The organism is Acinetobacter sp. (assembly GCF_039596015.1).
Classification (GTDB): Bacteria; Pseudomonadota; Gammaproteobacteria; order Pseudomonadales; family Moraxellaceae; genus Acinetobacter.
Genome location: NZ_JBCNKN010000002.1, coordinates 57672 through 173014 on the forward strand (window position 1 = coordinate 57672; position 115343 = coordinate 173014).

At 39.0% G+C, this 115343-nt stretch carries 101 protein-coding genes, 3 tRNA genes and 3 pseudogenes (1 of these 107 only partly in view); 47 read left to right on the forward strand and 60 right to left on the reverse strand.

Features of this window, described 5'->3' with window-relative positions; all coding sequences use genetic code 11:
• From ABDV70_RS02010 to ABDV70_RS02025, 4 genes are all read left to right on the forward strand, one after another.
• A protein-coding gene (locus ABDV70_RS02010) for a hypothetical protein (RefSeq protein ID WP_343595008.1) crosses the window boundary here: on the forward strand, positions 1–79 show its final stretch. It extends 572 nt beyond the left edge of the window; only the last 79 of its 651 coding nucleotides appear in the window; its start codon lies off the left edge, out of view; its stop codon occupies positions 77–79.
• Positions 80–382: 303 nt separating this feature from the next.
• The gene (gene rodA / locus ABDV70_RS02015; RefSeq protein WP_343595009.1) at positions 383–1525 is read left to right on the forward strand and encodes a rod shape-determining protein RodA; all 1143 of its coding nucleotides are present in this window, start codon (positions 383–385) and stop codon (positions 1523–1525) included.
• Between the two features lie 13 nt (positions 1526–1538).
• Positions 1539–2540 (forward strand): lytic murein transglycosylase B, encoded by a 1002-nt coding sequence (gene mltB / locus ABDV70_RS02020; protein WP_343595010.1) that lies wholly within the window; start codon positions 1539–1541, stop codon positions 2538–2540.
• Positions 2541–2824: 284 nt separating this feature from the next.
• Positions 2825–3433: a septal ring lytic transglycosylase RlpA family protein gene (locus tag ABDV70_RS02025; RefSeq protein ID WP_343595011.1), complete on the forward strand. Its 609-nt coding sequence runs from the start codon at positions 2825–2827 to the stop codon at positions 3431–3433.
• Between the two features lie 726 nt (positions 3434–4159).
• Here the strand turns inward: ABDV70_RS02025 and ABDV70_RS02030 are convergent.
• From ABDV70_RS02030 to rpsB, 3 genes are all read right to left on the reverse strand, one after another.
• Complete coding sequence (locus tag ABDV70_RS02030; protein WP_343595012.1) at positions 4160–4654, reverse strand: DUF3465 domain-containing protein; 495 nt, start codon at positions 4652–4654, stop codon at positions 4160–4162.
• Positions 4655–4721: 67 nt separating this feature from the next.
• Positions 4722–5597, reverse strand: a complete 876-nt coding sequence (gene tsf, locus ABDV70_RS02035; protein ID WP_343595013.1) for a translation elongation factor Ts — start codon at positions 5595–5597, stop codon at positions 4722–4724.
• A gap of 135 nt (positions 5598–5732) precedes the next feature.
• Positions 5733–6479 (reverse strand): 30S ribosomal protein S2, encoded by a 747-nt coding sequence (gene rpsB / locus ABDV70_RS02040; protein WP_343595014.1) that lies wholly within the window; start codon positions 6477–6479, stop codon positions 5733–5735.
• A gap of 215 nt (positions 6480–6694) precedes the next feature.
• On the opposite strand from rpsB, the gene map reads away from it, so the two are divergent.
• The gene (map, locus tag ABDV70_RS02045; protein WP_343595016.1) at positions 6695–7519 is read left to right on the forward strand and encodes a type I methionyl aminopeptidase; all 825 of its coding nucleotides are present in this window, start codon (positions 6695–6697) and stop codon (positions 7517–7519) included.
• 421 nt (positions 7520–7940) lie between these two features.
• On the forward strand, positions 7941–8252 hold the full coding sequence (locus tag ABDV70_RS02050; protein WP_343595018.1) for a hypothetical protein: 312 nt from the start codon (positions 7941–7943) through the stop codon (positions 8250–8252).
• A 318-nt stretch (positions 8253–8570) separates the two neighbouring features.
• On the opposite strand, the gene ABDV70_RS02055 is transcribed toward ABDV70_RS02050, so the two are convergent.
• Entirely contained in the window at positions 8571–10175 is a 1605-nt protein-coding gene (locus tag ABDV70_RS02055; protein ID WP_343595020.1) for an isocitrate lyase, read from the reverse strand.
• A 464-nt stretch (positions 10176–10639) separates the two neighbouring features.
• On the opposite strand from ABDV70_RS02055, the gene ABDV70_RS02060 reads away from it, so the two are divergent.
• The 3 genes from ABDV70_RS02060 (at position 10640) to ABDV70_RS02070 (ending at position 14757) form a co-directional block, all read left to right on the forward strand.
• On the forward strand, positions 10640–11629 hold the full coding sequence (locus tag ABDV70_RS02060) for a LysR family transcriptional regulator (protein WP_343595022.1): 990 nt from the start codon (positions 10640–10642) through the stop codon (positions 11627–11629).
• Between the two features lie 123 nt (positions 11630–11752).
• Positions 11753–13075, forward strand: a complete 1323-nt coding sequence (locus ABDV70_RS02065; protein WP_343595024.1) for a hemolysin family protein — start codon at positions 11753–11755, stop codon at positions 13073–13075.
• Between the two features lie 350 nt (positions 13076–13425).
• Complete coding sequence (locus ABDV70_RS02070) at positions 13426–14757, forward strand: CitMHS family transporter (RefSeq protein WP_343595026.1); 1332 nt, start codon at positions 13426–13428, stop codon at positions 14755–14757.
• Between the two features lie 353 nt (positions 14758–15110).
• Here the strand turns inward: ABDV70_RS02070 and ABDV70_RS02075 are convergent, their stop codons facing one another.
• Together ABDV70_RS02075 and lysS are read right to left on the reverse strand one after the other, a co-directional pair.
• Complete coding sequence (locus ABDV70_RS02075) at positions 15111–15260, reverse strand: hypothetical protein (RefSeq protein WP_343595027.1); 150 nt, start codon at positions 15258–15260, stop codon at positions 15111–15113.
• Between the two features lie 152 nt (positions 15261–15412).
• A complete protein-coding gene (lysS, locus tag ABDV70_RS02080) occupies positions 15413–16942 on the reverse strand; it encodes a lysine--tRNA ligase (protein WP_343595028.1) in 1530 nt (509 codons plus the stop codon).
• Between the two features lie 257 nt (positions 16943–17199).
• Between lysS and ABDV70_RS02085 the strand changes: the two genes are divergently transcribed.
• Positions 17200–17715, forward strand: coding sequence for a YqiA/YcfP family alpha/beta fold hydrolase (locus ABDV70_RS02085; protein ID WP_343595030.1), 516 nt, complete (start codon positions 17200–17202; stop codon positions 17713–17715).
• A 64-nt stretch (positions 17716–17779) separates the two neighbouring features.
• Positions 17780–18223, forward strand: a complete 444-nt coding sequence (locus ABDV70_RS02090) for a GNAT family N-acetyltransferase (protein WP_343595032.1) — start codon at positions 17780–17782, stop codon at positions 18221–18223.
• Between the two features lie 85 nt (positions 18224–18308).
• On the opposite strand, the gene ABDV70_RS02095 is transcribed toward ABDV70_RS02090, so the two are convergent.
• Complete coding sequence (locus ABDV70_RS02095) at positions 18309–18851, reverse strand: adenine phosphoribosyltransferase (protein WP_343595034.1); 543 nt, start codon at positions 18849–18851, stop codon at positions 18309–18311.
• 414 nt (positions 18852–19265) lie between these two features.
• Between ABDV70_RS02095 and rubA the strand changes: the two genes are divergently transcribed.
• From rubA to ABDV70_RS02135, 8 genes are all read left to right on the forward strand, one after another.
• Positions 19266–19430 (forward strand): rubredoxin RubA, encoded by a 165-nt coding sequence (gene rubA / locus ABDV70_RS02100; RefSeq protein WP_343595036.1) that lies wholly within the window; start codon positions 19266–19268, stop codon positions 19428–19430.
• A gap of 67 nt (positions 19431–19497) precedes the next feature.
• Positions 19498–20673 carry an FAD-dependent oxidoreductase gene (locus ABDV70_RS02105; RefSeq protein WP_343595038.1) on the forward strand — a complete coding sequence of 392 codons (1176 nt, stop codon included), beginning with the start codon at positions 19498–19500 and terminating at the stop codon, positions 20671–20673.
• A 29-nt stretch (positions 20674–20702) separates the two neighbouring features.
• Positions 20703–21641, forward strand: coding sequence for an alpha/beta hydrolase (locus ABDV70_RS02110; protein ID WP_343595040.1), 939 nt, complete (start codon positions 20703–20705; stop codon positions 21639–21641).
• Positions 21642–21656: 15 nt separating this feature from the next.
• The gene (oxyR, locus tag ABDV70_RS02115; protein WP_343595042.1) at positions 21657–22559 is read left to right on the forward strand and encodes a LysR family transcriptional regulator OxyR; all 903 of its coding nucleotides are present in this window, start codon (positions 21657–21659) and stop codon (positions 22557–22559) included.
• Positions 22560–22763: 204 nt separating this feature from the next.
• A complete protein-coding gene (locus ABDV70_RS02120) occupies positions 22764–23558 on the forward strand; it encodes a ChbG/HpnK family deacetylase (RefSeq protein ID WP_343595043.1) in 795 nt (264 codons plus the stop codon).
• A complete protein-coding gene (locus tag ABDV70_RS02125) occupies positions 23555–24526 on the forward strand; it encodes a glycosyltransferase family 2 protein (RefSeq protein ID WP_343595045.1) in 972 nt (323 codons plus the stop codon). Before ABDV70_RS02120 ends, ABDV70_RS02125 begins: the two co-directional genes overlap by 4 nt.
• Entirely contained in the window at positions 24523–24906 is a 384-nt protein-coding gene (locus tag ABDV70_RS02130) for a GtrA family protein (protein ID WP_343595047.1), read from the forward strand. The genes ABDV70_RS02125 and ABDV70_RS02130 overlap by 4 nt, the downstream gene beginning before the upstream one ends.
• 9 nt (positions 24907–24915) lie before the next feature.
• The gene (locus ABDV70_RS02135) at positions 24916–26559 is read left to right on the forward strand and encodes a glycosyltransferase family 39 protein (protein WP_343595048.1); all 1644 of its coding nucleotides are present in this window, start codon (positions 24916–24918) and stop codon (positions 26557–26559) included.
• A 58-nt stretch (positions 26560–26617) separates the two neighbouring features.
• Here the strand turns inward: ABDV70_RS02135 and gyrA are convergent, their stop codons facing one another.
• From gyrA to ABDV70_RS02155, 4 genes are all read right to left on the reverse strand, one after another.
• A complete protein-coding gene (gene gyrA, locus ABDV70_RS02140; protein WP_343595050.1) occupies positions 26618–29314 on the reverse strand; it encodes a DNA gyrase subunit A in 2697 nt (898 codons plus the stop codon).
• A 288-nt stretch (positions 29315–29602) separates the two neighbouring features.
• The gene (locus tag ABDV70_RS02145) at positions 29603–30535 is read right to left on the reverse strand and encodes an FAD-binding protein (RefSeq protein ID WP_343595051.1); all 933 of its coding nucleotides are present in this window, start codon (positions 30533–30535) and stop codon (positions 29603–29605) included.
• Between the two features lie 15 nt (positions 30536–30550).
• Entirely contained in the window at positions 30551–31300 is a 750-nt protein-coding gene (locus ABDV70_RS02150; RefSeq protein WP_343595053.1) for an electron transfer flavoprotein subunit beta/FixA family protein, read from the reverse strand.
• 420 nt (positions 31301–31720) lie between these two features.
• Positions 31721–32326, reverse strand: a complete 606-nt coding sequence (locus ABDV70_RS02155) for a LysE family translocator (RefSeq protein WP_343595055.1) — start codon at positions 32324–32326, stop codon at positions 31721–31723.
• Between the two features lie 113 nt (positions 32327–32439).
• Between ABDV70_RS02155 and ABDV70_RS02160 the strand changes: the two genes are divergently transcribed.
• Genes ABDV70_RS02160 through ABDV70_RS02170 form a run of 3 tightly spaced genes read left to right on the forward strand, consistent with a single transcriptional unit; the run spans position 32440 to position 34199 of the window.
• Positions 32440–32925 (forward strand): Lrp/AsnC family transcriptional regulator, encoded by a 486-nt coding sequence (locus ABDV70_RS02160; protein ID WP_343595057.1) that lies wholly within the window; start codon positions 32440–32442, stop codon positions 32923–32925.
• A 38-nt stretch (positions 32926–32963) separates the two neighbouring features.
• Positions 32964–33551, forward strand: a complete 588-nt coding sequence (locus tag ABDV70_RS02165) for a GNAT family protein (protein ID WP_343595058.1) — start codon at positions 32964–32966, stop codon at positions 33549–33551.
• 21 nt (positions 33552–33572) lie between these two features.
• Entirely contained in the window at positions 33573–34199 is a 627-nt protein-coding gene (locus tag ABDV70_RS02170) for an FMN-binding negative transcriptional regulator (RefSeq protein WP_343595059.1), read from the forward strand.
• Here the strand turns inward: ABDV70_RS02170 and ABDV70_RS02175 are convergent.
• The 7 genes from ABDV70_RS02175 to ABDV70_RS02205 form a co-directional block, all read right to left on the reverse strand.
• Positions 34196–35143, reverse strand: coding sequence for a tyrosine recombinase XerC (locus ABDV70_RS02175; RefSeq protein WP_343595060.1), 948 nt, complete (start codon positions 35141–35143; stop codon positions 34196–34198). The two genes, ABDV70_RS02170 and ABDV70_RS02175, sit on opposite strands and share 4 nt — an antisense overlap.
• 20 nt (positions 35144–35163) lie before the next feature.
• Positions 35164–35778, reverse strand: coding sequence for an alpha/beta hydrolase (locus ABDV70_RS02180; protein ID WP_343595061.1), 615 nt, complete (start codon positions 35776–35778; stop codon positions 35164–35166).
• Between the two features lie 124 nt (positions 35779–35902).
• On the reverse strand, positions 35903–36748 hold the full coding sequence (dapF, locus tag ABDV70_RS02185) for a diaminopimelate epimerase (RefSeq protein ID WP_343595063.1): 846 nt from the start codon (positions 36746–36748) through the stop codon (positions 35903–35905).
• Between the two features lie 6 nt (positions 36749–36754).
• Positions 36755–38005, reverse strand: coding sequence for a diaminopimelate decarboxylase (lysA, locus tag ABDV70_RS02190; RefSeq protein ID WP_343595064.1), 1251 nt, complete (start codon positions 38003–38005; stop codon positions 36755–36757).
• A gap of 18 nt (positions 38006–38023) precedes the next feature.
• Positions 38024–38227 (reverse strand): hypothetical protein, encoded by a 204-nt coding sequence (locus ABDV70_RS02195; protein ID WP_343595066.1) that lies wholly within the window; start codon positions 38225–38227, stop codon positions 38024–38026.
• 135 nt (positions 38228–38362) lie between these two features.
• Positions 38363–39760 (reverse strand): amino acid permease, encoded by a 1398-nt coding sequence (locus tag ABDV70_RS02200; protein WP_343595067.1) that lies wholly within the window; start codon positions 39758–39760, stop codon positions 38363–38365.
• 449 nt (positions 39761–40209) lie between these two features.
• A complete protein-coding gene (locus tag ABDV70_RS02205; protein WP_343595069.1) occupies positions 40210–41628 on the reverse strand; it encodes an amino acid permease in 1419 nt (472 codons plus the stop codon).
• A 494-nt stretch (positions 41629–42122) separates the two neighbouring features.
• On the opposite strand from ABDV70_RS02205, the gene radA reads away from it, so the two are divergent.
• Both radA and ABDV70_RS02215 read left to right on the forward strand, forming a co-directional pair.
• A complete protein-coding gene (gene radA, locus ABDV70_RS02210) occupies positions 42123–43508 on the forward strand; it encodes a DNA repair protein RadA (RefSeq protein ID WP_343595070.1) in 1386 nt (461 codons plus the stop codon).
• A gap of 232 nt (positions 43509–43740) precedes the next feature.
• The gene (locus tag ABDV70_RS02215; RefSeq protein ID WP_343595071.1) at positions 43741–44754 is read left to right on the forward strand and encodes a TIM44-like domain-containing protein; all 1014 of its coding nucleotides are present in this window, start codon (positions 43741–43743) and stop codon (positions 44752–44754) included.
• Between the two features lie 67 nt (positions 44755–44821).
• Here ABDV70_RS02215 and ABDV70_RS02220 read toward each other — a convergent pair whose 3' ends face one another.
• Together ABDV70_RS02220 and ABDV70_RS02225 are read right to left on the reverse strand one after the other, a co-directional pair.
• The gene (locus ABDV70_RS02220; protein ID WP_343595073.1) at positions 44822–45244 is read right to left on the reverse strand and encodes a hypothetical protein; all 423 of its coding nucleotides are present in this window, start codon (positions 45242–45244) and stop codon (positions 44822–44824) included.
• A 373-nt stretch (positions 45245–45617) separates the two neighbouring features.
• Positions 45618–46790: a trypsin-like peptidase domain-containing protein gene (locus tag ABDV70_RS02225; protein ID WP_343595075.1), complete on the reverse strand. Its 1173-nt coding sequence runs from the start codon at positions 46788–46790 to the stop codon at positions 45618–45620.
• Positions 46791–46964: 174 nt separating this feature from the next.
• Between ABDV70_RS02225 and ABDV70_RS02230 the strand changes: the two genes are divergently transcribed.
• Both ABDV70_RS02230 and ABDV70_RS02235 read left to right on the forward strand, forming a co-directional pair.
• Positions 46965–47723 (forward strand): Nif3-like dinuclear metal center hexameric protein, encoded by a 759-nt coding sequence (locus tag ABDV70_RS02230; protein ID WP_343595077.1) that lies wholly within the window; start codon positions 46965–46967, stop codon positions 47721–47723.
• A 141-nt stretch (positions 47724–47864) separates the two neighbouring features.
• Positions 47865–48491, forward strand: coding sequence for a superoxide dismutase (locus tag ABDV70_RS02235; protein ID WP_343595079.1), 627 nt, complete (start codon positions 47865–47867; stop codon positions 48489–48491).
• 100 nt (positions 48492–48591) lie between these two features.
• Here ABDV70_RS02235 and ABDV70_RS02240 read toward each other — a convergent pair whose 3' ends face one another.
• The gene (locus ABDV70_RS02240) at positions 48592–49536 is read right to left on the reverse strand and encodes a LysR family transcriptional regulator (RefSeq protein ID WP_343595081.1); all 945 of its coding nucleotides are present in this window, start codon (positions 49534–49536) and stop codon (positions 48592–48594) included.
• Positions 49537–49635: 99 nt separating this feature from the next.
• Here ABDV70_RS02240 and ABDV70_RS02245 point away from each other — a divergent pair, with 99 nt between their 5' ends.
• From ABDV70_RS02245 to ABDV70_RS02255, 3 genes are all read left to right on the forward strand, one after another.
• Positions 49636–50277 carry a LysE family translocator gene (locus ABDV70_RS02245; RefSeq protein WP_343595083.1) on the forward strand — a complete coding sequence of 214 codons (642 nt, stop codon included), beginning with the start codon at positions 49636–49638 and terminating at the stop codon, positions 50275–50277.
• Between the two features lie 196 nt (positions 50278–50473).
• Positions 50474–50549: transfer RNA gene (locus ABDV70_RS02250), tRNA-Asn, on the forward strand.
• 6 nt (positions 50550–50555) lie between these two features.
• Positions 50556–50631 (forward strand) — tRNA-Asn (locus tag ABDV70_RS02255).
• Between the two features lie 120 nt (positions 50632–50751).
• Here the strand turns inward: ABDV70_RS02255 and ABDV70_RS02260 are convergent.
• Positions 50752–51363, reverse strand: coding sequence for a YitT family protein (locus ABDV70_RS02260; RefSeq protein WP_343595085.1), 612 nt, complete (start codon positions 51361–51363; stop codon positions 50752–50754).
• Between the two features lie 143 nt (positions 51364–51506).
• Complete coding sequence (gene phoA, locus ABDV70_RS02265; protein ID WP_343595463.1) at positions 51507–52892, reverse strand: alkaline phosphatase; 1386 nt, start codon at positions 52890–52892, stop codon at positions 51507–51509.
• Positions 52893–53138: 246 nt separating this feature from the next.
• Here phoA and ABDV70_RS02270 point away from each other — a divergent pair.
• Positions 53139–53214: transfer RNA gene (locus ABDV70_RS02270), tRNA-Asn, on the forward strand.
• Between the two features lie 151 nt (positions 53215–53365).
• A pseudogene (locus ABDV70_RS02275) lies at positions 53366–53716 on the forward strand (DUF2726 domain-containing protein); the annotation flags it as partial.
• 81 nt (positions 53717–53797) lie between these two features.
• On the opposite strand, the gene ABDV70_RS02280 reads toward ABDV70_RS02275, so the two are convergent.
• The 6 genes from ABDV70_RS02280 to glnA all read right to left on the reverse strand — a co-directional run bounded on the left by ABDV70_RS02280 (position 53798) and on the right by glnA (position 58298).
• Positions 53798–54061 (reverse strand): hypothetical protein, encoded by a 264-nt coding sequence (locus ABDV70_RS02280; RefSeq protein WP_343595087.1) that lies wholly within the window; start codon positions 54059–54061, stop codon positions 53798–53800.
• A 71-nt stretch (positions 54062–54132) separates the two neighbouring features.
• The gene (ubiA, locus tag ABDV70_RS02285; protein ID WP_343595089.1) at positions 54133–55011 is read right to left on the reverse strand and encodes a 4-hydroxybenzoate octaprenyltransferase; all 879 of its coding nucleotides are present in this window, start codon (positions 55009–55011) and stop codon (positions 54133–54135) included.
• 12 nt (positions 55012–55023) lie between these two features.
• Positions 55024–55515, reverse strand: a complete 492-nt coding sequence (locus ABDV70_RS02290; protein WP_343595464.1) for a chorismate lyase — start codon at positions 55513–55515, stop codon at positions 55024–55026.
• Positions 55516–55676: 161 nt separating this feature from the next.
• Complete coding sequence (locus tag ABDV70_RS02295) at positions 55677–56105, reverse strand: organic hydroperoxide resistance protein (RefSeq protein WP_343595090.1); 429 nt, start codon at positions 56103–56105, stop codon at positions 55677–55679.
• 154 nt (positions 56106–56259) lie between these two features.
• Complete coding sequence (locus ABDV70_RS02300; RefSeq protein WP_343595466.1) at positions 56260–56694, reverse strand: MarR family transcriptional regulator; 435 nt, start codon at positions 56692–56694, stop codon at positions 56260–56262.
• 194 nt (positions 56695–56888) lie between these two features.
• Complete coding sequence (glnA, locus tag ABDV70_RS02305) at positions 56889–58298, reverse strand: type I glutamate--ammonia ligase (protein ID WP_343595092.1); 1410 nt, start codon at positions 58296–58298, stop codon at positions 56889–56891.
• Positions 58299–59343: 1045 nt separating this feature from the next.
• On the opposite strand from glnA, the gene ABDV70_RS02310 reads away from it, so the two are divergent.
• From ABDV70_RS02310 to trpC, 5 genes are all read left to right on the forward strand, one after another.
• Complete coding sequence (locus ABDV70_RS02310) at positions 59344–59634, forward strand: hypothetical protein (protein WP_343595094.1); 291 nt, start codon at positions 59344–59346, stop codon at positions 59632–59634.
• 60 nt (positions 59635–59694) lie between these two features.
• On the forward strand, positions 59695–60165 hold the full coding sequence (locus ABDV70_RS02315; RefSeq protein WP_343595096.1) for a hypothetical protein: 471 nt from the start codon (positions 59695–59697) through the stop codon (positions 60163–60165).
• 620 nt (positions 60166–60785) lie between these two features.
• Positions 60786–61370 carry an aminodeoxychorismate/anthranilate synthase component II gene (locus tag ABDV70_RS02320; protein ID WP_343595098.1) on the forward strand — a complete coding sequence of 195 codons (585 nt, stop codon included), beginning with the start codon at positions 60786–60788 and terminating at the stop codon, positions 61368–61370.
• Positions 61371–61378: 8 nt separating this feature from the next.
• Positions 61379–62428 (forward strand): anthranilate phosphoribosyltransferase, encoded by a 1050-nt coding sequence (gene trpD / locus ABDV70_RS02325; RefSeq protein WP_343595100.1) that lies wholly within the window; start codon positions 61379–61381, stop codon positions 62426–62428.
• Positions 62429–62436: 8 nt separating this feature from the next.
• The gene (gene trpC / locus ABDV70_RS02330; protein WP_343595468.1) at positions 62437–63243 is read left to right on the forward strand and encodes an indole-3-glycerol phosphate synthase TrpC; all 807 of its coding nucleotides are present in this window, start codon (positions 62437–62439) and stop codon (positions 63241–63243) included.
• Positions 63244–63365: 122 nt separating this feature from the next.
• On the opposite strand, the gene ABDV70_RS02335 is transcribed toward trpC, so the two are convergent.
• Positions 63366–63803, reverse strand: coding sequence for an SRPBCC domain-containing protein (locus ABDV70_RS02335; RefSeq protein WP_343595102.1), 438 nt, complete (start codon positions 63801–63803; stop codon positions 63366–63368).
• A 333-nt stretch (positions 63804–64136) separates the two neighbouring features.
• Between ABDV70_RS02335 and ABDV70_RS02340 the strand changes: the two genes are divergently transcribed.
• Positions 64137–64832, forward strand: coding sequence for a Smr/MutS family protein (locus ABDV70_RS02340; protein ID WP_343595470.1), 696 nt, complete (start codon positions 64137–64139; stop codon positions 64830–64832).
• A gap of 10 nt (positions 64833–64842) precedes the next feature.
• Here ABDV70_RS02340 and xdhC read toward each other — a convergent pair whose 3' ends face one another.
• The 3 genes from xdhC to xdhA are packed head-to-tail and all read right to left on the reverse strand — an operon-like array spanning position 64843 to position 69717.
• Positions 64843–65832, reverse strand: coding sequence for a xanthine dehydrogenase accessory protein XdhC (gene xdhC, locus ABDV70_RS02345; RefSeq protein WP_343595471.1), 990 nt, complete (start codon positions 65830–65832; stop codon positions 64843–64845).
• A gap of 2 nt (positions 65833–65834) precedes the next feature.
• Positions 65835–68216 carry a xanthine dehydrogenase molybdopterin binding subunit gene (gene xdhB, locus ABDV70_RS02350; RefSeq protein WP_343595104.1) on the reverse strand — a complete coding sequence of 794 codons (2382 nt, stop codon included), beginning with the start codon at positions 68214–68216 and terminating at the stop codon, positions 65835–65837.
• 1 nt (position 68217) lies between these two features.
• Positions 68218–69717: a xanthine dehydrogenase small subunit gene (gene xdhA / locus ABDV70_RS02355; RefSeq protein ID WP_343595106.1), complete on the reverse strand. Its 1500-nt coding sequence runs from the start codon at positions 69715–69717 to the stop codon at positions 68218–68220.
• Positions 69718–70091: 374 nt separating this feature from the next.
• On the opposite strand from xdhA, the gene folE reads away from it, so the two are divergent.
• Positions 70092–70640, forward strand: a complete 549-nt coding sequence (gene folE / locus ABDV70_RS02360; RefSeq protein ID WP_343595107.1) for a GTP cyclohydrolase I FolE — start codon at positions 70092–70094, stop codon at positions 70638–70640.
• Positions 70641–70687: 47 nt separating this feature from the next.
• On the opposite strand, the gene ABDV70_RS02365 is transcribed toward folE, so the two are convergent.
• Together ABDV70_RS02365 and hemE are read right to left on the reverse strand one after the other, a co-directional pair.
• The gene (locus tag ABDV70_RS02365; protein WP_343595109.1) at positions 70688–71515 is read right to left on the reverse strand and encodes a DUF817 family protein; all 828 of its coding nucleotides are present in this window, start codon (positions 71513–71515) and stop codon (positions 70688–70690) included.
• Positions 71516–71522: 7 nt separating this feature from the next.
• On the reverse strand, positions 71523–72596 hold the full coding sequence (gene hemE / locus ABDV70_RS02370; RefSeq protein WP_343595111.1) for a uroporphyrinogen decarboxylase: 1074 nt from the start codon (positions 72594–72596) through the stop codon (positions 71523–71525).
• Positions 72597–73029: 433 nt separating this feature from the next.
• Here hemE and ABDV70_RS02375 point away from each other — a divergent pair, with 433 nt between their 5' ends.
• The gene (locus tag ABDV70_RS02375) at positions 73030–74262 is read left to right on the forward strand and encodes a L,D-transpeptidase (RefSeq protein ID WP_343595113.1); all 1233 of its coding nucleotides are present in this window, start codon (positions 73030–73032) and stop codon (positions 74260–74262) included.
• Between the two features lie 203 nt (positions 74263–74465).
• On the opposite strand, the gene sohB is transcribed toward ABDV70_RS02375, so the two are convergent.
• From sohB to ABDV70_RS02410, 7 genes are all read right to left on the reverse strand, one after another.
• Positions 74466–75428 carry a protease SohB gene (sohB, locus tag ABDV70_RS02380; RefSeq protein WP_343595115.1) on the reverse strand — a complete coding sequence of 321 codons (963 nt, stop codon included), beginning with the start codon at positions 75426–75428 and terminating at the stop codon, positions 74466–74468.
• Positions 75429–75744: 316 nt separating this feature from the next.
• On the reverse strand, positions 75745–76653 hold the full coding sequence (pstB, locus tag ABDV70_RS02385; protein ID WP_343595472.1) for a phosphate ABC transporter ATP-binding protein PstB: 909 nt from the start codon (positions 76651–76653) through the stop codon (positions 75745–75747).
• A 13-nt stretch (positions 76654–76666) separates the two neighbouring features.
• Complete coding sequence (gene pstA / locus ABDV70_RS02390) at positions 76667–78061, reverse strand: phosphate ABC transporter permease PstA (protein WP_343595117.1); 1395 nt, start codon at positions 78059–78061, stop codon at positions 76667–76669.
• On the reverse strand, positions 78058–79437 hold the full coding sequence (pstC, locus tag ABDV70_RS02395) for a phosphate ABC transporter permease subunit PstC (RefSeq protein ID WP_343595119.1): 1380 nt from the start codon (positions 79435–79437) through the stop codon (positions 78058–78060). Before pstC ends, pstA begins: the two co-directional genes overlap by 4 nt.
• Positions 79438–79509: 72 nt before the next feature.
• On the reverse strand, positions 79510–80538 hold the full coding sequence (locus tag ABDV70_RS02400) for a substrate-binding domain-containing protein (protein ID WP_343595121.1): 1029 nt from the start codon (positions 80536–80538) through the stop codon (positions 79510–79512).
• Between the two features lie 298 nt (positions 80539–80836).
• Positions 80837–82369 (reverse strand): aspartate aminotransferase family protein, encoded by a 1533-nt coding sequence (locus tag ABDV70_RS02405; protein ID WP_343595122.1) that lies wholly within the window; start codon positions 82367–82369, stop codon positions 80837–80839.
• Positions 82370–82372: 3 nt separating this feature from the next.
• Positions 82373–83743, reverse strand: a complete 1371-nt coding sequence (locus ABDV70_RS02410; protein WP_343595123.1) for a diaminobutyrate--2-oxoglutarate transaminase — start codon at positions 83741–83743, stop codon at positions 82373–82375.
• Between the two features lie 531 nt (positions 83744–84274).
• On the opposite strand from ABDV70_RS02410, the gene ABDV70_RS02415 reads away from it, so the two are divergent.
• Positions 84275–84982 carry an SIMPL domain-containing protein gene (locus ABDV70_RS02415; RefSeq protein ID WP_343595124.1) on the forward strand — a complete coding sequence of 236 codons (708 nt, stop codon included), beginning with the start codon at positions 84275–84277 and terminating at the stop codon, positions 84980–84982.
• A gap of 30 nt (positions 84983–85012) precedes the next feature.
• On the forward strand, positions 85013–85366 hold the full coding sequence (locus tag ABDV70_RS02420; protein ID WP_343595126.1) for a hypothetical protein: 354 nt from the start codon (positions 85013–85015) through the stop codon (positions 85364–85366).
• 108 nt (positions 85367–85474) lie between these two features.
• On the opposite strand, the gene ABDV70_RS02425 is transcribed toward ABDV70_RS02420, so the two are convergent.
• Positions 85475–86569 (reverse strand): acyl-CoA desaturase, encoded by a 1095-nt coding sequence (locus tag ABDV70_RS02425; RefSeq protein WP_343595127.1) that lies wholly within the window; start codon positions 86567–86569, stop codon positions 85475–85477.
• Between the two features lie 15 nt (positions 86570–86584).
• The gene (locus ABDV70_RS02430; protein ID WP_343595474.1) at positions 86585–87655 is read right to left on the reverse strand and encodes an iron-sulfur cluster-binding domain-containing protein; all 1071 of its coding nucleotides are present in this window, start codon (positions 87653–87655) and stop codon (positions 86585–86587) included.
• Positions 87656–87817: 162 nt separating this feature from the next.
• Between ABDV70_RS02430 and fabR the strand changes: the two genes are divergently transcribed.
• Together fabR and ABDV70_RS02440 are read left to right on the forward strand one after the other, a co-directional pair.
• On the forward strand, positions 87818–88501 hold the full coding sequence (gene fabR / locus ABDV70_RS02435) for an HTH-type transcriptional repressor FabR (protein WP_343595128.1): 684 nt from the start codon (positions 87818–87820) through the stop codon (positions 88499–88501).
• Positions 88502–88713: 212 nt separating this feature from the next.
• Positions 88714–89727 (forward strand): AI-2E family transporter, encoded by a 1014-nt coding sequence (locus tag ABDV70_RS02440; protein WP_343595129.1) that lies wholly within the window; start codon positions 88714–88716, stop codon positions 89725–89727.
• Between the two features lie 62 nt (positions 89728–89789).
• On the opposite strand, the gene rapA is transcribed toward ABDV70_RS02440, so the two are convergent.
• The 6 genes from rapA to ABDV70_RS02470 all read right to left on the reverse strand — a co-directional run bounded on the left by rapA (position 89790) and on the right by ABDV70_RS02470 (position 97428).
• Positions 89790–92627: an RNA polymerase-associated protein RapA gene (gene rapA / locus ABDV70_RS02445; RefSeq protein ID WP_343595131.1), complete on the reverse strand. Its 2838-nt coding sequence runs from the start codon at positions 92625–92627 to the stop codon at positions 89790–89792.
• 126 nt (positions 92628–92753) lie between these two features.
• Complete coding sequence (locus ABDV70_RS02450) at positions 92754–93398, reverse strand: RluA family pseudouridine synthase (protein WP_343595133.1); 645 nt, start codon at positions 93396–93398, stop codon at positions 92754–92756.
• A 231-nt stretch (positions 93399–93629) separates the two neighbouring features.
• A complete protein-coding gene (gene hemL / locus ABDV70_RS02455) occupies positions 93630–94928 on the reverse strand; it encodes a glutamate-1-semialdehyde 2,1-aminomutase (RefSeq protein WP_343595135.1) in 1299 nt (432 codons plus the stop codon).
• 30 nt (positions 94929–94958) lie between these two features.
• Entirely contained in the window at positions 94959–95588 is a 630-nt protein-coding gene (thiE, locus tag ABDV70_RS02460) for a thiamine phosphate synthase (RefSeq protein ID WP_343595137.1), read from the reverse strand.
• A gap of 114 nt (positions 95589–95702) precedes the next feature.
• Positions 95703–96467, reverse strand: coding sequence for an OmpW family outer membrane protein (locus tag ABDV70_RS02465; RefSeq protein WP_343595138.1), 765 nt, complete (start codon positions 96465–96467; stop codon positions 95703–95705).
• Positions 96468–96663: 196 nt separating this feature from the next.
• A complete protein-coding gene (locus ABDV70_RS02470) occupies positions 96664–97428 on the reverse strand; it encodes an OmpW family outer membrane protein (RefSeq protein WP_343595141.1) in 765 nt (254 codons plus the stop codon).
• A gap of 386 nt (positions 97429–97814) precedes the next feature.
• On the opposite strand from ABDV70_RS02470, the gene ABDV70_RS02475 reads away from it, so the two are divergent.
• Entirely contained in the window at positions 97815–99278 is a 1464-nt protein-coding gene (locus ABDV70_RS02475; RefSeq protein ID WP_343595142.1) for a CHAD domain-containing protein, read from the forward strand.
• A gap of 43 nt (positions 99279–99321) precedes the next feature.
• Here the strand turns inward: ABDV70_RS02475 and ABDV70_RS02480 are convergent, their stop codons facing one another.
• Complete coding sequence (locus ABDV70_RS02480; protein ID WP_343595476.1) at positions 99322–99954, reverse strand: hypothetical protein; 633 nt, start codon at positions 99952–99954, stop codon at positions 99322–99324.
• A 105-nt stretch (positions 99955–100059) separates the two neighbouring features.
• Between ABDV70_RS02480 and ABDV70_RS02485 the strand changes: the two genes are divergently transcribed.
• A complete protein-coding gene (locus ABDV70_RS02485; protein WP_343595143.1) occupies positions 100060–100461 on the forward strand; it encodes a DUF3144 domain-containing protein in 402 nt (133 codons plus the stop codon).
• Between the two features lie 82 nt (positions 100462–100543).
• Here ABDV70_RS02485 and ABDV70_RS02490 read toward each other — a convergent pair whose 3' ends face one another.
• The 6 genes and pseudogenes from ABDV70_RS02490 to ABDV70_RS02515 all read right to left on the reverse strand — a co-directional run bounded on the left by ABDV70_RS02490 (position 100544) and on the right by ABDV70_RS02515 (position 109877).
• The gene (locus tag ABDV70_RS02490) at positions 100544–103315 is read right to left on the reverse strand and encodes an insulinase family protein (protein ID WP_343595145.1); all 2772 of its coding nucleotides are present in this window, start codon (positions 103313–103315) and stop codon (positions 100544–100546) included.
• Positions 103316–103468: 153 nt separating this feature from the next.
• Positions 103469–104587 carry an acyltransferase gene (locus tag ABDV70_RS02495; RefSeq protein ID WP_343595147.1) on the reverse strand — a complete coding sequence of 373 codons (1119 nt, stop codon included), beginning with the start codon at positions 104585–104587 and terminating at the stop codon, positions 103469–103471.
• 150 nt (positions 104588–104737) lie between these two features.
• A complete protein-coding gene (gene pgaD / locus ABDV70_RS02500) occupies positions 104738–105151 on the reverse strand; it encodes a poly-beta-1,6-N-acetyl-D-glucosamine biosynthesis protein PgaD (RefSeq protein WP_343595149.1) in 414 nt (137 codons plus the stop codon).
• A 14-nt stretch (positions 105152–105165) separates the two neighbouring features.
• On the reverse strand, positions 105166–106431 hold the full coding sequence (gene pgaC, locus ABDV70_RS02505; RefSeq protein ID WP_343595151.1) for a poly-beta-1,6-N-acetyl-D-glucosamine synthase: 1266 nt from the start codon (positions 106429–106431) through the stop codon (positions 105166–105168).
• Positions 106432–106439: 8 nt separating this feature from the next.
• Positions 106440–108359, reverse strand: a pseudogene (gene pgaB / locus ABDV70_RS02510) (poly-beta-1,6-N-acetyl-D-glucosamine N-deacetylase PgaB); the annotation flags it as partial.
• A 1179-nt stretch (positions 108360–109538) separates the two neighbouring features.
• Positions 109539–109877, reverse strand: a complete 339-nt coding sequence (locus tag ABDV70_RS02515; RefSeq protein ID WP_343595152.1) for an FKBP-type peptidyl-prolyl cis-trans isomerase — start codon at positions 109875–109877, stop codon at positions 109539–109541.
• A 376-nt stretch (positions 109878–110253) separates the two neighbouring features.
• On the opposite strand from ABDV70_RS02515, the gene ABDV70_RS02520 reads away from it, so the two are divergent.
• Positions 110254–110502 carry a hypothetical protein gene (locus tag ABDV70_RS02520; protein WP_343595153.1) on the forward strand — a complete coding sequence of 83 codons (249 nt, stop codon included), beginning with the start codon at positions 110254–110256 and terminating at the stop codon, positions 110500–110502.
• Positions 110503–110650: 148 nt separating this feature from the next.
• Here the strand turns inward: ABDV70_RS02520 and ABDV70_RS02525 are convergent, their stop codons facing one another.
• Together ABDV70_RS02525 and ABDV70_RS02530 are read right to left on the reverse strand one after the other, a co-directional pair.
• Positions 110651–111181: an acyl-CoA thioesterase gene (locus tag ABDV70_RS02525; RefSeq protein ID WP_343595154.1), complete on the reverse strand. Its 531-nt coding sequence runs from the start codon at positions 111179–111181 to the stop codon at positions 110651–110653.
• A 646-nt stretch (positions 111182–111827) separates the two neighbouring features.
• A pseudogene (locus ABDV70_RS02530) lies at positions 111828–112703 on the reverse strand (patatin-like phospholipase family protein); the annotation flags it as partial.
• Between the two features lie 260 nt (positions 112704–112963).
• On the opposite strand from ABDV70_RS02530, the gene ABDV70_RS02535 reads away from it, so the two are divergent.
• Positions 112964–113755 carry a YdcF family protein gene (locus ABDV70_RS02535; protein WP_343595156.1) on the forward strand — a complete coding sequence of 264 codons (792 nt, stop codon included), beginning with the start codon at positions 112964–112966 and terminating at the stop codon, positions 113753–113755.
• Between the two features lie 117 nt (positions 113756–113872).
• Here ABDV70_RS02535 and eat read toward each other — a convergent pair whose 3' ends face one another.
• Complete coding sequence (gene eat, locus ABDV70_RS02540) at positions 113873–115246, reverse strand: ethanolamine permease (protein ID WP_343595157.1); 1374 nt, start codon at positions 115244–115246, stop codon at positions 113873–113875.
• Positions 115247–115343 lie beyond the last annotated feature (97 nt).

The following is a 115343-nucleotide window of genomic DNA, read 5'->3' on the forward strand; positions in this document are numbered from 1 at the left end:
TGATAAAATCTTTCCGCATCTAACCAAAGATGAGTTAAAAGTCTTGGCTTCACACCATGATCGTTTATTCTTTCAATAGCTTAGGTATTGTTCAGTTTTCATAGATCTATACTACATACGATGACGTGGTACAGGATTTTTGAGGTATTTTAAGGTAAGAACGATAAAATTTAGCATGTCTAAACGGAACGTTATTTACAAAGAAATATTTAAAAACAGCCTATTTCCAATGGCGTATGAATGAAATATCAACGGTCATAAAAGACACTATCGAAAACCTAGCTCAAAGCTAGGTTTTTTATTGTAAAACATAGATAATACATTACCTTGTAGTGACATTATGTTAGCATTGATATGCTGATAATCACTTGCTTTTCTTGTTATGTCACCAAGTCCCCAATATAAATTTTTACGCCAAGCTCCACGTGATGGACTAAGCACAGCCATGCAACCTTCAAAATGGCAGCGACTCCATGTCGATCCATGGCTTTGTTCATTTTTAATTTTAAATGCCATGCTCGGCTTGGTCGTACTATATAGTGCATCAGCACAAGACATGGGAATGGTCACAAAACAAGCCATCAGTTTTGGGATTGGCTTTACCGTCATGGTTGCAATTGCCCAAGTCCCACCCAAAGTGTTCCAGTCTTTCTCACCTTATTTTTATCTATTTGGCGTCGTCTGCTTGGTTGGGGTAAAGCTTTTCGGTGAAATCCGCATGGGCGCACAGCGCTGGTTAGATATCCCAGGTATCGGCAGCGTACAACCCAGCGAATTCATGAAACTCGGGATGCCCATGATGACTGCATGGTTCCTGACTCGCCAACCGCTTCCACCAAGTTTTAAAACTGTCATTATTACACTAGCACTAATTGTAGTCCCATTTATTTTAATTGCAGAACAACCAGACTTGGGAACATCCCTTTTAGTTCTTGGAAGTGGCATTTTCGTGCTGTTTTTAAGTGGGCTTTCCTGGAAACTTATTTTTGCCGCACTGGCGGGTGCAGGTGTCTTTATCCCAATCGCGTGGGAATTTTTGCTCCATGACTATCAACGCCAACGCGTATTAACGCTCATAAACCCAGAAGCTGATGCACTTGGAACAGGTTGGAATATTATCCAGTCAAAAACAGCCATTGGTTCAGGTGGTTTTTCAGGAAAAGGTTTTTTACAAGGAACCCAGTCACATCTACACTTTCTGCCCGAAGGCCACACAGACTTTATTATTGCCGCTTATTCTGAAGAATTTGGACTCATTGGCGTTATTATTTTAGTCGTCTTATATTTTGCAATTATCTGTAGAACCTTTCAAATCGGGATGCAATCCTTTCATAATTATGGGCGCTTGCTTGCAAGTGCTTATGGTTTGTCATTTTTTGTATATGTCTTTGTCAATGCTGGGATGGTCAGTGGTATTTTACCTGTTGTCGGCGTTCCACTACCCTTTATGAGTTATGGTGGCACAGCTATTATTACATTAATGACAGCCTTTGGCATTGTTATGTCGATTCATACCCATCGCTAATCGGATTTTAATTATGTGGCAAAAAAAATTAAATAAAATTTGCTCAATTTTGGCACTCAGCGCAAGTGCTTTACTTACTACTTCTTTTTGTCAGGCAAATGAATTTATCAATGCACCAAACTATGAAAATTTTAAGCTCAAGACCATGCAACGCTATGGCCTAACGGCTGAACAGATTGATCAAGCCATGCTTGGTGCACGCAATAGACCCAATATTTTACAAATTATGCAGCGTCCGGGTGAAAGTAAACCTTGGTATTCTTATCGTGAAATGTTCTTAACTGATGGAACCATCCAACGCGGTGTGAATTTCAGAAACCAATATGCCGATGCGCTCAATCGCGCTGAGCAGCAGTTTGGCGTACCTCAAGCCATTATTTTAGGCATTTTAGGTGTAGAAACAGGATTTGGTGGAAATCGTGGCAATATCATGACACGAGATGCCCTAGCAACCCTTGCATTTAACTATCCACGTCGTGCTGACTATTTTGCTGATGAACTCGGTGCACTCATTGCATGGACATATAAAGAAGGTTATCCGATTACGTCAATCGTGGGCTCTTATGCGGGTGCTGTTGGTTATCCTCAATTTATGCCAAGTAACATCACTAAATATGGCGTTGATTATGATAACAATGGTCATATTGACCTCAGAAACTCTCCTGTCGATGCAATCGGCTCAATTGCCAACTATCTTTCTCAGCAAGGTTGGCAACGCAATCGACCTGTTGGTTTCTTAGCAAGATATACAGGTGCGTCACCAGAAAGTGTTATTGCAAAAGATCTGACTCAACCAACACCTTATGCCGTACTCAAACAACAAGGTGTTTCACCACTAAATCCACTTGTACAAATAGATGAATTTGACCCTGTAAATGTCATTCAATTGCAAGATTATAATGGTCCAATTTACTATATTACCTATCCTAATTTTCAGGTCATTACCACCTACAATAAAAGCCGTATGTATGCGACAGCAGTGTGGTTACTTGGTACAGAAATCATGGAAAGATAAACAAATTTTAAACCCAATTTAAATAGTCAAGTTTTTTATGACCACTTTAGACCAAATAACAGGCAAAATTCATACATAGTTACAATTAAGTATATTTTTTAACCGATTTTATGTCTGTTTTTGACCTTTTTGTAACTATTTGCCAATAAAGACTAGACACCCTTGGGGTGACATGAATATTATCCTATCCGTCAAATGCAGTTGAACAAGTCAATTATTGGACAGCTTTACTTATTTTTCAGTAATTTATATTGAATAAAAGTAAATGTCTTAGGAGATTATTCATGCACTACCCCTTAAAAACACTGCTGGCAATTACACTTGGTTTGTCATTGTCGCAGGCGAAAGCAGATATGATGCCATCCTCATCATTTAATAATGATAGTGATAGTGCTAATCTTGCTGCTCGCGTTATTAATAAAGATGCTACTCAAAGTAACCGTCTTTCAACCTTAAATGGTCTTTCTATTACTGAGCGTTCGGGTGATAAAATTCGTCGCCAAACTTTGGCTGCTAAAGTTGCAGTTCCAGAAGATGAACCTTCCGTAATCGATAGATTAAACACCGTTGCTTCAAACACCGTGCGTCGTTTCAGCCAAACAGGCATTGCCTCTTGGTATGGTCGTCAATTTCATGGTCGTAAAACAGCAAGTGGTGACACTTATGACATGAATGCATTAACTGCAGCTCATCGTAGCTTACCGTTAAACTGCTATATTCGTGTAACCAACAAAGACAACGGGCGTAGCGTTGTTGTTAAAGTAAATGATCGTGGACCTTTCCACGGCAACCGTGTTCTTGATTTATCCTTCGCTGCTGCGAAACAAATTGGCCTCACCAATTCTGGTACAGCCAAAGTTAGCATTGAGCGTGTAGACGGACCTAATTCTTAATCAGAATACTCCTATGCTCCAACTGCATTTGATTCCTCCAAGCCACAGAAAGTGGCTTTAAATTTACCTAACTTTCATCTCACTTTTGACTTGTCTTCAAATAACCTGCTTTAAGCGTAAAATAACCTCCAAATTCAATGACCTTCTTTATTTTAAGCAAAAGCAATAATCCATGATTTAATATTTTGCCCAAACAAATCAAGCAATCACCCTACCCTATCAACCATTAGATTTAACCCTAGGACAAACTTCTTTTTAGCTTCAAAATACAATGAGAAATTATCTAAAAATAATCCTACTTTGGTTCTGTGCCGCGATATCGCTATCTTTTCATCAAAATGACAACGACATAACAGACATGCGGCTATTTTCATCGCATATTGCTTAATTTGCTGTTTCAATTTCATGAACACAATCTGAGTTTAAATGTCGCTTGTTCCTAAATAGTTATATTGAACGAGTCGATCTACAAAACAAGTTATTTTTCGTTTAGTTTAAATATTTCTATTATTCTTGTTCTAAATACATATTTGTGATTTTCTCATGCCATGTAATTAAAATGCCCTATCATCCAATAAAACACTCTCCAACAAACAACAGCAAACAACAGCAAACAACAGCAAACAACAGCAAACAACAGCAAACAAATGATCGTATAAACCAACACCTCAAATGATTGTTGGCTTATCTTAGGTAAAAATAACTGCTAAAGTTTAATTCATTATATTATTGATACATTTGCCCATTCCATTTCAACCAGCCACTTTCATGCTGATTACTCGGATCATGGTGTGTCCAATGCAATATTCCACCTTTCGGGTTATATTTATATTCACCATAAAACTCAACCGTATCGCCTTTTTGTAAACCATCCAAACGACGTGCCAAATCAATATTATGCGCAACCAACACGGTCAGGCCATTTCCAACATCTAAAATAAATTTCTGATGGCGTGTCCCTTCCCGATCATCCTTTAAAATTGCTTTAACCCTTCCTACACCCTGAACCTGAATTTTATTCTCATGATGCAAATATGCCGAATAAATTGCTGAGCTAGCATCCTGCTTATTTTGCAGTGTATTGGATGAACCAGAATCATTTTTTCGCAAATCAACTTGTGCTACAGTCTGATCGCTTGAAGCCTTATGGTTCTTTTCTACAAAATAGCCACCCATTGCCGCAATCAATGCAACAATAAAAACAAGAATACTCTTATTCATTTATATCAATTCCCTCTTCTTTTTGGCATAAAAAAAGCCCCATACGGGGCTTTTTTGCGATGCTAAATTACTTAGCAGCAGCTTGAGCAGCAGCAACTTCTTCAGCGAAGCTTAATTCTGCTTTTTTCTCAATACCTTCACCCACTTCAAAGCGAACGAATTGAACTACAGTTGTACCTGTTGCTTTTAATGCTTCAGCAACTTTTTTCTCGTTGTCGATAACGTACATTTGACGCTCAAGAACAACTTCGTTCAAGTATTTTTCAACTGAACCAGTTACCATTTTTTCAACGATGTTTGCTGGTTTGCCAGATTCAATTGCTTTTGCTTCAGCAATTTCTTTCTCTTTTGCAATTAAGTCAGCAGAAACTTGTTCAGCAGTTACAGCAACTGGATTGAACGCAGCAACGTGCATTGCAATACCTTTACCAGTTTCTGCATTACCAGTATAAGAAACAACAACACCGATTTTTAGACCGTGTTTGTAAACAGCTAAGTTTTCGCCTTCAACGATTGTTGCACGACGAACTTGGATGTTTTCACCGATTTTTTGAACAAGCGCAATACGCGCTTCTTCAACAGTTTGACCATCTTCTAATTTTAATTCAGCGATTTTAGCTGCATCTGTTTCACCAGAAGCTAAAACAACTTTTGCAACTGCATTAGAGAAGTTTGCAAAGTTTTCGTCTTTAGCAACGAAGTCAGTTTGACAGTTTACTTCTACCAATACTGCTTTATTACCTTCTTGAACAATTGTAATCGCACCATCAGCCGCAATGTTACCTGCTTTTTTAGCAGCTTTAGCTTGACCAGATTTACGAAGGTTATCAATCGCAAGTTCGATATCACCATCCGCTTCTGTCAAAGCTTTTTTACATTCCATCATTGCAAGACCAGTACGGTCACGTAATTCTTTTACCATGCTTGCAGTAATTGCAGTCATGTTATTCTCCAAAAAAAGGTAGAAAAATCTTTTAAGAAAAACGGCCCAAAGAAACTCTGAGCCGTCTGCTTTTTCTCGACGCTTAATTTGCCACTATTACATGTCGCAAAAATGACAAGCTTGCGTCAAAACGCATTAAGCCTCAGAAGCAGCAGCTTCTTCACTTTTAGCTTGTGCATTTGCTTGAGATTGAGCGTACTCTTTACCAGCAAGAATAGCATCAGCCATTGCAGAAGCGTAAAGTGTTACTGCACGGATCGCATCATCGTTACCAGGGATAACGTAGTCTACGTTGTCTGGGTTAGAGTTTGTATCAACGATACCGATTACAGGAATACCTAAGTTTTTAGCTTCTTTGATTGCAATCGCTTCGTGATCAACATCGATTACAAACAATGCGTCAGGTAAACCACCCATGTTTTTAACGCCGCCTAAAGCACGTTCAAGTTTATCCATCTCACGGCTACGCTCTAACGCTTCACGTTTAGTAAGTTTAGCGAAAGTACCGTCAGTAGATTGAGTTTGAAGGTCTTTTAAACGGTTGATAGATTGGCGAAGTGTTTTCCAGTTCGTCAACATACCACCTAACCAACGGTGATCTACATATGGTTGACCAGCGCGTTGAGCTTGTTCACGGATGATGTTAGAAGCAGCACGTTTTGTACCAACGAACAAAACTTTGTTCTTTTTGCTTGCTAATTGGTTAGCGAAGTTCAAAGCATCGTTTAACGCAGGAACAGTGAATTCAAGGTTAATGATGTGAATTTTGTTACGCGCGCCAAAGATGTATTGACGCATTTTTGGGTTCCAAAAACGAGTTTGGTGACCGAAGTGCGCGCCAGCTTGTAGAAGGTCGCGCATGCTTACGTTGTAATCTGCCATTTTCATTACCTTAATGTTTGGGTTAGGCCTCCATATATCCTCATCCTCCACCCTTTTTCGGGCACCCAGAGCAATGTGTCGATATATGTGCGGATTTTTAAATTCCCATTTTAAAAACTTAGCGTAAAAACAAATTATTCACGAAAAGCATTTGATAAAATGGGTGCATATTTATACCATAGTTACATACAAATTACCAAAAGTTTTTATGCCTTATGAATAGCACTTACGAAGCGCCTCGCCGATTAATCAAAACGCCAGATGAAATTGAGAAAATGCGTGTAGCGGGACGTTTGGCAGCTGAGATCCTTGATATGATCAAACCGCATATCAAGGCTGGAGTAAGCACTTTAGAATTAGATACGATTTGTCACGATTATATTGTGAATGTCCAAAATGCAATTCCTGCTTGCTTAGGTTATGGTGCCGCGCCTGGTCGCCCTGCTTTTCAACACACAATCTGTACTTCTGTGAACCACGTTGTATGTCATGGCATTCCTTCAGAAGCAAAAATTTTAAAAAATGGCGATATTCTGAATATTGACGTAACAGTGATTAAAGATGGTTATCATGGCGATACCAACATGATGTATATCGTGGGAGGAGAAACCTCTATTTTAGCCAACCGTCTTTGTAATGTCGCTCAAGAAGCGATGTATCGTGGGATTTCGGTTGTCAAACCGGGGGCTTATATCGGTGATGTCGGTGCAGCCATTCAAAAATATGTTGAATCTGAGCGTTTTAGCGTTGTTCGTGAATATTGTGGACACGGAATTGGTACAGTTTTCCATGACGAGCCTCAAGTACTTCATTATGGTACAGCCAATACAGGCATGCGCCTTGAAGCTGGAATGACATTTACTGTCGAACCAATGGTCAATGCAGGTGTATGGCAAACCAAAACTCTAGGCGATAAATGGACAGTTGTAACTAAAGACCATAAACTTTCAGCACAATATGAACACACGATTTTAGTGACTGAAACAGGCGTCGAAATTTTGACTGCACGTCCTGAAGAAGATTTATCTCGCTTTAAATAAATTAAGTCGCGATTTTTCAAACCGCATTTGATCATTCATTCAGGTAACAACAGCTATTTTTAGCTGACACATAGCATGAAAGATGGAATTAAACGATTTTAAATCAAAATTCCATCGACTCATGACAATAAAAATTTCATCTCCCCCAAATTACTTCACAAATAATTTCATCGGGATAAAATGTGACAAGCATCTAGTTATTTTTATATTGTATGCCTCATCTTTCATTTTAATCAACTGTGTCAGTTATTAATGAAATATCAATAGCTTCTAAAACATAAAGGACTTTTCAGTCCTTTATGTTTTTTATTGTAACCATACAGTCAAGCGATTAAAATAAATACAGCATATCTCTTATAAAATCCATACCATATGATAAAATTTAATGATCATTACATTTTTTCTATTTTGGCCATACCCCATGAAATATTTGGCTTTACTCAGTTGCAGCTTTTTTTTAACAGGTTGCTTACTTGGCGCATCAAATGAGGTAAGAAAATCTGAACAAATTTTCAAACAATTTCACTGCGATAACATCGAACAACAAGGCATAGATAGCCCAATTAATAATTATCACCAACAAACATTAAGCGTTACAAAACAAAAAGCTGAAAATTATATCCAACACTATAAAGATGGTGATCGACTCTTTAAAATTCCTTTAAATGAAGTCGTCGATCAACAATATCAACTCTATAAAAATGCCTGTCAATCGTTAGGTGGGATTCTCTAATTTTTAGAATTTATGAGTAGCATTTTACCAATGTCTGCAACAAATCATAGATGACACAAGATTATTCGACAATATAGAAGTCATCTCAGTCGTTTAATCATTTTTGAATGATCAAGATATAACACAATATAAAGTAGTAAATAAGAAAGACGCTTCTGCCCAATTTTCAGCATAGCTGCTCATCTGGTACTTAGATAAAAGCATTACTCTATTTTAAATTCGCTCTGAAAGGTCAATAAACCTAAGTCGAGTAAGTAATTTTTGATGATAAAAAACATCGCCTACATGTGTAGGCGATGCTTTTATTTCTGCCAGATCTTAGTGTGCAGCAAACTGATTCATTGTGTTTTTAGAATCGTCACCTGCTTTAAGTGCGTTGTCACCCGCAAAAATTTCTTTGTGATCATCACCAATGTCAGAACCTGCCATTGCCTGATGTTTCACACAAGCAATACCGCCACGGATTTCTTTACGTTGTACGCCTGCAACATAAGCCAACATACCTTCTTCACCAAAGTAACCTTTCGCCAACTCATGTGTTGACAATGCAGCAGTATGGTATGTCGGAAGTGTGATCAAGTGGTGGAACACACCTGCTTCACGCGCGGCATCAGCTTGGAAAGTACGGATTTTTTCATCAGCATCAGCAGCCAATTCAGTGTTGTCGTACTCAGCACTCATTAATTTAGCACGATCATAGCTCGATACATCTTTACCTTCTGCAACAAAACGGTCATACGACTGTTGACGGAAGTTTAACGTCCAGTTAAATGATGGGCTGTTGTTGTAAACAAGTTTTGCATTTGGCACAACTTCTTTTACTCGGTTAACCATATGCGCAATTTCTTTCACGTTTGGAGTTGGTGTTTCAATCCACAGTAAATCAGCACCATTTTGAAGACTTGTAATACAGTCCAATACCACACGATCAATCTGAGTGCCTTCGCGGAATTGGTATAGACCAGAAGCCAAGCGTGTTGGGCGGTGTAATTTACCATCACGTTTAATTAAAATTTCATCTTCTTGCGCTTCTGAAATATCAATTTCTTTCGTATCTAAGTAACCAATGTATTGAGAAGCGATATCACCCGGCTCTTTCACGACAGGAATTTTTTGAGTTAAATCTGCACCTTCAGAATCAGTACGCGCAACGATAACACCATCATCAACGCCCATTTCCAAGAATGCGTAACGCAATGCATGGATCTTCGCAATAAAGTCTTCATGTGGAACTGTTACTTTACCTGCTTGGTGACCACATTGTTTTGCATCAGATACTTGATTTTCAATTTGTAGCGCACAAGCACCTGCTTCGATCATTTTTTTAGCAAGTAAATACGTTGCTTCTTCGTTACCAAAACCAGCATCGATATCTGCAATAATTGGTACAATATGAGTTTCAAAATTATCAATTTGCGCTGTAATTTCAGCAACTTTTGCAGAGTCACCCGCTTCTTTTGCTTTATTTAAAGCACGGAATAAGTCGTTCAATTCTTTTGCGTCTGCTTGACGCAAGAAAGTGTAAATTTCTTCAATCAATGCTGGAACAGAAGTTTTTTCGTGCATTGATTGGTCAGGAAGTGGGCCAAATTCTGAACGAAGTGCTGCAACCATCCAACCAGAAAGATAGATATAACGCTTGCTTGTTGTACCGAAATATTTTTTGTTTGCGATCATTTTTTGTTGTGCAATAAAACCGTGCCAGCAACCTAATGATTGAGTATATTTGCTTGAATCTGCATCGTACTCAGCCATATCACGACGCATAATGGCAGCTGTATATTTTGCAATATCCAAACCTGTTTTAAAGCGATTTTGAAGTTGCATACGTGCTGCATCTTCTGGGCTAATATCTGCCCAAGTGTTGCCAAATTTTGCTTTTAATTCACGAATTGCATCAACTGCTGTTTGATATGTAGTCATTATCGCTTCCCTTTTAGCCCTTACAAGCCGATTTGTATTACGATCTGATCAAGTTTATTTTTTGACCATTTCATCTGATTGATTTCAGATTACCCCGAAAAAAAATTAAATCCAATATTCCCAACAAATCCCCACTATTTATTTAAAAAATATGTAGATTAAAGTCGTATTATAAGCATATAAACACATTATAATTATTTGAATTTAATAGATTTAATTAAAATTAAAATCTTTAAAATTTTACCCAATATCATTATTCGACTATAGTATAACCAATTACATTTTGGATTCACCACGACTTGATTTGGAATAAACACCTCAAGCTGACATCAGCATTGACGTATTAAAAAGGCTGTTTAATATTTGGGATAAACTTATCTTTTTTGTCCAATTTTCAACACAAATGCTTTTGCTTGTGGCATAATTTCAATTAATTTCTTGGTGTTATTTTCGGTATTTTTTTTATGAATCTGGAGCGGGTTGACCTAAATCTACTGATTTACCTTGATGTACTCTTAAGAGAAAAAAATGTCACTCGTGCTGCTGAACAGCTTGGTGTAACCCAGCCCGCAATGAGTAACATTCTTCGTCGATTAAGAACATTATTTAACGACCCTCTACTCATTCGTTCATCTGAGGGAATGACACCAACAGAACGAGCTTTAGAATTACAACCCCGTATTCGTGATGTTCTGTCCGATTTATCCATGATTTTGGAACCACGTACAGAATTCCGCCCTTATACAAGTAATCGTGTTTTCAGAATTATGACTTCTGATTATGCCGAAGCAACACTGGTTCCTCGCCTCGTCAAAGCGCTACGTTCTGAAGCACCGAATGTCGTACTCGACTTTTTAACACCAAGTGATGTGTCATATCGGGACATGGAACAAGGTAAAGTCGACCTTGCCATTAACCGCTTTAATGAAATTCCGCAAAGTTTTCATCAGGTTCTTGTTTGGCGTGACAGCTTTTCTTGTCTACTCAACCCTAAACACCCTAATGTAAATAATCTAAATTTAAAAAACTATTTAGAAGCACATCATATCTGGGTTTCAAAAACAGGGATGGGAATCGGTTTTGGTGTAAACCCAGATAAACAAGCTGGCCTAGGCTGGATTGATCAAGCATTGGAACGTATCGGTCAAAAACGGAAAATTTCTGTCTTTACCCGACATTATCAAATGCCTGCCTTACTCGCACGCAATGTTGACCTTATTGCAACATTACCAAGCCGTATTGCTCGATTACAAGCAAAGAACCAAGAATTAATTATCAAAGACCCTCCATTTTATATTCCAGAAATTGAATTAAAAATGGCTTGGTGTCCTCTTCTGCACCATCATCCAGCACATCGCTGGTTACGTCAGCTTATTTTATATGTTGCACGTCAGATGATTGAAGAAGAAAATCGTGAATTCTTAATAAATCATTCGCAACTTTCTCATTATTAAATCAATGTTTTTTAACATTCTTTAACGATTTGTAAGATTCAGGTGATATTTACTGTATCACCTGAATCGTTTTTATGTTAAAAAATATTGAATAATGAAGAATCAATAAATAACAGGTGCATTGTGAGTCTGTTCCAAAATATCCTTATTATCATCATTCTTATTATAGGAGCTGGTTTTTTAGCCTTAACAGAAATTGCACTTGCAGGTGCGCGTAAAGTCAAACTTAAAATTCTTGCCGAATCTGGCGAGGAACGCGCTCAACAGGTTCTAGACATACAAGAGAATTCTGCTGATTTTTTTGCAGCATCCCAAATCGGTCTCAATGCGGTTGCAATATTAGGCGGTATTATTGGTGAACCTGCCTTTCGCCCTTTCTTCGTTAACTTGTTAAATCATTTTTACCCAACGCCTTGGACTGAATCAATTGGTTTTGGATTATCTTTCACCTTAGTTACCTCTTTATTTATTCTTTTTGCCGACCTCATGCCAAAACGCTTGGCGATGATTGCACCTGAAAGAATTGCCGTTGCAGTCATTAAACCAATTCAGATTTATATCAAAATTTGTAAACCACTCGCGTGGGTAATTAATGCAATCGCCAACCTGCTGTTTCGTTTATTTAAAGTCAACACCACTCGGGATGACAACATTACTTTTGATGATATTTCAGCAGTTATGGATGCAGGTGCCCAAGCAGGTGTATTACAAAAACAAGAACATCATTTCATTGAAAATGTATTTGAACTCGAAGAGCGTAATGTCCCTTCAAGCATGACAACACGTGAAAATGTTGTTTTCTTTACAATGAATGAATCTGAATACAGCATTCGTCAAAAGTTAGCCGAATACCCTTTTTCCAAATTTTTAGTCTGTAACGAAACCATTGATCAGGTCATTGGTTATGTTGATGCCAAAGATATATTGGTTCGCATTCTCAACAACCAATCCATTAACCAGCTAAATGAATCAACCATCCGTAATGTACTCACAATTCCAGATACATTGACACTTTCTGAAGTACTTGACCGCTTCCGTGCAAGTAAAGAAAAATTTGCAGTGGTCATTAATGAATATGCGTTCGTCGTTGGTGTCATCACGCTCAGTGATATTATGATTACTGTGATGGGTGATTGGGTAACCCCTATTGATGAAGAACAGCAAATTATTAAACGTGATAACAATTCATGGTTAATTGATGGTAGCACCCCAATTGAAGATGTTAAACATGCATTAGAAATTGATCAGATTCCAGATGAAGAACACTATGAGACCTTGGCTGGTTTTATGATGTTCCGTTTAAGAAAGATTCCTCGCCCTGCTGATTTCGTAGAATTCGACAATTATAAATTTGAAGTGGTCGATGTTGATCATTATAAAATTGACCAACTGTTAGTGACTCGAATTTTAGAAACCACTGAACCTAAAGTTGAAGAAGAACATTAAAGATTAATTTATCTCTAGGGATAAAATAGTATTGTTTAAACTCCCCTCCAAATTAGATCATCTCTCTAATTTGGAGGTTTTTTTATCAAAAAATCGTCTCAAAGTCTTTTAATTTAAATACTGAAATAACCGATCAGGTCATAGTTTTTATATTTTAATAAAGCTAAACAAAAAATAAGCAAATCATTATTCTTTATCTAATGCTATCGCCTTAAAAAAATCGCAATATGATTGTAATCATGAATTAAATCAGATATTTTCTAAATTAGCCAATTTTACAGCACTGGCTTATAAAACCAGCAAAAACGAAAGATTTGTTTAGCTAGAACAAAAAACAAAGGATTGAAAGTATGCTTACGATTTTAGGTCTGAGCATGATTGGTTGCTTTATGTTTCTAATCATGACCAAACGCTTAAGTGCATTGATTGCTCTAATTATTATCCCAATTCTATTTGCAACACTTGCCGCTTGGCTGGGGCAGTATGTCGATAGTCTAAGTCATATTCATCTTTCTGGATTAGGTGACATGACGTTGGACGGGATTAAAAAACTTGCTCCCACAGGCGTCATGCTGTTATTCGCAATCATGTATTTCGCACTCATGATTGATACAGGTTTATTTGACCCTTCAGTAAAATGGATTTTACGCAAAGTAAAGGGTGATCCTTTAAAAATCACACTTGGTACAGTTTTTTTAACACTTACTGTTTCTTTAGACGGTGATGGCTCTACCACATATATGATTTGTGTAGCCGCAATGCTACCACTCTTCCAACGTCTGGGAATGAACCCGCTCATTATGACCAGCTTAATGCTATTAAGTAGCGGGGTCATGAACTTAACCCCGTGGGGTGGCCCCACTGCACGAGCAGCAAGTGCGCTACAAATCGACCCAAGTGATATTTTCGTGCCAATGATCCCATCTATGATTATTGCCATTGTTTGGCTATTTATCTTGGCATATCTATATGGTCGTTATGAACGCAAACGCTTAGGTGTAATCCAACTCAATACAGATCATGGCGATGCCATTTCCATTTCAAAAGATCCATCTGCACAACGTCCACATTTACGTTGGTTCAATGGCATTTTAACAGTGGTGTTAATGGCAGCATTGGTTAAAGGTATCTTACCTATGCCTGTTTTATTCATGATCGCATTTTGTATTGCCATGCTTGTCAATTACCCACAGCTTGACATGCAAAAGAAACGTATTGCCATGCATGCAGATAGCGTTTTGGCTGTCGTCGGCCTTATTTTTGCAGCGGGTATTTTTACAGGTATTCTTTCAGGCACAGGCATGGTCGATGCAATGTCTAAAGAATTTGTTGCGATTATCCCAAAAAGCCTTGGCCCTTACTCTGCACCAATTACCGCAATCATGAGTATGCCACTGACTTTCTTTATGTCGAATGATGCCTTTTACTACGGTATGTTACCAATTCTGTCAGAAGCAGCGGCACATTATGGTGTTTCACCTGTGGAAATGGCTAGAGCATCTATTGTTGGTCAACCAGTACATCTACTTTCACCACTTGTTCCATCGACTTATCTTTTATGTGGATTGGCAGGTGTCGAATTTGCAGACCACCAACGCTTTACCTTGAAATGGGCCATTATTACCAGTGGTGTACTCTTAATGAGTGCTTTAGTCTTGGGTGTTTTTCCATTGATTGCATAAATAGTAATGCAAAAGCATCTTCAACTTGGGGGTGCTTTTTACAACAAAAATTAGGAAGAAAGCGTATGAAGAAATTACATGTTGTGATGGAGATTATTATTTTTATATAGAGAATAAATTAGGAGCGTCCTTGCTTGTATCATCCCACTCCGAATGGAGTATTCAGTATTTAGAACGTATGCATCATCTTAATTTAATGATGTTTTTTCTAAAAGACCTTTCAATTTCCGAAGAATGAAGATCATTTTTTCTCACCTCTGTATTTGTGATTAACTAAATTTTGCATATTTTAGCGCGATTCAATTTGAATGTTGATAGTTTCACTTATGATTTTTTAGCATAGTATTATGCATTTAATGCCAATGTTCCTGTAACGCCTGCAAGGCTTCAACAAAATACGAAATTTCATCCATTTTTTGTACTTGATTTGCCTGCTCGTGAAGTTGTATTGGCAATTGCATCCGATCCAATGCATGATGTAATGCTTGTGCATAGGTAGACATATGTTTTTTCCAGTTTCATGTTTTATTGGAATTATTATATTTTGAACTTTTAAATCCGTAAAACAGATAGTTTTAATAAAAATGATAGAAAAATTAGATCAAAATAAGAATAAAAAAACCTCCATCTAAATTTAGACAGAGGTTTTTTGAAGTTAAGCTTCTTTACGGCGCATATGTGGGAATAACAACACATCACGGATACTAGATGCATTTGCAAATAACATCACTAGACGGTCGATACCAATCCCTTCACCAGCTGTTGGTGGCAAGCCATATTCAAGTGCTTCAATAAAGTCTGCATCATAATGCATTGCTTCATCATCACCAGCATCTTTTTCAGCGACCTGAGCTTGGAAACGCTCTGCCTGATCAATCGGGTCATTCAACTCGCTAAAACCATTTGCCAACTCACGACCACCAATAAAGAACTCAAAACGGTCTGTAATATGTGGATTATCGTCGTTACGACGGGCAAGTGGCGAAGTTTCAGCAGGATATTCAGTGATGAAGGTTGGTTGACGCAATTGAGTTTCAACAGTTTCTTCAAATACAATTGTTTGCAACTTACCTAAACCAAAGCCTGGTTTCACTTCTTCTTTTAATTCGGTGCGAATAAAGTTCGCCAAGAACTCACGATCACCTACATTTTCAGGTGTAAATTGTGGGTTATGTTCTAAAATCGCATTGAACATTGAAATCTTTTTGAATGGGCCTTTGAAGCTATACACTTCTTCGCCATAAGGAACATCTGTAGAACCCAAAATATCCAATGCCAATTTTTCAAGCATGTTTTCAGTCAATGCCATCAAATCTTTATAATCAGCATAGGCTTGGTAGAATTCAATCATGGTGAATTCTGGGTTATGGCGTGTAGAAACACCTTCGTTACGGAAGTTACGGTTAATTTCGAACACACGTTCAAAACCACCCACAACTAAACGCTTCAAGTAAAGTTCTGGCGCAATACGTAAGTACAGATCCATATCCAACGCATTATGATGTGTAACGAACGGACGTGCTGATGCACCACCAGGAATCACATGCATCATTGGTGTTTCAACTTCCATGAAACGTTGATCCGCTAAATATTGACGAATACCTGCCACAACTTTGGCACGAATCTCAAATGTCTTACGTGTTTCTTCGTTAACAATAAGATCTAGATAGCGTTTGCGATATTTTGCCTCGGTATCACTTAAACCATGAAACTTATCTGGTAATGGACGCAATGATTTTGTCAGTAATTCGAAATCTTCAAGGTGAACATACAAATCACCTTTGCCTGAACGACCAATATAACCTGCTGCTGCAACAATATCGCCCAAATCAAGTGATTTGATTGTGGTCAAGGTCTCTTCTGGCAAACCTTTACGGTCTACATAAAGCTGAATACGACCCGTCATGTCCTGTAAAACGATGAACGAACCACGGTTAAGCATGACACGGCCTGCAAGTTTTACATAAACTTTTTCGCCCGCTTCAATTTCTTGTTTTGAAAGCTGTTCAAATTGTGCCTGCAAGTCCGCAGCATAATGTTCACGTTTAAACGTATTTGGCCAAGGGCTTGTTCCTGTTTCCAGCGCCTTTTCTTGGATTTGCTTTAACTTGGCATGACGCTGTGCAATTAAATCGTTTTCGGAAATAGTGGGTTCAGAAGTCGATTGAGCGTTGTGTTGCGTCATCTCTGCCTCGAAAAGTAATAAAAAAAAGAAGTCACATAGCATAGCAGAATTCCACTGTTTTTCGAGTGGATTATTCAATTTTGCAAGTAAAATTTAAGCTTTTCTGTTTTTTCACTTTAACCAAAGTTGATCTTAGACCTTTCGCTAACTTTCAGTTATGCAAAACATCCGTAAAATAGAGAATCATTTAAATCCTTTTACAGACTAAGTGCATGTTTCTCCCTGATTTTTCAGTTATGCAATGTGAAATCACAACAATGAAGATGAATAATTCTAAAATTTTATTTTTTCATGGTTTAGATTCTTCAAAAGAATCGACAAAATTTGATGCGATTCAGTCACATCAAAAATACTGTATTGATGTCGATTATCGCAATTTAAACTATGACACGGTTTATGCTCTTTATCAAAATATGATTGACAAGATCAAACCAGACTTATTGGTTGGGCATGGTGTGGGAGGATATTGGGCATTAAAAATGTCTTTGCATTATCAGCTCCCCGCAATTGTTGCGAACCCAAGCTTATCGCCCAAGTTTCGTCATGACTACCCTGCAATTCAAGAGTCAGATCTAGAACATGATATTCCGCAATTTGCCTATTTAGAGTTGGCAGATGAAGCACTGGACATGCACCAAACCCAGTCATTCCTAGAACGATTCATGATTGTGCATACCTATGCGGGAGGCTATCATCGTCTGGAATATCCAGAACATTTGAACTTATTAATTCAACATTTTGAAAACACATTGTGTACTTTAAAAAATCATTAATTTTGAATAATATTTATACTAATTTTTAATTTAATTTTCCTTTTATGCTGAGAAGTGAATCCAAATGAAAATCCGTGAAATCCAGTCTTCAGATTACGCAGCATGGTTAATTCTTTGGCAGGGTTATCAGGATTTTTATCAAACCAGTTTAAATGACGACGTGACACAAACAACCTTTCAGCGCTTCTTAAACCCAGATGAGCCTGTCTTTTGCAAAGTTATGGAGCATGAAGAAAAATTAATCGGTTTTGTGCATTTTATTTTCCATCATAGTACGTGGTCAGTTGGAAATTATTGTTATTTACAAGATTTATTTGTGGATTCAACGTACCGTGGAAAACATATTGGGAAGCAACTCATCGAAGAAGTCTATCGGGTTGCCAATGAAGCTCAGTGTTCTCGTGTATACTGGCTAACACATGAAAGCAATGTTGGTGCGCGTCATTTATATGATCAGGTCGCCCAAAATGCTGGATTTATCCAATACAGAAAAAATTTAAATATGTAAGGTTAATTTTAACAATACCCATAAAAAAAGCTGACCTTATGATGTCAGCTTTTTTTTGAAACCTTAAAAACTCAAACCATTGCCTTTAAGCAACAGCATCATGTTCTGGCTTTTGGCTTTCTTTCACGACTGACCAGACATCTAGACCAATATCTTTATGTTCGCTGTCTAGGTCAAGCAAAATAGTTGCACCCAAAACATTCAAATGGCATTTTTTTGCAAGTATCTGAACCGCTTTTAAAGTACCACCTGTTGCCAAAACATCATCAACCAAAATCACATTTTGTGACTTTAGGTCGGCAGACATTTCAAGCTGATCTAGACCATATTCTAAGCTATAACCCACCCCAACTACTGGCGGTGGTAATTTTCCAGCTTTACGAACCAGAATCAGACCTTTGTTTAAGCGTTGTGCTAGGAAACTTGCCAATACAAAACCACGAGCTTCAACTGCAACAAAACTGTCAACTTCTTCAATTTTTTCTGCAGGAATACTTGCAACTAGAGCCTCAGAGAGTTCTTGAATGTGATTCACCAATAATGGTGTCAAATCGTAAAAACAGATACCTGCTTTCGGAAAGTTCGGAACAGTACGAATATGAGTCCAAAAGGTCTGAGCAAAATTCATAGTGAGGGCGCAATGTGATTTATTTGTTCTAATTTTAATCGATTTAAACCCACAAAACTAGACTTTTTTCCTATTCACTTCAGAACACATTCTTTAATAAATATCCACTACATTGTTTTTATTAAAGATAATTATTTTACATAAATTTTAAAGCATCAATATTTTACATATTTGTTTTATTTTCACACTAAAACTTTAGTCTAAGTTTTTATATTCATTAGTTTGGTTTAAAAATAAAGCGTAGACCGTATATTTATACTTTAAAATCTGATTCGATTCAGATCAATCATCACTTTATTTTAAGATTGAGTAAGGTAAACATTTCGATCTGTTGTAAAATATTGGTTAAAGTAGTTTCATCATTAGAAATCATTGCTGACAGGCGGACTCCCCATCAGCATTTTGGAGAAATACATGAAAAAATATCAATGCATCGTTTGTGGATGGATATACGACGAAGCAGCCGGTTGGCCTGATGATGGTATCGCACCAGGCACCAAGTGGGAAGATATTCCCGAAGATTGGACATGCCCTGACTGTGGCGTGTCTAAAGCTGATTTTGAAATGATCGAAGTCTAAAAATATATAAAGACCATGCCTCAAACATGGTCTTTTTCATTCTTACTGTTTATTTGCTGGAGTTATTATGCAGCCTATTATCATTATTGGTTCTGGTATGGCAGGCTATACCCTCGCTCGAGAATACCGAAAATTAAATAAAGAGCAGCCACTTATCATGATTTGTGCCGATGATGGGGTGAGTTATGCAAAACCGACCTTATCCAATGCGCTTGCTGGCAATAAACACCCTACCCAAATTCCATTAGCAGATGCAACCAAGATGGCTGAACAGCTCAATATGCAGATTCATACCCATGCTTGGGTCAATGCAATTGATGCTCATAACCAAAAACTTAGCTATGTAAAAGATCACCAGACATTTGATATTCACTATAGTAAGCTGATTCTTGCTGTCGGAGCCAATCCGATTCGTTTAGCAATTTCAGGAGATGGTAGCGATGATATTTACTTCATTAATTCATTGATTGATTATCGTGCCTTCCGTCAGTGCCTTGACCAGAAACAACAGCAACGAATCGTTATTTTAGGTGCGGGGTTAATTGGCTGCGAATTTGCAAACGATTTGCATCAGGCAGGACATACGGCATCTGTAATTGACTTGGCTCCACAGCCACTTGGACGCTTACTTCCAACCCACGTTGCCCAAGCTTTCCAACAAAAATTACAACAATCTGGTATCCGTTTTATTTTAGAAACGACTGTAGACCGAATTTCTAAAATCGATACTCACTATGCCATTACACTTGCAAATGGTCACACACTAGAAGCCGATGCTGTGATTTGCGCCATTGGTTTGCAACCCAATATCGACTTGGCAAAACATGCAGGTGTACACACCAGCCGTGGTATTTTGACCAATAGTCTAATGGAAACTAACCTACCTAATATTTATGCTGTTGGTGACTGTGCAGAAGTCAACGGTACATTATTGCCTTATGTTATGCCAATCATGCAACAAGCGCGTGCCTTAGCAAAAACGCTGGCAGGCGATCAAACCCATGTTCACTATCCAGCGATGCCTGTTGCAGTAAAAACACCCGCAGCACCATTAACGGTACTTCCACCTCCGCAAGAAGTTGAAGTCAACTGGGAAACTGAATACCTTGAAGATGGTTTGGTGTCTAAAGCAATTGACGAAGCAGGTACGTTACGTGGTTTTGTGCTATTGGGTGCAACCGCAGGTAAACAACGTCTAACTTTAACCAAATTGGTTCCCGACTTAATTCCACCCAAGGTTTAATTTGAATTAAATAATGACGAGATGTTCTGATGAACACACATTTACAGTTTCAGCCTTCTCCAGAATCGACTTTCATGCGTGAAGCCAAAGTCGATTTAAAAAATGGTCTTCAACTGCATGTTGAAATGGGTGGTAATCCTGAACATCCGTGCATTCTTCTTATTATGGGGCTTGGCGCACAAATGATTCTTTGGCCTGAGTCTTTTTGCCAGTCGCTCATCGAGCAAGGCTTTTGTGTTATTCGGTTTGATAATCGGGACATTGGGCTTTCATCCAAGATTCATACTTCGACAATTTCAGCAAAGCATTTATTATTACTCATGGCCCGATTTGCAGTTGGGCTAAAAAATCATGGTGCGCCCTATGAACTTGAAGATATGGCAGATGATGTTGCCTTATTAATTGATCGACTAGACATTCAGCCTTGTTATGTCATTGGCGCATCTATGGGTGGCATGATTGCCCAGATTTTGGCAGCAAAATACCCACAAAAAGTTAAAAAACTTGGTTTACTTTTTACCAGTAATAATCGACCCTTTTTACCTATGCCCGGTTTAAGACAATTAAAAATGATGCTAAGCAAGCGTCCAACACATGAAGATGCGATTATTCAACAATCTGTTCAGTTATATAAACTAATTGGTTCACCTAAATTTACACAATTAGAAGAAGTTCGGCAGCTTGCCAGACGAGCATATAAACGTAGCTATGCACCTATGGGTGTACTTCAACAGCTTTTAGCAATATTATGTAGCGGCTCACTCAGCCAGTGGGATAAACAAATCAAACAATCAACCTTAGTTGTTCATGGTAGTTGTGATCGTTTGCTTCCTCCCAAACATGGTCAAAGTGTCGCACGGGCAATTCAAGGTGCAAAATTTGAATTAATTGTAGGAATGGGGCATGATATTCCACCGTACTTTATTCCACAATTGAGTGGCTTATTTGCATATCACTTTAAATCTTAAAAGTATTAGGACATTATGGCTGCATTACCCTCTTTAAGACAGCTTTCTTATTTAGTTACCCTGTCTGAAACATTGCACTTTACCGAGGCAGCGCGCCGTTCTTTTGTAACTCAGTCCACTTTGTCTGGCGGAATTATGGAACTTGAGCGACTGCTCGGTGGCGTTTTGGTTGAACGAGACCGCCAAAATGTACGTTTAACCCCACTAGGCGAACAAGTTGTTGCCCGTGCACGTGTTCTGCTTGCTGACGCTCAGGATTTAATGCGTTTAAGCCGTGAGATGAGTGAACCTTTAACAGGTGATTTGCATCTTGGAATTATTCCAACAATTGCGCCGTTTATTCTGACGCAACTGTTAGATGAAGTACATCATCAGCTTCCTAAAATTCAATTGCATTTACACGAAGCACAAAGCGAAAAAATTGTTGAACGACTTGAGCACGGCAATTTGGACATGATTATTCTTGCCTTGCCGTTTGATACTCGTGGTCTAAAAGTTGCTGAAATTGCAAAAGAAAATCTCGTTTTAGTGCATAATAAATCTGATCAACAAAGTTTAAGAGCTACAGATCTAGACGATCTGGATCTTTCCCGACTTATGCTATTAGAAGAAGGCCATTGTTTACGTGATCATGTATTAAGTGCTTGTCCTGTTGGCGAACGCAAAAATGATCATCGTTTAAAAGCCAGCTCTCTGCCAACTTTGGTTGAAATGGTTTCTTCCAATTTAGGTTATACCTTATTGCCAGAGATTTCTTTACAACGTCAAATGTTACAATATCATAGTGACTTACAAGTAAAACATATTGAAAATGCGCCAAGTCGTACCATTGCGCTGGTTACACGTAAAAGTACGCCACTACATAGCGAATTTGATGTACTCGTCGAGATTTTAAAGAAAATTATTCACGTACATTAATCTTATATCTATAAAGCCAGACAAATACCTGAAGGTTGGTTTGGCTTTATATTTGTTTTATGATTCGTCTGGGCATTTTGTTATATCTTAACATTTGGCTACACATTTATTCCAATTAACTTAAGCAACTCTTAAGTGATAACCCGCATATTACGCCGCATCTTCCATATCTTTAAAAAGAAGATATCTAAGTGAGTTAAAAATATGGTTCGTGTTTGTTACTGTGCTGATGATTATGGGTTAAATCCTGCAATATCTTCAGGAATTATAGAACTCGTTGCACAACATCGTTTGCATGCAACTTCTTGTATGACGCAAGCACATGACTGGTTTCAAGCCGCGCACCATTTGAAACCTTTTCTTTCGACAATTGATATTGGTTTACATTTAAATTTTACCCATATATTTGACGAACATACCGTTGCATTTCCTCTCAATACACTCATGCAAAAGGCTTGGCTACATAGGCTTGATCGAACACAGTTACGTGAAAGTATCCGAGAACAATGGCAACGCTTCACCGATGCTTTAGGGAAAGCGCCAGATTTTATCGATGGACACCAGCATATTCATCAATTTCCCGTCATTCGTGAAGTTCTGATTGAATTTCTGATTGAACAAAATTTTAAAGGCTGGGTTCGTAATTTACAGCACAGTTTTAGTGCACCTCATCATCAATTTAAAACACAAATGTTAATGCTACTCGGTTCAAAAGCATTGCATCGTCTTTGTGTACAAGCCAATATCCGACAAAATACTTGTTTTGCTGGAATCTATGATTTTAAAGAAAAAGATTATGCGCAACTCAATCAGTCTTGGCTTGCTCAAGCTCAGGATGGTTTACTGATTATGTGTCATCCAGCTCAACAATCAATGCCCAATACAGATTCCATCCATCCTGCCAGAGAACGTGAATATCAATATCTAGCTTCTGAACAGTTTCTAGATGATTGCAACAAATATCACATCACTCTTGGCCCTATTGGAAAAGAACAATGAGAATAAACCCAGTTCTATCTTGCGTGGTTCCTGCTTTTAATGAAGCTGAAAACCTAGCTCTTTTTATTCCTGCATTGGCTGAAAAATTGCAACAACTGGATCTTGCAGCTTATGAAATTATTGTGATTGATGATGGCAGTAAAGATAATACTTTAGAAGTGCTCTATAGCTTAGTCGATCAATACCCTTTACGTGTACTTGAGCTTTCACGTAATTTTGGTAAAGAAGCTGCACTCAGTGCAGGCTTGGATCATGTCACAGGCGATATTGCTTTATTGATTGATGCAGATTTTCAGCATCCAATTGATGAAATTCCAACCATGCTCAATTTATGGCGCAATGGTTACGATATGATTTATGGTATTCGCAATCGCAATACGGAATCATGGTTAAAACGACTTTTTACCCATGCTTATTATCGTATCTTAAGCCTGAGTTCATCCGTGTCTATTCCAGAGGATGCTGGCGATTTTCGACTTATTGATGCAAAAGTCATTACAGCAATTCAAAACCTTCCTGAAAAAAACCGTTATATGAAAGGATTGTATGCTTGGGTCGGTTTTAAAACCATTGGGCTTCAATTTTCAGAGCAAGAACGGCAATATGGCAAATCAAGCTTTAACTTTAAGGCCTTATTTAACCTCGCATTATCAGGTTTAACGGGTTTTTCTGATTTACCTTTACGCGTTTGTATTTATCTTGGTGCACTACTCGCCTTTATTGCAATGGCTTATGGTTGCTGGATTATTGGAGAAACCCTTATTGAAGGAACGACTGTTCCTGGTTGGGCAACGCTTGCAGCTGGCATGACCTTATTAGGTGGAATCCAGTTACTCTTTACAGGCATCTTAGGTGAATATATTAGCCGTATTTATACCGAAGTTAAAAATCGACCTAAATACATTGTCGCCGCTGAATATTCCAAAGAAAAAAATACAACACCCATTGATACCAAGACACCGACATGATCACTCATTTTCTAATGCTGGCTCGCTTTGGCATTATTGGTGTCTTAGCCGCCTTAACCCATTACGCCATTGTCATTTTACTTTTTGAACATTGGCACTGGGGCTTGGCACTGGCAAATTTTGTGGCTTTTGCGATTGCCTTTTGGGTCAGTTTTTTTGGACATCATCATTTTACTTTTCACGTAAAAGATATGAGTTACCAAGCAACCTTACCCAAGTTTTTTCTCGTGGCTGTTTTTGGTTTTATTTTTAATGAAGCCTGCCTTCTTACCCTTCATTCTCTATTCCAAGTCTCCGTTTCTATTCTAGTGATCATTGCAATATTTTTAACTGCAATTTCCACCTTTTTATTGAATCGATTCTTTGCATTCCAGCATTGAGGATATGCTATGCAACCACTTACCCGCTCATCAAAATTATTACTGATTTTCCTGCCAATCTGGCTGTTTCTGAATTCACTTGTTCGCCCAATGTCAGTCCCCGATGAAGGCCGTTATGGCGATATTAGTCGGGCAATGTTCGAATCAGGTGATTGGATTACACCACGCCTAGATGGTTTCCCATTTATGCATAAACCGCCACTTCTACACTGGATCAGTTCTGGTTTAATGGAGGTTTTCGGCGTGCATTTATGGGTACTTCGTCTTGTGCCAACTTTGGCCGCAACCCTCATGCTCGTCAGTGTTTTTTTCTTTACACGAAAATACTTAACTGAACGTCTGGCACAACTCAGTGTTGTGATTTTAGCCACAAGTTTATTGTTTTTTGGAAGTAGCCAATATATCAACCACGATTTACTGGTTGCGACATGGATTACCCTAACTGTGTTTTGTTTTGCAGACTTCACACTGTCTGGCAAAAAATCAATTCTCTTTTTAGGCTATATCGCATGTGCGGGCGGGTTTCTCAGCAAAGGATTGATCGGTGTTTTGATTCCGGGAATGGTAATTTTACCGTGGGTGATTTACTGTAAAGAATGGAGAAAAATTCCTTCTCTACTGAATCCATTCGGTATCTTATTGTTTCTTTTGCTTATAGGTCCTTGGCTCTATTTAACAAATAATCAATATCCTAACTTCTTGCATTATTTCTTCATTGATCAACAGTTTAGTCGTTTTAGCTCATCTGGTTTCAATAACAAACAACCTTGGTATTTTTATTTACTGATTTTATTTGCAAGTTTCTTACCGTGGTTTCTTGCAAGTGGGTTTAAGTTTTCAGCTAAAACATTGCAACAGACGTTACCTCGTCCAATTTTAGCCTTAATGGTTTGGTGGTTTTTTTCTGTTACACTTTTCTTTTCTATCCCACCGTCTAAACTTGCGGGTTATATTCTGCCGTCCGTTGCACCGCTCACTATTTTTGTTGCAGTCTGGATCAATCGTGTTCTCGTTGAGCATAAAAATCTATTACAGCGCATCGGTGTTCCTCTCTTTATTTCGGTGTTCGGCCTAGGTATTTTAATTGCACCACATGTAATTAAAGGTAACCATGAATTTTATTTAGCACATCTGACTCGCATCAATATCGTTGGCATAATTCTTTGTATAAGCCCATGGCTAATTTTTGCAGCTTCTCAAGCTAAAAAAATCTCATTCTTACAATCTACTGCCCTAAGCTTAATGGTTCTATGTTCTGGTATTCCTTTTGCTGTTCAGGCATTCGATACCAAAACCAATTCAGATCAGCTCCAATTTCAGCAATACATAAAACCCAATACACAATTTGTTTTTTATCAATATTATTTTTACGATCTTCCATTTTTACTTAACTTGAAATCACCTGTTTATCTGGTCAACGACTGGGATCATGTAGATGGAGATAACTCGTCTGTCGAAATTAAAGATGGTTTGTTATTTGAGCCTCAACTCAAGCGGTATCTATGGAGTGAAGCAAATTTACAGCAGGCATTAAGCAATCCAAAACAACCGATCATGCTTTTTAGTCGGCCAAATACGTTCAAACCAACAAATAGCATGAAAATGAAAGTAATACATGCACGTAATTATGATGTCTTTATCTTCAATCCATAATCTCAAAATTCAGTCATAAAAAAAGGAAGCCAAGGCTTCCTTCTTTTATTTCAACAAATTACTCAGCATTGGTATCGGTTGTATCTGTAGATGTTTCTGATTCAACTTCTTCAGAAATTAAGTCTTCATCATCCTCTACAGCTTCAATTGAAACTACACCTACCAGTGTTTCATCTTCGCTTAAGCGAATGAGGCGCACACCTTGAGCATTACGACCTGTTGTTGCAACTTCTGCCGCACGTGTACGAACCAATGTACCGCCATCAGAAATCAGCATCAGCTCTTTCGTTTCATCAATTGAAACAGCCCCAACCAAATCACCATTACGTTCAGAGGTTTTAATGGCAATTACACCCTTACCACCACGTTTTTTCGTTGGGAAATCATCGACAGGTGTACGTTTACCATAACCATTCGCACTGGCACACAGTACTTCACCTGTTTCAGGGACAACCACCAAGGAAACAATACGACTCACAACATTTGAATCGTTGTTATCTTCTGAATCATCAGTGTCATCATTTTCTGTGTCGACATCATCTGCTTCTAATGCTGTTGCAGCAAGTGCAACACGCATACCACGAACACCTTTTGCAGTACGTCCCATAGCACGTACATCAGTTTCAGCAAAACGAATCGCCTTACCTTCGTTCGAGAACAACATAATTTGTTGTTGACCATCGGTAATCGCAACACCAATTAAGGTATCTTCTTCGTTAAGTTCAATCGCACGTAAACCATTGGCACGAATGTTGGCAAACTGTTCTAATTCAACACGTTTTACTGTACCCGATGCGGTAGCCATGAAGACATAATGATTTTCAGGGAATTCCGTCAACGGTAAAATTGCCGTAATAGTTTCATTGGTATCTAATGGTAACAAGTTCACCATCGGACGACCTTTTGCACCACGTGATGCTTGAGGTACTTCAAATACACGCAAACGATAAACTTTTCCGACATTGGTAAAGCAAAGTACCGTTGCATGGTTTGACGCCACAATCAGATGTTGAATAAAATCATCATCTTTCATGCTTGTCGCTGACTTACCACGTCCACCACGGCGCTGCGCCTGATAATCCGATAACGGTTGGATTTTTGCATAACCCGTTTGCGAAACGGTAAGCACCACTTGCTCTTCAGGAATCAAATCTTCACGGCAGAAATCAACACGTGATTCTACAATTTCAGTACGACGAGCATCGCCATATTGTTGCAAAATCAACGCTAATTCTTCACGAATCACATTCATCAACAAATTAAAGTCATTCAAAATAGCAGTCAATTCAGCAATCTGAGCTAAAATTTCACTATATTCTGCATGAAGTTTATCTTGTTCTAAACCTGTTAAGCGGTGTAAACGTAATTCTAAAATTGCGCCAACTTGTGTTGGAGATAAACGATAAACATCGTTGCTTAATCCAAACGGACGGCTCGGATCTTCGCCTTCAATTTCATCTGGACGAACAGAAATTGCACCTGCTTTTTCAAGTAATGCAACCACGCCACCACCAGACCATTCACTCGCCAGTAAACGCTCACGCGCTTCTGCTGGATTTGCAGAAGTTTTAATGGTTTCAATAATTTGGTCGATATTGGCAAGTGCAACTGTTAGACCTTCCAAGATATGTCCACGTTCACGTGCTTTACGCAATTCAAACATGGTACGGCGTGTCACGACTTCTTGGCGGTGACGAATAAATGCCGCAATAATATCTTTTAAGTTCATCAACTTTGGTTGACCATTGTCTAGGCAAACCATGTTGATGCTGAACGAGTTTTCAAGCTGAGTATTCAGGAACAGATTATTAACAACGATCTCGGCATTTTCACCACGTTTTAAGTCAATGGCGATACGCATACCATCTTTGTCAGACTCATCACGTAATTCTGAAATACCTTCAAGTTTTTTCTCTTTCACCAACTCGGCAATGCGTTCAATCACACGTGCTTTGTTGACTTGATAAGGGATTTCGGTAAAGACAATTGTGGTACGACCAGATTTCTCATCTTCTTCAAAATGATACTTACCACGAATATGTAAACGCCCTTTACCTGTGCGGTAAGCATCCACAATACCTGATTTACCATAAATAATCCCGCCTGTAGGAAAATCTGGCCCCGTGATGTAATCCATCAGACCTTCAACAGTAATATTTGGATTATCAGCATAAGCCAGACAGGCGTTAATGACTTCCGTCATGTTATGTGGTGCCATATTGGTTGCCATACCAACGGCAATCCCTGCTGCACCATTAATCAGTAGATTTGGGACACGTGTAGGCAGAACCTGAGGAATACGCTCTGAACCGTCGTAGTTATCTTCCCAATCAACTGTATCTTTTTCTAAATCTGAAAGTAGCTCATGTGCCAGTCTTGTCATACGAACTTCGGTATAACGCATTGCTGCGGCACTATCACCATCGATTGAACCAAAGTTACCTTGACCATCGACCAACTGATAACGCAAGCTAAAATCCTGCGCCATACGAACAATCGTTTCATAAACAGCAGAGTCACCATGAGGGTGATATTTACCAATCACATCCCCCACAACACGGGCCGATTTTTTATAGGCTTTGTTATAGTCATTGCCCAGCTCGTGCATAGCATATAGCACACGACGATGAACGGGTTTCAGGCCATCTCTCACATCGGGCAATGCACGAGAAACAATTACACTCATTGCATAATCAAGATATGAGTTTTTGAGTTCATCCTCAATGGCAATCGGTCGGATTTCCGATACGCTCATGCATACTCCTTCGTACTCAGTACTTACGTACTGCCTTATGTGTTAACGCGTCAAATTTAGCTTAAAAAATGCAAGCTAATATCAAAAAATATAGCGAATAATTATAGCACAAAACGGCTCTAAATGCGGGGAAACAACATTAAAAAACAGGAGGAGAATATGGTTTTAATATTGATAGATAAAGAATGCTTTCGTCTGAATACAATATAAATAGAATTGGACCGGATGGATGAAATCCCATAAAAAAACGCCCCAATGAATTGGAGCGTTTTTGAGTTAACTTTTGAATTAAAGTTTAGATACCAGTTCAGGTACAACTTCATTCAAGTCACCCACCAACCAGTAGTCAGCAACACCATTGATCGGCGCTTCTTCGTCTTTGTTGATCGCAACAATCACTTTCGAGTCTTTCATCCCTGCCAAGTGCTGAATTGCACCAGAGATACCCACTGCAACATAAAGGTCAGGTGCAACGATTTTACCTGTTTGACCTACTTGGAAGTCATTTGGTACAAAGCCCGCATCGACTGCTGCACGTGAAGCACCTTGTGCAGCACCTAATTTATCTGCCAATGGATCAAGGACTTTGTGATAGTTCTCACCAGAACCAACACCACGACCACCAGAAACCACAATACGAGCAGAAGCCAACTCAGGACGGTCTAATTTTACAATTTCTTCAGAAACAAATTTAGATACGCCAGCATCAGTCACAGTCGTTACTGTTTCAACTGCTGCACTGCCACCTTCAGCCGCAACAGCATCAAATGCAGTGGTACGAACAGTTGCAACAACAATTGCTTCTTCAGATTGAACTGTTGCAATCGCATTACCCGCATAAATTGGGCGTTTGAATGTATTTGCTGATTCAACAGCAATAACATCACTGATCATGCTGACATCTAATAATGCTGCTGCACGCGGAAGAATATTTTTTCCAGTCGTCGTTGCCGCAGCAAGGATATGTGAATAGCCTTTACCTAAGTCTGCAACTAATGCAGCAACATTCTCAGCCAACTGATGTTCATAAGCAGCATTATCATCTAATAATACTTTGCTTACACCTGCAACTTTCGCTGCTGCATCTGCAACAGCCTGAGCACCAGCACCTGCCACTAAAACAGTGATATCACCACCGATTTTTTGAGCAGCAGCAACAACATTTAAAGTTGCGCTGTTTAGGGTTTGATTGTCGTGTTCAGCGATAACTAAAATATTCATAACTTATCCCTGCCCTTAAATCACTTTTGCTTCATTTTTTAATTTGTCTACAAGCTCATCAACTGATTTCACTTGTACACCCGCTTTACGTTCAGCAGGCGCTTCAACTTTTAAAGTTTTCAGCTTGGTTCCTGTCGCAACACCATAATCCGCAGGAGATTTTACATCCAACGGTTTTTTACGTGCTTTCATAATGTTCGGTAAAGCAGCATAACGCGGTTCATTCAAACGCAAATCTGTAGTGATGATTGCAGGAAGTTTTAATTCAACTGTTTGCAAACCACCATCAATTTCACGGGTTACCAGTACTTTATCGCCTTCAACAGTCACGTTTGAAGCAAATGTACCCTGACCTTCGCCCAATAAAGCCGCTAACATTTGGCCAACTTGGTTAGAGTCGTCATCAATGGCTTGTTTACCGAGTAAAATAAGCTCTGGTTTCTCTTGTTCTACAACAGCTTTTAAAATTTTAGCGACTTCAAGAGCACCAATTTCATCTGTTGTTTCAACTAAAATCCCACGGTCTGCCCCTAAAGCCATAGAAGAACGAAGTTGTTCTTGCGCTTCTTTAGGACCAATAGAAACAACAACGATTTCAGATACTGTTCCTTTTTCTTTTAAGCGAACCGCTTCTTCCACTGCGATTTCACAGAATGGGTTGATCGACATTTTAACGTTAGTTAAGTCTACACCACTATTGTCTGGCTTAACGCGAACCTTTACGTTAGCATCCACCACGCGTTTGACAGCAACAAGAGCCTTCATGTAATCCTCGGCTGTATTATCCAATGATAAAAAAGGGGGAAAAGTGTGACACTCTTCGAATTCGTTTTCGACGTCTATCTTGCAATGCGTTTGGCATTTCGGTCAAGTCACATTTTTTGACCTAAGCCCAAATTTGCACTAAAAACATGAATTGATCAGTTCAAAAATACTTCCCCAGATTTTCGTATTATATTTAAATTTGAATATTTTTAATATAAAACATCAGTTTAAAATAAAACGTATTTCTCTTTTTTTTCAAAAACATCAGTTTTTTTCATGTAGTACATCAAAAAATTTTAGGGCTGATAGCGTACTTTTTGATTTTAATATAAAAAATATCATTTTTCGTTTTTACTTTATCCTCTAAATTCACACCTATAAAAAAACACCAGCTTTACGCTGGCGTTATAAAATGTCTTTTTAATGTGCAATCAACCATGTTGCAGCCAGCATAATCATCGTACCAGAAGTTGCATCTAGCCAACGCTGTTTGGTTTGGTCAAAGCCTGCTTTTTGAGTAGCTTTGACAAACATATAAGCGACACTTAAATAAACCACAATACAAAGCCCGATAAAGATAAAAGATAATTCTAATCCCTGTAACACAGCATTTCCTTTTGCAGTCATAAATTGCGGCAAAATTGCAAAATAGATCAACATCACTTTTGGATTCAGCAATGAGGTAATAAATCCTTTACGAATTGGATTCGTTGTATTGGACTGCTGAATTTGAATGCCTTTTGATTTAAATACAGAACGAAATAAACAAACTGACAAATACAGCAAATATGCGACTCCCAAGAGTCGAATTGCATTAAATAACATTGGATATGACACAATAATGGCCGAAATGCCTAATGCAACCAAAACAGAATGTACCAAGTACCCCGAACACACACCGAAAGTTGCCATCATACCTGACTTGAAATCTTTCCCAATTGCTTGAGAAATAACAAAAAGCATGTCTGGCCCTGGCGTTAAAACCAAGGGAATAATTGTTAATGCGAACAGACTTAAATTTGACATTTCGGCACTCTTCAGACCACAGCAGAAAGTGACGTTAGTATCTAATTTTTACTATCAAATAGGCTTTCAATTATTCTATAATTTAAGTTATTTTTCACATAAAATTCTATTTTATGAAACTATCTTCAAACTCTATTTCAATTAAGTTAGATCGAATCGATAAAAATATTATTCGACACTTACAGGAAAACGGACGTATCCAAAATAATGACCTTGCAAGAGAAATTGGGCTTTCTCCATCCTCTTGTTTAAGACGGGTCAAACTACTGGAGGAAGCAGGTGTCATTCAGCATTACACTACGTTGGTTGACCCGCAAAAGGTAGGTCTGCAACTGATTTTATTTTCCCGAATCTGGCTGATTGGGCAAGATGCTGAAACGATCGATATTTTTATTGAAGCCATGAAAGAATTACCGCAAGTCATGGAGTGTTATATTATTTTAGGTGAATGTGATGCCATGCTAAAAGTTGTGGTACCCGACTTAGAAAGTTATCGTAAATTTCAGTCAAGCCATCTCACCAAAAAAAATGGGATCACCAGTGTAAAAACCGATTTACCGAGCCAGATTATTAAGCAAAGTTATCAACTCCCATTGTAAGATCATTTTTCAAAACAACAATATTTGAGTTCTAAATCATGAGTTTCGTACAACCTGTTTCTCTTTCTTATCATCAAGTCCACCTTGAACCACTTAACTTACAACACGAACAAGGTTTAAAAGAAGCGTGTCAGGATGGTGAACTCTGGAAACTTCGTATCACCTCTACTCCTTCGCCTGAAACTGTCCGTGAGTATATCGAACTCGCTTTACAACAACGCGAACAAGGAACACGTTTCGCTTTTGCCGTCATTGATGAACGCACGGGGAAAGTTATTGGTACGACAAGTTATCATGATATTGTGCCGCAAATTAATCGCCTTGAGATTGGCTATACGTGGTATGCCAAAAGTGCACAGCGTACGCATATCAATACCACATGTAAGTTTTTATTATTGCGTCATGCCTTTGAAAATTTAAATGCCAATGTGGTCGGTTTACGCACCGATAATTTTAACTTTGCCAGCCAAAAAGCCATTGAACGCCTCGGGGCAAAAAAAGATGGGGTACTACGTCAACATGCCATACGAAAAGATGGCACTATCCGTGATACTGTCATGTATAGCATCATTCAAAGTGAATGGGTAAATGTCAAAGCACACTTACTTTATTTATTGGATCGTTAATTAGAAACAAAAGGAATTCAAATGCATCAAGTCAAAGTTTTTGAAGAAAAAAATACACAGGTTTTATTCGACCTGATTCAAAATCATCGTTTAGGTACGCTTGTGACTTCTTTTGAAGGCGAGCTTGATGCAAATCATATTCCGTTTGAAGTCATTGAACAGCCAAATTCGTTCGGGTTATTACGTGCCCATATCGCCAAAGCCAATCCACTGTACCAACAACTTCTAGAACATAAAGATACATCTGTTCTTGTTATTTTTCAGTCGGATAATGCTTATATTTCTCCCAACTGGTATCCAGAAAAAGTGATTCACCATAAAGTTGTGCCAACATGGAACTACATGGTGGTGCATATTAAAGGTAAGCTACGGTTGATTGAAGATCAAGAACAACTTTTAGAAATACTGAAAAACTTAACCCATCAGGAAGAAGCCAAACTTTCACAAACCACACCGTGGCAAGTTTCTGACGCACCACAGGATTATCTAGATCAGATGCTAAAGTATATTGTCGGCATCGAAGTTGAAATTACAGAAATGACAGGTAAATTTAAAATCAGCCAAAATAAAAATGCCGAAACAATTTCGACAGTTCAACAGGCTTTAGCGACAACACATCCGATTATGTCCAGCAAAATGAAAGGTTAAAATGAATCCTTTTCATGTTTTTGCGCTCTAGGATGTGTCTTATCATACACTTGTGCTAAACGGTCAAAATCTAAATGGGTATAGATTTGTGTGGTCGATAAATTACTATGCCCTAACATTTCCTGAATAGAGCGTAAGTCACCACTTGCCGAAAGCAGATGACTCGCAAAACAATGGCGCAGCAAATGCGGATGTAAGTCGACATTAACACCTGCTCGCTGTGCCTGATATTTCACACGGTTTTCAATTTGACGAGCCGTTAATGCATTGCCTTTTTGGGAAATAAAAACCGCATTTTCGGGTTGAAAGCCCCCCATCCAAATACGATAAATACTCAACCATGTCAGTAAGCTATCTTTGGCTTTTTGCCCAAATGGAACAATACGGGTTTTATTTCCTTTACCTGTTACACGCAGCAATAGACGGTTAAAATCGATGTCTTTTATTTTTAGTCCTTGCAACTCGGCTAAGCGCAGACCGCTTGCATAGAAAAGCTCCAACATCGCTTTATCTCTGAACCACAATTGCTGATCTGACACTTTTTCAGGTTCAGGTTGATCAATAATTTGATTGACTGTTTCAATATCAATCATGCCTGGCAAAGGTCGGGGTTGGCGTTTTAACTGAAAATCTTCCGCAGGGTTTACAGTTAAATATCCGCCTTGCTCTGCCCATTTCATAAACTGGCGGATTGAAGTTAAATGGCGTTGCAAGCTACTCGAACTTAATTGATCACGTTCTACACGCGCGGCTAAATATTGGCGTAAATCTGCTGCTTCAACATTTTTTAGTGCAATATTTTTTTGTGTACAAAATACTAAAAAATCATGGATATCACGTTCATATGCCACGAGCGTATGTGCAGACTGATTCTGGATTTTTCGTTCATTCAACCACATTTTCAAAAGTTGTTGAGCAAACTCATTCGAGGTGTGTGTATCCAATGATTCATCCTGTTTTGGCGCTAAAGTGATTGTAAATATTGAAGAATATCGTGTGCCACTTCGGTTGCACAACCATTTGCAAGCTGATGGTTACCACCTTTAATCACTTTGAGTGTGGCTTGTGGAAGTTGTTCAAGTAAATATTCACCAACTGCTATGGGGCTAATATCATCCTGATCACCCCAAATCAATAACACGGGTATCTGAATAAATTGCAGTAAGTCATCATAGCGCGTTTGAGTCGTCACAAACCAGTCAGGATAATTTAAAAATTCTTTCTGGTAGGCGTCTCTCCAATCTGCAACATGAAAAGGTTGTAGATCAACACCTCCAGATGTTGCAATGAGAACCAGACCTTTGATCAGTTCTGGCTTTTGTAACGCAGCTGCAATTGCAAAAATACCGCCCATTGACTGTGCAATCAAAATGGATGGTTGATCAATCTTCTGTAAAACAGCACTTTGTAGTTGAGCAAAATTATGGATCGTCGGATCTACTGGCATCTGACCAAATCCAGCATACGCAATGACACGTTTTTCATATTCATCTGGCAATTGTTGTATTAGCGGTTGCCAAAAGTCAGTACTCCCCGAAGCGCCGGGAAGGAATATCAGTTGTTCATTGATCATTTTCATGCTGTTTAGGTCTGATCCATCAAAATTATAAAAATCGAAGAATAAAAAAACACCCTTTAAATTAGACTAAAAGTGTCCAACTTTCGGGGTGCAATTCATAGACAGTTTTGATTACAACCAATGCCTAACCTTGAAAATAACGTAAGTCCAAACGTCCATCGTAAACTTTCGCGGTTGGCCCTGTCATCCAGACCACATCGCCCTCACGCCATGCAATATGAAGTCGCCCACCTGCAAGCTCGATTTCCACTTCATTTGCAAGAAGACCACGGCGCATAGCGCTCACTGCCGCGGCACAAGCGCCTGTGCCACACGCCAGCGTTTCACCAACACCACGCTCAAACACACGTAAGCGTGCATGTTTTTCATCTAAAATTTGCAGAAATCCCGCATTCACACGTTCAGGAAAACGAGTATGCGATTCAATTTGTGGGCCTAAACGTGCAACATCGGCTTTCATCACATCGGGAACTAATGTGACCGCATGAGGATTTCCCATACTTACAACATCAATATTTATGATTTCATTATTCGCTAATTCAAGCGGATACAAGGCTTCTTGTTCTTCTGCTAAAAATGGAATTTCCTCTGGTAAAAAGCGCGGCTGTCCCATATTGACCCGTACCCAGCCATTTGGCCCCAATTCAGGTTCCACAATCCCTGATTTGGTTTGTACTTTCATTTTGGTTTTATTGGTGAGTTGACGTTCATGCACAAAACGAGCAAAGCAACGAACACCATTACCACATTGTTGAACTTCTGAACCATCTGCATTAAAAATGCGATATTTAAAATCGACATTGGGCATATCTGGTGGTTCAACAATTAGTAATTGATCAAAACCAATTCCAAAATGGCGGTCTGCCATACGTTGGATGGTTAAGGTATCTAAATAGGCTGGCTGGCTGATGAGGTCAATCACCATAAAATCATTACCCAAGCCATGCATTTTGGTAAATTCTAACAACATTTTAATTTACTCCTCAGGCAATAAATGCTCGTTTTGCCATAAAGACTCAATTGTTTCCCGTTCACGAATCAGGTACGCGTTGGCACCATCAACCATCACTTCTGCCGCACGTCCACGTGAATTATAATTTGAACTCATTGCAAAACCATAAGCCCCTGCACCCGTGACTGCAAGCAAATCATTTTCCTGAATTGCCAGTTCCCGATCCTTCCCTAAAAAATCGCCCGTTTCACAAATTGCACCAACAACGTCCCATGCTTTTTTAGCCTGCTCTGGGCGCGGTGTAACTTCTTGAATATCCATCCATGCTTCATATAGTGAAGGACGAATCAGGTCATTCATCGCAGCATCAACAATTGCAAAGTTACGATGATTGGTCGGCTTAAGCAAATCTACTTTTGTGAGTAATACCCCTGCATTTGCACTGATACTACGCCCTGGCTCCATATAGACTTTTAAGCCTAATTTTTCTAAGGCAGGTTTTAGCGCATTGGCATATTCTTCAACAGTTGGAGGTGTTTCATCTTTATACACCACACCCAAACCACCGCCAATATCAATATGTTTAAGCTGAATCCCCATATCCGCTAAGGTATGAATCATCACGGTGACACGTTCAAGTGCATCTACAAATGGTTTGGTTTCTGTCAGTTGTGACCCGATATGACAATCAATCCCAATAATGTCTAAATGTGGCAATTGCTGTGCATATTGATAAGTTTCATATACAGTATCACTTGGGATACCAAACTTGTTTTCCTTTAGCCCAGTTGAAATATAAGGATGGGTTTTGGCATCGACATCTGGATTAACACGCAACGAAATAGGTGCTTTTTTGCCTAATTTTGCTGCCACTTTTTCAATGCGGTCTAATTCTGCATAAGACTCAACATTAAAACATGCAATACCGACATTTAAGGCTTTTTCAATATCTGCTTCTGTTTTGCCTAAACCTGAAAATACAATTTTTGAAGCATCTCCACCTGCGGCAAGGACACGTGCCAACTCCCCACCTGAGACAATATCAAAACCTGCACCCAACTTGGATAACACATTCAACACAGCCAAATTTGAATTTGATTTTACTGCAAAACAAATTTGATGGTCGATAAAAGCAAATGCCTGATCCATATCCAAATAATGCTTTTCAAAACTTTGTTTTGAATACACATAAAGTGGTGTTGAAAACTGTTGGGCAAGTTGTTCTAGTGAACATTGTTCAGCATGTAAAATCCCTTGGATGCGGGTAAAGCTCATGGGAAAATAATCCTTATATTATTGGGCTTGAGATGATGTAATTTCAGAAGCAGACTGAGCATCTTTATGTTGCTGTGGTTGATCATGGTTGTGATACAACAAGTATTTAGGGCGTGTATCTAAATGGGGATCTGAGGTTAACTGCAAGTCACCAGACTGCCCACAACCGACCAATGTTAGCATGGTTGCCAAACAGCTCATCGCACAAATCAATTGACGCATGATCGACATTACCTTCTTTATAAATTCAATGCAGTATACCGTGAACCTGATCATCACCAAAGTATTTCACATGAGTTTATACACAAATAAAAACACCAGTTATAGCAACTGGTGTTTTTCAAACGGCGCTCAAATTTATTTTTTCGGTCTATAGAAAAAATATCCAATGATTAAAAGCACAAACCAGATTGGACTCACCTTTAAGGCATTAAAAGTGTCAGGTTCTAAAGACAACACATAAAGCATGCCGATAAAGAAAATGATCACAACCCAACAGGTAAACAAGCCACCCGGTAATTTAAAGTTGGACTTTGCATGTAACTCAGGACGTTTTCTATAGTAGTTGATGTAACTCCAGATAATAATCAACCACACGCAAATAAAGAAAACTGTCGAAAGTGTTGTTGCAAGAGTAAACGCCTCTACAGTATTTGGTACAAGGTATTGCAATGCTGCACCGCCGAGTAAACACAGTGCTGAAAAATAGAGCGCATTGGCAGGTACACGACGTGAACTTAATTTACCAAACAGCTTTGGCCCTTGCCCTTCACGAGAAAGTCCGAACAACATGCGACTGGTTGAAAAAACACCACTGTTCATTGATGACATCACCGAAGAGAGCACCACCAAGTTCATAATAATCGCTGCTGCGGCAATACCCGCTTGGCTGAATAAGTTTACAAATGGACTAACACTTGGATTAACTTTATCCCACGGTGTCACAGACATCACAATAAGCAATGCCAATACATAGAAAATAATGATACGGATTGGAATCGAGTTAACTGCTTTAGGCAAGTTACGTTCAGGGTCTTTGGTTTCGGCTGCGGTTGTACCCACCAATTCGACACCGACAAAAGCAAATATCGCAATCTGGAACCCTGCAAGGAACCCTGAAATGCCTGTTGGGAATAAACCACCATTTGCCCATAAATGTGTGAATGAAGCGATTTCACCTGTTGTAGAGGTAAATCCTGTAAAAATCATCCACAAACCAACGATAATTAATACGACAATTGCAATAATTTTAACTAAAGCAAACCAGAATTCCATTTCTCCAAAAAGTTTCACTGTGACCAAATTCAGTCCCATAATGAAAAAAATTGAAGCGACACAAATTAATGCGGCTTGGTCTGGGCTAAATGGCTGCCCTGCATTAAAGAATTGAAGATAATTGATAATTGCCGATAAATCCGCAATACCAATAGTGATCCAGCACAGCCAATACGTCCAACCGACAAAATAACCAGCCCAAGGGCCAATCAAGTCGGTTGAAAAATCGATAAACGACTTATATTGCAAATTTGATAGCAGCAATTCACCTAATGCCCGCATCACAAAAAAGACCATCAATCCAATAATCATATAAATGAACAAAATTGAAGGCCCTGCTAGGCTAATGGTTTTGCCAGATCCCATAAAAAGACCTGTACCAATTGCACCACCAATGGCGATAAGCTGTAGATGTCGATTCGATAGGCTTTTGCTTAACTCCTCTTGTTCTATCGGAGTTTTTGAAGGTTGAGTTTCCATTGTTATTATTCGCTCTCTAAAATCAAACTACAAAAGTAACTAAAAACACATGAAATTGAAAAAGCTTTTTCCTTTCATATCTTCTTTTGTTTAATTAACTAACACATCCGACCAAATTTAAATCAAAATCTAATCTTTTATGCGCTGTGATTGTGCATCTTTTATTCAAAATAATTATTTTTTATAATCTCCTTATTTTTACTTCATTTTCGCACCAAATAGGTTCAAAATTTGCATCAAAATAAAACACTGTTTTATAACTGTTATGTGTTTTTATTTTTTGATCAAATTTGTATACCAGTTATCATTTGATAGTTATCATGTTTTTTACAAAAAAATATTAAAAATAACAAAATGATTTCATTTAAATTTTCAAAAAACGCACTATTTTAACTCAAAAAAAAGCGGCATTTGAATTTTACGTTCAATGCCGCCTTAAAATACTTAGCTTAACTTAGTACTTTTTCTGCTTTTTTTCTGTAAAAGCCATAATAGCCAATTGCAAGGATAACCAACCAAATTGGGCTGACCAATAATGATTTACGTGTATCTGGCTCAAGGACTAAAATTGCAATTGTGAACAAGAAGAAGATGATCACAATATAGCTCATAAATACACCACCAGGCATTTTGAAAATAGATTTTTCATGAAGCTCTGGTTTTAATTTACGATAACGAATGTAGCTAACCATGATAATGATCCAAACAGATACAAACAGAATCACAGAAAGTGTTGTTGCTAATGTAAATGCTTCGATGGTATTCGGTACAAAGAATTGTAATGCTGCACCACCCATGATACATGCACATGAGAATAACAAACCATTGGTCGGTACGGCACTTGCAGACAATTTACCCATTGCGTTAGGTGCTTGACCATCTTTTGCTAGACCATAAAGCATACGGCTAGTCGAGAAGATACCACTGTTCATTGATGACATTACAGAAGACAACACCACCAAGTTCATAATCACAGCAGCAGTTGGAATGCCTGCCATCAAGAATAATTCAACGAATGGGCTTTTATTTGGAACAACATGATTCCAAGGAATCACCGACATTACGATTAAAAGTGACAATACATAGAACAAAATGACACGAACTGGAATCGCATTGACAGCTTTTGGTAAGTTAATGTGCGGGTCTTTTGCTTCAGCAGCAGCAGTACCGACCAACTCGACCCCAATAAAAGCAAAAATAGCAATTTGGAAACCACCTAAGAAGCCTTCTAGCCCTTTAGGGAAAATACCGCCATGTGACCAAATATTGCTTAATGCTGCAACATCACCATTTGGAGAATGGTAATGTGTAAAGATCATATATGCCCCAGCACACACCAATGCAATGATTGCAACAATTTTGATAATTGCAAACCAAAACTCGGTTTCACCAAATAAACGAACGGTTAAAAGGTTAAGTACCAAAAGAAGAACCACACAGCCAGCACTAATTAATGCTTGCCCGCCAGGTGTAAACTGCATCCCATCTGGTAGCCAGAAAGTAAGATAGTTAATCACCGCGGTTAAATCTGCCATACCTGTCAAAACCCAACCAACCCAGTACGTCCACCCCACGTAGAACCCGGCTTTTGGTCCGATTAAGTCGTATGACATGTCAACAAATGATTTATATTCAAGATTAGACAGTAGCAATTCTCCCAATGCACGCATAAGGAAAAATACCATCACCCCAATAATCATATAAATAAGAAGGATAGATGGACCTGCCAAGCTAATCGTTTTACCAGATCCCATGAAAAGACCTGTACCAATTGCACCCCCAATTGCAATTAATTGTAAATGACGGTTACTCAAATTACGTTTGAGATCATGAGCTGAATGATCAGTATCGTGATTCATTATAGTCATGCAGAAAGTTCCTTGTTGCATTTTGTGTTTTAACAAACAAATAACGTGCCAAGTTATCTGCTATTCCATGTCAATTGGTTGTTTTTAGAACAGTCTATCATTTCCTTTCCCAATCATTGGGAATACTCATTTTGCCCCTTTATAGTTACCCTGTTCTCGATTCATTGTAAATATGATCAATCACTATTTTTTATAACTCATTATCCATTCTAAACATTAGGTAAAACCTATTTCATTCACAATACAATGTATTCAGAGCATTCACCCATGTATTAGATGAAAAATATTTTCAAAAATATAAGATATAAAAAGTATTACTAGAGAAAAATAGATTTCTTAAATGAACCGAAAAGAATGATGTAACTTGACAAGTGGTTTACCATTGCCTACGTTGCATGCTTTGTTTTATGGTGTTTATCACACCTTATGTTTTAGTCTATTTATTAGCTATGCTAAAACCCCAGCTATCCCTAATCATTAAGTGAAATTATTGAATGAGTAAAGTAAAAACCATCTACCGCTGTGAGCAATGTGGAGCAAGCCATCCAAAATGGGCAGGTCAATGTTCTGAATGTGGCGAATGGAACACTTTACTCGAAACCAAGCTTGAACCAGCCTCAACCCACCGTGCGAAAGTCCAGCTTGGAGGTGGTTATTCTGGTCAGGCTGCACAAATTACAACCCTTGATAAAGTTTCTGTTTCACTCGAAAGCCGTTTGCTGACAGGCAGCCAAGAATTTGATCGTGTACTTGGCGGTGGATTGGTTGAAGGTTCAGTGGTTTTAATTGGTGGAGACCCAGGTATTGGTAAATCAACCATTTTGCTGCAAACCGCAACGCATATTGCCAATCAGCAGTCTGCGCTTTATGTCACGGGTGAAGAATCGCTTTCCCAAGTTGCCTTACGTGCCCAACGCCTCGATTTACCCACCGATCAGCTCAAGGTTATGGCAGAAACCTGTGTTGAGCGAATCTGTGAAACATTGGCACAACTACGCCCTGCCGTCGCAATTTTAGACTCTATCCAAACCTTATATACCGAAACACTACAGTCTGCTCCGGGTGGGGTTTCTCAAATTCGTGAGTCAGCGGCATTACTTACACGTTTTGCCAAACACAGTGGTACAGCCTTATTTATTGTCGGTCACGTTACCAAAGAAGGTTCTTTGGCAGGCCCTCGTGTTTTAGAACACATGGTCGACTGTGTGTTATATTTTGAAGGTCAGACAGACTCCAGATACCGTATGATCCGTGCCGTCAAAAACCGTTTCGGTGCAGTCAATGAATTGGGTGTATTTGGTATGACAGATAAAGGCTTGCGTGGTGTCAGCAACCCTTCTGCCATTTTTCTTAGCCGTTATGAAGAAGCCATTCCCGGTTCAGTGGTCATGATTAGCCGCGAAGGAACACGTCCTTTATTGGTTGAAGTACAAGCACTTGTAGACGATGCACAAGGACAGCCTCGTCGGGTGGCTTTAGGTTTAGAACAAAACCGTTTAAACATGTTATTGGCAGTTATGCACAGACATGGTGGCGTTCAAACCATAGGACAAGATGTCTATGTCAATATTGTCGGTGGTCTAAAAATTACGGAAACAGGATCTGACTTAGCTGTTCTGTTGGCATGTGCTTCAAGTTTAAGAGGAAAAGCTTTTCCTCAACAACTGGCTGTTTTTGGCGAGGTTGGACTGTCTGGAGAAATCCGCCCTGTACCAAATGGACAAGAGCGTTTAAAAGAAGCCATCAAACAGGGCTTTAAATTTATTATCGTTCCCAAAGGAAATACACCACAAAAAGCAATTGAAGGTGTTCAAGTTATTGCCGTTTCCCGTTTGCATGAGGCATTAACCGCAGCCTTACAACTAGAAGATGCTTCCTAAGCTTTACTGCCGTTCTCATAAATATCTTTATGAAGGCCTGAATCTACTTATATGTATAAGATATGAGTAGATTCTGCTAAATTTTGAAGGAATCTGAGCTTCAAGGATGAATATTTACTATATCGCTATTGAAATTGCTGTGAAATGACTGCATAAATACTTGGCAAGATTGTTATGATTTCTCATATACAATCTCGATTGAAAACGTCATTTCTGATTATAGGAAAACTGAATGAACACTCGCCGTCGTGGCTTAGTTGCTAGCATCTTAATGGCAACTTTGGTGGTTTCACCGTTAGTTGATGCAAAACGTGTAGGTGGCGGTCGAAGCCATGGCATGACACGTTCTGTAGCACCAAGTCAGTCTTATCAACAAACTCCGTCACATCAAGCTGCACCAGCTACAACTTATAGTAACACTGCACCTCAACAAAAATCAGGTTCAGGTGTTGGTAAAATGGTTGCTGCGGGCGTTGCAGGTGCCGCTGTGGGCGCAATTGCTGCAAATGCAATGGCAGATGATCGTCATGCAGCGACCTCAAATGGTACAAGTGCAGCAGATTCAACCCAACAACAAGCACAACAACAAAAACAAGAGAAATCTGGTTTACCAGGCTGGATTTGGATTGTCCTCATTGGCGGTATCGCTTTCTTTATTTTCCGTCGTATGAGCGCAAAAAAAAGTTTAGCAACCAACACAGGTGCAAACCCATACGCTCCAAACAATAATGGTCCGTTTGGTCAAACACCATCAACTCCACGCAATGTATCAAATGACAGCACCAATATTTTTGGTCAAAGCGTTGGTGGAAATACAACGACTACGGCTCAACCGCCATTTGCGGGTACTGCATACACCAACAGCGGCAATCAACTTCCAGATGGAACTGAACCTGCTGCCTTTTTACGTATTGCCCGTCAGCGTTTTAACCACATCCAATCGATTAACAGCGCAAGTAATGTTGAAGAAATTCGCCGTTATTTGACACCTGATCTTTATAATTCAATTTATCAGGACATCATGTCGAATCAGGATCAGGACGTTGCTGAATTTAGTAACCTAAATGCAATGGTTGTCGATTCTTCTATCGAAAACGGTCAATACGTTGCAAGTGTGCGTTTTACAGGAAATGTTTCAGAAGACCTTAACAGTCAACCAAAACCTTTCTCTGAAACTTGGCATTTTGTAAAACCAGCAGGCTCTCAGCAAGACTGGCTTGTTGCAGGTATTCAAGTTGAAAGTTAATTTTTAACAACCAAGATAAAAAAGGCTCAAATTGATTTTGGGCCTTTTTATTAAACAATTTTTAGAGTTACAAACCAGAGTGAATTGAAGAAATAGAAGGCATTTCAGTTGTTAAAAATCGTTCAAAATCCTGCATATCTTGCGGTGTAAAAAGATAAGGCTGCGTAACTTCCATTTTCCCTTTTAATAATGTGAAAGCACTATGCTTTTGATATTTAATGTCCTGATCCATTCCAAAGAGCGTTGCACTACAAGAATAAGGGATTTTTTGTTGTGAAAAGAAGCTCCGAATTTGCGCAAAATACTTATGCCAATAAGCAACCTGTAACTGATTTTCAAGCTGAAACTGAATTAAAACGGTATATTGTTGCCCATTCTGAGAAATATTAGCAGGACAATCTTTAAAAAACTTTCCAATCAGTATCTGCATTTTTTCAATACTAAAAGCATGATTTAGTGTCGCAATATGGAATTGATATATATCTTCCATGATAATTTTCCTTTCTGACCACTCCTGCTCTAACAAAGAACAGATTATAATTATTAAAAATGATACTTATATCACATTTATTTAAAATAAAGACAAATTAAACACATAAAATATACTATTTTAGTCTAGTCCGATCTTCAATATATTCTTTATGTATAAATTTATATTTCCAATAAAAGCCCTTTATCTTAGGCCTCGCTCCATTGATTAGTTTGTCCTAAAGAAGACTTATGTTCCTAAGCACATCTAGAAATATAAAGTAGTGCAGATGGTTACTGCCTTATCAATATCTATTTACCAAAATAACAAACGCCCAATGAAAGTCATCAGGCGTTTGTTAAATTAAGTGTCAATTTATTTCTAGGTATACATATCAACGATTAGGCAACGGAATAAACTGCGCATTACTGTTTTTGATTCTGCGCTCTCCCACTTTTACATCAAATTGAATTCGTTGCTTTTTCCGTTCAACAACCAATTGAATGGTGCTATTCGGTGCTTGCAGTGCAACATAATTAATCAAATGTGATGGTGAAGTAATTTTTTCCTGATTCACCTGAAGAATACGATCTCCAATTTGAACGCCTGCATTTGCCGCTGGCCCATGATTCAGAACATCTGCCACAACCACGCCAGACTCTTCAGATTCGAAACCATTCTGATGTGTTGCAACCAAACTAATTCCTAACCAGCCACGAATCACCCGACCATCTTTCAAAATAGAATTAAATACTTGCTGACAGATTTTTGCAGGAATTGCAAAACCAATCCCTAAAGAACCACCTGACTGTGAAAAAATGGCCGTATTGATTCCCACAAGATTTCCCGCAACATCAATAAGTGCCCCGCCCGAGTTACCTGGATTGATGGCAGCATCTGTTTGAATAAAATCTTCATAGGTGTTAATTCCTAAATCGGAACGACCTAAAGCAGAGATAATTCCTTGAGTCACGGTCTGACCCACACCAAATGGATTACCAATCGCCAAAACGACATCCCCGACATCATTACCACTTTGTTTAAATGGCAAAACAGGCAAGTCTTTCAAATCAATTTTAATCACAGCCAGATCTGTATCTGGGTCAGTTCCGATCACTTTTGCCTGTGCCCGACGACCATCATGAAGTGCGACGACAATCTGATCTGCCTGTGCAATCACATGATTGTTTGTCAGAATATAACCATCTGAACGCACGATTACACCTGAGCCTAGACTATTTTCATTTTGATTTAACTGATCTGGAATTTTACCGCCAAAAAATTCTTTAAACGCGGGGTCTTGTAATAAAGCATTGTCATTACGCATGACTTTTTGTGTCGTAAAAACATTGACAACAGCAGGCGCTGCAACTTTAACAGCAGCACTATAGGATTCTACCGCACCTGATTTATGGGTATCGACCAGTGGTTCAACTTTTTCAACGGGCATTTGCACGCCATCAGATGCTATAGGCGCTTTCGGTTTCTGGATTTTTTGCCACGTTAAAAAACCTAAAACCACGACAATCAGTAACAACCAAGGCAACCATGAAAAGGCTTTACGCACGTTATTTTCCTCTACCTTTTTTTAATTAATTGATCACTAAACAAATTCTGCCTATTTTAGAACGAAAAGTACATTTTTAATTCAAAACACTGACATGATTTTGTCTAGCATTCGTTACAATGTAAATGAAATCAAATCATTTTGGCTTATTGACTCAATTTTTGGACGCTTACAATGACTTCTTTATCCAATATTTTACAGTGGTGTGATCAGACGCTTAAAACCGCTGAGTTTAAAGATTACGCTCCGAACGGTTTACAAATAGAAGGCAAAGGCACTGTTAGCAAAATTATGTGTGCGGTCACTGCTTCTTTAGATGCCATTGAAGCCTGTATAGATCAAAAGGCAGATCTGTTACTGGTTCATCATGGCTATTTTTGGAAAGGCGAACCTGCACCGATTACAGGGATGCGTGGTCAACGGATTAAAAAACTCATTCAACATGATATTTCTTTAGTTGCCTATCACCTTCCCCTCGATTCACACCCTCAATTGGGCAATAATGCATCCATTGCAGAATTATTAGAACTCACCGATATTGAACCTTTAGACCCGAGTGAAAAACACCCGATTGGAAATATTGGATATTTAAAACAACCGCTCTCCCCTGAAGCATTTAAACAATTGCTTTCAGAAAAGTTTAATCGTGAAATTACACATCTTCCTGCAACAACACAACAGATTCAAAAAATTGGATTTTGTACAGGTGCAGCACAAGATTTTATTACCCAAGCTGCAAATCAAAACTGTGATGCCTATATCTCGGGCGAAGTCAGTGAACGGACGTTTTATGAGGCTAAAGAACTTGGCGTCCATTATTTCGCCTGCGGTCATCATGCAACTGAACAATTTGGTGTGCAACGTCTAGGGCAGGCATTGTCACAACAGTTTAATCTTGAGTATGCATATTACGAATTGGCTAATCCTATTTAACGCATATCTAATTCACGCGAAAGAATTGTTATTCATTCATAGTTTGTATTACATTATTGATCAAACAGACATTTTGCCTAAAAATGTTTTACACTTAGCGACACTAATTGTCTAACCCCAGCAAATGCAAGGATTGAAAAAATGACAACCATTACATTACCAGCACTTCCATATGGCTATGAAGCGCTTGAACCACACATCAGCAAAGAAACTCTAGAATATCATCACGATAAACACCACAACACATATGTGGTTAATTTAAATAATCTTATTAAAGGCACAGACCTTGAAGGTAAATCTTTAGAAGAGATTATTAAAGCAACTGTTGGTGATGCATCTAAAGCAGGTATCTTCAACAATGCTGCTCAAGTATGGAACCATACATTCTACTGGAACAGTTTATCTCCAAACGGTGGTGGTAAACCTACTGGCGCAATTGCTGCAAAAATTGATGCTGCTTTTGGTTCATACGAAAAATTTGCTGAAGCATTTGCGAATGCTGCTGCGACTCAATTTGGTTCAGGTTGGGCTTGGCTTGTTGCAGATCAAGTCAATGGTGACCTTTCTATCGTTAAAACATCAAATGCAGACACACCGCTTGCACATGGTCAAGTTGCTGTGTTAACAATTGATGTTTGGGAACACGCTTACTACATCGACTTCCGCAATGCACGTCCTAAATACATCTCTACTTTCCTTGAAAGCCTTGTAAACTGGGATTATGCAAATGCTAAACTTGCAGGTGAAGCTGCTGGTGTAGAGAAATAATCTCTGCTTTTGCATTAAAAAGGGTGCGACAAAATTGCACCCTTTTTTATAATGCTTAAAAACATCCCTTGTCTTTTTATTTAAATCAATAATAATAAATTTATTGAACCAAAACTGTTTTATTCAAGGTTGGTTCTTTGGTTAAACATTTTGCTAAATAATCAATAAACACACTTATTTTAGGCGCTAAATGTCTGGTTGGTGGATATAAAATCCAGACCTCGCCGCTATAATTTGTCTTAAAAAACCAATCGGGTAAAACTTGAATCAATACGCCTTGTTCTAAAGCTGCTTTCGCAGTGAAATATGGTAGGCTTGCAATCCCAATATGTTGTAATGCTGCATCTAGTCGGATTCCCGTATGATTTGCTGCATACCGACCTTTGACCGTGACACTCACCGCTTTAGTTCCTTGACGAAATTTCCAGATGGAATCGCTCGGTTCTTCACCCAAGACAATACAACAATGTTGTTTTAAATCATGTGGATGCTCAGGATTACCCTGTTGTTTTAAATACTGGGGCGTTGCACATAAAAGATGGTCTATTGGAAACAACCTACGCCCCATTAAACCTGGAGGTGGTTGATCGGTGATCCGAATTGCAATATCAATATCACTTTCAATTAAATCTACATAACGATCATCAAGTTGAAGCTGCACATCAACTTTTGGGTATTGCTTCAAAAATTCAGCCATATAAGGATGAACCACATTACGCCCAACTGCTTTAGGAACACTAACCCGAATTACACCTTGGGGCTCATTGTTATACTGCCCTGATGTCACCATGACAGCTTGTGCTGAATTCACCATAGCAAGGCAATGCGCATAAACATCTCGCCCACTTTCACTCAATCTCAGTTTACGCGTAGTTCTTTGTAATAACCGTGTACCTAATGCTTTTTCTAACCGTGAAACCGAACGGCTAATTGCAGATGGCGTAGCCGCAAACTGTCGAGCCGCTTCAGAAAAGCTTCCTGTTTCGACAACTTTTGCAAAAACAGCCATCTCATTCAACAATGATAAAGTTTTATTTGTGCTCATAGCGCAAAAATTATTTGAGTTTTAAATGGATTATCACGCCATTTTTTATTGAATACAATAAAAACCATCACGTTAATCTTAAATTCCTTTGGAGTAATCATGTTCACTTCTTTTTATTGGCATGAATTCTTAGCCTTGGCACTTATTCATTTCTTAGCAGTCATCGCGCCTGGGCCTGACTTTGCAATTACAATTCGCCAAAGTGTCATACATGGACGAAAAGCTGGAATTTTAACCGCAATTGGAATCGGTGCAGGGATTTCTGTGCATGTGATCTATACACTGATTGGTATCGGGGCTCTTTTACATACCACACCGTGGCTGATGAATATCGTAAAAGTCATGGGTGGACTCTATCTCATCTGGTTAGGGATCAATTTTCTTCGAGCAAAAGCAAACACGACCAATGAGTTACAATTTGATCGTCAGGAACACTCACCTGTTTCAAATAAAAAAGCGTTCTTGGTCGGGTTTATTACCAATGCGACCAATCCTAAAGCAACCATCTTTTTCCTTGCTATTTTTACAACTGTCGTCAGCCAAACAACGCCTTTATCCATTCAAATTTTTTATGGAATCTGGATGTGTTTGGTCAATGCACTCTGGTTTATTGTCGTAAGTATTCTATTTTCTCATTCTAGCATTAGACAAAAATTTGTAGCATCGGGTTATTGGTTTGAGCGCGCGATGGGAGTTGTGTTAATTTTATTTGCAATCCGCTTATTTTTGACCAGTTTTTAAAGCGTTATTTTCAAAAATAATTTTTTCGTTCATTTTAGACAGTTTTATTTCTGGGTAAAATTCAAACAAATCACTGGATTTTAAGGCAAAAAACCTCATTTCAACTGTCTTTTGTTTAGAAATAAAGCAGTCATTTGTTTTTATTCAAATAAATGCTTGACCAAGTGCGCATGACTCCATAAAATGCGCATCAGATTCTCCAATAGCTCAGTCGGTAGAGCGACGGACTGTTAATCCGCAGGTCCCTGGTTCGAGCCCAGGTTGGAGAGCCAATCTAATCTCCCATAGCTCAGTCGGTAGAGCGACGGACTGTTAATCCGCAGGTCCCTGGTTCGAGCCCAGGTGGGAGAGCCAAGATTCTAAAAGCCCGCTATTCTATGAAATAGTGGGCTTTTTTTATGGCATGAAACAACACCCTTATCATCCAAAATACCGAAATACCCACTATCCTAAAATCAATATTCTTCCCATCGATTATGCAACATAACGGTCTGAACGATGATTCAATGTCAAAATCATATTCAAAATGAGTACACCCAGAATTGAAATGAGCAACAATTTCACATTTACATAATGCAATGAAGCAAGCAGAATGCACACATCCATCATCATTTGAACTTTACCCGCAGCAATGCCATAGCGTTTTTGGATAAACAAAGCCAATAAATTAAAACCGCCCAAACTAGAATGATGGCGAAACAGAATCAGAAAACCGATGCCCATAAAAATGTTCGCCAACACCGTCATATAAAGTGGAGACATGCCTTGAACATGAATAAATAACGGATGCACTTCTGTTAAAAGAGATAATAGTCCTACTGCTATAAATGTCTTGAGCACCATTCCCAAACCAAGTTGCTTATAGGCTAAATAATAAAATGGAACATTGAGCATAAAGAAAACCAATCCGAATTTAACCCCCATCACATAGTGAATAAGCAAAGCTAAACCTGCCGTTCCACCTGTTAATGTCCCTGCTTGTTGCATTAACAACATCGCAAAAGAAATCATAAATGTAGCCGTGAGCATGGCTAAACCATCTTCAACCCATGAATGTGGTTTAAATTCAATATTTGCATTTATCATTAACAGAAATATCCCTATCAAGTTAGTTTTTTATACCTCATTCTTTTCTTAAAAAGAAGTGACTTTCCCCTCAATACATCAGCCATAAAAATAAAAAAAGCGTACCAGCCGCACTGATACGCTTTTACAGGAAATGAATGATCTTAATGGATATTTAAGGCATCTTTCATAATAAAGAACAAGTCGGTCTGATCAATTAGCCCCACAATATTCGCTGCACGAGGGCCATACGCCGCAATACGAACCTGTGAACCAGTATGTTCCTGACTATCACCCGTAGATGTTCCATAGTTGACCGCCATAACCGAATTGTCTTTTGTGATAAGACTTGCAGTTTTTCCAGGGCTGTCTGCATCGACTGGAATAATTTGACTGGTATGCGCATGATCCCCCGTAACGATAATTAACGTATCAGGATGTGTTTTGGCATACGCCAATGCTTCTTGAATGGCTTCATCTAACGCGACAGTTTCACCAATTTGACCACAAGGGTTAGCAGCATGATTTTGCTTGTCAATCGAGCCACTTTCGACCTGCAAGAAAAATCCTTTTTTATTTTGATCTAACAGTTGAATTGCTTTAGCGGTCATTGTAGCTAAAGTGGGTATGTTACTGGTGCGCTTGGTATTGGTTTCACAACGATATGGCGTTTGTTTATTGCCGCCTAAAACTGCTGTTGGGCCTGTCCAGCTTACAGGCAAGTTCCCATCAGCAAAAAGACCAAGTACAGGCTGTTTCTGATCTGCAACTGAAATATTTTGTAGTTCTGTCGTATTGGTCACGACTTTATATCCCAGATGTTGTGCCTGCTCTAACAAGGTTTTGCCTTGATATTGCCCTGCTGTGGCCTTTTCTTGAAAGGATGCCATCCCCCCGCCTAATGTCAGATCCGCACGACTTTGTAATAACTGTTCGCTGATCGAACCCATCCCTCCTTTTTCCAAGGCATTTGTTGGGCACAGTTTTGTCGTTGAAGAAGGCGAATAGCATTTACGAGAAGTCACATGTGCAATCAGTGCGGCAGGTGTTGCATCTTGTAATTCAGTCGTTGTTACATTGCCTGTCGCAAAACCCGCTTGTTTTGCTAAAGCCAAAATGGATGTTTTGGGCTGACCATTAACATCAACACCAATTGCACCATTATATGTTTTTGTCCCTGTTGCCCATGCCGAAGCGGATGCTGCCGAATCGGTCACATAGTCAATACTTTTGTCTTTTTTATTCAATGAATACGTCGTATAACTCCCTGTAAAAGGTAAACTGTCTATTCCTTTAAAATAATTTCCTGCACCCTGAGCATAATTACGTGCAATGGTAATTTCAGAATCACTTGTTCCATCGCCAATAAATAAAATAACATGTCGAACATGTTGCTTTTGAATTGCTGACTTTAATAGATCACTACGTTCTGTGGTTAAACGTGTTGCACCTGAAAACTGATCAACGGCCCCTTTCGCCTGTGGCGATAAAAGTGCCGCAGAAGTAGAGGAAACCCGTGAGGGTTGGACTGAACAGGCAGTTAACGCCATAACCAAAGGTAGACATATAAATTGATAGGATTTCACCTAACGACTCCATAGCATTGTTTTTTTAATTGAAGCGCTACCCTAACCGATAGATATTACAATTTAATAACGATACGATCTTTCAGTGTATATTTTGCATACCAACTTGCAAAAAAGCTTATTTTTAAACCGCTTAGATCATTTTTATCTATTTTTTGAATACAAATACTTGACCAGAAGCCAACTGAACACTAGAATTCATTTCCATATTCTCCCATAGCTCAGTCGGTAGAGCGACGGACTGTTAATCCGCAGGTCCCTGGTTCGAGCCCAGGTGGGAGAGCCAAAATTCAAAAAACCCACTCAGTTTGAGTGGGTTTTTTTATGATTTAAGATGTGATGCTGTGCTGACCCAATTTTCTTTTTCTCATCCTTTTATTCTTCTTAGTATTTTCCTATTTTTAGGATTTTGGGGTTTTCGACTCCTTAAAAAAAGCAAGCAACAATATTTTGCCAGACCACTGATTACGCAATTCGAAACGCGTATGTTCAAACAGTTAAATCATGCTTTTCCGCATTATCATATTATGACTCAGGTCGCTTTTAGCGCACTCATTACCAGTCAGGATTATAAAATCAGAAATCAATTTAACCGTAAAGTAACAGACTTCGTATTGGTCAATGCCCAATGTCAAGTTAAAGCAATTATTGAACTTGATGACCCAACACATCTTAATAAAGTAGCAGAAGACCGATTCCGCGATAAAATGCTCACTGAAGCAGGTTATCAGGTCTTCCGTTATACCGAGATTCCATCTATACGTCAGTTACAACGCGATATTTTATGATGATCACGAATGCCGACCTCCATAGATGAGGAAACAAATTTATAGGTGTAAAAAAAGGATAGCGATTGCTATCCTTTCATTTTATTGCTTCGGTTGATTTGAGACCTGAGCTTCCTGATCTTTTTGCAATTGCTGATATTGCTGCTGACCACTCATTTGTTGGTTTTTATCTTTTGCTTCACGCTCTGCCGTATATTCAGCACGCATCTGATCATATTCCTGTTTGGTTTCAGCATCTTCATGCGCTGCAAAGAATAAGACTAAAACCAACAATATTGGAATAAGCAATGCGATTGAAAAAATCATCCAACGCTTGCGGTCACGTTGTTTTAAATCCTGCGACATAAAAAGTGTTCCTACCTAGATGCACTGCATAATTAGAAGGTATTGATGGTCTAAAAAAGCAACAATACCTGCTAAAGCAACGCAATAAAAATACCAGAGAAAATGATAATCCCAACCCAGCGGTTATGTAAAAACATTTTAAAACAACGCTGCGGGTCACGATCCTTGATTTGCGTCCATTGATAGACAAAATCTAGCGCAACCAGTGTTAAGGCGATGGTACCATAAGGATGCAGTAATTCCTCTCGAAGCAATGCATATCCAATGAGGAAAATACTGAACACCTGTAATAAAGCAATGATGGTAATATCATAGCGACCAAATAAAATAGCCGTAGATTTTACCCCAATTTTTAAATCATAAGCACGGTCTGTAATTGCATATTGGGTATCATACGCAACAGTCCATGCCAAATTACCGAAATACAATAACCAACACGTAAAATCTAGAGGATGTCCAACGGCAGTAAAAGCCATTGGAATTGACCATGAAAATGCTGCACCTAAAAATACTTGTGGTAAATGGGTATAACGCTTCATGAATGGGTAGATAAAAGCGAGAATCACGGCACCAAAAGAACAATAAAAGGTCGCAATAGGCAAGAAAAATAATAGCCCTGCACTCATAGCAACCAATACAGCAAAAACAATAACGGCTTCAACAGGACGGATGATCCCTGTTGCTAACGGTCTATTTTTGGTTCGTGCAACATGCCCATCGACTTTACGATCTGCAAAATCATTAATTGCACACCCTGCTGCGCGCATAAAAACTGCACCAAGCACCATAACCACAATCAGCTTTACAGATGGCGTTTCTCCCGCTGCAATCCATAATGCCCAAAGTGTTGGCCACAAAACTAACTCTGTTCCAATTGGCTTGTCAAAACGACATAGATAGTAATATGCCTGTAAGCGTTGCTGCCAACTGATTTGCTGTGCCTCTGCCATAACGACCCTTAATTAAACTGAAGATCTAAGAAAAGTTTCAAATGCAGGAAGGAAGGTTTCTTGCACAATAAACTTACATCCATGCCAAGTATAACAACTTTGTCGTGTCCACCCTTCTTTGAGATGAATCACTCGACGCTGACATTTTGGTGTTGTTCGCTGAAAAAGAAAACGCCCAATTGGCTTTTTGCCAATATGAGGAAAAATCCGTGCTTTCTTGTGTAAGCTTAAAATCGGAAAAATACTTTTTGCCTGCACCCAAGGTGCTGACTCACAGCCAAATAAATAGCTTTCTCTGACCCATGCCAAATGGTAGTCAGGCATATTCATCCATCGGGCATTAAGAAAATCCAAACGCTGATAGGACTCTGCAATAGGTTCAACACTAAATTGACCTTGTGCAAGCTGAGTTAATTGAAGTGTCAAGGAGCCTTCTGCATATAACCAAGGTTTAAGATATTCGGGCAATTCATGATGTAATTGGCGGGTCTTAAAGCGTGGCATATCTGGTTGTCCAAGGAGGCTCACGCTATTTTAACCGAAATTGATTCTGTTCTGTTGTAGCAAATTGGATTAATGATTGACTAGAGGTCTTCTTCTATGAAAAAACCGACTGCCATTTTAGACAGTCGGTCATGTATTTGATGTGACTAACTCTAAATCACTTACACAATGACATTCAGTGTTACATCGATATTACCACGTGTCGCATTTGAATATGGACATACAATATGTGCAGCCTGAACAAGTTTTTCAGCTTCTGCCCGATCCATACCTTCTAAATGAATATTTAGCGTTGCTTCAACACTAAATCCTGTTGGAATTGGGCCAATACCCACTTCACCATCAATTGAGATATCGTTAGGAATGCTGACTTTATCACGTCCAGCAACAAACTTGATTGCACCAATAAAACATGCTGAATAACCTGCCGCAAATAGTTGTTCTGGGTTTGTTACTGCGCCACCAGCACCGCCCATTTCTTTTGGAACCCCTAATTTAACATCTAGCACGCCATCGCTAGAAGTCGCACGACCATCACGACCGCCAGTTGCTGTTGCTTTTGCTACGTATACAACTTTTTCAAGTGACATTTTTCAATCTCCATTATTATCGCTTACAACTATATCGTACACGATATAATTTTCAAATCAACTGTATTTTCCTTACTTTCTATAGATTTTACTGACATCCCATCAAAATAAAATCATATTTCAATGACTTTGTTTTTAGATAGTCAGCTAAAATTTACTCAATTAACTTAGCACGTAAATCGTCGAGCTGCTGTTTTAATTCACTTAAACTTTGTAAATTACAATGTATATTTCCAAGCAAATTTTCAGGGATTGCTTGCGCTTGCTGTTTTAATTGATGCCCTTTTTCTGTCAAGGAAATAAAAACCTGTCGCTCATCCTTTTCAGAACGCTGCCGAGAAATAAGCTCCATTTTTTCCAGACGTTTTAACATTGGTGTTAATGTTGAAGACTCTAAAAATAGTTTTTTACCAATTTCAGATACCGTCACGTGGTCTTTTTCCCACAAAACCAACATCACCAGATATTGCGGATAGGTAATCCCAAGCGGTGCAAGCAATTTACGGTATTTCTGATTAAATGCCAGATGTGCTGAATACAATGCAAAACACAGTTGATTATCCAGTTTTAACAGTTCATCTTGCTCAATCATTTGGCCTTACACTTGATACGATTTTCGATAGCTTAAGTATGGCATTTATTTGTATTTGAAAACATCTCGCTTTTATTTTTCCTATTCCAAATTTTTTATTTTGTTTTAAAAATTCAGTACATTTAAAACCATCCATTCATTCAAAAATAAAAAAGCCCGCGATTGCGGACTTCTTTATAAGCAAAAATGTATTACAAGCTGTAGTACATATCAAATTCAACTGGATGAGTCGTTGTGTTCAAACGGCGTACATCTTCAGTTTTAAGTTCGATATAAGCATCAAGCATTTCTTTAGTGAACACGCCACCTTTTAACAAGAACTCGTGATCCGCTTCAAGTGCTTCAAGCGCCATTTCTAGGCTGTGAGCAACTGTAGGGATTTTTGCTTCTTCTTCAGGAGGAAGGTCATACAAGTTTTTGTCAGCAGCTTCACCCGGATGGATTTTGTTTTGAATACCATCAAGACCCGCCATCAACAATGCTGCGAAACCTAAGTACGGGTTCATCATTGGATCAGGGAAACGTGCTTCAATACGTTTGCCTTTAGGGCTAGAAACGTAAGGAATACGGATAGATGCAGAACGGTTACGTGCTGAGTAAGCAAGCATAATTGGCGCTTCGAAGTGAGGAACCAAACGCTTATAAGAGTTTGTAGATGGGTTTGTGATTGCGTTCAATGCACGCGCATGCTTGATCACACCACCGATGAAGTACAATGCCATTTCTGAAAGGCCTGCATATTCATCACCAGCAAACAAGTTCTTGCCATCTTTAGAGATTGACATGTGAACGTGCATACCAGAACCGTTATCACCTACCATTGGTTTAGGCATAAAGGTTGCAGTTTTTGCATATTGGTGTGCAACGTTCCAAACAGCATATTTGAACTGTTGAACTTCGTCTGCTTTACGAACCATTGTATTGAAGCTTACACCAATTTCTAACTGGCAAGATGCAACTTCGTGGTGATGTACTTCTACACGACCAGGTCCCATGATGTCTTCGATTTTTGCACACATTTCTGCACGCATGTCTTGAGCAGAGTCAACAGGAGGAACTGGGAAGTAACCACCTTTTACACGTGGACGGTGACCTGAGTTACCAGATTCATAGTCTTTGCCAGTAGACCAAGCAGCTTCTTCAGCGATAAGTGTATGACGAGCGCCAGACATATCGATGTCCCATTTCACTTCGTCAAATACAAAGAATTCTGGTTCTGGACCAAAGAATGCTGTGTCACCAATACCAGTCGATTTTAAGTATTCTTCTGCACGACGAGCAATCGAACGTGGGTCACGTTCATAACCCTGACCAGTAGATGGTTCGATAACATCACATGTTACAACAACAGTTGGTTCAGCGAAGAACGGGTCAAGGAAACCTGCTTCTGCATCTGGACGTAAGATCATGTCAGACGCTTCAATGCCTTTCCAACCAGCAATTGAAGAACCGTCAAACATTTTACCATCTTCAAAAGTATCTTCATCAATTGAATCGGCTGGGTAAGTTACGTGCTGTTCTTTACCTTTAGTATCTGTAAAGCGAAAATCGACCCATTTAGCGCCACTTTCTTTGATGAGTTCAAGGACCTTGTTCGCCATGTTCTTTATGCTCCAATAAAGTATTTTTATTGCACTTATGAAGTGCATGTTACAAGTTGTACGTAATAAAGCAACTCCCGTGCCAACTTTTTAAACCTTAGCTAATATGCTGATAATCATATAAAGAATGCAGATTTTAGCTGATGATCACAATCCTATTATACGTTCCACTTTTTAAAATGCACCATATTCTATCATTTTCATTTTACAACTGATTCAAACATGATTTTTATGCTTTAAATTGGTGCAAATAGGGTTTTCTTACGTTTTTACTATTCCAATGATAAATGTCAATTTTGACCAAATGATGATCGTTTTTCATCTTCTTATCGTTTTTTAATGCTTAATGAAACCGTCAACAACCCACCATCTTAACCTCTCCGCCCTTTTTATCTAAACAAGCCATGTTGCAGGTCTCAAAGTTGTGATGAAGCAATTGCCAAATCTTTTACGCTCTTTGATTTATTACTGTCATACAGTTGGTCTGGCTCATCAAATATGAAAAGTTCTAAGTAGAGCTTTTCGGGCACATCTATTGTTATGTGAGATAACTTTGTTTTTCTGCTGCACGAAATATGGAAAATGCCTCATATACCTTTCCTTTAGACTTACTTGGTTCTGAGAATGAGCATGCTTTTAGGACAACTTATACACACAAATAAACACAAAATAACAAGCCTATAGCTCTGAATATTTTCACTTCTTATTTTGATTTCATGTCTTACGCCTATTTTCTCAATATTATTTTTTAGCTCATTTTACATACTTGTCCACATAGAATGTTCTGGACAGATAGGTTTCTGATCAGTTTTGGTGCAGTTTTAGCGGGTGGTGTTGCGGGAATTAAGGTGCATTTAAAATATGCTGACGAAACTACTCACAATCAGTACATGCATCTATTGATGCGTAGTAAATGATCTGGATCAAAAAGTTTTTATCAATTTTTAATACCATAAAAATTATATGATTTTCACCTTCTGTTATATTGATTGACCTGAATACATTTACTAATATGACTAGAAATTACTCATAATCTGAAATTTTAATGAAAAAACTTATTTTTGCTTTTACCTGTCTAATTTCTAGTTCAGTTTTTGCAATTGGTGATACAGATTCATTTCGATCAACATCTGGGTTGATCGTTCGCATTGGGGATACTAAAGCTGAACTTGTTGAAAAAATGCAAACACGTCAACGCCCAGTAAATGAAACCATTTATGACCATCGTGGTTTTCCAATGAATGTAGAAGTCTATACTTTTAATATTGAAACCATGATTTATAAGGTTTATCTGTTTAGAGGTAAAATTTTTAAAATGACTTCGGATTATTCATAAAATAATCTATAGAAATTTTATTTCTCATCTTATTCTTTATATACATAGTAGAGAAAATCAATGAGCCAAATTCGCTGTCCATATTGTGGTAGTATTCAAATAAAGGCCATGTCAAATCAGCCTAAAAAATATCCACGACCAATAGACCCTATTGCATTACAAGATTGGCAAAGAGGATACGATTGTAAGAAATGTGGAAATGACTTTGTCATACAACCTAAAAAACCGTTAGGATTTGGGAAATTAATAAAATGGATCATTCTTTTCTTTATTGCATTTTTGGCTATTTCCTACTTTTTAGGTAAGGGCGAGCCTGACATAAAAGAAAGTTCGCTCGAAACACCTAAAGTCCCAAGCATTGATAATGCACAGCATGAAGAGGATCCACTAAAACAGGAGTTCTCTAAAGAAGCTGAACGAGCTGCTCATGAATATATTCCCCCTATAGAAAAACCAAAAAGTATTGCAAACAGCAGTAATCCGAATGATACTTTAAATATTAAAACAACAATTAGAAATAAGAACGAATGAGAAAGTTACCTTCTCTTATATGTCTTTTAGCTACGAGTTTTGGCTGATTGTGAGACTTTATCCAAAGTCGCTGAAGAAAGAAGTATCTCCTACGGAACTAAATATAGTTTTCTAGCTCAGAGGGAAAAAGGATTTCACTCCTACTTCTATTCAGCGCCTTCTATACAATATAAGATAAAGCAATTATTCCTCATTCCAAAAGATTCAGTCATTGCATACCAAGAGTTCAGAAATGAAAATCAAACTTGGCTATATGTTATGTATATTGATAAAAATGGTAATGATACAGAAGGTTGGATGCCCGCTAGAAATCTTAAAATATCTGGTTCAATTAACCAACTAAGTGGACAGTGCATAAATTTTTTATTTAAAAAAATAGCGCCAAAACCACTAACCGAGCTAGTCTCCCTATATACGGAACAACTGGATACTTTCACAAATAAGAGAGTACGATTTCATATCTCAAACCAGTCGAAAAACAGTAAAAATCTGCTATAGTAACTATCTACATCGTGGCTTTATTTCACTTCATGGTTACTTTAATCATATTGAGTACAGAATTGAGTACGATTTAATATCAATTCAAAAATACATATATTTTTCATAAGGTTGCTTAAAAAATGCTTCTAATGATCGACAATTACGACTCTTTTACTTACAACATCGTCCAATATTTTGGCGAGTTAAATCAGGAAGTAAAAGTTGTTCGCAATGATGAAGTCTCATTAGAGGATATCGAGCGATGGCAACCAAAATACCTTGTGATTGGCCCTGGTCCTTGTTCTCCAACTGAAGCAGGGATTTCCATTCCTGCTATCCAGCATTTTGCTGGGAAAATTCCTTTACTGGGTGTCTGCTTAGGACATCAAAGTATTGGGCAGGCATTTGGTGGAGATATTGTCCGTGCAAAAACCGTGATGCATGGGCGTCTTTCCGACATGTACCACAGCAACACAGGTATTTTTAGCAACTTGCCATCTCCTTTTACAGCAACACGCTACCACTCTTTAGTGATTGATCAAAAAACACTTCCTGACTGCTTAGAAGTGACGTGCTGGACAAATGAAGCTGATGGTTCAATAGAGGAAATTATGGGTGTTAAACATAAAACCCTTCCTATTGAAGGCGTACAGTTCCATCCTGAATCTATTTTGAGTCAGCATGGGCATCAAATTTTCCAAAACTTTTTAGATCTTTATAAATAGTGGTCGCAATGGATATTCAACAAGCACTTAATCATATTACAAAGAACATTCACCTAACCCAAAGCCAGATGCAAGAAGTGATGCGTAGTATCATGCAAGGTCAGGCAACCGATGCACAAATTGGCGCACTGCTCATGGGTTTACGCTTAAAAGGTGAAAGCATTGATGAAATCACCGCAGCAGCACAGGTCATGCGTGATTTAGCCACCAAAATTGATGTCAGTGATGTCCCTCATCTGGTCGATATTGTCGGGACAGGTGGAGATGGGCAAAATCTGTTTAATGTTTCAACAGCATCGAGTTTTATTATTTCAGCGGCAGGTGCCAGCATCGCCAAACATGGTAACCGTGGTGTTTCTAGCAAATCTGGCTCGTCTGATTTACTTGAACAAGCAGGTATTCAGCTCGATTTAAATATTCAACAAACCGAACGCTGTATCCGTGAAATGGGCATCGGTTTTTTATTTGCGCCCAATCACCATCAAGCCATGAAATATGCCATTGGCCCACGTAAAGAACTTGGATTCCGTACCATTTTCAATTTACTCGGCCCACTGACCAATCCCGCAAGTGTTAAACGCCTTGTGATTGGTGTTTTTTCAGATGAACTTTGCGTTCCAATTGCCGAAGTGATGAAACAACTTGGCGCAGAACATGTCATGGTTGTTCACTCTAAAGATGGTTTAGATGAAATTAGTTTGGCATCTTCAACCACGGTTGCCGAACTCAAACAAGGTGAAATTTCCACATGGACAATTACACCTGAAGATGTCGGAATTAACTCTCAGTCATTACATGGTTTGATCATAGACAGCCCTGCCCAGAGTCTTTATCTAATTAAAGATGCACTTGGACGTAAAAAATCTGAACTGGGGCAAAAAGCCGCCGATATGATTGCATTAAATGCTGGTGCAGGAATTTATGTTGCAGGTCTGGCCAAATCTTACTCACAAGGCGTGGCCTTTGCTCAGGATTTACTTGATGGTGGGCAAGGCTTGGAAAAACTCAGCGTTTTTGCTGAATTCACCAAAACTTTAAAATTGGTCGAAAACGTGTAAGAGGAAGAATTATGGATATTGCCAACACGATTTTAGGAAAAATTGTTGACCGTAAAGTTGAAGAACTTGCACAACGTCGTCAAAAATATTCGTTACAAGATCTTGAACAACTTGCAGCCAGCGCAACACCTGTACGTGGTTTTGCAAAATCTTTGCAAAATAAACGTCCAGGGGTAATTGCTGAAATCAAGAAAGCATCACCATCCAAAGGCATTATTCGGGAAAACTTCAACCCTGCCGAAATTGCTCAACAATATGAACAGGCTGGTGCAGCATGTTTGTCTGTTTTAACCGATGTGGATTTTTTCCAAGGTGCAGATGAAAATATTGCCATTGCACGTAATCACTGTGCCCTACCTGCACTGCGTAAAGACTTTTTGATTGACCCATACAATGTGGTTGAAGCACGTGCTTTACAGGCAGACTGTATTTTGTTGATTGTGGCGTGTTTGTCTGATCAGCAACTTGAAGAAATGTCGAAAACCGCGTTTGAGCATCAACTTGATGTATTGGTTGAAGTACATGATGAGCACGAGTTAGAGCGTGCTTTAAAACTTTCTGAGCAATGTTTGCTGGGTGTCAATAACCGTAATTTGAAAACCTTTGATGTCGATTTGAACACATCACTTCGTTTGAAAAAGATGTTGCCATCTTCGCGTTTACTAGTGACTGAAAGTGGTATTGCCACACCAAGTGATGTACAAATGATGCAAGATCATGACATTCATGCCTTTTTGGTCGGTGAAAGTTTCATGAAACAACCTCGCCCTGATCAGGCATTTACTGCGTTGTTTGGTGTACCAAAGCAGGTATAATTTAAAAAAGACGGTAAATGCATTTAAATCATTCAGTTTAAATGTTTTACTTAAAAAACGATCTGATCTAAAAATCAGGTCGTTTTTTTGCATTCATATTTTGATGGTATTTCCGCATACGATCAGGATTGTTCTAATTTTAATTTAAGTGCATTATTCATACGTTCAAAGTTATATTTTGTCTTTGTTTGCAATGTTTTTAAAAATGGCTTCACTAAAATTCCATTGAATTCTTCACTATGAATGAGTTTGGTCTGATTGGCAGATATTTTTTCCAATACAAAGCTATGCTCTCCATCAAAAAGTCCTGCTACCCATAATTTCCCAATCCATCTAAATTCTTTATTTTTCTCATTTTCGAGTATCCTTGCTTTGAATGACATTTTATTTTTACTTTCATCTTGAAGTGTAATTTTTACTTTATCTCTGATATTCACTGTTCCAACAACATCGTATATAAATGGATTCCAGTTTTTATAATTTTCAAAATTTACCAATGTTTCCCATACCACCTCCACAGGGGCAGAAATTAAGGCTTCTGTTTTGATTTCAAATTTCATGTTCTTCATTTTCCTAACAATTATATTTTATGAAATTAACGACAATATATTAAATAACTTCTTATCAACAGTTCTTATCTTAATGCGTATAAATTACTTTTTCAAAATTTTGAATGTATCGGCACGCACTCTTTCAAGATTTTATATCTAGTCAAGCATAATACCTATTCGCTTACAGAATTTATGTCTTACTTCTTTTATAATCGAATCAACTAAGCAAAAATAAGATCTTGTTTGGATTATAACACCATTGATTTAAACAAGATTCGAGTCAATGACAATATGTTATACTGCCGTCAGTTGATTTTTAACTTTCAAAAATTATTACGCCTCATGAGCAAACACGATACCTCCCTTTCAAAAAGCCAACAAGATTTGCTGAAGCAATTTAAGAAGCAAATCTCCAATCCTCATGCAAGCAATGTTGCAAAACAACCTGAGTCTAAAAAAGCTCAGGTTGCGACTGAAGAGTTGGAAGATACGGCACTGTTTCAAAAGGCTTTACAAGGTGTAAAACCCATTGATAACGGCAATATTGCTAACGTGAAAACAGCACGTAGTAAAAAAGTTGATGCTCAGACTTTGGCAAAACGTGCTGCCGCAGAAGGTTCACCTGAAAATGAGTTGACTGAACTGTCAGATACGCAAGCGGCTCTCAACCCTGTTGCGAGTCAGGCCGCATTGAGTTATCGCATTGCAACCTTGCAGCATAAAGTTTTTGAAGATTTAAAAGCAGGTAAAATACGTTGGTTCGAAGCCGTCGATTTGCATGGCTGTACCGTTGAGCAAGCACGTGCAGCTGTATTACAAATCATTCAGATGGCAAAAGATGAAAACCAAAATGTCATTAAAATCGTGCATGGCAAAGGCCCTGAAGCGATTTTAAAAACCTATGTGAATGGTTGGCTGCGTCAGCATCGTGATGTGTTGGCTTTTGTCAGTGCCCCTGAAAATCAGGGCGGTACAGGTGCAGTTTTGGTGCTGTTAAAACGTGCTGAAAAAAATCCAAAATTTGAACAAAAGAAATGATTTAAAGAGGTCATTTCTTTGCATCAAACACCTGCAAAAGTTGTGCAACTACGGATACAGCAATGATTGCAGGTTGTTTGGATGAAATCCCACTAATCCCGATTGGACAAATCAAACGCTCAACATCTGTTTGGCTATACCCTCTTGCCATCATCCGTTTTTCAAAAATTGCCCGTTTACTTTTAGAGCCGATCATTCCGACATAAGCAAATGGCATTGTGCTCGGTTTCAAAGCTGTAAAGCAGAGTTGTAAATCCAGTTGATGGTCATGAGTCAAAATAAGTATTGCACCTGAACGATCAAAATGTTCAATCTCGGCTTCGGGTACATCGGTTGTAATACATTGCACCTGACTCAGCACATCTAACGGAAAAATATCATCTCGGTTATCCACCCATGTGATTTTCACCCCAATCGGTAATAAACAACGGACAATCACTTCGCCCACATGCCCTGCACCGCAAATCAGAACTTTCATGGCATAAGGTTGAATGCTTTGTTGCCATTGCCAGTGTTCATTTGTTTGCTGAAACATGCATTCTGATTTTAGAGATGAATCTTCCAAGACTTGCCATGTTGAATTGTGTTGGTCTGACAGTTCACGAACAATAATGTTTCCAGCTTGCCAAGCATGTTGGCAGCGATTCAAGTCTGTTTGCACCGTCATAGAAGGTGCTATTTTTTCAAATAGCAACCACATGACACCACCACAACATTGTCCTAGTCGTGCGCTGAGATTAAATCGCTCGACAAAGTACGGACGAGGCTCATCATCACTTAGCATGGCCTTGGCAATATCAATTGCCTGAAATTCTAAATGACCACCACCAATGGTGTCCGACTGCTGCCAGCGGTGCTGTGCATCAAATCTCAGCAACATACTTGCACCGACTTCGCGTGGAGTTGAACCATCTGCACGAACTACCGTCACCAAAACCATAGGCAAGGCATCGGTCTGCCACAGCAGTAGATCTCGCCACCATTGTAAATGTTGCTTCATCATTATTTGAGTCTGGGTTGTGGGCGTTCTGCCAAGGCTTGCCCGCGCCCAATGGCAATTGCACGTAAAATTTCTTCTGCGGTTGCAGGTGCATTTAAGTCTAACGGCGCATCTTTTGGAATTGCAGCCTGTACCGCCTGACGAATGGCAGAAAAAACCGACAATGCCAACATAAACGGCGGTTCGCCTACCGCTTTAGAACGGTAAATGGTGTCTGCCTGATTTTGGTTCTCAAACAATTTGACATTAAAAACAGTAGGAATATCGGCACTGGTTGGAATTTTATATGTCGAAGGTGCATGGGTAAACAATCGCCCAGCCTGCGCGCCTTGCGGTTGCCAATACAACTCCTCTGTAGTCAACCACCCCATGCCTTGAATAAAGCCCCCCTCAATTTGCCCAATATCAATGGCAGGGTTAATTGAGCGCCCAACATCATGCAAAATATCGGCACGTAAGACTTTCATTTCCCCAGTTAAAGTGTCAATCGCCACTTCGCTGACCGCAGCACCATAGGCATAATAAAAAAATGGACGCCCTAAATGATTGACTTGGTCATAGTGAATTTCAGGGGTTTTATAAAAGCCACTGTCCCACAGTTGCACACGCGCCATATATGCCCGATTGACCAAATCGGCAAATGTCCATGATTGACCATTTACAGTGTTCACCTGATTGTTTTCAAACTGCACCTGTTCTGCATCACTTTGGCTAATTTCAGCAGCGAGTTTTGCTAAACGCTCACGGATTTTAATGCAGGCATTTTGTACAGCTTTACCATTCAAATCGGCTCCACTCGATGCCGCAGTTGCCGAAGTGTTTGGCACACGAGAGGTATCGGTTGCAATCAAACGAATCTGATCTATTGATAGTCCTAATTCATGAGCCGCCACCTGACGGACTTTGGTATATAAGCCTTGTCCCATTTCTGTGCCGCCATGGGTAATCGCTACTGTGCCATCCATATAGACATAAACCAGCGCACCTGCCTGATTGTAATGCACGGCATTAAAGGAAATCCCAAACATGAGTGGCGTTAAGGCAATGCCACGTCTAATGATTGGACTATGTTGATTAAAGCGTTCAATTTCTTGTTTGCGTTGATAATATTGGCTGGTTTCTAGCAGTTCTTGCACAATTTTTGGGGCGACATTGTCCCGAACTTCTGCCCCATAATGCATGTGGTCACGTCCATTGCCTGCCTGTTCAGCAAAGAAATTTCGTTGTCGAATAAGCACAGGGTCGCATTTTAACGCACGAGCAATTTCATCCATGATTGTTTCAATCACAAACATGCCTTGCGGCCCACCAAAACCCCGATAGGCTGTGTTAGAAACCGTATTGGTTTTACAGCGCAAATTACGGATTTGTACAGCATTTAAATAATAAGCATTGCCGACATGACAAATCGCACGTTCATTCACAGGCCCAGACAAATCTGCTGAAAACCCACAGTTGGATGCCAACTGCACCTTTAAGCCCTGTAAAAGGCCATCATCATCAAAAGCCACAGACCATTCATAAGCAAAACCATGTCGTTTGCCCGTGCTGCTCATGTCATCATCACGGTCTAAACGTAACTTACAAGGACGGCCCGTTTTTTGTGCTGCCAAAGAAGCAATACATGCCCACTGTGCCGACTGCGACTCTTTTCCACCAAAACCACCGCCCATGCGACGACTTTCCACATTGACCTGATGCATATTCATACCCAATGCATGACAAATCAGCAGTTGCATTTCGGTTGGGTGCTGCGTCGAACAATAGACTTTTAAGCTTTGATTTTCTTGAGGAATGGCATAAGAAATTTGTCCTTCTAAATAGAAATGCTCCTGCCCACCCAAACTGATTGAACCCGAAAGCTGATGTGCCGCATGTTGAAATGCTTGTTCAACATCGCCATGATGAAAATCCACAGGAGGCAACACCCAAGACTCTTTTTCAATGGCATCTTGAATGCTCAAAATTGGCGTTTCGGCTGCATACTCAATTTGTGCCAAACGCACCGCATGACGTGCTTGTTGATAGCTTTTTGCTGCCACCACAAATAAGGCCTGACCATAAAACTCCACCTGATGTTCCGCAAAAATCGGATCATCTTTCACAATCGGCCCCCAGTTATTTTCAACGTCGATATCTTTTGCTGAAAAAACCGCATATACACCGTCTGCCTGACGTACCGCGTCTAAATCAAATTTGGTGATCGTGCCTTTGGCACAACTGGAAAAACCAACTACAAGGTGCAACGTATTTTCGAGTTCAGGCAAATCATCAATATAAGTGGCCTGCCCCGTCACATGCAGATGTGCACTTTCATGGGGGATCGAATCGCCTGCTTTTGCTGATTTTTTTGCAATGCTTGAATGTTCAATGGCTTGATTCATGTTACACCTCCACCAAAGCAATCACATCGACCAAACGGGTTATGGCTTGTGCCTCAATTTGTTCTAGATAAAACCGTTGCAGACAATTTTGTGCTACTTGCAAACGATAAGCCGAACTAGCACGGCCATCACTTAAAGGTTGATAATCTTGGGATAAAGCTTGCTGCGCCTGTAACAATAATTCAGTCGTCAATACTTGTCCTTCAAGCACTGCTTCAGCATGTTTGGCACGTTTTGGAATAGCAGCCATGCCACCAAAAGCAATCTTTATACGGTGAATGGTTTTGTCATCGTCTAGTTCACATGAAATTGCGGCACAAACTGCCGAAATATCCTGCTCAAAGCGTTTGGCAATTTTATAACTGGCAAATTTAAATTGGGCTTGAGCTGCACGGATTGGAATCAAAATCGCTTCGAGAAACTCGCCTACCTGCAAGGCCGTTTTTTGATAATCCAGATAAAAATCTTCTAAAGCCATCTCTCGGACTTGTTCAGCGCAACGTAACCGTAAGTGTGCACCCAATGTAATTAACGCAGGCATGGAGTCGCCAATCGGTGAACCATTGGCAATATTACCACCTAATGTGCCTGCATTTTTGATAGGCATCGAGGCAAAACGGCGCTGTAATTCTTCAAAGTCTGGATAATAGGCTGCAATTTTTGCCAGTGCATCGCTCAAACTTACGTTTGCACCCATCTCTAAAACATCCTGAGCGATAGTTATTTTTTTAAGTTCTGTAACCTGACCGATGTACAGTACATCGCCCAAGTCACGCCCTAATTTCGTTACCCATAATCCAACATCGGTACTACCCGCCACAATCCGTACTTGCGGAAACTGCTGAAGTAAAGCAGCAAAATCCTGCACCGTTTTTGGAGCAAAAAACTGTTGATTTTTATAGTTTAAATATAATGCGGGCAATGCCTGAATTGCTTTTAATGCATCAATGATTTTTTGGCGTTCAATCATAACTCGCGGATAGTCATAGGCTTTTTGCGCGGCATCCAAAATTGGACGATACCCTGTGCAACGGCATAAATTTCCCGAAAGATAATCACTAACTTTTGCCTTATTGGGTGCATCGACTTCATTTTCATACATCACCCATAACGACATGATAAACCCAGGGGTGCAAAAACCACATTGCGAACCATGCACATCTACCATTGCCTGTTGTACGGGGTGCAGACCCTGTGCCGAAACAGGCAATAGACCTTGTAAATCTTCAACAGTAAACAATGCTTTGCCATCCAGTGTCGGTAAAAACTGGATACAGGCATTCACACTACGCAACTGTAGACGGTCATTGATTAATTCACCAATCACCACCGTACATGCACCACAATCACCCTCTGCACAACCTTCTTTTGTACCAGTTTGTCTGGTTTTATCAGTCTGAATATATTCACGTAAATACTGTAAAACCGTCATTGTAGGTGCGACATTTACAACTTGCTGCTGACCACCACGAAAGAAAAAGGTGATTGGACGTTCCGACATTTTATATCCTTATGTTCTATTCTCAATCATATTTGCAAATATGATGCCATGATGACCTTGTTAATCACGCGGGTTTTAAATCCTCATTTTATTTTTTCAATATATCTGAATCACATTCAAGTTGGATGAAAACACTCTAAATAGCTGCAATAACTCCCTGCTCATTCACAGCTTTGATACACAGTTTGTCATCCAGCAAAGACTCCTCCTTAACCGTATATATCCAACAATGGATTTAAAAATGAAAAATATTCATGTTTTTTCGCATCAAAACAGAAGAATAGAAAATAGCCCAACGAGTTATGAACATGCGGTTATGTTTCTGATACAATGTTCAGCTTGTTTAATAGAGTAAGTCAATACGTCTTATGTCCATGCAGCAATCCTACGAAAACATACTCACAGCCGTTGGTGAAGATTTAACTCGCCCAGGCCTAAAAGACACACCTATTCGTGCAGCTAGAGCTTTTTCGTATTTGACTTCAGGTTATAATCAAACACTTGAAGAAGTCACGAATCGTGCGGTTTTCCCATCAGATAACCGTGAAATGGTTTTAGTTAAAAATATTGAGTTTTACTCTTTATGTGAGCACCATCTACTGCCATTTTATGGTCGAGTACATATTGCTTATTTACCTGAAGGTCAAGTTTTGGGTTTATCCAAATTTGCCCGCATTACAGAAATGTTTGCTCGTCGCTTGCAAATTCAGGAAAATTTGACCAAACAAATCGCTGAAGCTGTGGCAGAAGTTACCGATGCTCGTGGTGTTGCTGTTGTCATTGACTCTGCCCATATGTGTATGATGATGCGTGGTGTCGGAAAACAAAGCTCGACAACACGTACTGTTTCATTTATTGGTGACTTTGAGCACAATGAACAAATTCGTCGTGAATTTTTACGTGTTGTTCCTGAAAGTTATTAATTTTTAAGATAAGAACAACAAAGGCAAGTCAATCAACTTGCCTTTTTTTATGAGCGGTCTGAAAATTTCATTACTGCGGTTGTTAACGACCAATTGCCTTGTGCATCACGCTTTCCTAAAATTTTCATGATCAACACCAGACTTAGTAACAGTAACAAATACCAAGAGCCAATTTTCCCCCACCACACAATTTGCCAACCATCTTTTTGGTTGGGATAAACCCAAATGTCATAAAACGTACTGATATTTTCCGCAATCCAAATCAAGAATGCTAAAAACAACAATAAAATCAGCATAGGAATTTTATAATACCGTTGTTGTATCTGAATACTGGCTTTGGTTTTCCAAAAAATAACTGCGCTCCAGATAAATAAAATACTGCGAATATCATGAATAAAAAACTTACTCATAAAATTAATATACGCCAGAATCGCCAGTAACAGCATATTATGAAACTGCGGTAATCCCTGAAAGGACACCTGAAATAAACGAATTGCCCGAGCAAAAAAACTACCAATGGCAGAATACATAAACCCTGCAAATAATGGCACGGTCATGATTTTTAAAATCGCAGGTTCAGGATATTGCCATGAACCGACATTCGGATCGGTCAATACCAGCTCCATCACCATTGCCATCACATGAAACAGAGCAATCACTTTGGCTTCTTGCCATGTTTCAAGATGAAAATAGAGCATCAAAATCTGAATAGAAATAGCACAAAAAAACAGATAATCGTAACGATAAAACCCTAAAAAGGGATGCTCCCCCATAGAGGAACTCACGGCAAATGCCGTTAATAATAAAATTCCAAAAAGCGCAGCGGAAACTGAACGCTGCGCCAAAAAAGCAAAAGTCCGACCAACTGAATTCACGTGAGTCTTAGCCTAAATATTTAGCACTATATTCATGTACCGTATCGACAAATACTTTGGCATGATCAGGGTCAGCCCATTGCGTAATGCCATGCCCGAGGTTTGCCACATAACCGGTTTTTTCACCATTTCTATAAGCATTATCTAACATGGTTTTAACTGCTTTTTCAATGGTTGCCGCAGAACCATACAGTGTTGCAGGGTCTAAATTCCCTTGCAACGCAACACGCCCCTGAACCACCTGACGGGCATCTGCTAAAGATGTCGTCCAATCTAGCCCAAGTGCATCTGCACCCGTTGCCACCATTGATTCTAACCACTGACCGCCACCTTTGGTGAAAATAATGACAGGAATTTTTCGCCCGTCATGTTCACGTTTCAGCCCAGCGATAATTTTTTGCATATATTGCAATGAAAATTCTTGATATTCACGATGTGCCAACGCTCCCCCCCAACTATCAAAAATTTGAATCGCTTGCGCACCCGCTTCAATCTGTGCATTTAGATAATCGATTACAGATTCAGCCAAATGATCGAGTAAGGCATGTAATAGCTCAGGCTGTGCATACATCATCTGTTTGGTAAAACGGAACTCTTTACTTGAGCCACCTTCAACCATGTATGTTGCCAAGGTCCACGGGCTACCCGAAAAACCAATCAAAGGCACTTCACCACCTAACGCACCTCGAATAGTCGAAACAGCATTCATCACATAAGACAAATCAACTTTCGAATTAAGCTTCGGCAATTGAGCAATCTCTTGCTCGGTACGAACGGTTTTATGAAATTTTGGGCCTTCGCCTGTTTCAAAATAAAGACCAAGTCCCAATGCATCGGGTATGGTTAAAATATCTGAAAATAAAATTGCAGCATCTAAAGCATAGCGACGTAGTGGCTGTAAGGTCACTTCACAGGCAAAATCTGTATTTTTGCATAACGACAAAAAATCCCCTGCTTGGGCACGTGTTGCACGATATTCTGGTAAATAACGTCCTGCCTGACGCATCATCCAGACGGGTGTTGTATCTACAGGTTCACGTAATAAAGCACGTAAAAAACGATCATTTTTTAAAGTCGTCATGCTCTTTCCAATTAAAATTTTAAAGTGCCCCATGATAACAAAAACACTATAGCGGCTGTGAATTTTCGAAAAATTTTCTAAAACCACTTTAAATTTATATTTTTAAATATTTTCTATAACAGCATTGCCATGATTTAAAATTTGCTTGTATTTACCCGAACTTATTTAAAAGTCACTCATTTGCAAATCACTTGTATCATCTAAAAATATCCATTGTCATCATCTCTAATCAAAGCCAACAGATCTGCTATATATGTGTCTGACGTGATATATTGCAGTGCAATAACACGCCCTCTCAGCTAGATAAAACTCAATAATAATGCAAGCTTCTCTACGTGACAGATACGAAATAATTAATGCAACACCTTTTAATTTCTGTAATACTGATTACGCTTTTTGTCACAAATACATTTTTTCTTTAAGGTTTAATTAGATGTTTGTTCGCTCATTACTCGCTGTGAGTTTAAGCTACCTCATGCTAAACAATGCTTTTGCAGCATCTCATGCGGAGCAACCATTAACGCCTCAAAAAGTGGCTTCTGCTCCTATTGAAGATCCGATTGATCCTTTATCTTTAGATACAAAAACTGCATCTCAAGTCATGGGAACAACAGCCGCATCTGACGTTACCCCAAAAGACGCTGCATCTGAAACACAAATTACCCAGCAAGAACAGAAAAATTTGAATCAGGTGACCAATACGGTTAAACGTATTGATAATACAGTCGAAAAAAGTACGCCAGCCCCAACCAATGCCAAAAAAACAGCTTGGACACTTGATAATCTGAACCACATCGAATGGTATTCGAATATCGGTAAAGGTCAATTCCCTGTTTATGCTCGGGCGCAAGTCATGCTCAATAATATGCATGCTTCACCAGGGGCGATTGATGGTTCAAGTGGTAAAAATACATTAAAAGCAATTGCATCATTCCAGCAAATGAATGGTTTAGCTGCAACAGGCGAACTCGATCAGGCAACATGGGAAGCACTGGTATCGAAACAAAGTAAGCCTGCTTACATCGAATACACCATCACAGATGCTGATATTAAAGGCCCTTATGCAGAAAGTATTCCGCATGATTATGCCTTACAAGCAAAAATGAAAGGTTTGTACTACACACGCGTAACCGAAATGTTGGGCGAAAAGTTCCACATGGATGAAGGTTTCTTAAAACAACTCAATCCAAAAGCAAACTTTAAAAAAGTAGGCGAAAAAATTATTGTAGCGAATGTTCGCAATAACTTATCTGAAGATATTCATTTAATTATTGCACATAAAGGTGCAAAACAACTTTATTTATTTAACGACCACAACCAGATGGTCGGTTCGTTCCCTGCAACGATTGGTAGCTCAGATACACCATCACCAACAGGAACATATAAAGTTGTCGGTGTCGCTAAAAACCCGTACTACAGTTACTCTCCAAGCAACTTTGTTCAGGGCAAAAACTTAAAACCATTGACTTTACCACCTGGCCCGAACGGCCCTGTAGGTAATATCTGGATTGGTTTAAGTAAGAAATCTTTTGGTATTCATGGTACGCCAAACCCATCTGCAATTTCTAAAACTGCTTCACACGGTTGTATCCGTTTGACCAACTGGGATGCGAATGACCTTGGTAGCAAAGTTAAAGCAGGTGTAACGGTTAAATTTATCGAATAACCTCAAGTCACATCCAGACCAAGAAAAAGCCTAGTCCAATATTGAACTGGGCTTTTTTATAACTTCAAAGGCTATTTAAGTCTGTTCGCATTTCATCACCCCTTATCTCCTCTATCCGTACTGTACAAACCTTGACGTTTTACAGGCAATAAATTGAGATGATTTAAAAAATCATTATGGGCAATGAAATGCTGAAAAATAACTTAGAGTTTAGGATCTCGCATTTGAATACGTGACTGATTCACTTTGGCAGCATACTCAGTAATTTTATCAAACATAGATGGAATCAACTGATCTGCAATTTGTGCAGCCTGTAAACCTAACTTTTCACCTAATGTTGGTTTACGGCGTGTGCTCACCAAATATACATCATGTTTCGCCAACAACTCCAAAATGAGTGCATCTGAGGTCTGTAATTGATCCACCAAATTTAGATCAAGTGCATCCTGTCCATACCAATGCTCACCTGTAGCCACTTTTTCGACATTGAGTTTTGGACGATATTTTTCTACAAAATGCTTAAATAGTGCATGCGTTTGCTGTAACTCTTCTTCAAACTTGGCTTTACCTTCTTGAGTATTTTCACCAAACATAGTCACTGTACGTTTGTACTGCCCTGCGGTATACAGTTCAAAATCAACTTTGTTTTCACGTAACAAACGGTTAAAGTTTGGAACTTGTGCCACAACACCAATCGAACCGACAATTGCAAATGGTGCAGCAACAATTTCATTTGCAATACACGCCATCATATAACCACCGCTTGCTGCGACTTTATCTACGGTTACCGTGACATAAAACCCTGCATCGCGTAATCGAACCAATTGTGCTGCTGCAAGACCATAACCATGCACCATACCACCCGGGCTTTCCAAACGAATAATGACTCGGTCTTGTCCCGCTTTTGCAGTTGCAAGAATAAGCGTCACTTCTTCACGCAATTGCGCAACAGCCGAAGCCTGAACATCACCTTTAAAGTCAATTAAATAAACTTTTTGTCCATTTTTCTTACGGCTTTTTGCCTCTTTCGCCAATTGCTTGGTAAATTGTAAAAGTTCAAGTTTTGATGCAGTTGCCTGAATAATTTTTTTACGCTGTTCGTTTACTCGCGCATTAAGATGAGTGATATTAATTTCTGAGGGAAGCTTTGGTAAATGAAATAACATAAAAATTCTATTCTCAATTTAATTCAGTTTATGGTATTTAGATTAGGTCAGTTCAGGTATTTTTCAATAGGTTTTATGCATCTTGTTGTTTTCTATTTTTCATTTTAATTTGAATCTATGATCTTACTCAGTGATTTGCACGGCAGATAAACAGACCATAACTCAGCCATAGCTTGATAAAATACGCTTTAAATTGAATAGAGATACTTACAGTCATTATAGAAAGAGCCTTTTGAAACTCTCATTTTTACAAAAACTCTCCCCCTAAAAAACAGAGCGCAAAGGCTCTGTCTTATACAATTTTGGTGAATATACCTCAACCAAAACGTCCAGTAATATATGCTTCTGTCAATTGCTGATCAGGCTGGGTAAAGACTTTTTCAGTTGAATTGACCTCAATCAGACGTCCTGAATGGAAATATGCCGTCCGATCAGAAACGCGTGCAGCTTGTTGCATAGAATGCGTCACAATAGCAATGGTGTATTGCGCAGAAAGTTCCGAGATGAGTTCTTCAATTTTAGCTGTTGCAATTGGGTCAAGTGCCGAACAAGGTTCATCCATTAAAATTACTTCGGGACTAACCGCAATTGTACGTGCAATACATAGACGTTGCTGTTGCCCACCAGAAAGACCTGTACCCGACTGGTTTAAACGATCTTTAACTTCATCCCATAAACTGGCTTTACGTAAACTATTTTCTACAATTTCTTCCAAATCATATTTGTCACGTGCTAAACCATGTAATCTTGGGCCATAGGCGACATTGTCAAAAATCGATTTTGGAAATGGATTGGGCTTTTGAAAAACAATACCCACCTGCGCCCTGAGTAACACCACGTCTAAGTTTGGGTCATAAATATCCTGTTCATCCAGAACCACTTTACCTTGAACACGACAGCCTTCTATCGTGTCGTTCATACGGTTTAATGTCCGCAAAAAAGTCGATTTACCACAACCAGAAGCCCCAATAAATGCAATGACTTCATTTTGATAAATATCTAAATCAATCCCTTTAATGGCTTCTGTTTGACCATAATAAACATGAACATCTTGTGTAGAGATCTTAACGTCTGGTTGAGGTTTGTGTTTTGACTCAGACTCGTTTGAAGCGACATGAATGTGTATAGACGGCTTAACTGTTGTGTTTTCTATTGGTACATGTTGGTCTTCAGTCACATTCATATCCTGTCTTAAAGATGTGTTATATTCGGCAGTATTTTTCATCATGACCTCTGTTTTACCAACGTACTTCAAATTTTTTGCGTAACCAAATCGCCAAACTGTTCAGGCCAATCATCAATGCAAGTAACACAATAATGGCAGCAGCAGTTCGACCTTCAAAAAAGTTACGTAACTCATTGCCTTGCCATAAGAAAATCTGAACAGGTAAAGCCGTAGATTGATCTAAAGGTGTTGAAGGAACACTGGCAACAAAGGCACTCATTCCAATTAAAAGCAAAGGTGCTGTTTCACCCAATGCCTGAGCCACACCAATAATGGCGCCTGTTAAAATACCGGGTAAAGCCAATGGTAACACATGATGAAAAACCGTTTGTATACGAGAAGCTCCCAAGCCTTGTGCCGCCCGACGAATCGATGGAGGTACTGCTTTTAAAGAAGCACGTGTGGTAATAATGATGGTGGGTAACGTCATTAAACTTAACACCAGACCACCAACAAGTGGTGCAGATAATGGCAAATGCATCCAACCAATAAAAATTGCAGCCCCTAATAAACCAAAAATAATTGAGGGTACTGCTGCAAGATTATTAATGTTGACCTCAACAATATCGGTGATCAAACTTTTCTTTGCAAATTCTTCTAAATAAATTGCACTTGCAACGCCAATTGGAATAGACACAAAAATCACGATGAGCATCATAAACAATGACCCCATAAACGCTCCCGCTAAACCACTAGATGAAGGAGAACTACGTGAGTCGGTATTTGTAAAAATTCTAAAATTGAACGTGCGTTTCAAAAGGCCTTTTTTCACCATTTCATCTGCAAGAGCACGAACGCTACCGCTAAGCTGCTGCTGATCGGCGGGTAAATCTCTGTCAATTTTCCCATTGATCCAAACATCCACATTGGCGCCAGCAATCAGGTTCATCTCAATTGTTTTGCCTACAAGACTTGGGTCGGCAAATACCATATCTCTTAATCGGTATGCTTCTGAACTGCTATAAATATTAAGTAAATCATTTTCATGATGTTTCAAACTTGGATCTTGAGATTCAATACCACGAAGGATTAATCCATCCCAATCAAGCGCCCCCATTCTGAGTTGCCAGTCAATATAGCGTTGTTGATACTGTGCAGGACTTTCATGAACCAATCGAACAGGTTTTGCCCCAGCCGTATGAATCACTTTAGGGTCTAGATAAACTGGTGCGGTTATGCTTGCTTGCCAAAATGCAGGTATGCCCTTTTGTAAAATACTTCCAAAAAGTAACGCCACAAACATTAAGCCCAAAATCACGGATGAAAGACCCAAAATACGGAATGTTTTTTCTTTACGGTGTCGTCTAGCTAAGGTCTGAATAATCAAACGCTTTCTTTCTTCACTTGCCTTAATAGCCACTTTAGAGTCAGGCACTGGGGGCTGAATAGTAGAATCTGTCATACTCATTCGTATTGCTCACGATATTTACGCACGATACACAGTGCTACGATATTTAAACCCAGTGTAATTACAAATAAGGTTAACCCCAATGCAAATGCCACCAATGCTTGCGGGCTTGCAAAGTCTGTATCCCCTGTTAGCTGATTTACAATTGTCACCGTCACAGTAGAAACTGCTTGTAATGGGTTGGTGTGAAGCAATGGACTATTCCCTGCCGCCAAAACCACAATCATGGTTTCACCAATGGCACGTGAGGCCGCAAGTAAAAAAGCGCCAATAATCCCGGGCAAGGCTGCGGGTAACACAACCTGACGAATGGTTTCTGAACGTGTAGCCCCAAGCCCTAATGAACCATCCCTTAAAGCTCTTGGCACTCGCGTGATAATGTCATCAGATAAAGAGGATACAAATGGAATAATCATAATTCCCATGACCACACCTGCGGTTAATGCACTCGTTGCATTAATATCCACACCGATACGATCCCCCATTTGCCTAAAGAAAGGGCCGACAAACATCAAGGCAAAAACACCATATACAATGGTTGGAATCCCCGCCAAAATCTCAATTGTTGGTTTTGCAAATGCTCTAAAACGAGGAGATGCATACTCTGCCAAATAAATCGCAATCATTAATCCAACAGGAATCGCGACCAATAAGGCAATCGCACTAACCATAATGGTTCCCCAAAGCAAGGGCAACACACCATAGCGACCATCGGCATTCCCTGTCGTACTAAAACCGGGGTCCCATTCAGTTCCAAAAAAGAAATCCATTGGACTAACAAAATGAAAAAACCGTAATGCTTCACTCAACATTGACATCACGATTCCAACTGTTGTCAAAATGGCAACGCCAGAACATAACACCAAACTTGTTTTGATCACTTTTTCTACGCTGTTACGGGCACGATAGGTCTGGCTAATTTTATTTTTTGCAACCAGTAAACCCAGCAATGCAATACATACGACAACCGTAACTTTTGCATAAGCCCCAATTTTACTGATTTGTGCATATTGTTCGGCTGCCGTGACTTCATAAGCGGCGGCATGATCAGTCACCCCAAAACCTGTCGCAAGCGCATGAATACGGTCGAGTAACACCTCTCGGCCTGCTGCATCCAAACCAGATAATACCTGTGCAGGAACATGATTAAACGCAACCTGACGCAAAATAGAGGGTTCGATTAAGTTCCAGACGATAAAAATCGTGAATGCAGGAATACCACACCATAGTGCAACCAATACACCATAATAACCAGGACGTGAATGCAAATTTGCAGTGTTATGATGAACACCCGCCAATTTCCGACTTTTTTTCAACCCCAGTTGATAGGCGATTGCAATCAATGCCAGTAACACGCCTAAAAGAAGCAGATTCATTTTATCTTTGCCTAAAATCGTTTTGATAAAAAATCCAACACGAACATTTTTCCATGCCAGATCCAGATCATCTTACCGAACAGATTTGCCCGCTTTAAAATCAGCCAAAACTTTGGTACGTTCAGCATCAGACATTGCAATTAAGCCCGCACGTTCAATTTTAGATCCTTTTCCTGAAATTTTCTGATTCAAGAAAAATTCAACATATTGAGATAAACCATTAATTGCAATCAGATGTTCGCCTTTTATGTACATAAATAATGGACGAGACACGATATAAGAACCATTCAATACTGTTTTTTCAGATGGAATAACATTGTTCACCGAAGCCACACGCAACTTGTCTCGATTAGAGCTGTAATACCCTAAGCCAAAAACACCGACTGCACTTGGGTTAGTTTGCAAGCGTGCCAGCGTTTCTGTGTAATCACCAGAAATTTCAATAACATGGCCATCTTCACGGAAAGTCGAACATGCTTTTGTACGCTCGGCCTGATTGAGCCTTTTAAAATAAAGATATGCTTCACACCCAGCATTGACCATTTTTTCCTGAAAAACTTCACGTGTTCCGTGGTTCGATGCAGGAATGACTAAAGTAATCGGTTCATTCGGCAATGTAGGGTCTATTTGACTCCAACGCGTATAGGGGTTTGGAACCAACTTTCCTTTGGATGGTAATGTTTCAGCCAGTGCTGCAAATATATGATAGGGTTTTAATTTATAAGCAGGCTTATGCGAGTTTGATGCAAATACAATGCCATCATATCCCACTTTCACTTCCTGAATCTTTTTGACACCTGCCTTTTTACAGGTTGCGATTTCAGTATCCTTAATTTGACGTGAAGCATTTGCAACGTCAATTGTATTGTCTGCAACGCCCTGACAAAATTGTTTTAAACCGCCACCCGTACCACCAGAACCAACCACAGGTGTTTTGTATTGTGGGAACGTATGACCAAACTCTTCGGCAACAATACTTGCGTATGGTAAAACAGTTGAAGAACCCGCAATCTGAATTGTATCTCTCACTGCATGTGCACTCGTCGCAAGTGTCACCCCAGTTACAGCGAAAAACAATGTCATTTTATTGTTGAAACTCATTGGCCATCTCTCTATATCTATGCCTCTAGCGCATTTCTCCAAGCCAATAAAGGTTATCGTTTCATGCGGAATATAGGCATCCTGACCATTTATACAGTAATTCGATTACAAATTTATGACGCAATAACAAATCTGTTTTTCATTCATCATAATTCTTTCTTTGCACTGCTCTCTAAAAAACCGAAGGATGATGCAAGAAACTTCCTCCAGATTCAGGGTCATATCTTTGTACCCAATTTCACATCTCAATGAAAAATAAAAAAGGCCACCAAAGTGACCTTTTTATCAAACAAATGAATTAATCAATTGGCGGTACATATGTACCTGCGGCAATCGCATCACGGATACGATCACTTTCACTTAGCACCATTGCCAACAAACCTTGTACATTTTCAAGCGTTGCAACTGGGCTTAAAGTAGTCATTTTCAATGATTGAACATTGCCCACTTTCGTCACACCAATATTGGCATCACCACGTGCAAATAATTCATCAGCAATGTTTTGGTTCAATGTATCCAAAAGCTCAACTGGATAACCTTCTGGTACGACACGGAACAAGACAGATGCAAATTGAGGCTCAACCAAAAGCTCTAAACCTGCTGTCGCTTGAATATAGTCCGCAACGTCACGGGTTAATTTAACACCATGATCAATCATTGAACCATATAGCTCTTCGCCCAAAGCCTCAACTGTCATCCAGAGTTTCAATGCATCAAAACGACGGGTTGTTTGCAATGATTTAGACACAAGGTTTGGCACCCCATGCTCTTCATCATAAGCAGAGTTTAAATATTCTGCTTCATAGTGCATAAAGCGATAGTTTGCTTCGTCTTTCAACAAGAACGCACCACAGCTAATGCTTTGGAAATAATGCTTATGGAAATCCAGTGTTACAGAATCTGATAGTTCGATACCATCAAGCATTGCACGATGTTCATTCGATAGAATCAGTGCACCACCCCATGCCGCATCGATGTGCATCCACGCGCCATATTTATTGGTGATTTCACGAATCTGTTTTAATGGATCAATTGCGCCAGCATCGGTTGTTCCTGCTGTTGCCACAACACATGCAACGATTTTGCCTTCTGATTGTAAACGTGCCATTGTTTCTTCAAGCACATTCACATCCATTTGGGCTTTTTCATTCACAGGAATTGCAATAACTGATTGGAAACCCATTCCCATCATCGCCATGTTCTTTTGCACAGAAAAATGTGCATTTTCAGAACAAATGACTTTGACATTTTTCATTGCATCTGACGGAACACCATCTTGCTGAACAGACCACGGCTGACCATTGGCATCTTTCCAGTTTTTCGCAATGCACCAGTCACGCGCAAGTAAAACACCCATCAGGTTCGATTGTGTACCACCAGAAGTGAACACGCCTGCCTGACCTGAACCATAACCCACTTTTTGACGTAACCAGTCAATTAACTGAACTTCCATCAATGAACCTGCTGGGCTTTGATCCCATGAATCCATTGATTGGTTGGTCGCATTGATCAGAACTTCGGCAATTTGACTACTAACCATTGTTGGGCAGTGCAAATGTGCAAGTGAATATGGATGATGTACTTTTAGGCTTTTGTTGAGGAATAACTCAATCATACGCTCTAAAGAAGATTGTAGCCCCATGCCTTCTTTTGAAGGTTGGAAAGAAATTGCCGAACGCAATTCTTTAATGCTACCACCTGTATACATTTTATCATTTTGCAACCATGCAGAAACGGCTTTTACCGCTTCATCCATTGCTGACTGATAGTCAGCAATGGATCCAGCATCATTGCAGAGTAGCGCTTTACGATGTTCTGCAAAATCAACCATGTATTAGCCTCGAACCGATTTAACTGCTTGTGCAACTGCTGTTTTAAAACGTGCAATTACTTCTTCAGATTCTTCTTGAGTGATGATAAGCGGGCAAAGTAAACGAATTACTGTACCGTTACGACCACCTTTTTCTAACAACAACTGGTTATTGAAACATGCAGTTTGGATTGCCGCAGCCAATTGTGAATCTGCTGGTAATGCACCCATATGATCAGCAGGTTTACGCTCATCAACGATTTCAATACCGATCATCAAGCCACGACCACGGACGTTACCGATACATGGGAATTCTTGCGCTAATTTTTTCAATTCAGCTTGTAGATAATCACCACGTTCTTGTGCATTTTGAGCAAGGTTTTGTTCAGTAATTGTTTTTAAAACAACAAGACCTGTACCCATTGCCAATTGGTTACCACGGAATGTACCCGTGTGACCCGCAGGTTGCCATGCGTCAAACTTACGTTTGATACCCAATACTGCAAGTGGTAAACCACCACCAACAGCTTTAGACATCACCACAACATCAGGTTCAATACCCGCATGTTCAAATGCAAACATTTTGCCTGAACGCGCAAAACCTGCTTGAACTTCGTCAAGAATCAATACGATGTTGTGTTTTTCAGTAACTTCGCGAATTTTTTTCAACCATTTTACAGGTGCAGTAACAACACCACCTTCACCTTGAATCGCTTCAAGAATGACTGCAGCAGGTTTTGTTACACCGCTTTCTACATCTTCAATGAAGTTTTCAAAGTAATAGGTTAAAGCATCAACACCCGCTTCACCGCCAATGCCTAATGGGCAACGGTATTCGTGTGGGTATGGCATAAATTGTACGCCTGGCATAAGGTTATTGACTGCATTTTTTGCAGACAAATTACCTGTCATTGCCAATGAGCCGTGTGTCATACCATGATAGCCGCCTGAGAAGCTAATCACAGAACTACGACCTGTATAAGTTTTTGCTAATTTAATTGCCGCTTCAGTCGCATCTGCACCAGATGGACCACAGAACTGTAAGCAATACTCTTCTTTACCGCCTGGCAAATAAGATAACAAACTTTCAGTAAAAGCATCTTTTAAAGGCGTTGTTAAATCTAAAGTATGTAATGGTAGACCACTGGTGAGTGTATCTTGAATACTTTTAATCACCGCAGGATGATTATGGCCTAAAGCCAATGTCCCTGCCCCAGCTAAACAATCAAGGTACTTTGTACCTTCAACATCGGTAACCCAACAACCATGTGCTTCCGCTATCGCTAACGGTAATTTACGAGGATAACTACGAACATTCGATTCCATCTGACTTTGGCGAGTCAAGTAGTATTCGTTTGTGGAAGTGGTGGCAGGATTTACAGAAGTAACGCTCATATCGAATTACCATCTCTGATATGGGTTGAAAGAAATAAGTCTGGTGACTTGCGGTCCTTTGACTCGGTGCTTGTAAAATTCTAGTTAGACAAAAGATGTAGAGATAACTAGGAGGGCGATAATACCCTTTTTTTTATAAAAATAAAGTGCTTTTTATGCCTTTATTTGCTCTAAATCTATTAAAAAAAACATTCGCCTAATGAATTTTAGGCATTATGCAGATTTCTAATGACACTATGATGAAATTTTGGTTTGATCACATCTAGTAGATAACGACATAACTTAATGTTTTTCAATATATAACACCACCTTTGTCCTACTCAAAATCACATTAGAAATTAGATCACTTTTTGACATGCTTTTCTTAAAACATTACAAAGCTTCTACAAAATATTGCTTTCATTTCATTTTGAAACTTTAGTATAGACACATAGGTTCAAGTGATTGATTTTTTAAATGGAAATCGTCCATTTTCAATCATGATCCATACCAATTACATAATTTGATACCAAAGATAAGCAGGACACCATTATGCGTACTTTTGTAAGTTCAGGAATTTTAGTTTGTAGCGCTCTATTTAGCTGTGCCACATTTGCCCAAGAAGATGCTGTTCGTTATAACATAATTAACCTACAAGCCAACGCCTCTCGTCAGGTCTTAAATGATGAAATGCGGGTTGTACTCTATATTGAAAAAAATAATAAACAACCTTCGACGCTTGCCACCGAAGTGACTCAGGCGATGAATCAGGCACTTGTGACAGCTCGCCAATATCCTCAGGTCAAAACAACCACTGGCACTCAAAGTACACAGCCGATTTATGATGATAAAAACAAACTCAAAGAGTGGCGCTCACATGCCGAGTTACGTCTGGAAGGAACAGATTTTAAAGCCATTAGCCAACTTGTAAGCAAATTACAAAACAATTTCCAAACCCAAAGTATCAGTTTTAACGTATCCGAAGCTCAGCGCAAAAAAGTTGAAAATGAGCTGATGATTGAAGCATCTAAACAATTTCAACAACGTGCAGAAAATTTAAGCAAAGTTTGGAATAAATCGGGCTATCAATTGGTTAATTTAAATATCAACACCAATAGCAATGTCTATCCGCAGCCGTATTTGAGAGCAAATATGATGATGAAAGCATCTATGGATAATGAAGCTGCACCTGTTCAGGACATTTCTGCTGGAGAAACCAAAATCAATGCAACGGCAGACGGTACAATTCAGTTAAAATAAACTGCCTCATTTAGTCATTTGAGAAATGCAATGAAATCTTTCCACGCCCATTCTGTTTCTATTCAGCATGAGGATCATGTTTTAAGCATTGGGTTAGCCGATGATGCGTTTGACCCTATCGATTTTGTGATTTTAACACGCCAAGATGACCCAGATTTTGCTTCAACAGAGTTACTGGTGAATGAAACTGATGTTGAATTTTTTGATGCCGTAACTGCGGTTCGTTTTTTTGATGCACAAATTGTGCTTGAATTGGACACCGCTTTGTCCGATAGCCTAGATTATTCATCAATTCATATCGAACTAGATCATGACAATGATCAATTAATTACAGCCATCAAACGCTTATTCCAAGGGTGTAATGTTTCCATTACTTTGCACTAATCTATGCCCCGTAAACACAAATTACGGGGTAAATTCACAACAAAGTACAGCCAAATTAGAAGCATAAAAAAAGCGATGTTTTAAACACCGCTTTTTTAAATTAATATCTTATTTTTTGAAAGGTAAGGCATATTTAAAAATACGCCCAATCACCTGACCATATTGTTTGACTAAACTAGCATTGTTGTAGTTCAAGCCATATTTTTCACAGACTGCCTTCACTTTTGGCCCCATTTCACGATAACGTAAAGATGGTACTTCTGGGTATAAGTGATGCTCAATCTGATAGCTTAAATGACCCGTTAAGATATGGAAAATTTTTGAACCTGTTAAGTTAGATGAACCACGGATTTGGCGCATATACCAGTGACCACGGCTTTCATTTTGCAAAACTGTTTTTGGAAACACTTCAACATCTTTGGTAAAGTGACCACAAAAGATAATACTGAACGTCCATACATTACGGATACCGTTGGCTGCCATATTTCCAAAAAATACAGGTACAGCATTTGGCCCAGCAATCAATGGGAAAAAGACATAATCTTTAAATAATTGTTTTGCCACTTTTTTCTGAACAGGTTTCCATTCATTCCAAAGCTGTTTCACAGTTTTTCGTCCAAATAAAACTTTACCAATTTCTAAGTTTTGAATGGCAACGCCCCACTGGAACAACAAGCAAAATGGAATACTGTAAATAGGTTGCAACAAATGGCCTTTTTTCCAGCGTTGTTCTGGAAATAACCGAATTAAGCCATAACCAATATCATCATCCATTCCTTTAATGTTCGTATAGGTATGGTGTTTGTAGTTATGGGTTTGACGCCAGTTATCTGCCGTCCCCACGATATCCCATTCGTAATCCTGTCCTTTGAATTTTGGATCATTCATCCAGTCATATTGACCATGCATGACATTATGACCGACTTCCATATTTTCCAAAATTTTAGACAGTCCAAGCAAACCTGTACCTAACAACCATGCAGGTGGAAACCATCCAGCAAATAACAATGCTCGTCCAGCTATGCCTGTATAGCGCACGGTTGAATAGATACGACGAATATATTGCGCATCTTTTTCACCAATTTGATCTAACGCATCTTGCTTAATTTGGTCTAACTCTTGTGCCAAAGCATCTAGTTCTGCTGGTGTCAGATTCCGATTTTTTGGATTTTTAAAATATTGCGTTTTAACTTGCATATTCATAATTCAATTCTCTTCTTAAAGATCTAACACCAAGTCGCTTTTTGCTGAATTTACGCAAATACGCAGAGGATTACCTGGCTCTGCATTTTCAGCACCATTGCCCACATGTTTGGTGATACCACTCACTTTGTTACAAGAACACTTGTTGCAAATACCCATACGACAACCATATTCGGGTTGAATTTTCGCCTGTTCCAATGCTTCCAATAATGGCTGCCCTTTCGGAACGGTAATGGTTTTATCCGACTTTGTGAGTGTAATATTCACAACACCTTCATCGTCATATGTCACAGGGGCGAGGCTAAAGGCTTCACCTTCAAATTGTTGAGCTTGTGCAAACAACTGTTCAGCACTGTTGATAAAACCAGAAGGCCCACATGCCAAAACACGGGTTTCAGCCAAATTCGGTAACATGTCTAAATGCTGCTGGTTTAAACGAGAGGCAGCAGGTTCATCACGCGTACAGAATGTAGAAAATTTAAAATTTTCATACTGCTGTTGCCATGCTTCAAAGGTCGCTTTAAAAGCCAAACCTGTTGCATGCTGCGCCCAATACATTAAATGAATTTGATGATTTTTCAATTCACCAGTTTGATGTAAATGAGATAACAAGCTAAACATTGGCGTAATACCGCTACCTGCGGCAAGTAAAATCAAAGGTTGTTTTGAACCATATTCAACCTGCATTTCACCGTAAGGTTTCCCAAATTCGATGATATCGCCAACTTGAGCCTGCTCACATAACCACGTGCTGACCAAACCCTTATCTACTTTTTTGACAGTCAATAATACCTGATGGGCATCGAGCTGAGTCAAACTATAAGTTCGCTCAAAACGGCGGCCTTCTATTTCAACTGTTACTGGATGGTGTTGCCCTGCCAAGCCAAATTCCATCAAGCGATTACACTGAATCGTCAAACTGACAATATCATCGGCAAGCTGCTCTTTTTTGACGATGCGCCCCAGCATCTCATTTGTTGACCACAAAGGATTGACTTTATTTAGCCAGAAATTAATGGTTTTCGTATCAACCACGCTGCCAGATAAAAAGCCTAAAAACTGATTTTTTCGTTGTATAGCTTGCATCACAGGTCATCTCAATTATGCCTTTTGAATTATTATACACATGTATATATATTTGTATAGTATTTCTACAACGCCAGAAACAAATCTTTGCACTATTCCTTATCGGCTCAGTCTAGGGCATAATCCTTAATATCAGTTTGACTTAACTTTATATGGATATACATGTCGTTACTCACCCAACCCCTAGCCGAAGCGTCTCAACCTGAACCTCATCAGGTCAAAGTAACGCGTGGTGCTGGCCGAAGAGCAACGATTACCAAAGAAGAATTATTTCAGGCGACTTTAAACCTGATTGGTCCGCAAAAAAGTATTTCATCCCTGAGTTTACGTGAGGTTGCCCGTGAAGCAGGTATTGCACCCAATAGCTTTTATCGGCATTTTAAAGACATTGATGAGCTCGCCATTGCACTGATTAATCGTGCAGGTTTAGTTTTACGGAAAATTATTCGTGAAGCTCGGCTTCAGGCAACAAAACAAGACAGTATTATCCGAAGTTCGATTGAAGTTTTTTTACAACAGTTAAATACCGATGAAGGCAACCTAGGTTTATTGCTTCGTGAGGGTTACACAGGTTCTAATTCATATAAACAGGCTGTCGAGCAACAACTCAGCTTTTTCCAACAAGAACTACAAGAAGACTTAATCCGTCTTGAACGCTTAAACCATAATAAGCTGTTTTATCCAGATCTCGTTTCCAAAGCCATCACTCAATTGGTTTTTAATATGGGGGCAAAAGTCGTGGATTTATCAAGCGATGAACGTAATCAGGTTGCAGAGCAAACCATTCTCATGATTCGTATGATTTTAGAAGGTTCTCGCCACCTAGATAAAGCAAAAATTCGTTAAAAATAAATAATTTAAATTTAACCAATAAAAATTCTGATCGGCGAACAACTAGATTACTGAAATTTCATACTTTTTGTCATATCTAACTTTCTTCGAAACCGTTAGAATAGTTTTATCCAAAGTATTGGTCTGCTGTTCCCCCCAAGCGCTTGCAGATCTATCTAACTAGATTGACAAACGCGTCATAAATTTATTTTTCAGGTTCAACTATCATGAATGTTTTGAGTGATAAACCGTATATTTTAGCAAGCTACGTCATTATTTTTTTAAGTCTGCTGTTTATCATTCCCCTGCACTTATTACCCAGTTTCTTTGCAGGTTTTATCATCTACGAAATTATTCATGCTTTAAGTAAAGTCATTGACCGTTATATTGATAGTCATCGCGCCAAACTAATCATTAGTGTTGGGCTAAGCGTTCTGATCGTTTCGTTACTTGCCGCTTGTATCATTGCTTTAATTAGTTTTGTTGTTCACGATGTGCAAGGCACTGGTATTTCATCTGTTGGGGCTAAGGCAGATCAGGCACTAGAGCAATTAAGACTCGAAGTTTCAAAATATATTCCCGTTTATATCCCAAGTAGTGTGACCGACCTAAAAAATGAATTATTTGTACTGTTAAAAGACAATGTGTCGATTTTACAGCACACAGGTTCAGATATTTTACATAATCTCGCGACCATGCTTATTGGACTGATTATTGGAATATTAGCTTCTTTACATAACTTTAGTACTCAGCCACAACCCGTCTTTAAACTTGCCTTACTACAACGTATTGAAAAACTTTCTATTTCTTTTCGCAATGTAGTTTTTGCTCAATTCAAAATTTCACTCATTAATACCATTTTATTTATTATTTTTGTTTTTATTGCACTTCCACTGTTTCATGTTCAACTGCCTTTTGCCAAAACATTAACCATCTTAACTTTCATTTTTGGCCTAATCCCAATTGCAGGGAATCTAATTTCCAATACCTTGATTATTATTTCAGGACTCACTGTATCACTCCCTGTAGCGGGTGCTGCACTTGTTTATTTGGTGGTGATTCATAAGCTTGAATATTTTGTGAATGCCAAAATTGTGGGAGGAAAAATCGATGCCAAAGCATGGGAAGTTCTGTTGGCAATGTTGGTTTTTGAATCTATTTTTGGTTTTGGTGGATTAATTGCAGCTCCTGTTTTTTATGCTTATTTTAAACGTGAATTGCGTGATGCTGGTTTGATTTAATTAATTCATAGGTATAAAAAAACCGATTAATAGATAATCGGTTTTTTTATGTTTCGTTTATTTTAAGGTTTTACAACAACCAATACCTGAATCGCTTCTGGTGTTAAGGCTAAACCATCCAATAAATTGAGACCTTCTTTTTGTAATTTCTGCAAACGGTCAATTTCATCTTCACGAATGCTTGGATTAAACTGTTTTAAATACGTTAAACGGTCAATTTCGTATTGCCATTGCTGACCATAAACCGATTTTGCCTGCGCAACCAATTCTGGTAATGCTGTTTTCGCCTGATCAAGTGCCTGCTTATAACGTGTTTCGATAATTTCACGACGAGCCTTCACAACCTGACGGCAACTGTTGCCATCTAAATGTTGTAAGTATGGTCTTAAAATCATCGGATCAATTTTTGCAGATAGATCCTGACCATTTTCATTTAACAGCACACGAATCAACTGTTGTGGCAAACTTGCAGAAAGATTGAGCGCTTTTGGTGCGACAACATCTAACTTAAACCAAACTTCCAACAAGATCGAACCTTGTTTTAAGGCATTTGATTTCAGCAATGCAACATTGGTACTCCCAAAAGATTGGGTATTGATCATTTCCATCACACTTTCAATAAATGGATGTTCCAATGTCAAATATTGTGCATCTTCACGAATTTGCGCCTGATCACGATAGAACGTCGCAGTAATCCCTTCTTCGTCTAAGGTCAAACCTTGAACCTGCATTTGGTCTGTCGGCTTGATAATCACTGTTCCGTTACTTTGCTCATCAAAATCGATGTTGGTTGAAGACATGAAGCGTTTCACAAACATTGGCAATGTCGTGTTGTCATCATAATCTTCGAGTGCTTGAACAATTTCTTGTGCAACCATCGGACGGCAAGAGTTATATTCTAACAGTCGGTCACGCCCTGCCTGCAACTCAGCTTCAAGTGCTTCACGCTGAACATTAACTGCTTCAAGCAAATCTTCAAATTTTTGACCCTGATCACTGAGCAAGCAATCTTTTAAGTCAACAATGAAGTTTTCCTGCAAGGTCTGTGCTGTCGGTGAAATATTGCTAAAAATATTGAGTGCTTCGTTGTACCAACGGAACATACGTTCCTGAGCAGTACCAATCAAATATGGAATATGAATTTGAATACGGTTTTGCTGACCAATACGGTCAAGACGACCAATACGCTGTTCTAGTACGTCAGGGTTTGCTGGCAAATCGAACAACACCAAATCACTTGCAAACTGGAAGTTACGCCCTTCTGAACCAATTTCTGAACACAGTAAAATCTGCGCACCGTAGCTTTCTTCTGCAAAATATGCCGCAGCCTGATCACGCTCAAGTAGGCTCATGCCTTCATGGAACAATGCGGTACGAATACCTGCATGTAAACGCAAAGCATTTTCCAGTGCTTCAACCACTGGGCCGCTTCGTGCAATCAAAAGCACTTTTTTATGTTTTAAATCTTTACGTAAAGCGTCCATCAACCATGCAACACGTGGATCTGTTTCCATCCACGAACCATCTAACTGGTTTTCTTCTGGCCACATTTGCTCACGTAATTTACCTGTTTTAGACCATGTTTCAGGTGCAACTAATGCAACAGGTTGACAGTCACGTCCAGGGAAGCCCTGAATCGCTTCACGTGTGTTACGGAATAAAATTCGACCTGTACCATGACGGTCTAGCAACTCATGAATCGCCTGATAACGCTGTTCTGGCTGATCTTCAATTTTATGACCCAACAAGCCTTCTAAAGCATCTAAATGTTGTTGTGTTAATGGATCATTTGACATCAACACTTCTGCAATTTTTGCGGTATGTTGATATTGTGCTTCTTCATCCAAGAAACGATCTAGACTGCTGAAGCGTTGCGGATCAAGTAAACGTAACCGAGCAAAATGGCTTTCTACACCGAGCTGTTCTGGTGTTGCGGTTAACAGCAAAACACCCGGAATACTTTCTGCGAGCTCTTCAACCAAGTCATAACGGTCATTACCGCCTTCTTCTTCGCTCCACATCAAATGATGTGCTTCATCTACCACAAGCAAGTCAAAACCAGCCTCTACCGCCTGCTCACGCAAGTCGTCATGGTCAATCATCAAATCAACACTGGCAATAATGCATTGTTCTGTCAAGAACGGATTAAGCTCAGGGTCATGTTCGCGAATAGAAGCGGTACGGGTTAAATCGAACAACGAGAAGTTCAAGTTGAAACGGCGACGCATTTCAATCATCCACTGATACTGCAATGAATCAGGGACTAAAATTAAAATACGTTCAGATCTGCCCGTTTTTAATTGTTGATGGATGATCAAACCTGCTTCAATGGTTTTACCTAAACCCACTTCGTCAGCAAGTAAAACACGAGGCGCAAAACGCTTACCGACTTCGTGTGCAATATAAAGCTGGTGTGGAATAAGACCAACACGTGCACCGATTAGACCACGTAATGGACTGGTGTGCATATTGGCTTGTAATTGTAATGCTTCAATGCGTAGGTCATACCATGCTTTGATATCCACCTGACTTGCCAATAAACGGTCTAATGGTTTAGAAAGTTGAATCTGGGCGCCAATACGTGTTTCATTTAGTGCTTTACGCTCTTGCTCACCATTTTGCAAAGTACGAACAGCATTATAGCGAATGACGCCAAAGCGCTCATCGAATGATTCAACAATCCATCGATGACCTTCTTGGTCGTGCAGTTCATCATTCACATTAAAAATAATGCGGGATAAAGGTGCATTGCTACGGGCATACACGCGGGTTTCGTCACTTTTCGGGAATAAAACGCTTACCGAGCGTTCATCCACATCGATTACAACACCTAGACCTAGTTCTGTTTCTGTATCGGATAACCAACGTTGACCAATAGCAAACTGTTGCAATTTTTTCACCTTTATTTCAAATTTGCACTGGATTTCATCAAATACAACTATTTTTCGGAATCCAGCTTTATACGAATATTTTTGCACAACTCTTGTTCAAAGACGAGATGATGTGCACAAATTTTAAAAATCTTTTTAAAACGGAACTGGGCAGTTAAATGTCAGTTGTTCACCCGTGCGAGGATGAGCAAAACTTAACTCAGCAGCATGTAAACATAAGCGAGACGACCATTGCTGCTGCTCAGCCGTAGCATAAAGCGTATCACCAACAATAGGATGTCCTAAATATTGCATATGAACACGTAACTGATGTGACCGTCCTGTAATTGGAGTAAGTTTCACGCGTGTCACCGCATGTCCATCTAATTCAAATTGTTCAATGACCTGCCAATGTGTTAACGCAGGTTTGTTGTGCTTGGTATCAACAATATGTAATGGTGGACGATCAGGATCATAAACAACGGGAATATCAATGGTTCCTTCACCACTTAAGTGACCTGCAACCACTGCCTGATAGACTTTTGAAGTCTGACGATCCTGAAACTGACGTGCAATATGGCTTTGTCCATATTTCGTTAATCCGAATACCAGAATGCCTGACGTATCTCGGTCTAAACGATGAATTAAAAGCGTATTGGATTCGATGTCTACAAGACGGGTCAATGCACTGTCATGCAAGGCCTCACCTTTTCCTGGAACACTGAGTAAACCTGAGGGTTTGTGAATTACCATAAAATCGTCATCACGATGAATCAGATGTTCGGTTAAAAAATTACTCAAAACTTAGTCCCAGACTGATCTCGAAAATAAGGCGGCAATGATAAAAAGCTTAAACCAGAAATACAATAGAAAAGATGTATTAAATATGATTCTTTTGCGCTTTTACTCAAACTTTTTAGGCTTTTACTACATTTGCAGAAAATGATCATCACTCCATACGATAAATCGTCAGCAGCAAAGTAAAAAGGAGCAGAAAAATCTACTCCTTTTCCAATATACGACTGCCGAAACTTACGCTTTTTTCATCTGCGCAAAAGTTTCCTTCGCTGCCTGAACGGTATACGCAATATCTTCATCTGAATGTGCAGAAGAGATAAACCCTGCTTCAAATGCAGACGGTGCAAAATGAATACCACGATCTAGCATGCCATGGAAGAATTGTTTAAATGCTTCGACATCACATTTTAAAATATGATCAAAGCTGGTAATTTCAGTTTGGTCAGTAAAGTACAAACCAAACATCGCCCCTGCTTGTTCTGTTTTAAGTGCAATACCTTCTTCGTTTGCAACTTGCTGTAAACCAGCAAGTAACTTAGCAAGCTGAGCTTCAAGTTTGCTATAAAATTCAGGCTGGCGTAAATGCTTGAACATGGTGATCCCCGCACGCATTGCCAATGGATTTCCCGACAACGTCCCTGCCTGATACACCCCACCTAAAGGTGCAATGCACTGCATGATTTCGCGCTTACCACCAAATGCACCTACTGGCAGACCTGCACCAATAATTTTACCCAAGGTGGTCAAATCTGGCTTCACATTGTAATACGCTTGTGCACCACCTAATGCCACACGGAAACCTGTCATCACTTCATCAATGATAAAAACAGATTGATATTGGTCGCACACTTCACGAATCGTTTCAAGAAAACCTTTGATTGGTTTTACCAAATTCATGTTCCCTGCGACAGGTTCCACAATCACACAGGCAATTTCAGAACCGAATTTTTCAAAACATGCTTTAATTGCTTCAATATCGTTATATGGTAACGTCAAGGTATGTTTTGCAAAATCAGCTGGAACACCTTTTGACGTTGGCTCGCCTAAAGTGAGTAAGCCAGAACCCGCTTTCACCAACAATGAATCTGAATGTCCGTGGTAACAGCCTTCAAATTTTACGATTTTATCGCGACCAGTATACCCACGTGCCAAGCGAATTGCAGACATGGTGGCTTCTGTACCTGAGTTGGTCATACGTACCATTTCAATCGATGGCACTATTTCACAGATAATGTCGGCAAGCGTCGTTTCATGAACTGTCGGCGCACCGAAACTTAAACCGTCCTGCGCTGCGGCTTGCACTGACTGCACAATATCAGGGTGTGAATGACCTAAAATCATTGGCCCCCAAGAACCGATATAGTCGACATAACGCTTTCCATCGACATCCCACAAATAAGCACCTTGTGCTTTTTCAATAAATACTGGCGTTCCGCCGACACCATTAAATGCACGCACAGGCGAGTTCACACCACCCGGAATATGTTTATTCGCCTGTTTAAATAGTTGCTCTTGTTTAGGAGATAAGCTCATGAAAAATCTCAATCGATAAAGATAATTGATTTATGAAACATTGGTTGTTTCTTGAAATAATCCATCCCATACCGCAATACGTGCTGGAATGTCTTGAATACTTCTACCTAATATATCACTAATCACGGCACAAAGGTCAGCACCACTTTCAATGACGACTTTTGAATTTTCCGCGCTTAATCCACCTATCGCACAAACTGGTACAGAAAACTGCTGATGCGCTTGCTGAATCACCTCAAGCCCAACCTGCCCTGCTTCAGGTTTGGTACTAGTGGCATAGACCGCACCAAATGCCACATACGTTGCGCCTTCTGCAATCGCTTTTTGTGCTAAATTCAATGAATTTAAACAAGTACGACCAATGATCACACCCGATGGTAATCGCGCTACAGCATCAGCAATTTCACCATCACCCTGCCCCAAATGAACGCCTAAACCAAATTGTTCAGCCAATGATAAGTCATCGTTAATCACAAAAGGGGTTTGATATTGTTCACACAGTTTTTTGATTTGCTCAACTTCAAAAGGTTGATCGACTTTGGCAACTTTTTTACGGCGATATTGCAAAATGGCAATTTTCTGTGTTGCCAAAGCAACCTGTAATTTTTGAATCAGCACATCGAAAAGATCATCATTGGTAATAAGATATAAACCTCGCATATTCGCTTCCTGATCTATCAAAAATATAATTTCAGTATAATAGGCTAAAAATACGCTGTTTTTTCAAATAAAAAACCGAGAAATTTTCCCGGCTTGATATATCGATGTTCCTGATTAGAAACGGTAACCAATCCCTAAATAAGTCACAATCGGGTTAATTTCGATTTCGGTTTTTCCTGTTACAAGCGTCGCATTATTGGCATTGCTCACCACATCCAAACTCGCACGAGTATTTAAATGCACATAACTAACTGAAGCTGTTGCAAACCAGTTAGAGTTAATATTGTAGTCGGCACCAATAAAGGCTACAGGCGCTACGGCATTATCAATTTTAACATTGCCGATTCCCATGCCTTTCGCAGCAACATCTGAACTTACAGCAGAGTCTAATTTAAAATTACTAAAGTGCGCATACATTAAACCAGCCCCGACATATGGACGGAATTTATTGGTGACTGCACCAAAGGTATATTTCCCTGTAATCACAGGGCTATAGACTTTAACATCCCCCACTTTATTAAATTTATCCAGATTTAACGCGCCACCAAGTAACGACCCTTTTCCTTTAATATCTAACTTAGGCGGCACACCGACAATAAGACCAACGCTTACATTGTCATTGACTAAATAATCAAACTTAAATTCGGCTGTATCCGTATTTTCAAGTTCAAACCCAGCATTTGAATTAAAGTTATTAAACACAGGAGAGGTTGGAAATACTGTAGAACTTGAGCTTACGCCCTGTTTAGTGCCCTGAGGCATAATATGCGCCCAACCCGCAGAAACAGCGAATTGCTTTCCATCTGAAGTTTCTGCATGAGTTACAAAACTTAAAGAAAGTAATGCTGCGGGAATAAAGACTTTAGACATTTGTTTCATAAATAAACTTCCTGTGGCGTTTTGTTTTTTCATTAAACTGGTGAATCCGATCACCGATTGCTTTTTTAGAATAATAACCCTATTTTTTTTGATTTTTATTATATGTTTTGTGACTAGTGAGGTCATATTCTCTTCCCCGCGAGCCATCAGAAAAATTGCGATTTGTTATAAACCGCAATTTCATCTTATATCCGATTTAGAAACGGTAACCCAAACCTAAATAAGTCACAATTGGGTTGATTTCAATTTTGGTTTCGCCAGTCACAAATTTATTTGAACCAGAATATACATCAAGTTTTGCACGCGTATTTAAATGTACATAGCTTACAGAAGCTGTCGCAAACCAGTTTTTGGTAATATTGTAGTCGGCACCAATAAAAGCAACAGGCGCTACTGCATCATCAATTTTGACATTACGAATTGAACCACCCAAACGCAGTAAATTTGGATCATCTGCTACTGATGAGTCTAATTTAAAGTCACTAAAGTGTGCATACATAAAACCTGCACCAACGTATGGGCGGAATTTATTGTTCACTGTGCCAAAAGTATATTTACCTGTCACTACAGGGCTATACACTTTTACATCACCTACTCTTTTATTAAGATTTAAACCATTTGGCAATGCAGGACTAATGCCTTTAAGCAAGCTTCCTTTCCCTTGAATATCAAAAGTTGGAGGAACACCCACAATTAAACCTAAACTTACATTGTCATTAACCAGATAATCGAATTTAAATTCAGCGGTATCTGAATTGTCTAATTCAAATCCAGCTTCTGGAGTCGAAGTCACTGCGCCTGTAACATATGTAGATGTTACACCTTGTTGTTTCCCTTGAGGCATAATATGTGCCCAACCTGCAGAAATCGCAAAATTTTGGCCATTTGAAGTTTCTGCATGGCTAGAAAAACTCAATACAAGCAAAGCAGCAGGAAGTAACGCCTTCGTCATGTGGTTCATAAAAACATCCATCTATTGGTACATTCAGAAACAGGGAGATCGTTTCTTTGTTTAATCTAACGCAAATATTAGAATAATTACTTTAAAATACAATAGATGTTTTTCTTAATGAAAAAAATCAACCACATAGAATTAATATATTTATTTGTTTTATATTAATTTTTTATAAAAACAAAAAATTCATGTGTTTAAAAAAAATAGACTATTTGCTTATTATTCAAACATATAAATTCTATCTTAATTAAGATAAAAGATTGATTTGCCTATATCTTCATGACAGCGTACATTTCTAAAATTCAGAAATTTTCATCACTCAAGAGAATGTCATCTGCAATTTAGCTAAAAAATGGATTTATAATGACTTCTCATCGCCATGGGGAATAAACATGCATGAAATTGAACTCAAATTACAAATTCCAGCACATAACTTTGATGCGCTGAATAAAGCATTCTTGACGAAAACAACACAAGAAATTGATTTACATGCACGATATTTCGATACGGAAGATTGTTTACTTGCCAAAAATTTAATGGCGATCCGAATTCGTAAAGAGAATACTCGCTGGATTCAAACCTTTAAAAGTTCGGGTGAAAGTCATTTACAGCGCTTTGAGCACGAGTTTGACCTAGGCAGCTCAGATGAAATTCCAAACCTAAATTTAGACATTTATCAACAACACCCTCAAGCCTTAAAATTACTCAATCAAGCATTGGGGTCAAACTGGCAACAGTTACAACTCCAGTTTGAAACAATCGTGCATCGTCGTTATCGGTTAATGAACGTTAATGGTTCAAAAATTGAAGTTTGCCTTGATCTGGGTACATTAAAAAGTCTTCAGCAAGAACGTCCGATTCAGGAAATTGAATTTGAACTTAAGTCTGGAGATTTAACTGATCTGATTGATCTCACTTCACAATGGGTCAACCGTTATCATTTATGGTTAGATGTGCGCAGTAAAGCAGAACGTGGACATTTACTCGCTCAAGGGAAACTGGTTTCTCCAGCAACAACAGCTAAAGCATTACAGCTAGACAAAGCGTCTTTACCTGAAAATGCTTTAAAAGCCATGATCGCTAACAGTCTTGAGCAAATTTTACCGAATGTTGCTGCCATTGCTGAACAGATTGCTGAACCTGCTCATATTCATCAAGCACGTGTAGGTATTCGTCGTTTACGCAGCGCTCTGCAAAGCTTTTCTGCTTGGTCAAAACAAATTGATCCCGCATGGGCTGCCCAAGTCACTGAACTTTTTCGTCAACTCGGGACATCCCGCGATGAAACAGTCGTCTATCAGGAGATTTTGCCTAAAGTAATTGAAGCTGGCTTTAGCATCGATTTGGCACAACCGACTCCCTGTACAACCGTTTTGGCTCAGGTTTTTCAAGATCCTATAACGACTCAACTCTGGTTAGACCTGCTTGATTTTGCTTATACACCAAGCCTTGCAGCACACCAAAAGAAAAATTTAAAGAAAAAAGCAGATAAAGTTTTAACTATGCTACACGGTAAAATTCTGAAAAATGCAATTCAGTATCAAAAACTCAGCATTGAGCAAAAGCATCGATTACGTAAACAATTAAAACGCTTGCGCTATAGCATTGAGTTTGTGAAAGATCTATATCCAGAACACAAGATCAATGACTATTTAGAACAGTTAGCGCCCGTGCAGAACGCACTAGGTCAATACAATGACACACTAATCGCTGAGCATGTTTTTAAACAAAATACACAGAAATCTTCGTCACAGACTTCTGCTATCAACTGGTTAAAAGGTCAGCATCCAGCTCATGAAAAACAAGTCCTTAAAAAATTGAAGAAGTTTATCAAGCTTAAACCAATCTGGAATTAAGCCATTGATCGTTAGCAGGTTGTCTAAAATTAAAATACACTTGCTAACGATATTTTCCAAAAATTTTCCATGTTCCATTGTCTGCAAGCGGGTCACTATAGCTGTCGCTGCGCTGCTTTCTTGGTTTTTCCCGTGCATCAATTAGCTGAAAGTGAGGCTCAACCCCAAGAACAATGCCATTCATATAAAATCGGGTACGGGTATATTCAGGACTACCATGTTGGAAAACGTAGGTACGTAAATCAATAAATTCACGATGTGCAACAAGTGCGGCTGTATCATCCGAGTCGATCCATGCATTCATGGCCTGCTGCTGCTCGTCTTCAAACTGACCACATTTGTCTAATAAACTCGATACCCCTCTAAATGTTTTAGATTCTTTCGCTCGGGTTTTATTAATTCGAATTCGGTCTACTTGAAAATAAAAGAGCGGTAAATTTAAATGACTCGGCAAATGAATTGCATCCATCACCTCATCCTCCATAAATGGCTGACATAATTGCTGCGCGCGCTCAATCAGGTTTTGCCACTGTTGGTAATAGCGTTCAACTTCTTCTTGTTCTGCATAATAAATCGGCAGCCCTTCTACCGCATGCAAATGCTCAGGTGGCCAAATTTGTTGGCGTAATAACGCAATATCTTGTTTTAAATTTTGTATTGCAATTGCATCTTGCATGGTCATTTTAATCTTTAGCTTAGGCTATTTTAGATTACGACAACAGTTTAGTTTCTGCAAGGCTTTGCCTATAATAGACACTCTTTGATGTTGGATATGGGAAAGATGACTCAAAAAATTCAAGCAACAGATATTACGGAAGACGAAGCACAAAATGCGGTTTTTTTTGAGCGCGCAGATGAATTTATTAAACTTGCAAATGAATTTTGTCGTCCTGTAAAGGGAGAAACGCCTCAGCCAGCTCAGACACGTGGCCAAGTGAGCGCTGCCATGTTATTTGGGGCAGCACGTTTTAATACTTGGGTTGCTGCAAATAATTTTAAAGATGGCAATGAAATGCGCGATGCAAAAGAACAAGTCATTTCTTACCTTATGCAACAATTTCACATGATGTTAGAAGATAACTTCGATGAATATTGTGACCAGTTTGAAAACTACCTACGTTTCCGTAAAAATGAAGAATTCCATGCGCACAAACATGATCATGACCACGATCATCAGTATTAATCTTTAGAGTTAAAAATGGAAAAACCGAGTCGTTTAACACAGCAAAGCGACTCGGTTTTTTTATGACTCTAACTTAATGTTGTTATGGCTTTACAGGTTTACCATATTGGTCTGCCATCACTTCAACATAATGTTCTGGTTGAATATATTTTTTGATCACCGCATCAATATCCGCTTTTTTCAGTTTTAAAATCGCCTGATCTCGTTTTTCACGCATAAACATGTCTTTGCCACGTTCAAGCTGGCCATTGAGCATTTTATGCACAATTCTAGCATCATCCAACGTGGTTACTCTTTGCTTCAAAATATTTGCCTTAGCCGCTTCAACTTCCCAGTCGGTAACGCCATCACGAAGTAAGTCATTAAAAACTTTATGAATCCCTTCTGAAACCTGATCGGCTTTTTCAGGAGTATAGTTCGCTTCAATGCTTAAAACACCAACGGAGTCCTGATCGTCTAATTCTAAATCACTTCCAAACCCATAAACCAAATGACGTTTTTCACGCAGTTCTTGCCCTAAACGAGATGAAAGTTGTGAATTACCCAAAATATCACTCAGGACAATTAAAGCAGGCGCATCTGGATCTTCTATCGCAACAGGTAAAGTGAGTAAACCCTGATAATGACCAAATTGACGCTGCTCTGCCAACACATGAACTTTTTGGGCAGGATAGGTTCTAAATGTCGTCGTAAGACGTTGATACGGCTGTTTTGTTTTCCACTCGGTGAAGTTCTGCTTTAAAACCTCACGCATTTGCTTAGGATCAAAATCGCCCGTTATCGCAATTTCAGCATGATCAAACCCAAAAAATTGCTGAAATAAGGCTTTTGCTTGTGGCTGTGTTGCCTGTTGGAACTGTTGCTTGACCAATTCTGGCTCAAAATGGTAACGCAAATCACCTGGTTGATACACTTCAACCAACCGCGCCATAGTTAATGCTGCAACGGTTGACGGTTCTGTATAAGAACGGTTCAGGCTTGCCAAACTTTGGGATTTTGCCAAATCGAACTGACTTTGCTCAAAGCTCGGCTGCTTCATGACTTGAAGAACAAATTTTAGATAATCATTAAAATGTTCTTTATTTGCCTGAATTTTAATCGTCATGCCATTATCATTGGTCATTGCCACAGCCTGACCATTGGCAGCAATAGACTGATCTGCAATATCCTGTAAAGAATGTTGCTGTGAACCTCTTAATAATAAATATGAGGTTAAATCGAGCAATTGTCCTTTGTTCCATAACGACTTCGTTGTGCCAAAATGTACAGTAAATGTCGCATAAACTTTATTATCGAGAGTTTGTGTTGGAAATAAAGCGTAACTCAAACCTTTGTGTAAAGTACCACGCTGAATGGTCTGCTCGATTGTTTTCAACTTTTTGGCTGAGTTTTCAACATAATTTTGGCTTTCTTGCTGATAGGTTTTGATGTCTTTGACAGGCTCTACTGTTTCAGGACTTGCTGTGCTGACATTCGCTTTTGGTTCAGTTAATTTTTGCTGCTGTGCCTTCTTTTCACTGTCAGGTGTAGGCTGAATCTCTGCTGAAACCTGATGCGAGGCAACTAAAAACTGCTTTAATGTCTGATTGACTTCTGACACCGACATATCTTGTATGGCTTGTTGATCGCTAAAGAACTTATCCCACTGTCCATTTTCTGCAACAACATAGTCACTCAAAACTTTGCCCACCTCAACACTACTATTGAGCAAAGTCTGCACATCATTTCCAATCAGTTTTTTTGCCCGTTTTAATTCAACTTCATTAAATGGCTTATTTTGCTCAACATCCTGTCTTAAGGCTTGAGCAACTGTTTTGGTTTGTTGTGCAGGTGGTGTATAAACAGCACCAATAAACACCATGTTAAAATCTCGATCTAACCAAGTCGATGCTTGTACATCGGTAGCAGTGGCTGTTTCCACCATAGATTGATACAGATGTCCGCTCGGTTGCAGTGTATAAAGATAAGGTGCAAATGTGAGAGCAGGTTGAATTTTAGGATTATGTCCATTGAGGTATAAATGGAACAATGCGTATTGACTGCCCTTTTGCACGACAAAATCACGCTTTTGTAATTTAGTCGAATCTAGCATCGGGACGGATGGCATTTTAGGAACAGTACGAGCAGGAATCGCATCAAAATTTTGGGCAACTGTTTTTAGTACTTGTGTTTTATCAAACTTTCCAGAGATCACCATCACTGCATTATTCGGTGCATACCAAGTTCGATAAAACTTTTGTAGTTCATCGAGTTTGATTGACTTTAACTCTGCCAAGTCGCCGATAGGCAAACGTCCGAGGGACCGATTTCCATAGGCCGACTTCCACATCTGATCCATGACCACGGCCAGTGGCTGATCAAGTCGCAACTCTCTTTCACGACGGACAATTTCAATCTCTGAAGGAACATATTTCTGCTGAAGAACCAATTTATCCATCCGCTCTGCTTCAAGATGAATCACATGATTTAAAGCATCCTGATCTGGACGGACAATATTGGTGTATCTCGTGGAGTAGTAATCGGTACTTGCATTGGTCATTAATGTGTACTGATCCAACTGGCGTTGAAATTCTTTCTCTGCAACATTCTGAGTACCTTTAAAAGCCAGATGTTCCAGTAAATGTGCTAAACCACTTTTCCCTTTCGGGTCATTTAAAGAACCCGTCAAATAGACGGTGTTGATCAATACTTTTGTTTCTTTATTGTTGGGTGCAAGAATGACTCTTAGCCCATTATCTAGACGATACTCTTCAATTTCATGTGTTGTTTTAACCAAAACAGGCTGTGCCAATGCGGCTGTACTTCCTCCCAACAAACACATCATCAATACTATTTTTTTGAAACGTATCATCATTTTCTCGGTATAAATTGCTATTTTTAAAAGGCTTATGGTAAAAAATCTTATGTCTTAAGAATAGTAGTATTTTGCAAAATCTTCTTTTTTGGAAATAACAGGCAAAAAAAAGACAGTATTTTGTCACTGTCTTTTGTTCTCACTCAAATAAATTTAGTGAATAAATAGTTTTGCGAAACGATTACTCACTTTCACTGAAAAATCATCAACATACCGGCTATAAATTGCAGCTGAAATAAATATTGCAATTAAAGATGCCGTTACCGCAAGCAACACAGATAAATCGTAACTGAGATGTAAGCCCATCAATAGATTAAATATCGGCAAACAAACCAAATAAATCATCATCATATGCAACAGATAAATTGAGAATGAAAGTTTACCTAAATAAATCAGCACTGGACGGTCAAAAGCCAGAGATAGTCGCTCACAAAGTAAAATACTATAGACAATCAAAATACCTGAAAAGAAGTTACAGTAGTCGTAAGTTCTCCATTTCAGAATGTTATAGATCCAATGATAAGCATGGCTACTATTATGCGCCCCCGCAAGGTATAAACCTGCCAAGAACATAAGCCAGCCCATAGGCGTAGGAATTTTCCGTCCATACAGATACATGTAGCATCCAATGACAAAACTAAAAAGTCCTAAAAAGAATCGCTCATTAATCAAAAAACCAAGCAATGGCAAAAGAATAGAGCCAATAAAAAACAATGCTTTTTGATAATGATATAACAGCAAAAGAACAAATAACAAAATAGAACCGAACAGCTCTATTTGCATGGTCCATAAAACCCAGTTACTACTACTGTCGGCAAATAAAAATGCACCGATACTTCCTTCATAAGCCGCTTGAGTAAAGGTAACAGTTTGTGTTGCATAAGACTGAAACCAGTCATTCACCAAATCGCTATTAAAACTAGTAAAATTCAGCGTTGCCCATGCCAAAATACAAGAGCCAAAAGCAGGAATTGCCAAACGTGGATAACGCTTTAATGACATTTCAAGAACTTTTTTCGGCACATTTGGATTTTTTAAAATTGCATAACTTAAAACAAAGCCACTCAGCACAAAAAATACAAAAACTGCTGCCGTACCTGAGTACCAAAAAGCAAAGGGAGAGTGATGAATAAAATAATCCCATTTCCCATGTGCTCGATCATCTGGACTAAAATGATGTAGATAAGGATAGAAACTCAGAGACAGATGCGAAAATACGACAGCTAAACATGCTAACCCTCGTATACTTTCTGCAGCATTTAACTTTGCCATGGAACGACTGACTTATGGAATAAAAACCTGCAAAGAATAGGACTGAATACCCGAACATGCAAGTATAATTCGTATACCAATAAAAAAAGGCAAACCAAATTTAAAACATATTGGCTTACCTTATTAAATATTTAAAATCAATAAAATGAACTATTCAACGTGCTCAATTTTCCCCTGTTCATTATGATGAACAACGGCAATTTTTTTGTTACGGCCATCAATAATTTCTTGCTCAGGGATATCAAAGTAACGTGCATAATCCATCGTATCTTTTTGGCGTACATGCTTGACTGTATGTGAAGGGATTAACTTACACCATAAGCATAATACAACCGCACACGTGATGAGTGTGATCATATCCATCTGTAAGCCAGTCCAAAAGGCATTGAACAACTTATGAAAAGCATAAGGCTTATCATAAGCAATCAATGTATAGAGCACGACCATTGGACGCCAGAGCAAGAACCAACCTCCCCACAGAATTGCTGTGGTTGTTGTGGACACATAACGCCTATGCCAAGGGAGTTTAGACCTTAAATCAATAATTAAAGAATTTGTACTCATATTTATACCTATAATTATGAATCTGAACGCATACCACGATCTGGACTTACCCAACGTGCACGTTTATCATCGCCTCGGGCGAGCACTTTTGGAAATGCAATAATGCTAGCAGTTACGGTGATAAGCCAAAAAACAAATGGATACCAAATCATCCAATAATAGTTTTTAAACAGACCTGATTCGTAACGACTGTCCATCCATTTACTAATCATAAACTGGAATAAACAGGTCGCACCTAACAGAATTCCTGTGCCATAAGGTAAAAACGGTGAGCTCATTTGTGGCAAGAACGCATTTGGTACGATTAAATTCACGAACCAGATGCAGGCTAAAATAAGCATCAGATATGACCATACAAGTGTGAGGCACAATTCCAGCATGAGTGGCCATAGAAAATTCAAACTTGGTTTAAATAATACATCAAAGTTTTTAATTAAAACCTGAGCACCGCCCATGGCCCAACGCAAGCGTTGTTTATAAAGCCCCGTGAGGGTTTCAGGCATTAAAATCCACACCAGTGCATTCGGTTCAAATTCAACATCCCACCCTGCACGTTGCAGTTTCCATGTGATGTCGATATCTTCCGTCAACATATTTGGCGACCAGTATCCGACTTCATGTACCGCTGTTTTACGAAACGCAGTAATGACACCAGATACGGTAAATAGTCGACCAAAAACACGTTGCGCACGTTTAATCATTCCAACAATAGATGAAAATTCACCAACCTGAATCCGCCCAAGCAAAGTTGAACGAGTTCGAATACGTGGATTGCCCGTCACTGCGGCAATCGTTTCATCCCGAAGGAAATGTCGGATCATCCATTTTGCGGCATGGGGATCAAGTAAAGCATCCCCATCAATCCCAATTAGGTATTCAGCATCAGTCAGTAAACTTCCTGCCTGTAATGCCATTGCCTTGCCTTGGTTTTGCGCTAAATGTACAACCCTTAACTTTTCATACTTTGCAGCCAGCCGATCTAATACTTCGGCTGTGTTATCTGAGCTACCGTCATTAATTGCAATCACTTCAAAATCAGGATAATCCAGTTTCAAAGCATGACTGATGGTTTCATCTGCATTATCACCCTCGTTAAAACAAGGGACCAAAACCGCAACCTTTGGATATTCAGGTAAATCTTTAGGTTGATCACATGGTGGGTCTTTGCGTTCTTTCATATTGAACAACAACGCCCCGATCATCCATAGATACGACATGAATAAAGGGTAGTAAAAGACAAAGGCTAAGGCCGAATGCCAGAAGTGTTGCAATGCTGACATAAAAACTCCTATCGCACGATACGGTCAGCTTTCGAGTCAAATGCCTGACGCATCAGATCTACATCTGGTAGACCTTTAATTGGATCATCAGGATAATATCCTACATGAATCGCGCCTTGTTTATACAATGACTTAATAGTATCTGATAGTTCCTGCGAATCTACAGGCTTATTGGTGCGCCAGTTCTGAGCTTGCAATTCAAAAACAGTTTTATGTAAACCTTCTGGGTATTTTTTAACCCGATTCACGATGTCTGCATAAAACTTATCTTTGTCTTCTGCTTGCTCCATATATGGCATCGCCATAATCGCTGTAAAGTCATAGCGTTTCAAAGATTGCTCTAAAGACTGTGCATACCAATTTTCTGCATATGGGTTTAAAGCGACCTGTGCATATAAATTACGAGCCGTCATCAAGAATGGTTGATATTGACGAACCGTTCCTGCTAATTGTAACGCAAAATTATCAATATTATTTGTTTTAAATTTTGTCCATTTTGCAAGTTCTGCATCATTATTACGCATTTCTTCGAGATTTGTTGACAAACCTGCTTTTTTATACGCTTGTAATGCTTCAGGGCTGGCATCTTCATAATCAGACAATGTCGTATCATCATGGAACAAAATACCATTAAATGTAGAAGACTTCGCTAAATCCTGATAAAGCCCTTCAATCACACGACGCGCAGGCTTAGAAAATGGACTTAGACGAATATACCCCATATTTAAATGGTCTGAATTTTTAGGCTGTTGGGTTACAACCAAATCCTTAGAAACTGGATTTGATTTTGGCAATTCCCAAGCTAAAAGTGGCATCCACGCATATAAACGTGTTACCTGAGTTCTAGATTGAATCTGCCATGAAACGCGGTTAAACAAATCCGCACGCATTGGCAAATAACGGTTCGGGAAATACACCATATCTGCTGAACCATTTGCATCAGGGTCAGCAAACGCCTGTAAATATACAGTTGTAATATGCATTTTTTGAATACGATCAAGCAGTTCACCCAAGTTACGTTCTTGCTGTGCTGGATCTGGATCATAGATATCGTCTAAATCGACATGCATGATTTTTTGAGGACGGTAATTATCACCTAAGTCTTTATCACGTACTTCGATTTCATTCGATAGACTGCTCAGTGTCATGTCATGTTCAACCAAAATACGATTAATCGCACTTAATGATTTTTTCAAATACACTGGGCCATCATCAAGGCTAACGGTAATTGGCATGCCTAATGATTTTGCAATATTAACAGTCTGCAAGTTATAACGACCGTAAGGCCAAACCATTACACGCGGTGCAGGAATACCATGTGCCTTAATTGCATCACTGTTTTTCTTTAAATCATCATAAATTCGTTTTGCGTACGCAGCATCGCCTTCATAAGTTTTTGTTGTAGGATTATACAAACGTGTTGTCGCAGCGGGTTCAGAGTTACCCTGAGGGTTCCCTAAAATACCACGATGCAGGTTATAACTATGGCTTGCAATTTCAACGTAACCACTTTGACTCATTTCTTTAATTTGAGCCCAAGTCAAGATTTTATTACGTGCAATATAGTCATCGCCAAAATGAACCTGTTTGTTGGCTGGTGTATCAACCCATGAACCAACAATCGCTAAAACAACAGGTATTTTATTTGCTTTTGCAAATGGATAAACGTCATGATAAAAAGACTCGTAACCATCATCGACAGTCAATAAAACTGGCTTTTCAGGTAATTTATATTTACCTTGGTGTGCTTTAAGCAATTGATCGACACTAATAAAATTAAAACCATTTTTTTGTAAAAAACGGACTTGTTCTTCAAAATGAGCTGTGTCAACTGCATATTGTGGGATCATTGCATCTTTATTACTTGCCGTCACCTCATGATATCCAATAACAGTTAATGTCGTTGGATTGATCTTTGGTTTTTTAGCAGTCGCAGCATTAGCTGTTTTTGTCGTCGCAGCATAAGCCGTTTGAGTTACGCCCACAATTGCCACACTGACACATGTTGCAAGTACTGAACCTATAAAACGATTAAACATAATTGTTCCGTTTACAATTTGATTTTTCTAACTGACCCCAAATCACAATAGGTTTTCTAGTTTTCTACAATGAAACAGAACCTTTGCTGCTTTAGATCAATGACAATGTGCATTTTTGGGAATTAAACTGAAAACAAGCTTAAAAGCAAAGAATCTCTACCAAATATTCACGTTACGACGCTCAAAAGCATACACAATTATTTTATCATCTTTTCTTAAAATTCTCTTCGTATTTAACATTTATTTAAGAAGAATATACTTAGAAATTAAAATAAAAATATATACCTGTTTAACAATATTGAAAGTAGAACCAACCTTCCATTTTTTGTCTATAACATGCTCAATAACAACATCTTTTGCTTTTTCATCTGTCTAAACTCAGTCACGTCCAGATAAATACCTTTTTTACTGACGATATCCAATGTTACAAATCAGCTGTTCAATTTCTAGCAACAGTTTCCCAGAAAAGTTTGGCTTTATTTTAACAATATTTGTTTTAAATTTAACCTTTTTTCTAACCATAAAGCATATTATTTTTTTATTACAATCATTTTTCTGCCTTATTCTCTATTTAAAACAGACAATGCTTTTACACAATAAATACGAACCTACCCTAATAAAATAAAAATCGCTTATTCAATATTTTTAATCGCGAATAAAAACGATTATTAAATTTGATTGGTATTTCATAAATAGCTTATATTTTAGCTAGAATAAAATGACTGAAGCATAAAATACAAAAATAGCACCTCTTTCAGACTTTATTACTCAATTTGAAATCATTTAACTACAGTACTGCAAAACTAAAGTAGTTTCATCACAATAAAATAAAACTTCCATTCAAAATCGTTCATCTTTTGTTTAGACAGTTTATTTAGATTTTACAAATACTTTCAACCTCAGCCATAGACATAAGGTTTTTAGACAATATGTTTTGGGGACAACAAAGCTTGTCTTGAAATTTAACTATCCTAAATGAATGATGACGATATCAAACAACGAGACACAATTAAAGCAGCAAGAAAATGCCCCTCTGTCCCACTCGTGGCAAAGAGGCTTTTTAAGCGGTTATTCGTCTCTTGTTTTGACATCAAATAATTCGATTTCAAAAATCAGGTTAGAATTTGCAGGGATAATATTTCCCATTTTACGCTCGCCATAGGCCAAATGCGCAGGAACAATAAGTTTGCGTTTACCGCCCACTTTCATCCCAATAATGCCCTGATCCCAACCTTTAATCACACGACCAGTACCAATCACACATTCAAAATAACGTCCACGATCAATTGATGCATCAAACTTGGTTCCATCTTCTAGCCAGCCAGTATAATGCGTTGTGATCAGTGCGCCTTTTACCGCCTCTTTTCCTTCGCCGACTTTCAAATCAATGATCTCTAACTCTTGCATATCTTATTCCAAGCGATTAATTAAAATTGTTTCACCCGATATTTTACTATGAACAGTTATAAAAACGCATATTTTAATCGTTTAAAACGATATATAAATCGATCAGAATTTTCCCTAAAATCTTATTTCATGTATCTGCACTGTAAAGATGTAGTGTAAAAAACATCCAATACATACAAATTTTCCCCACAATTCTTTTATCTTTCCTGACAAATCGCAACCCCTTCCTAACAAAACCCATGCTCAGGTAGTCGCAAAGTAACCCCTAAGTTACGATTTGTCAGATTGATTGCCTACATTGGAGAGTGCTTTTAGTATGGGCAGGCCTTGATGCATTTACATCAAGACGTTAATGAATCTTAAAAAGGATGCCAAAATGAAACTTGTAAAATTATTGATGCTCACAGGATTAACTTCGCTGACTGTATCTGCCTTTGCTGCTACAGATACGGCAACGCCAACTTCGGCACAAACGACCCAACCAACGATTGTTTCGACACAAGAACAACCGCAAACGACACTCGCAAAAGACCCAACATTAACTTCAGATGCTTCTGCAACTGCATCAGAACCTTCGACTCAATCTCCAGCAACAACTACGAAACACAGTAAAAAACATCACTAATTTTTTCTGTTTTTAATAAAAAAAGACTGTGGCATGCTACTCCACAGTCTTTTTTATTGTGAAACTCTTCAGAATTACTGCCACTTTATCAAAAATTCTTTTTGCTCAGCCCCAATAAGACATCACTGAAGAAATGGCAATCCCTTCATTATTCACTGGTTTTTTTAACATTTTCTTTATAGATGCTACATGAAATATGATGATTTTCTTGTAAGCGTAACTTTTTACGTTGCTCTGCGGCTTCAAAACGGCAGCGTTTCCAGTCATTATCTAATTTCAATGGGGGTACTTGTTGTGGTTGTCCATGTTCATCCACTGCAACCATCGTAAAGAAACAACTATTGGTATGACGCATGGTACGATTACGAATATTTTGCGCTTCTACCCGAATTCCAATTTCCATTGACGTGCGTCCAACATGGTTCACACTGGCAAGAAAAGTGACCAATTCTCCAACATAAATCGGTTCTTTAAACGTCACCTTATCAACAGATAGTGTCACAACATAACTGCCTGAATAGCGACTCGCACATGCATACGCCACTTGGTCAAGTAGTTTTAAAATTGCACCACCGTGTACATTACCAGAGAAATTGGCCATATCAGGTGTCATCAGAACGGTCATTGTGAGTTCTGATTGATCTCCCGATGATTGTACGACTTGATCTAAAGGGGACATTTTTAGCATCCATGACTAAAGAAGTATTGACGCGCGATTATATATGATTTTTTAATTTTTTGTGTACTTTAACTTTGTTTACTTTAAAACTTTGCACAAAATTAAAATGCCAGACTTTAGGATAAAAAGAATGAATACATCTGATCGCTTTATTATTGCTCTGATTTATGCTGTCGCAGGCATCATTTTAGGTCTGGGAATTACTCTTTTTTGTTCTTCTCAGGGTCTACACTTCAGTGCTTCTAGCATCATGCTTACAACTATATTCTTATGTTTTTTATTTGGTTATCTCTTTCCCAATGTGTTTCCGACCTGCTTTAAATGGCTTTGGAAATTATTTCTACACTAAGCACTATTAAGCTTTTGCACCATCCTGCAACTCGAACCATATACAGCCCAATATTTTTTAAAATTGAGGGATAACACCACCACCCCACCCAATAGCATGTTCTCAAAAAAAGGCTACAGCGTAAATTCTTTAAAACTTCGCTATCAAATAATACTATTTTTCGTTTGATTCCTCGCTAAAGTGCCATAAACAGAATACGAGCTTTTTACTGATGCTGTATTGCTCGTACAAATCACTTTGCTGAGAAAATCTTTATTAGCAATCTGTACAGCACTGCCCCACCCGATTCAACACGCTTTATTGCAAACTCATATTTGGGGTTTGCAATTTTGCAAATCCATTCGTGAAGTCCTGTAGATTATATTCAGTGCTTTTTTCCTGAATAATATCTTTAATATTGGCAATTTTAGCCTGCGTTGCAAACTCGCCTGCAACCATCGTATTGCTACGCTCTTTGACATCAAAAATATGGGCTTTCTCTCGTAAATCTGGCTGAATCACAACATCTGCTTCTTTCAATTCAGTTTGAGATAAGTGCTGCTGCATAATGTTGATATTCTGATTAAACAACCCCCACATATTTTCAGTTTCGGTATATTTCGGTTGTGCCAAAATATCCACGGCAATCACGATATCCGCACCTAGTTGGCGCGCAACTTCGACAGGTACTGGACTCACTAAGCCACCATCAACGTATTCTTGCCCTGCAATTTTAGTTGGAATAAACATACTTGGAATTGCAACGGAAGCACTGACTGCTTGCCCCGTATTACCATAATTAAAAACAACTTTTTTACCATTATTCAGTTGTGTTGCCACCACAAATAATGGGATTTTCATTTTCTCAAGCGGTAAGTTATTGACCTGTTTATTCACAAAGTCTTGTACTTTTGTGCCATCCAGAAAGCCTTTTTTGCGAATCTTAAACTCACGTACATCCTGTACTTTTAAGTTTAAGGCAATGTCTTTCATTTGTTCTGGCGTTTTACCACTGGCATATAATGCACCGACAATACTGCCAGCACTTGTTCCAACAATAAAATCGGGGCGAATCCCATTTTTTTCCAAAACATCAATTGCCCCGATATGCGCATAGCCCCTTGCGCCACCACTGCCGAGCACCAATGCAATCACTGGACGGTGTTGTTGTTCTTTTATTTTTTGAAAATCAATCGAATTTGGATATTCCTGTGCATTTTCTGTCAAATTTTCAGACGAGGGCGCATCAATCTGCGTTGCATGTGCAACAGGAATCATGGCTGTATTCAATATAAAACTACTGTAAACAAGTGCTAAAATCCACTTTTTCATTTACTGCTCGTATGATTTATTTTTCGCTGATATTTTACTGCGAAAATAACTCTAGATTAGTGCTATTTCTTTACAATATTGTTTCAACTCATTCACGATTTCTCTAATAACAGCCTCAGATCATGATCATTTCGCCTAAATATTATTTCCGTCTTATTTTATTGATTTTTGGCTGCTTATTGTGTGGGGATAGCCTTTATTTACTCATGCTTGGGAAAATCCATATTGGTATTCTCCTCCCTTTTGTCATAGGCAGTATTTTTTTGTTTATCAGCATTCAATGGCATGCTGTACAGCTTTTTTTAGCCCACCATCACACACTCAAAAAAATCTACAACCTGCTTTGGGCTTTGTTTATTCTCTGGCTAATTTCTTTTGCCTATTTTGCATATCAACTTCAAACACATATACAGAATCAGACAACTATTCCCGCTGTTAAAGCGATTATTGTACTAGGTAGTGGCACCATTCAAGGCAAGCCAAGTCCAACTTTAGCCCTGCGTCTTGACCGTGCAGCCTCCATTGCACAACAACAACCACAGGCATGGATTGTGCTCTCTGGCGGTTTAGATTTTTCAGCAAAGCTCACCGAAGCCGAAATTATGGCAACGTATCTGCATAATCAATATCACCTTTCGCCAGAACGTATGCTTTTAGAGAATCAAAGTACCAGTACAAAACTTAATCTCAAAAACAGTGCCGTGTTATTGCAGCAGCATCAGATCAATAAAAATGTGCCAATTGCCATTGTTACCAGCGATTTTCATACCATTCGTGCAAAAGCCATTGCCCAAAAACAGCAATACACCCACCCCATCATGTTTGCTGCACCAACGCCTTTACAGACACGCTATCAGGCATGGCTCAGAGAATATTTTGCATTCATCAGTGGAAAAATTCTGCAAGAATACTAAAGTTAGCTCGGCATTCTTTTATGTTTAGGCGTAACACTTTTTTATTTTAAAAATACAGGACTTAAAAATAAATATAGCCCGATCATTGAACTGCATGTCGGGCTTGTTATTGAATTTTTATGAATGCGAATGCTCTAAAAGCTGTTGTTTTTCTTCGCTAAATTGGCGTTGTGTTTTCGTGAGCAAAAAGTAGATATACCCCACTACAAGAAACCCGATGAAGATCGCGCCAATTGTCGCATTGTAGTAGAACATTGCGACAAAACAGAAACTTGCAATGATTAGGGCAATTGCTGGAATAACGGGATAACCTGGGGCAAAGAATGAACGTGGAAGATCTGGTTCAGTACGGCGTAATTTAAATAAGCTCAACATACTCATGATATACATCAACAACGCGCCAAAACACGACATAGTCACGATGGCTGCGGTTAAGCTCATGCCTTGAATATTGATAAAACTATCACTAAAAATTGCTACAATTCCGACAACACCGCCTGCTAAGATTGCTCGGTGTGGTGTTTGGAACCGTGAGAGTTTTGCTAAACCTTTAGGTAAAAAGCCCGCGCGCCCCAAGGCAAAAATTTGACGTGAATATCCCAAAATAATCCCATGAAAACTTGCAACCAGACCAAATAAACCAATCCAGACCAACATGTGCATCCATGTTGAATTATTTCCTACTACCATTTTCATAGCTTGAGGTAATGGGTCATTAATATTAGCAAGTTTGCTCCAATTTCCAACGCCACCTGCAAAAAGCATCACTAAAAAAGCAAGTGAAACAAGGGTTAAAATGCCTGTGATATAAGCACGTGGAATGGTGTGTTTCGGATCTTTGGCTTCTTCAGCCGCCATGGCTGCACCTTCGATTGCCAAAAAGAACCAAATGGCAAATGGAATAGCTGCAAAAATACCTGACATGGCAGCACCACTAAAGTGGTTTGAGCCAGCCCAACCATTGAGTACAAAGTTAGAAAAACTAAAGCCTGGTTGTACCACGCCAATAAACACCAACAGTTCAATCACAGCTAAAACTGTCACAATCAACTCAAAAGTTGCCGCAATTTGTACCCCGACAATATTAAGCCCCATAAAGACAACGTATGCACCTAAGGCGATAATTTTGGGATTGATATCTGGGAATTGCACATTGAGATATGCCCCGATTGCCATCGCAATTGCAGGTGGTGCAAACACGAATTCAATCAGGGTCGCAATCCCTGCAATAAAGCCACCTGTTTCGCCAAAGGCTTTACGGCTATAGGCAAATGGCCCGCCCGCATGTGGAATTGCTGTGGTTAATTCGGTAAAACTAAAAATAAAACAGGTATACATGGTCGCCACAATGAGCGTTGTGACTAAAAAACCGAGTGTTCCTGCAACACCCCATCCATAACTCCAACCAAAATATTCGCCAGAGATCACTAATCCAACGGCAATCCCCCACAAATGAAAGGTACCTAATGTCGGTTTTAGCTGACTATTCATCGCTCTCTCCTCTCAATCGAAGAATCTAAATATGATTTAAGCAATAACGCTGTACTGCATGCTTGTTTAGATAATGCGTCGGTCAAGAGGATGAAAA

Excerpts from the sequence above, each read along its gene's own strand:
- ABDV70_RS02135 (WP_343595048.1), top strand. The coding sequence starts at position 24,916 with ATGCAACCACTTACCCGCTCATCAAAATTATTACTGATTTTCCTGCCA.
- ABDV70_RS02430 (WP_343595474.1), bottom strand. The coding sequence starts at position 87,655 with ATGCAAGCTATACAACGAAAAAATCAGTTTTTAGGCTTTTTATCTGGC.
- ABDV70_RS02130 (WP_343595047.1), top strand. The coding sequence starts at position 24,523 with ATGATCACTCATTTTCTAATGCTGGCTCGCTTTGGCATTATTGGTGTC.
- ABDV70_RS02480 (WP_343595476.1), bottom strand. The coding sequence starts at position 99,954 with ATGCAAGATGCAATTGCAATACAAAATTTAAAACAAGATATTGCGTTA.
- xdhA (WP_343595106.1), bottom strand. The coding sequence starts at position 69,717 with ATGTCGGAACGTCCAATCACCTTTTTCTTTCGTGGTGGTCAGCAGCAA.
- glnA (WP_343595092.1), bottom strand. The coding sequence starts at position 58,298 with ATGGCGAACAAGGTCCTTGAACTCATCAAAGAAAGTGGCGCTAAATGG.
- ABDV70_RS02030 (WP_343595012.1), bottom strand. The coding sequence starts at position 4,654 with ATGAATAAGAGTATTCTTGTTTTTATTGTTGCATTGATTGCGGCAATG.
- ABDV70_RS02200 (WP_343595067.1), bottom strand. The coding sequence starts at position 39,760 with ATGGAAACTCAACCTTCAAAAACTCCGATAGAACAAGAGGAGTTAAGC.
- ABDV70_RS02090 (WP_343595032.1), top strand. The coding sequence starts at position 17,780 with ATGAAAATCCGTGAAATCCAGTCTTCAGATTACGCAGCATGGTTAATT.
- ABDV70_RS02120 (WP_343595043.1), top strand. The coding sequence starts at position 22,764 with ATGGTTCGTGTTTGTTACTGTGCTGATGATTATGGGTTAAATCCTGCA.
- ABDV70_RS02245 (WP_343595083.1), top strand. The coding sequence starts at position 49,636 with ATGTTCACTTCTTTTTATTGGCATGAATTCTTAGCCTTGGCACTTATT.
- ABDV70_RS02440 (WP_343595129.1), top strand. The coding sequence starts at position 88,714 with ATGAATGTTTTGAGTGATAAACCGTATATTTTAGCAAGCTACGTCATT.
- ABDV70_RS02105 (WP_343595038.1), top strand. The coding sequence starts at position 19,498 with ATGCAGCCTATTATCATTATTGGTTCTGGTATGGCAGGCTATACCCTC.
- ABDV70_RS02215 (WP_343595071.1), top strand. The coding sequence starts at position 43,741 with ATGAACACTCGCCGTCGTGGCTTAGTTGCTAGCATCTTAATGGCAACT.
- ABDV70_RS02475 (WP_343595142.1), top strand. The coding sequence starts at position 97,815 with ATGCATGAAATTGAACTCAAATTACAAATTCCAGCACATAACTTTGAT.
- ubiA (WP_343595089.1), bottom strand. The coding sequence starts at position 55,011 with ATGGCAGAGGCACAGCAAATCAGTTGGCAGCAACGCTTACAGGCATAT.
- ABDV70_RS02470 (WP_343595141.1), bottom strand. The coding sequence starts at position 97,428 with ATGAACCACATGACGAAGGCGTTACTTCCTGCTGCTTTGCTTGTATTG.
- ABDV70_RS02410 (WP_343595123.1), bottom strand. The coding sequence starts at position 83,743 with ATGAGCGTTACTTCTGTAAATCCTGCCACCACTTCCACAAACGAATAC.
- ABDV70_RS02320 (WP_343595098.1), top strand. The coding sequence starts at position 60,786 with ATGCTTCTAATGATCGACAATTACGACTCTTTTACTTACAACATCGTC.
- ABDV70_RS02025 (WP_343595011.1), top strand. The coding sequence starts at position 2,825 with ATGCACTACCCCTTAAAAACACTGCTGGCAATTACACTTGGTTTGTCA.
- map (WP_343595016.1), top strand. The coding sequence starts at position 6,695 with ATGAATAGCACTTACGAAGCGCCTCGCCGATTAATCAAAACGCCAGAT.
- ABDV70_RS02165 (WP_343595058.1), top strand. The coding sequence starts at position 32,964 with ATGAGTTTCGTACAACCTGTTTCTCTTTCTTATCATCAAGTCCACCTT.
- rodA (WP_343595009.1), top strand. The coding sequence starts at position 383 with ATGTCACCAAGTCCCCAATATAAATTTTTACGCCAAGCTCCACGTGAT.
- tsf (WP_343595013.1), bottom strand. The coding sequence starts at position 5,597 with ATGACTGCAATTACTGCAAGCATGGTAAAAGAATTACGTGACCGTACT.
- eat (WP_343595157.1), bottom strand. The coding sequence starts at position 115,246 with ATGAATAGTCAGCTAAAACCGACATTAGGTACCTTTCATTTGTGGGGG.
- ABDV70_RS02125 (WP_343595045.1), top strand. The coding sequence starts at position 23,555 with ATGAGAATAAACCCAGTTCTATCTTGCGTGGTTCCTGCTTTTAATGAA.
- ABDV70_RS02295 (WP_343595090.1), bottom strand. The coding sequence starts at position 56,105 with ATGTCACTTGAAAAAGTTGTATACGTAGCAAAAGCAACAGCAACTGGC.
- pstB (WP_343595472.1), bottom strand. The coding sequence starts at position 76,653 with ATGAAAAATACTGCCGAATATAACACATCTTTAAGACAGGATATGAAT.
- ABDV70_RS02070 (WP_343595026.1), top strand. The coding sequence starts at position 13,426 with ATGCTTACGATTTTAGGTCTGAGCATGATTGGTTGCTTTATGTTTCTA.
- ABDV70_RS02060 (WP_343595022.1), top strand. The coding sequence starts at position 10,640 with ATGAATCTGGAGCGGGTTGACCTAAATCTACTGATTTACCTTGATGTA.
- ABDV70_RS02290 (WP_343595464.1), bottom strand. The coding sequence starts at position 55,515 with ATGCCACGCTTTAAGACCCGCCAATTACATCATGAATTGCCCGAATAT.
- mltB (WP_343595010.1), top strand. The coding sequence starts at position 1,539 with ATGTGGCAAAAAAAATTAAATAAAATTTGCTCAATTTTGGCACTCAGC.
- ABDV70_RS02170 (WP_343595059.1), top strand. The coding sequence starts at position 33,573 with ATGCATCAAGTCAAAGTTTTTGAAGAAAAAAATACACAGGTTTTATTC.
- ABDV70_RS02485 (WP_343595143.1), top strand. The coding sequence starts at position 100,060 with ATGACTCAAAAAATTCAAGCAACAGATATTACGGAAGACGAAGCACAA.
- hemE (WP_343595111.1), bottom strand. The coding sequence starts at position 72,596 with ATGACGACTTTAAAAAATGATCGTTTTTTACGTGCTTTATTACGTGAA.
- radA (WP_343595070.1), top strand. The coding sequence starts at position 42,123 with ATGAGTAAAGTAAAAACCATCTACCGCTGTGAGCAATGTGGAGCAAGC.
- ABDV70_RS02240 (WP_343595081.1), bottom strand. The coding sequence starts at position 49,536 with ATGAGCACAAATAAAACTTTATCATTGTTGAATGAGATGGCTGTTTTT.
- ABDV70_RS02375 (WP_343595113.1), top strand. The coding sequence starts at position 73,030 with ATGTTTGTTCGCTCATTACTCGCTGTGAGTTTAAGCTACCTCATGCTA.
- ABDV70_RS02310 (WP_343595094.1), top strand. The coding sequence starts at position 59,344 with ATGAAAAAACTTATTTTTGCTTTTACCTGTCTAATTTCTAGTTCAGTT.
- ABDV70_RS02400 (WP_343595121.1), bottom strand. The coding sequence starts at position 80,538 with ATGAGTTTCAACAATAAAATGACATTGTTTTTCGCTGTAACTGGGGTG.
- ABDV70_RS02465 (WP_343595138.1), bottom strand. The coding sequence starts at position 96,467 with ATGAAACAAATGTCTAAAGTCTTTATTCCCGCAGCATTACTTTCTTTA.
- ABDV70_RS02420 (WP_343595126.1), top strand. The coding sequence starts at position 85,013 with ATGAAATCTTTCCACGCCCATTCTGTTTCTATTCAGCATGAGGATCAT.
- ABDV70_RS02490 (WP_343595145.1), bottom strand. The coding sequence starts at position 103,315 with ATGATGATACGTTTCAAAAAAATAGTATTGATGATGTGTTTGTTGGGA.
- oxyR (WP_343595042.1), top strand. The coding sequence starts at position 21,657 with ATGGCTGCATTACCCTCTTTAAGACAGCTTTCTTATTTAGTTACCCTG.
- lysA (WP_343595064.1), bottom strand. The coding sequence starts at position 38,005 with ATGAGCTTTACCCGCATCCAAGGGATTTTACATGCTGAACAATGTTCA.
- trpD (WP_343595100.1), top strand. The coding sequence starts at position 61,379 with ATGGATATTCAACAAGCACTTAATCATATTACAAAGAACATTCACCTA.
- ABDV70_RS02220 (WP_343595073.1), bottom strand. The coding sequence starts at position 45,244 with ATGGAAGATATATATCAATTCCATATTGCGACACTAAATCATGCTTTT.
- ABDV70_RS02145 (WP_343595051.1), bottom strand. The coding sequence starts at position 30,535 with ATGAATATTTTAGTTATCGCTGAACACGACAATCAAACCCTAAACAGC.
- xdhC (WP_343595471.1), bottom strand. The coding sequence starts at position 65,832 with ATGAAGCAACATTTACAATGGTGGCGAGATCTACTGCTGTGGCAGACC.
- ABDV70_RS02340 (WP_343595470.1), top strand. The coding sequence starts at position 64,137 with ATGAGCAAACACGATACCTCCCTTTCAAAAAGCCAACAAGATTTGCTG.
- ABDV70_RS02205 (WP_343595069.1), bottom strand. The coding sequence starts at position 41,628 with ATGACTATAATGAATCACGATACTGATCATTCAGCTCATGATCTCAAA.
- thiE (WP_343595137.1), bottom strand. The coding sequence starts at position 95,588 with ATGCGAGGTTTATATCTTATTACCAATGATGATCTTTTCGATGTGCTG.
- ABDV70_RS02085 (WP_343595030.1), top strand. The coding sequence starts at position 17,200 with ATGAAGATGAATAATTCTAAAATTTTATTTTTTCATGGTTTAGATTCT.
- ABDV70_RS02535 (WP_343595156.1), top strand. The coding sequence starts at position 112,964 with ATGATCATTTCGCCTAAATATTATTTCCGTCTTATTTTATTGATTTTT.
- pgaD (WP_343595149.1), bottom strand. The coding sequence starts at position 105,151 with ATGAGTACAAATTCTTTAATTATTGATTTAAGGTCTAAACTCCCTTGG.
- ABDV70_RS02230 (WP_343595077.1), top strand. The coding sequence starts at position 46,965 with ATGACTTCTTTATCCAATATTTTACAGTGGTGTGATCAGACGCTTAAA.
- pstC (WP_343595119.1), bottom strand. The coding sequence starts at position 79,437 with ATGAATCTGCTTCTTTTAGGCGTGTTACTGGCATTGATTGCAATCGCC.
- sohB (WP_343595115.1), bottom strand. The coding sequence starts at position 75,428 with ATGTTATTTCATTTACCAAAGCTTCCCTCAGAAATTAATATCACTCAT.
- gyrA (WP_343595050.1), bottom strand. The coding sequence starts at position 29,314 with ATGAGCGTATCGGAAATCCGACCGATTGCCATTGAGGATGAACTCAAA.
- hemL (WP_343595135.1), bottom strand. The coding sequence starts at position 94,928 with ATGAGCTTATCTCCTAAACAAGAGCAACTATTTAAACAGGCGAATAAA.
- ABDV70_RS02180 (WP_343595061.1), bottom strand. The coding sequence starts at position 35,778 with ATGAAAATGATCAATGAACAACTGATATTCCTTCCCGGCGCTTCGGGG.
- pgaC (WP_343595151.1), bottom strand. The coding sequence starts at position 106,431 with ATGTCAGCATTGCAACACTTCTGGCATTCGGCCTTAGCCTTTGTCTTT.
- rubA (WP_343595036.1), top strand. The coding sequence starts at position 19,266 with ATGAAAAAATATCAATGCATCGTTTGTGGATGGATATACGACGAAGCA.
- folE (WP_343595107.1), top strand. The coding sequence starts at position 70,092 with ATGCAGCAATCCTACGAAAACATACTCACAGCCGTTGGTGAAGATTTA.
- ABDV70_RS02150 (WP_343595053.1), bottom strand. The coding sequence starts at position 31,300 with ATGAAGGCTCTTGTTGCTGTCAAACGCGTGGTGGATGCTAACGTAAAG.
- ABDV70_RS02050 (WP_343595018.1), top strand. The coding sequence starts at position 7,941 with ATGAAATATTTGGCTTTACTCAGTTGCAGCTTTTTTTTAACAGGTTGC.
- ABDV70_RS02055 (WP_343595020.1), bottom strand. The coding sequence starts at position 10,175 with ATGACTACATATCAAACAGCAGTTGATGCAATTCGTGAATTAAAAGCA.
- ABDV70_RS02425 (WP_343595127.1), bottom strand. The coding sequence starts at position 86,569 with ATGAATATGCAAGTTAAAACGCAATATTTTAAAAATCCAAAAAATCGG.
- ABDV70_RS02335 (WP_343595102.1), bottom strand. The coding sequence starts at position 63,803 with ATGAAATTTGAAATCAAAACAGAAGCCTTAATTTCTGCCCCTGTGGAG.
- ABDV70_RS02525 (WP_343595154.1), bottom strand. The coding sequence starts at position 111,181 with ATGTCCCCTTTAGATCAAGTCGTACAATCATCGGGAGATCAATCAGAA.
- phoA (WP_343595463.1), bottom strand. The coding sequence starts at position 52,892 with ATGGCGTTAACTGCCTGTTCAGTCCAACCCTCACGGGTTTCCTCTACT.
- rpsB (WP_343595014.1), bottom strand. The coding sequence starts at position 6,479 with ATGGCAGATTACAACGTAAGCATGCGCGACCTTCTACAAGCTGGCGCG.
- ABDV70_RS02095 (WP_343595034.1), bottom strand. The coding sequence starts at position 18,851 with ATGAATTTTGCTCAGACCTTTTGGACTCATATTCGTACTGTTCCGAAC.
- dapF (WP_343595063.1), bottom strand. The coding sequence starts at position 36,748 with ATGTTGTTAGAATTTACCAAAATGCATGGCTTGGGTAATGATTTTATG.
- ABDV70_RS02110 (WP_343595040.1), top strand. The coding sequence starts at position 20,703 with ATGAACACACATTTACAGTTTCAGCCTTCTCCAGAATCGACTTTCATG.
- xdhB (WP_343595104.1), bottom strand. The coding sequence starts at position 68,216 with ATGAATCAAGCCATTGAACATTCAAGCATTGCAAAAAAATCAGCAAAA.
- ABDV70_RS02160 (WP_343595057.1), top strand. The coding sequence starts at position 32,440 with ATGAAACTATCTTCAAACTCTATTTCAATTAAGTTAGATCGAATCGAT.
- ABDV70_RS02195 (WP_343595066.1), bottom strand. The coding sequence starts at position 38,227 with ATGCGTCAATTGATTTGTGCGATGAGCTGTTTGGCAACCATGCTAACA.
- ABDV70_RS02260 (WP_343595085.1), bottom strand. The coding sequence starts at position 51,363 with ATGATAAATGCAAATATTGAATTTAAACCACATTCATGGGTTGAAGAT.
- ABDV70_RS02520 (WP_343595153.1), top strand. The coding sequence starts at position 110,254 with ATGAAACTTGTAAAATTATTGATGCTCACAGGATTAACTTCGCTGACT.
- ABDV70_RS02280 (WP_343595087.1), bottom strand. The coding sequence starts at position 54,061 with ATGTCGCAGGATTTAAAACAACGTGACCGCAAGCGTTGGATGATTTTT.
- ABDV70_RS02405 (WP_343595122.1), bottom strand. The coding sequence starts at position 82,369 with ATGGTTGATTTTGCAGAACATCGTAAAGCGCTACTCTGCAATGATGCT.
- lysS (WP_343595028.1), bottom strand. The coding sequence starts at position 16,942 with ATGACGCAACACAACGCTCAATCGACTTCTGAACCCACTATTTCCGAA.
- ABDV70_RS02515 (WP_343595152.1), bottom strand. The coding sequence starts at position 109,877 with ATGCAAGAGTTAGAGATCATTGATTTGAAAGTCGGCGAAGGAAAAGAG.
- ABDV70_RS02495 (WP_343595147.1), bottom strand. The coding sequence starts at position 104,587 with ATGGCAAAGTTAAATGCTGCAGAAAGTATACGAGGGTTAGCATGTTTA.
- ABDV70_RS02315 (WP_343595096.1), top strand. The coding sequence starts at position 59,695 with ATGAGCCAAATTCGCTGTCCATATTGTGGTAGTATTCAAATAAAGGCC.
- ABDV70_RS02415 (WP_343595124.1), top strand. The coding sequence starts at position 84,275 with ATGCGTACTTTTGTAAGTTCAGGAATTTTAGTTTGTAGCGCTCTATTT.
- fabR (WP_343595128.1), top strand. The coding sequence starts at position 87,818 with ATGTCGTTACTCACCCAACCCCTAGCCGAAGCGTCTCAACCTGAACCT.
- pstA (WP_343595117.1), bottom strand. The coding sequence starts at position 78,061 with ATGAGTATGACAGATTCTACTATTCAGCCCCCAGTGCCTGACTCTAAA.
- ABDV70_RS02155 (WP_343595055.1), bottom strand. The coding sequence starts at position 32,326 with ATGTCAAATTTAAGTCTGTTCGCATTAACAATTATTCCCTTGGTTTTA.
- ABDV70_RS02235 (WP_343595079.1), top strand. The coding sequence starts at position 47,865 with ATGACAACCATTACATTACCAGCACTTCCATATGGCTATGAAGCGCTT.
- ABDV70_RS02075 (WP_343595027.1), bottom strand. The coding sequence starts at position 15,260 with ATGTCTACCTATGCACAAGCATTACATCATGCATTGGATCGGATGCAA.